The 115343-nt window shown below is 71.0% G+C and carries 89 protein-coding genes and 1 pseudogene (2 of these 90 cut by a window edge); 41 read left to right on the top strand and 49 right to left on the bottom strand.

The window, feature by feature from the left end; translation table 11 throughout:
• Nucleotides 1-562 carry the 5' portion of a flavin reductase family protein gene (locus OHB00_RS04035; RefSeq protein WP_406431282.1) on the bottom strand. Its footprint begins 47 nt before the window's first position, so the window shows 562 of its 609 coding nt (coding positions 1-562); it begins with the start codon at nt 560-562; the stop codon falls past the left edge of the window.
• A 72-nt stretch (nt 563-634) separates the two neighbouring features.
• On the bottom strand, nt 635-1117 hold the full coding sequence (locus OHB00_RS04030; RefSeq protein ID WP_406431280.1) for a MarR family winged helix-turn-helix transcriptional regulator: 483 nt from the start codon (nt 1115-1117) through the stop codon (nt 635-637).
• Nucleotides 1118-1178: 61 nt separating this feature from the next.
• Between OHB00_RS04030 and OHB00_RS04025 the strand changes: the two genes are divergently transcribed.
• The 6 genes from OHB00_RS04025 (at nt 1179) to OHB00_RS04000 (ending at nt 9551) form a co-directional block, all read left to right on the top strand.
• A complete protein-coding gene (locus tag OHB00_RS04025; RefSeq protein ID WP_406431278.1) occupies nt 1179-2276 on the top strand; it encodes an ABC transporter permease in 1098 nt (365 codons plus the stop codon).
• Between the two features lie 67 nt (nt 2277-2343).
• Entirely contained in the window at nt 2344-3699 is a 1356-nt protein-coding gene (locus OHB00_RS04020; protein WP_406431276.1) for an NAD(P)/FAD-dependent oxidoreductase, read from the top strand.
• A gap of 134 nt (nt 3700-3833) precedes the next feature.
• Nucleotides 3834-4175, top strand: coding sequence for a hypothetical protein (locus OHB00_RS04015; protein WP_406431274.1), 342 nt, complete (start codon nt 3834-3836; stop codon nt 4173-4175).
• A 546-nt stretch (nt 4176-4721) separates the two neighbouring features.
• Complete coding sequence (locus OHB00_RS04010; RefSeq protein WP_406431272.1) at nt 4722-5657, top strand: RNA polymerase sigma-70 factor; 936 nt, start codon at nt 4722-4724, stop codon at nt 5655-5657.
• Between the two features lie 588 nt (nt 5658-6245).
• Nucleotides 6246-6617 (top strand): cupin domain-containing protein, encoded by a 372-nt coding sequence (locus OHB00_RS04005; protein WP_406445606.1) that lies wholly within the window; start codon nt 6246-6248, stop codon nt 6615-6617.
• Nucleotides 6618-6698: 81 nt separating this feature from the next.
• Entirely contained in the window at nt 6699-9551 is a 2853-nt protein-coding gene (locus tag OHB00_RS04000; RefSeq protein WP_406431270.1) for an AAA family ATPase, read from the top strand.
• A 65-nt stretch (nt 9552-9616) separates the two neighbouring features.
• Here OHB00_RS04000 and OHB00_RS03995 read toward each other — a convergent pair whose 3' ends face one another.
• The 7 genes from OHB00_RS03995 to OHB00_RS03965 all read right to left on the bottom strand — a co-directional run bounded on the left by OHB00_RS03995 (nt 9617) and on the right by OHB00_RS03965 (nt 17193).
• Nucleotides 9617-10822 (bottom strand): acyl-CoA dehydrogenase family protein, encoded by a 1206-nt coding sequence (locus OHB00_RS03995; RefSeq protein WP_406431268.1) that lies wholly within the window; start codon nt 10820-10822, stop codon nt 9617-9619.
• Between the two features lie 102 nt (nt 10823-10924).
• Entirely contained in the window at nt 10925-11548 is a 624-nt protein-coding gene (locus OHB00_RS03990; RefSeq protein WP_406431266.1) for a DUF5134 domain-containing protein, read from the bottom strand.
• Between the two features lie 70 nt (nt 11549-11618).
• Complete coding sequence (locus OHB00_RS03985; RefSeq protein WP_406431264.1) at nt 11619-12062, bottom strand: cupin domain-containing protein; 444 nt, start codon at nt 12060-12062, stop codon at nt 11619-11621.
• 178 nt (nt 12063-12240) lie between these two features.
• Complete coding sequence (locus OHB00_RS03980; protein ID WP_406431262.1) at nt 12241-13866, bottom strand: cytochrome bc complex cytochrome b subunit; 1626 nt, start codon at nt 13864-13866, stop codon at nt 12241-12243.
• A 97-nt stretch (nt 13867-13963) separates the two neighbouring features.
• Nucleotides 13964-15667, bottom strand: coding sequence for an FAD-binding oxidoreductase (locus tag OHB00_RS03975; protein WP_406431260.1), 1704 nt, complete (start codon nt 15665-15667; stop codon nt 13964-13966).
• Nucleotides 15664-16386 carry a lysophospholipid acyltransferase family protein gene (locus tag OHB00_RS03970; RefSeq protein ID WP_406431258.1) on the bottom strand — a complete coding sequence of 241 codons (723 nt, stop codon included), beginning with the start codon at nt 16384-16386 and terminating at the stop codon, nt 15664-15666. Before OHB00_RS03970 ends, OHB00_RS03975 begins: the two co-directional genes overlap by 4 nt.
• A 39-nt stretch (nt 16387-16425) precedes the next feature.
• On the bottom strand, nt 16426-17193 hold the full coding sequence (locus OHB00_RS03965) for an SDR family NAD(P)-dependent oxidoreductase (RefSeq protein WP_406445604.1): 768 nt from the start codon (nt 17191-17193) through the stop codon (nt 16426-16428).
• A 356-nt stretch (nt 17194-17549) separates the two neighbouring features.
• On the opposite strand from OHB00_RS03965, the gene OHB00_RS03960 reads away from it, so the two are divergent.
• The 3 genes from OHB00_RS03960 to OHB00_RS03950 are packed head-to-tail and all read left to right on the top strand — an operon-like array spanning nt 17550 to nt 21480.
• Entirely contained in the window at nt 17550-18377 is an 828-nt protein-coding gene (locus tag OHB00_RS03960; RefSeq protein ID WP_406431256.1) for a hypothetical protein, read from the top strand.
• Nucleotides 18374-20686: an HAD-IB family phosphatase gene (locus OHB00_RS03955; RefSeq protein ID WP_406431254.1), complete on the top strand. Its 2313-nt coding sequence runs from the start codon at nt 18374-18376 to the stop codon at nt 20684-20686. Before OHB00_RS03960 ends, OHB00_RS03955 begins: the two co-directional genes overlap by 4 nt.
• Nucleotides 20686-21480, top strand: coding sequence for a ferritin-like domain-containing protein (locus OHB00_RS03950; RefSeq protein WP_406431252.1), 795 nt, complete (start codon nt 20686-20688; stop codon nt 21478-21480). The genes OHB00_RS03955 and OHB00_RS03950 overlap by 1 nt, the downstream gene beginning before the upstream one ends.
• Before the next feature lie 428 nt (nt 21481-21908).
• Here the strand turns inward: OHB00_RS03950 and OHB00_RS03945 are convergent, their stop codons facing one another.
• The 3 genes from OHB00_RS03945 to OHB00_RS03935 form a co-directional block, all read right to left on the bottom strand.
• Nucleotides 21909-22574 carry a nitroreductase gene (locus OHB00_RS03945; protein WP_406431250.1) on the bottom strand — a complete coding sequence of 222 codons (666 nt, stop codon included), beginning with the start codon at nt 22572-22574 and terminating at the stop codon, nt 21909-21911.
• A gap of 276 nt (nt 22575-22850) precedes the next feature.
• Complete coding sequence (locus OHB00_RS03940) at nt 22851-23216, bottom strand: winged helix-turn-helix transcriptional regulator (RefSeq protein WP_406431248.1); 366 nt, start codon at nt 23214-23216, stop codon at nt 22851-22853.
• Between the two features lie 231 nt (nt 23217-23447).
• Entirely contained in the window at nt 23448-24632 is a 1185-nt protein-coding gene (locus tag OHB00_RS03935) for an ABC transporter permease (RefSeq protein ID WP_406431246.1), read from the bottom strand.
• A gap of 149 nt (nt 24633-24781) precedes the next feature.
• On the opposite strand from OHB00_RS03935, the gene OHB00_RS03930 reads away from it, so the two are divergent.
• On the top strand, nt 24782-25387 hold the full coding sequence (locus tag OHB00_RS03930; protein ID WP_406431244.1) for a TetR/AcrR family transcriptional regulator: 606 nt from the start codon (nt 24782-24784) through the stop codon (nt 25385-25387).
• Nucleotides 25388-25746: 359 nt separating this feature from the next.
• Here the strand turns inward: OHB00_RS03930 and OHB00_RS03925 are convergent, their stop codons facing one another.
• The 4 genes from OHB00_RS03925 to OHB00_RS03910 form a co-directional block, all read right to left on the bottom strand.
• A complete protein-coding gene (locus OHB00_RS03925) occupies nt 25747-26622 on the bottom strand; it encodes an alpha/beta fold hydrolase (RefSeq protein ID WP_406431242.1) in 876 nt (291 codons plus the stop codon).
• A gap of 303 nt (nt 26623-26925) precedes the next feature.
• On the bottom strand, nt 26926-27522 hold the full coding sequence (locus OHB00_RS03920) for a YceI family protein (protein WP_406431240.1): 597 nt from the start codon (nt 27520-27522) through the stop codon (nt 26926-26928).
• 103 nt (nt 27523-27625) lie between these two features.
• Nucleotides 27626-28372 (bottom strand): SDR family oxidoreductase, encoded by a 747-nt coding sequence (locus OHB00_RS03915; RefSeq protein ID WP_406431238.1) that lies wholly within the window; start codon nt 28370-28372, stop codon nt 27626-27628.
• Nucleotides 28373-28449: 77 nt separating this feature from the next.
• A complete protein-coding gene (locus tag OHB00_RS03910; protein ID WP_406431236.1) occupies nt 28450-30180 on the bottom strand; it encodes an L-aspartate oxidase in 1731 nt (576 codons plus the stop codon).
• 322 nt (nt 30181-30502) lie between these two features.
• Here OHB00_RS03910 and OHB00_RS03905 point away from each other — a divergent pair, with 322 nt between their 5' ends.
• On the top strand, nt 30503-31033 hold the full coding sequence (locus OHB00_RS03905) for a DUF1003 domain-containing protein (RefSeq protein ID WP_406431234.1): 531 nt from the start codon (nt 30503-30505) through the stop codon (nt 31031-31033).
• Nucleotides 31034-31277: 244 nt separating this feature from the next.
• Here OHB00_RS03905 and OHB00_RS03900 read toward each other — a convergent pair whose 3' ends face one another.
• Nucleotides 31278-31775: an Ohr family peroxiredoxin gene (locus OHB00_RS03900; RefSeq protein WP_406431232.1), complete on the bottom strand. Its 498-nt coding sequence runs from the start codon at nt 31773-31775 to the stop codon at nt 31278-31280.
• 378 nt (nt 31776-32153) lie between these two features.
• Here OHB00_RS03900 and OHB00_RS03895 point away from each other — a divergent pair, with 378 nt between their 5' ends.
• On the top strand, nt 32154-32882 hold the full coding sequence (locus tag OHB00_RS03895; RefSeq protein ID WP_406431230.1) for an SDR family oxidoreductase: 729 nt from the start codon (nt 32154-32156) through the stop codon (nt 32880-32882).
• Between the two features lie 129 nt (nt 32883-33011).
• Here the strand turns inward: OHB00_RS03895 and OHB00_RS03890 are convergent, their stop codons facing one another.
• Nucleotides 33012-33413, bottom strand: a complete 402-nt coding sequence (locus OHB00_RS03890) for a cupin domain-containing protein (RefSeq protein ID WP_406431228.1) — start codon at nt 33411-33413, stop codon at nt 33012-33014.
• A gap of 176 nt (nt 33414-33589) precedes the next feature.
• Nucleotides 33590-34063 carry a carboxymuconolactone decarboxylase family protein gene (locus tag OHB00_RS03885; RefSeq protein WP_406431226.1) on the bottom strand — a complete coding sequence of 158 codons (474 nt, stop codon included), beginning with the start codon at nt 34061-34063 and terminating at the stop codon, nt 33590-33592.
• A 301-nt stretch (nt 34064-34364) separates the two neighbouring features.
• On the opposite strand from OHB00_RS03885, the gene aceE reads away from it, so the two are divergent.
• Nucleotides 34365-37067 carry a pyruvate dehydrogenase (acetyl-transferring), homodimeric type gene (gene aceE / locus OHB00_RS03880; protein WP_406431224.1) on the top strand — a complete coding sequence of 901 codons (2703 nt, stop codon included), beginning with the start codon at nt 34365-34367 and terminating at the stop codon, nt 37065-37067.
• A gap of 114 nt (nt 37068-37181) precedes the next feature.
• Nucleotides 37182-37670: a MarR family winged helix-turn-helix transcriptional regulator gene (locus tag OHB00_RS03875; RefSeq protein WP_406431222.1), complete on the top strand. Its 489-nt coding sequence runs from the start codon at nt 37182-37184 to the stop codon at nt 37668-37670.
• 58 nt (nt 37671-37728) lie between these two features.
• On the opposite strand, the gene OHB00_RS03870 is transcribed toward OHB00_RS03875, so the two are convergent.
• Nucleotides 37729-38028: a DUF5133 domain-containing protein gene (locus OHB00_RS03870; RefSeq protein ID WP_406431220.1), complete on the bottom strand. Its 300-nt coding sequence runs from the start codon at nt 38026-38028 to the stop codon at nt 37729-37731.
• 391 nt (nt 38029-38419) lie between these two features.
• Between OHB00_RS03870 and OHB00_RS03865 the strand changes: the two genes are divergently transcribed.
• A complete protein-coding gene (locus tag OHB00_RS03865; RefSeq protein ID WP_406431218.1) occupies nt 38420-39355 on the top strand; it encodes a sigma factor-like helix-turn-helix DNA-binding protein in 936 nt (311 codons plus the stop codon).
• Nucleotides 39356-39392: 37 nt separating this feature from the next.
• On the opposite strand, the gene OHB00_RS03860 is transcribed toward OHB00_RS03865, so the two are convergent.
• Nucleotides 39393-40061 (bottom strand): nitroreductase, encoded by a 669-nt coding sequence (locus OHB00_RS03860; protein ID WP_406431216.1) that lies wholly within the window; start codon nt 40059-40061, stop codon nt 39393-39395.
• 262 nt (nt 40062-40323) lie between these two features.
• Nucleotides 40324-40821: a MarR family winged helix-turn-helix transcriptional regulator gene (locus OHB00_RS03855; protein WP_406431214.1), complete on the bottom strand. Its 498-nt coding sequence runs from the start codon at nt 40819-40821 to the stop codon at nt 40324-40326.
• A gap of 190 nt (nt 40822-41011) precedes the next feature.
• Here OHB00_RS03855 and OHB00_RS03850 point away from each other — a divergent pair, with 190 nt between their 5' ends.
• Entirely contained in the window at nt 41012-41515 is a 504-nt protein-coding gene (locus OHB00_RS03850) for an SsgA family sporulation/cell division regulator (protein WP_406431212.1), read from the top strand.
• A gap of 489 nt (nt 41516-42004) precedes the next feature.
• On the top strand, nt 42005-44722 hold the full coding sequence (locus OHB00_RS03845; RefSeq protein WP_406431210.1) for an ATP-binding protein: 2718 nt from the start codon (nt 42005-42007) through the stop codon (nt 44720-44722).
• Nucleotides 44723-44873: 151 nt separating this feature from the next.
• Here OHB00_RS03845 and OHB00_RS03840 read toward each other — a convergent pair whose 3' ends face one another.
• Nucleotides 44874-45497: a TetR/AcrR family transcriptional regulator gene (locus tag OHB00_RS03840; RefSeq protein WP_406431208.1), complete on the bottom strand. Its 624-nt coding sequence runs from the start codon at nt 45495-45497 to the stop codon at nt 44874-44876.
• A 146-nt stretch (nt 45498-45643) separates the two neighbouring features.
• Nucleotides 45644-46576 carry a TIGR03619 family F420-dependent LLM class oxidoreductase gene (locus tag OHB00_RS03835; protein WP_406431206.1) on the bottom strand — a complete coding sequence of 311 codons (933 nt, stop codon included), beginning with the start codon at nt 46574-46576 and terminating at the stop codon, nt 45644-45646.
• A gap of 268 nt (nt 46577-46844) precedes the next feature.
• Between OHB00_RS03835 and OHB00_RS03830 the strand changes: the two genes are divergently transcribed.
• From OHB00_RS03830 to OHB00_RS03800, 7 genes are all read left to right on the top strand, one after another.
• Nucleotides 46845-48071 (top strand): cytochrome P450, encoded by a 1227-nt coding sequence (locus OHB00_RS03830; RefSeq protein ID WP_406431204.1) that lies wholly within the window; start codon nt 46845-46847, stop codon nt 48069-48071.
• Between the two features lie 87 nt (nt 48072-48158).
• Entirely contained in the window at nt 48159-48371 is a 213-nt protein-coding gene (locus tag OHB00_RS03825) for a ferredoxin (protein ID WP_406431202.1), read from the top strand.
• Nucleotides 48372-48558: 187 nt separating this feature from the next.
• Nucleotides 48559-50145 carry an MFS transporter gene (locus OHB00_RS03820; protein ID WP_406431200.1) on the top strand — a complete coding sequence of 529 codons (1587 nt, stop codon included), beginning with the start codon at nt 48559-48561 and terminating at the stop codon, nt 50143-50145.
• Entirely contained in the window at nt 50142-50774 is a 633-nt protein-coding gene (locus OHB00_RS03815) for a TetR/AcrR family transcriptional regulator (RefSeq protein ID WP_406431198.1), read from the top strand. Before OHB00_RS03820 ends, OHB00_RS03815 begins: the two co-directional genes overlap by 4 nt.
• Nucleotides 50775-50920: 146 nt before the next feature.
• Complete coding sequence (locus OHB00_RS03810; protein ID WP_406431196.1) at nt 50921-51373, top strand: MarR family winged helix-turn-helix transcriptional regulator; 453 nt, start codon at nt 50921-50923, stop codon at nt 51371-51373.
• Nucleotides 51374-51756: 383 nt separating this feature from the next.
• A complete protein-coding gene (tal, locus tag OHB00_RS03805) occupies nt 51757-52893 on the top strand; it encodes a transaldolase (RefSeq protein WP_406431194.1) in 1137 nt (378 codons plus the stop codon).
• A gap of 75 nt (nt 52894-52968) precedes the next feature.
• The gene (locus tag OHB00_RS03800; RefSeq protein ID WP_406431192.1) at nt 52969-54588 is read left to right on the top strand and encodes an FAD-binding oxidoreductase; all 1620 of its coding nucleotides are present in this window, start codon (nt 52969-52971) and stop codon (nt 54586-54588) included.
• Here the strand turns inward: OHB00_RS03800 and OHB00_RS03795 are convergent.
• Nucleotides 54558-55199, bottom strand: a complete 642-nt coding sequence (locus OHB00_RS03795; protein WP_406431190.1) for a TetR/AcrR family transcriptional regulator — start codon at nt 55197-55199, stop codon at nt 54558-54560. The genes OHB00_RS03800 and OHB00_RS03795 overlap by 31 nt on opposite strands.
• A 181-nt stretch (nt 55200-55380) precedes the next feature.
• Between OHB00_RS03795 and OHB00_RS03790 the strand changes: the two genes are divergently transcribed.
• From OHB00_RS03790 to OHB00_RS03775, 4 genes are all read left to right on the top strand, one after another.
• Nucleotides 55381-56211: an SDR family NAD(P)-dependent oxidoreductase gene (locus OHB00_RS03790; RefSeq protein WP_406431188.1), complete on the top strand. Its 831-nt coding sequence runs from the start codon at nt 55381-55383 to the stop codon at nt 56209-56211.
• Nucleotides 56212-56535: 324 nt separating this feature from the next.
• A complete protein-coding gene (locus OHB00_RS03785) occupies nt 56536-58134 on the top strand; it encodes a class I adenylate-forming enzyme family protein (RefSeq protein ID WP_406431186.1) in 1599 nt (532 codons plus the stop codon).
• A gap of 92 nt (nt 58135-58226) precedes the next feature.
• Nucleotides 58227-59456 carry a 5-aminolevulinate synthase gene (gene hemA / locus OHB00_RS03780; RefSeq protein ID WP_406431184.1) on the top strand — a complete coding sequence of 410 codons (1230 nt, stop codon included), beginning with the start codon at nt 58227-58229 and terminating at the stop codon, nt 59454-59456.
• Between the two features lie 91 nt (nt 59457-59547).
• Nucleotides 59548-61083 (top strand): long-chain-fatty-acid--CoA ligase, encoded by a 1536-nt coding sequence (locus OHB00_RS03775; RefSeq protein ID WP_406431182.1) that lies wholly within the window; start codon nt 59548-59550, stop codon nt 61081-61083.
• An 83-nt stretch (nt 61084-61166) separates the two neighbouring features.
• Here the strand turns inward: OHB00_RS03775 and OHB00_RS03770 are convergent, their stop codons facing one another.
• The 14 genes from OHB00_RS03770 to OHB00_RS03705 form a co-directional block, all read right to left on the bottom strand.
• Nucleotides 61167-61859: a response regulator transcription factor gene (locus OHB00_RS03770; RefSeq protein ID WP_406431180.1), complete on the bottom strand. Its 693-nt coding sequence runs from the start codon at nt 61857-61859 to the stop codon at nt 61167-61169.
• A 31-nt stretch (nt 61860-61890) separates the two neighbouring features.
• On the bottom strand, nt 61891-62883 hold the full coding sequence (locus OHB00_RS03765) for an AfsA-related hotdog domain-containing protein (protein WP_406431178.1): 993 nt from the start codon (nt 62881-62883) through the stop codon (nt 61891-61893).
• Nucleotides 62880-64265: an NAD(P)/FAD-dependent oxidoreductase gene (locus OHB00_RS03760; protein ID WP_406431176.1), complete on the bottom strand. Its 1386-nt coding sequence runs from the start codon at nt 64263-64265 to the stop codon at nt 62880-62882. Before OHB00_RS03760 ends, OHB00_RS03765 begins: the two co-directional genes overlap by 4 nt.
• Nucleotides 64266-64296: 31 nt before the next feature.
• Nucleotides 64297-65301 (bottom strand): beta-ketoacyl-ACP synthase III, encoded by a 1005-nt coding sequence (locus tag OHB00_RS03755; protein WP_406431174.1) that lies wholly within the window; start codon nt 65299-65301, stop codon nt 64297-64299.
• 32 nt (nt 65302-65333) lie between these two features.
• The gene (locus tag OHB00_RS03750) at nt 65334-66125 is read right to left on the bottom strand and encodes a thioesterase II family protein (RefSeq protein ID WP_406431172.1); all 792 of its coding nucleotides are present in this window, start codon (nt 66123-66125) and stop codon (nt 65334-65336) included.
• A complete protein-coding gene (locus OHB00_RS03745; protein ID WP_406431170.1) occupies nt 66122-69187 on the bottom strand; it encodes a type I polyketide synthase in 3066 nt (1021 codons plus the stop codon). Before OHB00_RS03745 ends, OHB00_RS03750 begins: the two co-directional genes overlap by 4 nt.
• Nucleotides 69188-69189: 2 nt before the next feature.
• Nucleotides 69190-75042, bottom strand: a complete 5853-nt coding sequence (locus tag OHB00_RS03740) for an SDR family NAD(P)-dependent oxidoreductase (RefSeq protein WP_406431168.1) — start codon at nt 75040-75042, stop codon at nt 69190-69192.
• On the bottom strand, nt 75039-76805 hold the full coding sequence (locus tag OHB00_RS03735) for a fatty acyl-AMP ligase (protein WP_406431166.1): 1767 nt from the start codon (nt 76803-76805) through the stop codon (nt 75039-75041). The genes OHB00_RS03740 and OHB00_RS03735 overlap by 4 nt, the downstream gene beginning before the upstream one ends.
• A gap of 352 nt (nt 76806-77157) precedes the next feature.
• Nucleotides 77158-78228, bottom strand: a complete 1071-nt coding sequence (locus OHB00_RS03730) for a transposase domain-containing protein (protein WP_406431164.1) — start codon at nt 78226-78228, stop codon at nt 77158-77160.
• Nucleotides 78229-78525: 297 nt separating this feature from the next.
• On the bottom strand, nt 78526-79410 hold the full coding sequence (locus tag OHB00_RS03725; RefSeq protein ID WP_406431162.1) for an SDR family NAD(P)-dependent oxidoreductase: 885 nt from the start codon (nt 79408-79410) through the stop codon (nt 78526-78528).
• A complete protein-coding gene (locus OHB00_RS03720) occupies nt 79407-80750 on the bottom strand; it encodes a protoporphyrinogen/coproporphyrinogen oxidase (protein WP_406431160.1) in 1344 nt (447 codons plus the stop codon). Before OHB00_RS03720 ends, OHB00_RS03725 begins: the two co-directional genes overlap by 4 nt.
• A gap of 73 nt (nt 80751-80823) precedes the next feature.
• The gene (locus OHB00_RS03715) at nt 80824-81783 is read right to left on the bottom strand and encodes an enoyl-CoA hydratase/isomerase family protein (RefSeq protein ID WP_406431158.1); all 960 of its coding nucleotides are present in this window, start codon (nt 81781-81783) and stop codon (nt 80824-80826) included.
• A gap of 64 nt (nt 81784-81847) precedes the next feature.
• On the bottom strand, nt 81848-83251 hold the full coding sequence (locus OHB00_RS03710) for a flavin monoamine oxidase family protein (protein WP_406431156.1): 1404 nt from the start codon (nt 83249-83251) through the stop codon (nt 81848-81850).
• 4 nt (nt 83252-83255) lie between these two features.
• Nucleotides 83256-84281, bottom strand: a complete 1026-nt coding sequence (locus OHB00_RS03705) for an oxidoreductase (protein ID WP_406431154.1) — start codon at nt 84279-84281, stop codon at nt 83256-83258.
• A 541-nt stretch (nt 84282-84822) separates the two neighbouring features.
• Here OHB00_RS03705 and OHB00_RS03700 point away from each other — a divergent pair.
• The 3 genes from OHB00_RS03700 to OHB00_RS03690 are packed head-to-tail and all read left to right on the top strand — an operon-like array spanning nt 84823 to nt 88563.
• Nucleotides 84823-85356, top strand: coding sequence for a (2Fe-2S)-binding protein (locus OHB00_RS03700; protein WP_406431152.1), 534 nt, complete (start codon nt 84823-84825; stop codon nt 85354-85356).
• Nucleotides 85356-86330 carry an FAD binding domain-containing protein gene (locus OHB00_RS03695; RefSeq protein WP_406431150.1) on the top strand — a complete coding sequence of 325 codons (975 nt, stop codon included), beginning with the start codon at nt 85356-85358 and terminating at the stop codon, nt 86328-86330. Before OHB00_RS03700 ends, OHB00_RS03695 begins: the two co-directional genes overlap by 1 nt.
• Before the next feature lies 1 nt (nt 86331).
• Complete coding sequence (locus OHB00_RS03690) at nt 86332-88563, top strand: xanthine dehydrogenase family protein molybdopterin-binding subunit (protein ID WP_406431148.1); 2232 nt, start codon at nt 86332-86334, stop codon at nt 88561-88563.
• A 151-nt stretch (nt 88564-88714) separates the two neighbouring features.
• On the opposite strand, the gene OHB00_RS03685 is transcribed toward OHB00_RS03690, so the two are convergent.
• On the bottom strand, nt 88715-90181 hold the full coding sequence (locus OHB00_RS03685) for a GMC oxidoreductase (RefSeq protein ID WP_406431146.1): 1467 nt from the start codon (nt 90179-90181) through the stop codon (nt 88715-88717).
• 544 nt (nt 90182-90725) lie between these two features.
• On the opposite strand from OHB00_RS03685, the gene OHB00_RS03680 reads away from it, so the two are divergent.
• The gene (locus tag OHB00_RS03680; RefSeq protein ID WP_406431144.1) at nt 90726-91925 is read left to right on the top strand and encodes an XdhC family protein; all 1200 of its coding nucleotides are present in this window, start codon (nt 90726-90728) and stop codon (nt 91923-91925) included.
• On the opposite strand, the pseudogene OHB00_RS03675 reads toward OHB00_RS03680, so the two are convergent.
• Together OHB00_RS03675 and OHB00_RS03670 are read right to left on the bottom strand one after the other, a co-directional pair.
• Nucleotides 91889-92038, bottom strand: a pseudogene (locus OHB00_RS03675) (hypothetical protein); the annotation flags it as partial. The gene OHB00_RS03680 and the pseudogene OHB00_RS03675 overlap by 37 nt on opposite strands.
• A 127-nt stretch (nt 92039-92165) precedes the next feature.
• The gene (locus OHB00_RS03670) at nt 92166-92318 is read right to left on the bottom strand and encodes a hypothetical protein (RefSeq protein ID WP_406431142.1); all 153 of its coding nucleotides are present in this window, start codon (nt 92316-92318) and stop codon (nt 92166-92168) included.
• Between the two features lie 164 nt (nt 92319-92482).
• Here OHB00_RS03670 and OHB00_RS03665 point away from each other — a divergent pair, with 164 nt between their 5' ends.
• The 3 genes from OHB00_RS03665 to OHB00_RS03655 all read left to right on the top strand — a co-directional run bounded on the left by OHB00_RS03665 (nt 92483) and on the right by OHB00_RS03655 (nt 97165).
• Nucleotides 92483-93280 carry a DUF427 domain-containing protein gene (locus tag OHB00_RS03665; protein ID WP_406431140.1) on the top strand — a complete coding sequence of 266 codons (798 nt, stop codon included), beginning with the start codon at nt 92483-92485 and terminating at the stop codon, nt 93278-93280.
• Between the two features lie 103 nt (nt 93281-93383).
• Complete coding sequence (locus OHB00_RS03660; protein ID WP_406431138.1) at nt 93384-93518, top strand: hypothetical protein; 135 nt, start codon at nt 93384-93386, stop codon at nt 93516-93518.
• 413 nt (nt 93519-93931) lie between these two features.
• On the top strand, nt 93932-97165 hold the full coding sequence (locus OHB00_RS03655; protein ID WP_406431136.1) for an alpha-L-rhamnosidase: 3234 nt from the start codon (nt 93932-93934) through the stop codon (nt 97163-97165).
• Here OHB00_RS03655 and OHB00_RS03650 read toward each other — a convergent pair.
• Nucleotides 97155-98027: a GntR family transcriptional regulator gene (locus OHB00_RS03650; protein WP_406431134.1), complete on the bottom strand. Its 873-nt coding sequence runs from the start codon at nt 98025-98027 to the stop codon at nt 97155-97157. The genes OHB00_RS03655 and OHB00_RS03650 overlap by 11 nt on opposite strands.
• 361 nt (nt 98028-98388) lie before the next feature.
• On the opposite strand from OHB00_RS03650, the gene OHB00_RS03645 reads away from it, so the two are divergent.
• The 3 genes from OHB00_RS03645 (at nt 98389) to OHB00_RS03635 (ending at nt 104894) form a co-directional block, all read left to right on the top strand.
• Nucleotides 98389-102465 (top strand): beta-galactosidase, encoded by a 4077-nt coding sequence (locus OHB00_RS03645; RefSeq protein WP_406431132.1) that lies wholly within the window; start codon nt 98389-98391, stop codon nt 102463-102465.
• Between the two features lie 424 nt (nt 102466-102889).
• Nucleotides 102890-103975 carry an NlpC/P60 family protein gene (locus tag OHB00_RS03640; RefSeq protein ID WP_406431130.1) on the top strand — a complete coding sequence of 362 codons (1086 nt, stop codon included), beginning with the start codon at nt 102890-102892 and terminating at the stop codon, nt 103973-103975.
• 4 nt (nt 103976-103979) lie between these two features.
• Nucleotides 103980-104894, top strand: coding sequence for a hypothetical protein (locus tag OHB00_RS03635; RefSeq protein WP_406431128.1), 915 nt, complete (start codon nt 103980-103982; stop codon nt 104892-104894).
• 6 nt (nt 104895-104900) lie between these two features.
• On the opposite strand, the gene OHB00_RS03630 is transcribed toward OHB00_RS03635, so the two are convergent.
• Both OHB00_RS03630 and OHB00_RS03625 read right to left on the bottom strand, forming a co-directional pair.
• Nucleotides 104901-105185 carry a hypothetical protein gene (locus OHB00_RS03630; protein ID WP_406431126.1) on the bottom strand — a complete coding sequence of 95 codons (285 nt, stop codon included), beginning with the start codon at nt 105183-105185 and terminating at the stop codon, nt 104901-104903.
• 212 nt (nt 105186-105397) lie between these two features.
• Nucleotides 105398-106060 (bottom strand): lytic transglycosylase domain-containing protein, encoded by a 663-nt coding sequence (locus OHB00_RS03625; protein WP_406431124.1) that lies wholly within the window; start codon nt 106058-106060, stop codon nt 105398-105400.
• Between the two features lie 237 nt (nt 106061-106297).
• Between OHB00_RS03625 and OHB00_RS03620 the strand changes: the two genes are divergently transcribed.
• Entirely contained in the window at nt 106298-107794 is a 1497-nt protein-coding gene (locus tag OHB00_RS03620) for a glycoside hydrolase family 3 N-terminal domain-containing protein (protein ID WP_406431122.1), read from the top strand.
• On the opposite strand, the gene OHB00_RS03615 is transcribed toward OHB00_RS03620, so the two are convergent.
• The gene (locus tag OHB00_RS03615) at nt 107730-108797 is read right to left on the bottom strand and encodes a glycosyl hydrolase (protein WP_406431120.1); all 1068 of its coding nucleotides are present in this window, start codon (nt 108795-108797) and stop codon (nt 107730-107732) included. The two genes, OHB00_RS03620 and OHB00_RS03615, sit on opposite strands and share 65 nt — an antisense overlap.
• A gap of 280 nt (nt 108798-109077) precedes the next feature.
• Between OHB00_RS03615 and OHB00_RS03610 the strand changes: the two genes are divergently transcribed.
• Both OHB00_RS03610 and OHB00_RS03605 read left to right on the top strand, forming a co-directional pair.
• Nucleotides 109078-110370, top strand: a complete 1293-nt coding sequence (locus OHB00_RS03610) for a BadF/BadG/BcrA/BcrD ATPase family protein (RefSeq protein ID WP_406431118.1) — start codon at nt 109078-109080, stop codon at nt 110368-110370.
• Between the two features lie 16 nt (nt 110371-110386).
• Entirely contained in the window at nt 110387-112567 is a 2181-nt protein-coding gene (locus tag OHB00_RS03605; RefSeq protein WP_406431116.1) for a glycoside hydrolase family 3 N-terminal domain-containing protein, read from the top strand.
• Here the strand turns inward: OHB00_RS03605 and OHB00_RS03600 are convergent.
• The 3 genes in view from OHB00_RS03600 to OHB00_RS03590 are tightly spaced (at most 26 nt apart) and all read right to left on the bottom strand, a layout consistent with a single transcriptional unit that may run on beyond the window.
• Nucleotides 112531-113409 carry a carbohydrate ABC transporter permease gene (locus OHB00_RS03600; protein WP_406431114.1) on the bottom strand — a complete coding sequence of 293 codons (879 nt, stop codon included), beginning with the start codon at nt 113407-113409 and terminating at the stop codon, nt 112531-112533. The two genes, OHB00_RS03605 and OHB00_RS03600, sit on opposite strands and share 37 nt — an antisense overlap.
• Complete coding sequence (locus OHB00_RS03595; RefSeq protein WP_406445602.1) at nt 113406-114389, bottom strand: carbohydrate ABC transporter permease; 984 nt, start codon at nt 114387-114389, stop codon at nt 113406-113408. Before OHB00_RS03595 ends, OHB00_RS03600 begins: the two co-directional genes overlap by 4 nt.
• A 26-nt stretch (nt 114390-114415) precedes the next feature.
• Nucleotides 114416-115343: the 3' portion of an extracellular solute-binding protein gene (locus OHB00_RS03590; RefSeq protein WP_406431112.1), read on the bottom strand. It continues 446 nt past the right edge of the window; only the last 928 of its 1374 coding nucleotides appear in the window; the start codon falls outside the window, past its right edge — the gene reads right to left on this strand; it ends in the stop codon at nt 114416-114418.

The following is a 115343-nucleotide window of genomic DNA, read 5'->3' as shown; positions in this document are numbered from 1 at the left end:
CCCTGCCGAGAGTGCCCCATTCGTCGCCGCCGAGTTTGGTGAGGGGGCGCAGCAGCTCGCTGCTGGGGCGGTCGTCGACCAGGTAGTCCTCGTCGACCACGGCATGGAGCACCCGCCCGAAGACCAAGGTGCAGTTGCCCATGCGCAGGGTGGTGTGCGAGCGGCACTCCAAAGCCACATGGGCGGCTGCCACCCTGGGCGGCCGCACGGTTCGGCTGGCCTCCCGCTCGATGCCCGCGGCCTCGAATTCGCTCACCGAGCGCGGGAGGTCGACGGCGGTGGCGTTGATGAGGTGCAGGAGCGGCTCGGAAGAGAAGTTGACGACGAACTCGCCGGTTTCCTCGACGTTCCGCAGCGAGTCCTTCCGGCCGATCGAGGTGAACTGGACGATGGGGGGATCGGTGCTGGCGATGCTGAAGAAGGAGTGCGGGGCCAGGTTCTCGGTACTTCCGTCGGGGGTGATCGTGGAGACCCAGGCAATCGGCCGTGGAATGACGACCGATGTCAGGAACCTGTAGAAGTCCGTGCCGCTCATCGCCTCAGGGGGGTATTCCACACGCATGGACCGAGTATCGGACCAGGGCGCCTGAGCCTTCCTCAGCCCGACCAGGTGTGTCGTGCCGAGGTCCGCCGCTCACGCACCATGCGTCTCGTCGGGCGGCTGGTGACCGACAGCTCCGAGCGCCCGTGGGTTGAGGGCGCCCAGCATGCGCTGGAGGTGGGTGCGCACCTGTTCCTGCTCCTCGGGCAGAAAGGGCTGGAGGGCTTCCCGCTCGCACGGTTCGAGAGCGCCTTCGCCTCGCAGTGCCAGCTCCACCCCGGCAGCGGTGACGGACATCTCGACGATTTTCCCGTGGGTGGGGTGCGCCCGCCGCTGGACCAGCCCGCGCTCCACCAGGTCGCGCAGCGCCGCGCCCATGGACTGGGCGGTGACGCCGCAGCGGCGGGCCAGTTCGGCACTGGAGAGTGTCCCGTCCCGGCTCAGCCGGACAAGGGCGCTGTACTGCGCCTGGGTCAGCCCGAGCGGACGCAGCGCCTGTTCGATGCGCTGCGCGTAGGCCTGTGAGAGCTGCCAGAGCAGATAGCCGATGCGCTCGCTGGGGTCCCACACGGTCACGGTGATCTCCACGTATCTGTTAACTTATATCAGGTACCTTACATCATAGGATGGGAGCCCCGTGCCCAGCACCGCCTCCACGAGCCAAGACCATTTTTCCGGCGCCGCTCCGGGGCCGGCGCGGCACCGTCACCGTCCCGGCCCGCAGACGGACGCTCCCCCCGAGCGCTCGGGCCTGTCCGGTCGGCAGGCAGTCCTCAAGCCTGTCATCACGGTGCTCACCATCGGGCTGGTCTTCGTCAGCGTCTTTCTCGCGGCCTTCCATACGCCCAAGGCGCACCGTCTGCCGGTCGCCGTCGCCGCGTCCGACAAGACCGCGGCACTCTTCGACGTCCGGCTCCAGCGTGTCTCGCCGGACGCCTTCCAGGTGGACCGCTACCAGGACGACGCCGCGGCCCGCGGGGCGGTCGAACACCGCCACGCGTACGCCGCGCTGCTGGCCGACGACGGTACGCCCGAGATCGTCTATGCCGGCGCGAACGGTCCCGCCGTGTCCGCGCTGGTGGCACCCCTCGGCACCCTGTGCGCATCCACCTGTGACACGGCGGGGCACAAGATGCCCGTGATCGACGTTCTCCCCCTCTCGTCCGGAGACAGCCGCGGCCTGTCGGTCTTCTACGCGTCGTTCGGCCTGGTGCTGTCAGGCTTCCTCTTCGGCCAGATGACCTATCAAGTGGCACCGCGCCTGTCCTTCGGGCAGCGCGTGTCCAGCCTGGCGCTGTTCGCGGTCGTCGGCGGGCTGGCGGCGACGCTCATCGCGAGTACGGCCTTCGGCGCCATACCTGGCCCCTTCCTGGGCATCGCGGGACTCGTGACGCTGATGGCGGGGGCCGTCGCGGCAGCCACCGTGCTCCTGATCCGCATCTTCGGGCCTGCCGGAGTTCCGCTGGCGTCGATCTTCATGCTGGTCATGGGGAACGCCACCAGTGGTGGAGTGCTGCCGCCCGAATTCCTGCCCGGTTGGCTGAAGCCGCTCGCCTCCGTCATGCCCGCGGGCGTCGGCGTCCGCGCGCTGGACGGGATCGCCTACTTCCACCACGACGGACTGACCAGCGGCATCGTGGTGCTGTCGGCATGGATCGCGCTCTGCGTGGCGGGGCTGTTCCTGCTGGACCGGATCGCCGCATCGGCCGGGATCGTGCACGCCGCGAGGTCGTGAGGTCACCGTGTCACACCCTCCGGCGCTGCCTTGTCTAAGGGGTGTCCAACAACAGACAGAGGGTCTGATGCGTGAAATCGTGATTGTCGGTGGCGGCTATGCAGGCTTCTACGCCGCGTGGGGCCTGGAGAAGAGGCTCAGTGCAGCGGAGGCGCGGGTCACGGTTGTCGACCCCCGCCCCTACATGACGTACCAACCGTTCCTGCCGGAGGTGACGGCCGGATCCGTCGAGGCTCGTCACGCCGCCGTGTCGCTGCGGCGGCACCTGCGCCGCGCCCGGCTGATCGCAGGGACCGTGACCGGGATCCGCCACGCAGACCGGACGATCACGGTGCGGCCCGCCAACGGAGCGGACTACGAACTGCGTTACGACACCCTCGTCGTCACCGCCGGCGCCGTGACCCGCACCTTCCCCATCCCGGGGCTTGCCCAGCACGCGATCGGCCTGAAGCACGTCGAAGAGGCGGTGGCCATCCGCGACCGGCTGATGACCGCGTTCGACCAGGCGGCCTCCCTGCCTCCCGGCGCCGAGCGGCGCAGGCTGCTCACCGTGACGTTCGTGGGCGGCGGGTTCTCCGGAGTGGAGGGCTTCGGGGAACTGCTGTCGCTCGCCACGGCCATGCTGAAGTCGTATCCCGAACTGAGCAGTGACGAGCTGTCCTTCCACCTGGTCGAGGCCCGGGGCCGCATTCTGCCCGAGGTGGGGGACAAGCCGGGCGCCTGGGTGGTCCGCTCTCTGGAACGCCGTGGCGCGCACGTTCACCTCGACACACAGATCCTCTCCCTCGCCGACGGCCATGTGGTGCTCTCCGACGGGGAGGAGTTCGATTCCGCCTTGGTCGTATGGACCGCCGGCAACGCCTCCAATCCGGTCGTGCACAACCACTCGGACCTCCCGATCGACGAACGGGGCCTGCTCGTGGTCCGCCCCGACCTGCGCGTGGGCACCGACAGCGAACTCGTCTCGGACGCATGGGCGGCCGGGGACGACGCGGCCGTTCCCGACCTGGCGTCGACGGTGCCGGGAGCTCACACGGTGCCGAACGCCCAGCACGCCGTACGGCAGGGCAGACGCCTCGCGAAGAACATCGTGGCCGACCTGCGCGGGGGACGCGTCGAGAACTACCGCCACAGCAGTCTGGGGGTGGTGGCCACGCTCGGGCTGGGACGGGGCATCTTCCAGTACAAGAGGATCGTCATCAAGGGGCTCCCCGCCTGGCTGATGCACCGGGGCTATCACGTCCTGGCCGTGCCTTCGTGGGAACGCAAGATCCGCGTCCTCACGGTCTGGCTCACGGCCGCGGTCTTCGGCCGGGATCTCGTCTCCCTCGCCTCCGTCCAGCATCCCCGGGACGCGTTCGTCACGAGTGGCGATCCGCAGCGTGCCGGCGAGAGCCCGACGAGCGGCCGCCCGGCCGCCTGAGCCCGCGGGACAGGCCGGGAGGCCGCCGGAGCCCGCCGGCGGCACATTCGATGCCGCCCCCGAATACCGGCCGCCTGGGCCGCACCCGTCGCCATCCGACTGAGGGCGTTTCCGCCTCTCCTGTGGAGCACACCATGAACACGAGTAAGGAGGCCGCGCGCGGCCTGACCGACATCGAGACCTTCCTGTACCGGCACGCTCATCTGGAAGCGGCACGGCAGCGCGTCGCGGTCTTCACCACGCGGGTGCCCGGGCTGACCCGGGAGCAGAAGACGGACATCGAGAGCTGGTACCTCAAGGAACAGACATACGTCGCCCGCATGGTGACGGAACACATCGCGGCGAACATCAGCGAGGTGCAGCAGCGGCACCGTGTCCGGTTCACGCGCTGGCTACGAGGAACGCTCACCGCGATGATCCTGATCACCGTGGCCATGGCCCTGTGCTCCGCTGTGGTCCTGGGATCGCTGAGCTGAACGGCGGGCGCGTCACGCCGCATCGTGCGCTGCTGAGGAACCGCCACGGTTGCTCGTCGCGGGCCGGCCGAGTCGAATCACCAGATCATGCGATGCGCCTCAGCAGCGTACCGGGCCGCTGCGCTGTCCAGACCCGTCCGGACGCGGTGCACGCGTCCCGGTGCGGCTGCCGCGCATGGTGCGTGGGACGCCGTGTCACAACTCTCGATCCCGGCCGGTCAATGGTTCGACAGGCCAAGCGGACGAGGGAAGCGGGCGGCCGGCCGAATCACTCGATCATGCGATGCGTCCGGACACCACTCTGATCCAGTCTGGCCTGGTTGGCGAAGAATGCATTGATTACCTGAACAGGGTCCTGGTGTGAGCCGATGTGCCGGCTCGGGCGGGGGAGTGGGGCCGATCCGGATCGCTGGTTCAGCTGCGATCGGGCGTCGGTCGTGAGAAGCGCGTCGCAGGGCGGCTTGTCGAAGCCGTCCGCCTGCCAGCGGTAGCGATGCGATCCCGCCATGCGACAGCCGTATCCGGAGGAACGAGGACCAGAGGACCATGCATCTCAAGTCGTCCCCTACGACGAGCGACCTTGACGAGGCTGTTTCTGCCTTTGTGCAGCACCGGGCGCGCCTCTTCGGGATCGCCTACCGTGTGCTCGGCAGTGTGGTCGAGGCTGAGGACGTGGTCCAGGAGGTGTGGCTGCGTTGGCAGAAGACCGACCGCTCCGTGGTCCTGAGCCCCGTGGCCTTCCTGTCCAGCGCTACGACACGTTTGGCCATCAACGTGGCACAGTCGGCGCGGGTGCGCCGGGAGACCTACATCGGGCCGTGGCTGCCCGAGCCCGTCGACACCAGTGTCGATCCGGAGGTGGGCGCGCAGCGGGCGGAGGCCCTGGAGCTCGCCCTCCTGCTGGTGCTGGAGAAGCTGAGCCCCACTGAGCGGGCCGCGTACGTCCTGCGCGAGGCGTTCGACTACTCCTACCCGGAGATTGCCGAGATCCTGCAGCTCAGCGTCGTCAACGTCCGCCAGATCGTGAGCCGTTCACGCAAGCGTCTGTCGGGCGAGCCGCGGGCGAGTGCGGACGCTGTGGAGCATCGACGCCTGCTGGATGCCTTCGTCTCAGCGGCTCGCACCGGGGATGTGGCCTCGTTGGAAGCCGTCCTCGCCCCTGACGTCGTCAGCCTGTCCGACGGCAACGGGCTCCGGGGAGCCGCCCGGGTCCCTGTGGTGGGCCGTGCGCGTGTGGCCAACCTGGCTACCGCCACCCGGCGGTTCTGGCAGGAGACGGACCTGCGACTCGTCCAGGCCAACGGCCGTACGAGCGTGGTGATGCACCGCGACGGTGCCCCCACCGCGATCCTGACCGTCGCTGCTTCGAGAGAAGGTATCCACAGGGTGATGTGGGTGTTCAACCCCAGCAAGATCGCCGCGTTCCTGGACTCCGGCGCCCGCTGCGCAACTGCTCCTGGTCTTGCGTCGGTTGATGGGTGAGTGAGCCTCACTCCCCGGTCGGGGCACGGTCGTTGCGGTGCGGTGGATCCGGGCCGCGGTGACGGTGGCGGGGACGCCGAGTCCGGCGGCGACCGCCGTGATCGCGCTCTCGCCGACCTCAGGGTCGGCCTGGCCGTCGTAGGTGACATACGGCGCGACGAACGTCTCATAGTGTGCTCGGGCTCTGCAGGGCACGTCGGTGATCTTGTACGACGGCCTGGACCGCGGGGTCGTCGGGCGGGATGTGGGGGTGGGGTCCACGGCCACGCCCCCGGTGAGAATCCGGAGGTGGTCGCCGACCCAGGCCGATCCGGCCCCCGCCTCCGCGAACTCCGCGACGCGCGCGGACTCCGGCTTCGCCCCGGCCCGCGGTCCTGGTTTGTGAGGGCCGTCGACAGGGGGCAGGGTGGTTCCTGGAGCTCTGCGCGTGGGGCAGTGGTCGCACAGCCCGCCACGGATGTGGTGGACACGCCCACGAGCAGTGCCGCCATCCGTTCCGGGCAGGCCTACGGAGGTGCAGCAGTGTCGGCACAGGACTCGGCGACTGAGAGCGCCGCACAGGACAACGAGTCGACGTTCGGCCCCAGGATGCTGGCGGACGTCAAGCCGCCCTTCGTTCCCGAGGGCGCTTCGGGCATGACCGTTCTCGTCGAGTGGCCGCCCGGCGACCCCGGGACACCTCCGCACCGCCACTCCGGGCCGTGTTTCGGCTACGTCCTCGAAGGAGCGGTCCGCTGGGAGCTTGAGGGCGAACCGGAACGAGTGATCAAGGCCGGTGAGACGTTCTGGGAGCCGGGCGGCGAGGTGATCCACTACCAGAACGGCAACGCCTCGTCGGACACGCCGGCCAAGTACATCGTGTTCATGATGTGCGCGCCGGGTCAGCCGATGCTCACGCTGGTCGACGACGAGGAACTGGAGAAGCGGGCCCACCTGCGCGCCCCGCGCCCCACCGGCTGACCTGCCGGTTCGCCGGGGGCAGGCGCCGGCCGCAGGGGGACCGGCGTTGAGGGCACATATGGCCTGCGGCATAGTTGCCCCATGCGCAGCACAGAGCCCACGGGCGACCTGGACCCCGGGCGCGCGGACCAGACTGGGACCGGGCTGCGCCTCAGGGGGCGGGACCGTGAGATCGCGGCTGTCCGCGAGGCTCTGGTGGCGGTGCGCGGCGGACGGGGCGCCTGCGTCGTCGTGGAAGGCGCGCCCGGCGTCGGCAAGAGCCGGCTGCTCGCGGAGCTGGACGGGCGGGCACGGCGGTGCGGATTCGCCGTGGTCTCCGTACGGGCCGACGAGTTCGATCAGTATGCGGCGGGAGCCGCCCTGCAGTCCGCCCTGCAGGCCTCCGACGGTTCCGCCCGAGCCGCCGCGGGCCTGAACGACCAGCGGCTCCGACTGCTGGACAGCATCGCCGATGCCCTGGAGGACCGGGCGCAGCGCGCGCCGGTGCTCGTGCTCGTGGACGACGCGCAATGGGCCGATCCGGCCACGCTCTTCGCCCTGCGCACCCTGCCCGGACGGCTGGCCTCCTCGCGGATCCTGTGGGTGCTGGCGGTACGGTCGGAGACCGAGCGGCCGACCGTGGCCAGGGTGCGGGAGGACCTCGAACGCCTCGGAGCCCGATGGCTGACCCTCGGCCCGCTGCCACAGCAGGAACTGGAGCACATCGCGGCCGACGTGCTCGGAGCGAAACCCTCACCCGCTCTGGCCAGGATGCTGCGAGGCGTCGCGGGCAATCCGTTCCTGGCGATCGAACTGGTGCGCTCCTTTGCCGACACGGATGCCGTCAGAGCAGCGGCGGGCGCGGCCGACCGGCTGTACCGGGACATCCCCGTCGGCTTCCGCCAGAGTGTCGCCGCACGTCTGGAGCAGCTCCCGGAGGACGCCGTACGTCTGCTCCAGATCGGTTCCGTCCTCGGCCGCGAATTCGACTTCGGCACGGCCGCCCGCATGCTCGGGAGGCAGGTCGGCAGCCTGCTGCCGGGCGTGGAGGCCGCCCTGAACGGCGGTCTGCTCTCGGCGGACGGCCCGCGACTCGCCTTCCGCCACGACCTCCTGCGGCAGGCCGTCCACGAGAACCTGCCGCCGGCCGTACGGACCGCGCTGCACCGGGAGGCCGCGGAGAGCCTGCGCGCCACCGGGGCACGGTCGGCGGAGGTGGCCTGGCATGTCGTCATGGCGGGCGGCCCGGTCGACGACGACGCCGTGACCATGCTGCACACCGCCGTACGGGAACTGTCGCCGACGGCACCCGACGCGGCCGCGGACCTCGCCCAGCGGATCGCCGGCCTGCTGCCCCCGCGCGACCGGCGGCGCGTCGGTCTGCTGACCGACGCGGCCGAGTACCTGGGCCGGACCCGCCGGGTCCACGAGGCGCTCGACCTGGTCGATGCCGCACTGTCGGACGGCCTGGAACCGCCCCAGGAGGCGAACCTGCGCCTGGTGGCCGCCGAGATACACCAGGCCGCGGGCGACGACGCCGCAGCCATGACACACCTGCAGCAGGCCCTGAACCTCCCCGCCCTACCGTCCGACCTGCGTGCCCTGCTGCTGAAGACCCAGGCGACGGGCCACGTGTACCTCGGGAACATCACCGCAGCCGAACAGACGGACACCGGCCTGGTCGCCGCCTCCTACCGGAGCCACGAGCCGGCCGTCGTGGTCAGCGCCATGGTGTTCCAGTCGCAGACGTACTTCTACCGCGGGCGCCTGGCCCGGGCTCTGGAACGTGCCGAGGAAGCCACCGCACGCGCGTACGCCGAACCCACTGTGCCCCACCTCCGGCCCCCGAGAATTCCGGCGCTGTGGCTGGCCACGGTACTGACCTCCACGGACCGGCTCGCGGACACCGAGCGGGTTCTGCGTGAGGGACAGCGCGAAGCGGATGCGCTGGGCCTCGGCTGGTCGCTGCCGCACTGGCATGCCCGCCGTGCCTGCGCCCTGCTCGAACAGGGCGCGCTCGACGACGCGGCCGTGGAGGCCGAGGCCAGTCTGGCGGTGGCGGACGAACTGGAGATCACCCAGCCCAATCCGCAGGCCCGCTCCGTACTGGCACTGGTGGAGATCAGACGCGGTGACCTCGCCAAGGCCAGGGACCATCTCCGCGCGGCGGAAGCCGGCTCCGGCACGAACGCGCGGCGGTACGGCCTGTGGGTGTCTCTCGCGCGCGCCTGCCTGGCGGACGCGGAGGGCCGGGACCGGGCAGCGGCAACGGCGCTCACGGGCAGCTTCGAGGACAGCGAGCCGACGCGGCTGCTCACCCTTCCGCCGTCCCACTGGCCCGGAATCGTGCGTGTCGCGCTGCGCGGCGCACAGCCGTCGGTCGCGCGGGCCGTCTCCGCTGCCCTGCGGACCCTGACCGCACGGGACGACAGCCAGGAGATCATCGCGGCCGTCCGTGCCCATGTGGACGGCCTGCTCCACCGTGACCTCCGCGCACTCACGACCGCCGTCACCGGCTACCGGAGCACCGGCAGGCGACTGGCTCTGGCCGCGGCATGCGAGGACCTCGGCGAGCTCCTGGCCGCATCGGTCGACTCGGCGCGGGCGATCCCGTACTTCGAAGAAGCGGGTCAACTGGTGTCGGCCTCGGGAGCCCTGCGCGATCACGAACGGATCAGGCGGCGTCTACGGCAGCTCGGCGTGGGCCCGGGTGCCCCGCGGTACGACACGGTCGGCTCACCGGGCTGGGGGAGTCTGACCGAATCCGAGCGGAGACTGATCCCGCTCGTCGTGGACGGCCTCACCAACCGGGCGATCGCCGACCGGCTCTATGTGTCCGTGCACACCGTCAACACCCATATGAGACACATCTTCACCAAGCTCGGCATCAACACACGCGTCGAACTGACCCGGCTGGCCGTTGAACGGGGCGACGTCGCCGACGGCTCCGAGTGAGCGCTGCCCCGACTCCCGAAGGGTCCGCGATCTTTCCCCTGGCTTTCCCGGGAGCGCGGCACGACTCACACGAAGGCACTCTGCCCGGTGATGGACTTGCCGACGATGAGGGTCTGCATCTGACGGGTGCCCTCGTAGGAGTAGAGGGCCTCGGCGTCGGCGAAGAACCGTGCGACGTCGTGGTCGAGGACGATGCCGTTGCCGCCGAAGATCTCGCGGCCGGCCGCGACGACCTCCCGCATCCGGGACGTGGTGAACCCCTTGGCGAGCGCCGAGTGGTCATCGCGGAAGATGCCCTGGTCCTGCAGCCGGGCGAGCTGCACCAGCAGCCCCCAGGAGGCGGTGATGTCGCCCAGGCTCCTCACCAGCAGGTCCTGCACCATTTGGAACCCGGCGATCGGACGGCCGAACTGCTGACGCTCCTTCGCGTAGGCGAGTGCGAGCTCGTAGGCACCGATCATGACCCCCAGAGCCTGCCAGGCGACACCGCTGCGCGTGAAGCGCAGGATCTCCGCGACGTCTCTGAAGGAGTTGATGTTCTGGAGGCGGTTGGCCTCCGGCACCCGTACGTCGGTCAGGGCGATCTCGGCGTTCTGCACGATCCGCAGCGCGATCTTGCCCTCGATCTTCACCGGCACGAAGCCGGGAGTGCCCTTCTCGACGACGAAGCCCTTGACCTGGTTGTCGTCCACGTCCCGCGCCCACACCACGACGTGGTCGGCGAAGGTGGCGTTGCCGATCCACCTCTTCGCGCCGTTGAGCACCCAGGTGTCGCCCTGGCGCTCGGCGGTGGTGCGCATGCCACCGGAGACGTCGGAGCCACCCAGCGGCTCGGTCATGGCGAAAGCGCCGATCTTCTCCATCGAGGCCATGGCGGGCAGCCACCTCTCCCGCTGCTCCTGGTCGCCGCCGGCGTAGATGGAGTAGAAGCTGAGCCCGTTGTGGACGCCGAAGAAGGTGGCGACCGAGGCGTCGACGCGGCTCATCTCCATCGCGAGCATGCCGCCGAGCAGATGGCTGGCGGCAGGCAGGTGCTCACCGTACCCCTCGTACGACAGGGCGGTCAGCCCGCTCTCGCGGAACTTCCCGATCAGCTCCATGGGGAACTCGCCCTTGTCCCAGTACCCGTTGACCATCGGCTTCACCTCGTCACGCAGGAAGGCGCGGGCCTTGCGGAGTATCTTGCGTTCGTCGTCCGGGAGAAGCGCCTCGTAGCGGTAGAAGTCGGCGCCCAGCAGGTCGTCCGAATGTGCCGGGGGAGTGGTGGTCATGTCGTTCTCCTTCGTGGCCCTTCGATTCCAGACCACCGGTTGACCGACGGGTCACCCCGTTTGTGACGGCCGCCGGCACACGGTTCGCCCGGCGGCGAGGAGTCAATGCGGCATCAGAAGCATGACCACGGTTCCCATGGCCGTCGCTCCGTCCCAGAAGCGGTTGCAGACACCTGCGAGGCCGGTCGAGCGGTCGGCCGTCTCGGCGGTGGCGCGCAGGGTGGGCATGTCACGGGTCAGCGAGTGAAGAGAACATGTGAGCAGGTACAGCGCCAGCACTCCGGTGACGACGCTGTCGGCCTTCGACTCGCCCATGGAATGGCTGAGATGCATGGCCTGATGTGCCGTCGGAACACCCTCGGCCATGGTCTGGTGTGAATGACCCGCCGCGCGGTACGACATCCAGGTCATCGCCGCCATGCCCACCGCGTAGGGGAGTCTCCGCGCCGTCGCCGACAGCTGTCGTTCCTGGCCACTCCTGACGGCGGTCAGCGGGAACCACAGTGCGGCGGTGGCGAAGAAGACCGCCTGCGGCAGCTCCGGCAGGGCGCCGCCCCAGCTCCACGGCATCGCTGCCATGGCCAGGGCCATGGCAGCGTGCAGCAGATGGTCGACGCGGCCGCGGCAACCACGGGTCCGCGTCAGGACGCCCTGCCGGAGCGAACGGACAGCGGCCGCTGCGAACAGGGCGGTCAGCATGTAGTGGACAACTTCAGTGGCACTCATGCCGAGTCGCACCCTCCCACGGAGCGGTCAGGATCCGTGTCGGAACTGCATGATGTGAGTGGGGAGTTGGTCAGGCAGTGGGGCGCGGGGCGCGCAACTGCGCCCGTTCGGCCAGTTCCTTCTCACCGACGAGTTCGAGCATCGGCTTGCCCGGCGCGCACATCATGGTCACGACGAACCGGGTCCGTGCGTCCGCCAGCGCGTTGCCGTCCTGGTAATGGATCACATCGCCGCCCGGCTCCCAGAACGTCCCGCCGGCTTCGACCACGCGCTCGGGCTCGCCCTCAAGCTCGAAGCGGACCGCACCCTCGATGACGTACCCGAAGGCAGGTCCCGAGTGGCGGTGCGGCGGCGTTCCCGGGTCACCGGGCTGCCACTCGACATGAATGGTCATCGCCGAGGCACCCTCGGCAATGGTGAGCGGTGCGGCGTCCTGGAGCATCGTCACCGCCGTCTTCCACCCTTCCGACGGGGCCTGCTCACCGTGACCGTGCGCGGCGTCCTTCTCCGACATCGTGCTGTACCTCCTGGGATGCCCTGTGTCTTGAGCCAGACATACCTCGCGACCGGAACATCTCCGGACAGACATGCCGTTGAACGGCCGCGTGTTTCCCGCGCGTTTCCCGCGCAGTGATGACCGAGCGCACGGCGCATCTGTGACAGGGGAGGCCGAACACATGTGACCGCGCCGGTCAGCGCAGGTGCCCGTCGGCGATCTCGCGGTACTCCTGGGTGGTCGGCTTGGGGATCTGCGAGCCTTCGCCGTAGAGGGCGCGGCTGCCCCTGACGCGCAGGCGCCGGACGAGGCGGGCGCCGGCACCCGGGCCGTCCGCGGCGTCGTTCGAGCCGGGTGCGATCGGCGTGTACTGCTCATGCTGTGTGAGGAGGTGGAGCTCCGCCTGGCTGAGAGGCTCATGCACCTCGACGAACTCGCCGTGCGGCAGGCGCTTGATGACACCTGTCTCGCGACCGTGCAGCACCTTGTCGCGGTCTCTGCGCTGCAGGCCGAGGGCACACCGCTTGGCCACGGCATAGGCCGCGACGGGCACGACGAAGAGGCCGATGCGGACCGCCCACGTCACCGACTCGACCCCGAGATGGAACCGGGTGGCGATGATGTCGTTCGCGGCGCCGATGAGCGACACCACATAGAAACTGATCCAGGCGACACCGAGCGCCGTTCGCGCGGGGCGGTTGCGCGGTCTGTCCAGAAGGTGCTGCTCACGATCGTCCCCGGTCACCCAGGACTCGATGAACGGGTATGCGCCCATGGCCAGGAAGAAGCCGACGCCTGCCACCAGCGGAATCAGGTTGTCCAGTGCCAGGGTGTGCCCCCAGAAGTCGACTTCCCAGCCGGGCATGACGCGCAGCAGCCCGTCCGCCACGCCCATGTACCAGTCGGGCTGCGATCCGGCCGAGACCTGGTCGACGCGGTAGGGGCCGTACAGCCAGATGGGATTGATCTGGGCGAGTGCCGCGATCGCGAAGATGACACCGGCGACCAGGAAGAAGAGGCCCGCGGACTTCACCGCCCGCACCTTGAGCGGCAGGCCTACCACGTTCTTGTTGCTCCGCCCCGGCCCCGGATACTGCGTGTGCCTGTGGCTGAGCAGCAGGATCAGATGGGCCACGAGCAGTCCGACCATGATGGCCGGGATGACCAGAACATGGATTGCGTTGAAGCGCGCCACCAGTTCACCGCCCGGGAACTCGCCTCCGAAGAGAAACATCGAGAGGTAGGTTCCGACGATCGGTATGGAAAGGATCGTCCCGTTCACGACGGCGAGCCCGGTTCCGGAGAGAAGGTCATCCGGCAGGTCGTATCCGGTCAGCCCTCCGAACATTCCGAGGACCAGCAGCAGGAATCCGAACAGCCACTGGAATTCGCGGGGTTTGCGGAAGGCGCCGGTGAAGAACACGCGCAGCATGTGGACGAGCATGGCCCCGATGAACACCAGCGCTGCCCAGTGATGTGCCTGTCGGATCAGCAGGCCGCCCCGGACGTCGAAGGAGAGGTGCATGGTCGAGTTGAACGCCTCCGACACCGTCCGCCCCCGCAACGGCAGGTAACTGCCGTCGTACTGCACCTCTTTCATCGACGGATGGAAGTAGAAGGTCAGATAGACCCCTGTCACGACAATGACGACGAAACTGTAGAGACAGATCTCCCCCAGCAAGAAGGACCAGTGGTCCGGGAACGCCTTACGCGCTCTGGCCCGGATCAGACTGGACGGGCCCAGGCGTCCGCCCGCCCAGCGGGCGATGCGCTCCCCACCGCCTCCGTCGCCCGGTTCTTCCCTCTGGCTCTGATCATCCATGCCCCTGCAACCATTCCTCACCCGGCCCGACTGCTTTCACCCTTATGACCGGGTGCGAGGCATGGATGTGACACGTCCGGTTCCTCGGCCGCCGTGCTCAGACCACGATCTTGCGGGGGTTGAAGTTTCCGCCGGGGTCGGCAGCGCCGAAGAGGCCTGACAAGATCGCGACACCCTCCGTCGAGATGTCCTCCTCCAGCCAGGGCGCGTGCTCCAGGCCCACCCCGTGGTGGTGCGAGATCGTGCCGCCGGCGTCGATGAACGCCTGCTGGATCGCGCGCTTGACGGTGTCGTACTCGCCGAGCGGGTCGTCACCGAAGACGAAGGCGAAAGTGAAATAGAGGCAGGCTCCCGAGTGGTACGAGTGCGACATGTGCGACATGGTCCAGCCGGTGCGGCCGATCTTCTCGTAGGCGAGGTCGGCCGCCTCGTAGACCGCCGCGTGGATGCCACGCAGCTTCGACCACGGACCGGCGGTCTCGCTCACGTCGCCGGCGGCACCGCGGTCGAGCAGGAAGTCGCGGATGTACGGGGTGTCGAACTTCTTCTGGTCGTAGAGCGCGCCGGGTCCCCTGCCGACGCCGATGCCCTGATGCCTGCGCACGATCCGGTCGACGAGCGACTTCTGCCGTTTCACGTGGGCCTCGTCGCCCTCGAAGCCGATGAAGGAGAGACACATCTCGTCGAGGTCCCAACCACGCCTCTTGAGGTACGCCATGAGACCGGCCTGTGCCTTCTTCCGCAGCCCCTTCGACTCCTTGCTCGTCGCCAGGGAGAAGGCCGTCTCGTGCGCGTCCGAGACACGGGTGACCGAGGGTGAGACGTCGCTCTCGGCGATCTCCTGCATCGCCGCGAGGCCGTGGTCGAGATTCCTGAAGAAGTAGGCGTGGATGGCCCGCTTCGCCGGGAGCCGGTGCACCTGCACCGTGACCTCGGTGATGACGCCGAGCCGCCCCTCGGAGCCCACCACCATCTCCCGGAGGCTCGGCCCCGTCGACGCGCTCGGAACGGCCCGGATCACGAGGACCCCGTCGGCCCGCACGACACGCAGCCCCTTGACGATGTCCGCTATGTCGCCGTACTTGTCCGACTGCATGCCGGACGAGCGCGTGGCGACCCACCCGCCCAGCGTCGAGTGGGTGAACGAGTCGGGGAAGTGCCCCATCGTCCAGCCGTCCCGGTTGAGTTGCGCTTCAAGATCCGGGCCCAGCGCCCCGGCCTGGACGCGCGCCAGGCCGGAGTCGGGGTCGATCGCCAGCACCCGGTCGAGGCGGCCGAGGTCGAGTGAGACGACCACCCGCGACTCGTCCGCGTGCGGCTCCAGGCTGCCCGCGATGTTGCTGCCGCCCCCGAAAGGGATGATCACGGCGTCCGCTTCGACGGCCGCGTCGACGACGCCCTGCACCTCCGCCTCGTCGGCCGGGTAGACGATCACATCGGGACTGCGTGCTATGTCGCCGGACCGGATGCGGACCAGGTCACGCAGGCTCTTGCCGTACGTGTGGACGACCCGGGAGAGGTCGTCCACAGCGGTGTTGCCGGCTCCGACGATGCCGCTCAGAACCTCGACGAACCCCTCCGGCGCCAGCGAGCCCGGCACCGTCAACCGGGAGAAGTCGGGCCGTTCGGTGGGGCGTTCGCCCGCCCGGAGATCGAGGCCGATGGCTCTCTGGACGAACGGCGCGAAACCAGGCTTGTCCTCGTGTCGGAAGCCGACACCTTCCACGCCCCAGCCCCACCACTTCATGTGTTTCACATCAGCGGTGTGCCTCGTGTCGGTGCGGCCGGCGGGCTCGGTCATGAGCGGTCTCCTTCGGGTATACGACGTGAGGTCTCGCTCACGCCGAGGATGCGGCCGGAGTTCTCCTCGGCGAGGGTGACGATCGCCGAGCGGATGCGTTCGGTGAACTCGCACCTCAACTCCCCGGGAAAAGCGGTGAGCGGTTCACCGAAGACGACCCCGACCGGCGGACGGCCCGGTTTCGGCCAGTTCGATCCGCGAGGATGCGCCGCATGCGCGCCGATGACCGCGACGGGGAGCACCGGCACCTCCGCCGACGAGGCGAGCGCCGCAGCCCCCGGCTTGAACGGTCCGAGCGATCCGTCGCGCGAGCGGGTCCCCTCGGGAAAGATCAGGAGCGGCACTCCCCGGTTCAGCAGGGTCTTGGCGCTCACTCCGCGCGCGTTCACTCCGGTGCGGTCGACCGGGAAGGCGTTGAAGAAAAGAGCCGTGAGGCCGCGCCGCCGCCACACGTCGAAGAAGTAGTCGGCGGCGGCTCCGACCGCCAGGTAACGCGCCAGCCGGCGGGGCAGCGCGCCCATGATGAGTGGCGTGTCGAGGTGCGAGGTGTGGTTGGCGACGACGACATACGAGTCCTCGACGTCCGCAAGGCGTTCGCGCCCGAGCACCGTGACGCTGGTGACGCTCCAGACGAGCGGTTTCAGCAACCCCCGCTGTGCGACGAAACGCGCCGCAGCGTGTGAGCGTGAGGTGAAACGGTCGCGCATCGTCGCGGGCATCCGTTTCCTTCCCGTGCGGGCGAGCCCGCACTGATTCCTTCAGTGAGTGGGACTGTCGTCGCGGCTGGACGAGATCCGTCGCGAGATCCACCGCACGGTGCGGCGGGGAAGATGACGTGTGAGCCAGATGAGCGACCGGTACCGGAAGCCCGGCACGGAGATCACCCGTCCGCGGCGCACGTCGCGCAGAGCGGTCTCGACGACTTGCCGGGCGTCGAGCCAGAGGAAGTCCGGAACGCTCGACGACCGGATTCCGGCCCGTGTGTGGAACTCCGTGCGGACCCAGCCCGGGCACAGTGCCGTGACGGTGACGCCGGTTCCGTGGAGCTCGTTCGCCAGGCCTTCCGAGAGCGAGGTCACGAAGGCCTTGACGGCCGAATAGCTTCCCAACGTGACGAACCCGGCGGTGCTCGACACATTGACGATCGCACCGTGCCCGCGTTCGCGCATGGCCCGCCCGGCGGTGCCGGCGAGCACCAGCACCACACGCCCCATGACCTCGATCGCCTGGTCGTGCGGAGCGGTACCGGCAGAGGTCATCGGCGTGCGTACGCCGAAACCGGCGTTGTTCACGAGCATGTCCACCGGACGGGCGGGATCCTCCAGCCGGGCGGCCACACGTGCGACGTCGGCGCGATCGGACAGATCGGCGGGGAGCACCTCCACGGCACGGTCCAGCGATTCGAGCTCGGCCGCCATCCGGCCGAGCCGCTCCCTGTCACGCGCCACCAGGACCAGGTCCCATCCGCGGTCCGCCAGGGCGCGCGCGAACGCCGCTCCGATACCCGACGTGGCCCCGGTGACCAGTGCGACCCGTGTACGGCTCAGCGCGACGTCCGACGAGCCGGCCCAGGTGAATCGCCTCGTCCAGCAGCAGATGGCTGAGTCCACGCGCATGGCACACCTTTCGTTTCTCGGTCATCGCGTTAGACCGGGCACGCATCCGTCGTGTGACACGAGCTTCCGCACATGACGGAGCTGAGCGACGCCGGGCCGGCTCTCCGCTGCACGCCGCGGCGCCGAGACACCGGACTCCGCTACGGAACCAGGTCACGTGTCACACATGCGCCGGTCGCCCGGTCTCACGTGACGGCCCCCGACGGCGTCTCGCGCGCTCCGGGGCTTCGCTGAAGTTCCCCCGCTCCCGCCCAGAAAGCCCGTGCATGAACTCGAAGAACGAGACGACGACCGCGCCACCGGAGACAGCGGGCTTCGACGTGCGTGAGTTCGCCCGTACGGCACATGGCAGCCACCGCGCGACGCTGGACCTCGCAGCGCTGGCCGAAGAGCCGCTCGACGCCGAATCCGTCCGGCTCGTGCGCGCGCTGCGCGACATGGAACGCGCGACGCTGCACCGCGTGCGCGACCTCCTCGTCACGGCGACACACAAGGACGCCCGGGTCACCGCGTTCCTCACCACGTGGATGTTCGAGAGGTTCTGGACAGCCGACGCCCTCGACGCGGTCCTGGACGCTTCTCCCGCCACCCGCGACCTCCCTTCGAGCGCCGGTCCGGCACGGTGGGTACTGGCGGAGCGCCGCGAACGCCGCGGTCCGATCCGTCGCTCCCTCGCCGCCAACGTCACCGGTACGCAGATCGTCGCCGAACACGTGACGACGGGCCTCGTGGACGAATGGATCACGCAGGCGGCCTACCGGCGGCTGGCCGGCGCGTCCTCCGCCATGGCGTCGATCATCAACCCCGTGGTGGAGATCAAGCATCGCCACATCCGTTTCCTCGCCGAGGAGGCGGAGCGCCGACTCCGGAACTCGGCCCGCGCCCGGCGCATCACCCGCCGCGCTCTCCGGCACGCCGCCTGGCCGCTCGGCTCGGTCGATCGATCCGGGCACGAGCGCACCTTCTTCGAACGCCATGTCTTCGGCGACCCCAGCGGACGAGCCGAGGCGCGCCGTATCCGCGGGATGGTCGCCGCACTCCCCGGCATCGGTTCCGGTGTCGCATCCACCGTGGAATCGAGGCTCCTTCCGTGACGCACAACGCGAAGACCGAACTCGGCAGCGCGCACGTCCTGTTGACCGGCGCCACCGGCTTCGTCGGGCAGGCCGTGCTTGAGCGGCTCCTCACCGACCACCCCGCCACCCATGTCTCACTCCTCGTGCGCCGCAAGGGCAGCCAGACCGGGCAGGACCGGCTCAGGCAGCTGCTGCGCAAACCCGTCTTCCGGCGCTGGCGCGATGCTGTGGGCGCCGAAGAGGCCGAGCGCATCGTCCGCGCCCGGATCACAGTGCTCGACGGCAGCATGACCAGCGTCCCCGAGCTGCCCTCCGACCTTGACGTCGTCATCCACTCGGCGTCGACCGTCTCGTTCGACCCGCCCATCCACGAGGCGTTCGACACGAACGTCAACGGCGCCGTGAGCCTCTACGAGGCTCTGCTCGCGTCCGGATCCGACCCGCACGTCGTCCATGTGTCGACCTGTTACGTCGGGGGGCTCCGCCGCGGTGTGGTGCCCGAGGCCAAGCTCGAACACGATGTCCTCTGGCACACCGAGTGGACCTTGGCGACCCGGACCCACGAGCAGACCGAACTCACCTCGCGGGAGCCGGCGATGCTTGAGCGGTTCATGTCCCGCGCCCGCGGCGACCACGGGAAGGAGGGACCGATCGCGGCGGCCCGCGCGAGCGAGAACGCGCGGCGCGAGTGGGTGCGTTCCCAGCTCGTCGCCGCCGGCCGGCGGCGCGCGCAGAGTCTGGGGTGGACCGACGTCTACACCCTCACCAAGGCACTCGCCGAACGTGCCGCGGAAGACCTCTGGGGTGAGGCCGGGCACCGGCTTTCGGTGGTCCGGCCCGCGATCATCGAAAGCGCGCTCCAGCATCCGTTCCCCGGCTGGATCGACGGCTTCAAGGTCGCCGATCCGCTGATCTTCGCCTACGGCCGCGGTCAGCTGCCCGACTTCCCGGGGCTGCCCGACTCGATCCTCGATGTCATCCCCGTCGACTTCGTCGTCAACGCCATCCTGGCCGTGGCGGCCAACCCGGCCTCGGCCGACGAGCCGAAGTACTTCCACATCGCCTCGGGCGCGTCGAATCCACTGCCGTTCCACCGCATGTACGAGAACGTACGCGCCTACTACACGCAGCACCCGATCCCGAAGGACGACGGATTCGTCGAAGTGCCGGCCTGGAAGTTCTCGGGAGAGCGCAGGTTCCGGCGAGGCCTTCGGCTGGCGAGGGCAAAGGCCGACCTGTGGGACGCCGCTCTGCGGCTGATGCCGAACGACGAGCGCAAGCGCGCTCTCGCGACCGGGAACGCCAAGGTGCGCGCCGGCATCGCCACCCTCGGCAACTTCATCGACCTCTACCGCGCCTATGCGCAGACCGAGATCGTCTTCGACGACCGCAACGCCCGCGCGCTGAACAACGCCCTGCCGGCCGAAGTGCGCGAGGACCGTGGCTTCGATGTGGAGCGGATCGACTGGGAGGAGTACCTGCAGAAGGTGCACCTCCCCGCCGTCAGCGAGCTGACGGCGGCCCACCGTCGCCGGAAGTCCGCGGCCGTCCGGCCGGCGGCCCCGCGCCCCGGACGCGAACTGCCACGGCGTGCCGACGTAGTCGCCGTCTTCGATCTCGAACGGACCGTCGTCGACTCCAACATCGTCGAGCAGTACCTCTGGGTGCGCACCGCGGGCTTCCGCAAGGCGGCCTGGCCGAAGGAGGTGGCGGACCTGCTCGTCTCGCTGCCCGGCTACCTCCGCGCCGAGAGACGTGACCGCGGCGAGTTCATCCGCGCGTTCCTGCGCCGTTACCGCGGCATGCCCATCGCCCGCCTTGAGGAGGCCGTACGGCGTGGGTACGCCGACACGATGCTGCGGCACACGAGCGCGGACGCCGTGGCGCGCATCCGCGAGCACCGTGCGGCAGGTCACCGCACCGTCCTGGTCACCGGCTCCGTCGGCCTTCTCGCCGCTCCGCTCGCCGGCCTGTTCGACGAGGTCGTCGGAAGCTCCATGCACGTGAGGGACGGAATCCTCACCGGCTACCTGGCGAAGCCGCCGCTGGTGGACGAGGCGAGGGCCGCGTGGCTGCAGCGGTACGCCGAGGAGGGCGGCTACGACCTCGCCGCCTCCTACGGCTACGGCGACAGCCACTCCGACCTGCCATGGCTGTCGCTGCTGGGCAAGCCGTCGGCGGTCAACCCCGACGCCGAACTGGCGCGCGAGTCGCACAGGAGGAACTGGAACATCTACCGCTGGAAGAGCGGCGGTTCGGATGTGCGCCGCGACGTCGTCGCGGCACGGGTGACGATTCCGGCGGGCATCGATGAGAAGAGCGACTGATGGCTTTCGACATAGACAAGTACACGAAGAACTCCACCGGTGTGCAGTGGGCCGACCTCGACTTCGACGAGTTCGAGCGCGATCCGCTGTGCGAGGAGACGCTGCGCACGCTGCGCTACATGTGCGACATCGAGTACCACACGGTGTGCTACCTGCGTGATCTGCTGACGACCCCGTCTCACGACGAGCCCGCGGTGGGCGCCTTCATGACGATGTGGAACCGCGAGGAGTTCTGGCACGGCGAAGCGCTCGCGGCCGTGCTGGAGCGCCATGGCCTCCGAGTCGACTTCGACGAACTCAAGGCGACCCGTCTGAAGCTCGGTTGGAAGGACCGCCTGGGGACGGTGAAGCAGACGGTGATAGGCCGACTGGTCGGAAACGACTTCGTCGCCGTGCACATGGCGTGGGGCGCGGCGAACGAGTGGTCGGCGACAGCGGCGTATCACCGTCTTGCCGCGTTGGAGAGCCACCCCGTGCTGGTACCGCTCCTGAAGCGGATCGCACAGCAGGAGACGAAGCACGTCGCGTTCTACGCGTCGCAGGCGCGCGACCGCCTCGCGGCAAGCAAGAAGGCCCGCGTGGTCGCGCGGTTGGCGCTCGAAAAGGCCTGGGGCCCGGTCGGCTCGGGCGTCATGCCCGACATCGAGGTCACGCACGTCATGACTCACCTCTTCGCGGGCTCCGAGGGCCGCAAACTCGTCCGCGACATCGACTCGCACATCGCGAAGCTGCCGGGCCTGGACGGGCTGCGCATAGTCGAGGACGCCATGGACAGGCGCGGCATCGCTTCCTGACACCCCGTCGCCGAAGCGTGGCCGTGGCAGCGGCCGGGCCCCGCTGGTGAGGCGGGGCCCGATCGGTCGATCAGCACGCCTTCAAGCACCGGGTCCTCCTTGGTCTCGACGCGGTGAGAGCAGCGAGGACCTGCGACGGTGGCGGGGTGGAGAGCGGGGCACTGGGAGGCGGGCAGCCGGCGCATGGCGAAGCCTTCGAGGAGGAGCAGGCCGGGGCGGACGAGTCACGCAGACGCTTGTCGCTGGTCCGGTCCGCGTGCCCGGCCCGGGCACCCTCGACGTCCTGCGACCGATGACGGCCGCGAGCGGTGCCCGGCGTCGACGGCGAGGCTCTTCGCACGGCTCGCGACGCGGTTCACCGTGTTCTCTTGGCCGAACCGCGCAGGCCGATCCCTCCACGGCACCCCGGTGCGTGGCCGGAACAGGGTCTAATCTCCGAGGAAGGTGACCGTCTCGGCGAGCGGTGCGCGGCCTGTACGGGTGTAGGGCACTGTGGTGTCCTCGAATCCGATCGACATGCCGCAGAAGAGGATGAGGTCGTCGGGGGGCGACAGGACCTCCGCGACGGTCTTGCGATAGACGGACCAGGCCATCTGCGGGCAGCTGTGCAGGCCTTCGGCGCGGAGCAGCAGCATCACGGTCTGCAGGTACATGCCCACGTCGGACCACTGTGGCCGCCCCAGGCCCCGGTCGATGTAGCAGAACAGGGCGGCGGGCGCGCCGAAGCAGTTCCAGTTCGCGGACGCGGCCCGCTGGCGCGCCTCCCAGTCCTCGCGCTCGATGCCGAGTGCGCTGTAGCGCTCCGCACCGAAGGCGGATCGGCGCTCGCGGTACGGGGAGCTCAGTGTCTCCGGGTACATCTCGTATTCCCGCTCGTCCCAGGGATCGCGCGCGGTCACGCGCTCGCCGGCGAGCTCCTTGAGTTCGCCCAGCGGCCGGCCGGTCACCACGTACACGTGCCAGGGCTGGAGGTTCGACCCGGAAGGCGCCCAGGCCGCAGCGGTGAGCACCCGCTCCAGTACCTTCCTCGGGACGGGCCGGTCGATGAATCCACGTGCGGCTCGTCGGCTCGTCACTGCCTCGTAGACGTCCAAGATCACCAGTCTCCCCTGGTCGGCCCTGTATTCGCCCCTTGCCCCTCCAAAGGCTACAAAGTGTAACAATATGCACAAAGGATGCAGATTGCAGTGGCGCCGATTCGCGTGCCTTGGACAACGGTCGCGGCTGGGCAGGATGCCATGCCGCCCGCCTGCTCGGTCGGATCCCGTAGGCGGCAGTGAGGTCACGCCGTACTCGTCACTCGCCCTGCGGCGGTCGAGAGCGGCCCCTCGGCGTCATCGGCCCGGCGTGGCCGGTTGACCGGATGCCGGTCAGCCGCTTGCTGGAAGGTGGTCCTCCGCCCACAAGAACAGGACGGCCAGGGGGATGAGGAAGGCGTTGCCGTGCGGAGAGAGCACGTAACGGGTGCGCGATGACGGCCCGGGCCGGGCGTCCTGGGTGACCAGATCGATCGCGGTGAGTTCCTGGAGCCGCTGGGCGAGCATGCGGTTGCTGATGCCGGGGACGCGCTCGCGAATCTGCGTGACGTCGGCCGGGCCTTTGGCCAGAGCCATGAGGATCAGGCCGTTCCAGCCTTTGCTGAGCAGGTCGAAGGCCCGAGTGATGGCCGGGGAGGTGTCGGTCGACTGCGGATGTTCGGTCCGGTGTGCCGGCTGAGGGTTTTGTGGGGTAGCCATGGTCTGTGTCCGTTCCGGTACGGCGCGAGCCATCGCGGGTCAACACCTCGCGCAGTACTCGGTGATCGTTAGTGTGATCGGGGTCGGGGCGGGGTTGTGCCGGGGGCCGGCCCGTCGGCATGCCGGGCCGCGCCCCTGGGGGGTGGCGCGGGTCAGCGCCTCATTCGTCTTGGGCACCAGGCCGAAGTCCCGGGCGGCCAAGGCCTGATGGTGTGCATGAAGTGTCCGGCATCAGCCGTCGCCGTCATCACGACGGGCGTGGGCGTGGGCGTGTGCGTGGCGTCGAACCGTCACAGTGGTGCCGGACCCCGGCAGAGCCGGGAGCAACTCCCCGGAAGCCGGCGCACCGGTCTTCGTGCCGCGGCCTTCCCTGATGACCCAGTGGCCGAACATGACCGCTGTGAGTCCGCAGACGCTCCACAGGGCGAGGACGGCAAGGTGGCCGGCGTCGGCGGCACCGTCGAAGTACGTGATGTCGCGAAGCAGACTGGCTCCGGCGCCCGGGGGCAGCCACTGGCCGACGTGGTCCGCCCCCTTCGGAAGCATCTCCGGAGCGGAGGTGGCACCGGAGAAGGCGTTTCCGACGAAGACCATGAGCGCGGCGCTGAGCCCGAGGCCCGCCGGCCCGAGGAGCCGGATCAGACCGGCGGCGGTGGCGCTGACGGAAAGCAGGTCGAGCGACAGGATCGCCCAGGTGGCCACGTGGTTGTGGGGCAGCGCCCCGAGGAAGCCCTGAGCCACGAGATAGACGCCGAAGGCCGCCACGGCGCACGCGACGAGAAGTGTCAGCACCCGGTGCCGCGGGCGCGCCAGGCCGCGAGCCATCGTGACGAACGCGCCGATCAGGATGCCGCAGATCGTGAGCGGGAAGACCGATGAGCTGAACACCACACCCCGGGGATCCGCGGTGGCGACGGGCACCACGTCGACCCCCTTCACGAGGATCTGCACCGAGGGCTCAGCCCCGGCGGCTGCCTGTTTGTGGGTCTTCGCCGTGGAATGTGCACCGCCGGCCTTCTGCTCGCCGGCCTTCTGCTCGGCAGCCTTCTGCCGGGCGGCCATCTGCTGGGTGGCCTTGTCGGCCAACTGCTGTCCGACATCGGTCAGAAGCTGTGCCACGGAGGGGCTCGCGGCGGTGGCTTTCAGCACCGTGATGCTGTCGCCGGAGACGGCGAAGGCGCCGTAGACATCCCTGTTCTTGATCGCCGACCGCGCGGTCTGCTGGTCGGGATAGAGGCGGAAGTCGAAGGCGCCGGGTTTCTGATGGGTCAGTCCCTCCACCGCTCGCTGACTGGCCGGGCCTGTGCCCACGATCCCGACCGGGACGTCGCGGGGCGAGATCCGCCCCGCCGGCCAGGCGAACGCCATCACGGCCAGAGTGATCGCTATGGGCAGCCCCACGGCGGCAATGGCCACTTCGCGCCATGCCCGTTGTCCTGACAAGGGGTTCCTCACAGTCTGCTCTCTCACAAAAAAGAATGATCGTTTTCCTTGAGTCTCCAGTGTGGACCGCCGCGTCGGCAAACGTCAACACGAATGTTCGTTTTCTTTGCTAAACTGGCCTCATGCCCAAGGTCACCCAGCAGCACATGGACGCCCGCCGCAAGCAGATCCTGGACGCGGCGCGCCGTTGTTTCCTCAGGGACGGGTTCCACTCCACGTCCATGCAGGACCTGTTCGCGGAGTCGGGGCTGTCCGCGGGGGCGGTGTATCGCCACTTCACCAGCAAGGACGAGATGATCCTCGCGATCGCCGAGGAGAACATGAGCGATGTCCTCGACATCACGCTCGCCGTCGCCACGAACCGGCAGGGCCAGTCGATGGGGGCGGTCATGGCGGAACTGCTCGACGTGATCCGGGCCAAGTCCGCCGAGGAGGACGTGGCCGGCCTCGCCGTTCTGGTCTGGGGAGAGGCCATGCGCAACCGCTCGCTGGCGCGCAAGCTCGACCACCTCATGGGCCGCATACGCGCCAATCTCGTGACCTTGGTCCGTGACCACCAGGAGCAGGGCGGTCTGCCCACGAGCGCGACGGCCGAGGGGATCGCTTCGACGATGCTCTCCGTCCTCCCCGGCTACATCCTGCAAGTGGCTCTGCTCGACCCGGCAGTTGTGGCCGAGGTGCCTGACGCGGTGCGGGCGTTGTGGCCGGGGCCGGCCGGTGAGCGCTGAGCGCTCTCGTCCCTCACGGGGCTGCGCCGCTGGTCGCAGCCGGGATGTCCGTGGCATGCCTACGGCATGCCGGCGATGACGGCCTGCTGGTCGTTCTCGCCTTCGGTCTCGTCCGGCTCATGGGGAAGCCGCCCTCGGCAGTGTCGTCGAGGGCGGCGCGTCTCGGAACGGGTCCCTTGCCGAGCATGTTCCAGATGGTTTCGGCGCTTGTGCGGTCGTTGACCGGGTTCTCGATCAGGAGGGCGTGGGTCTCGGCGGTCTTCGCATTGAGGGCCGCTGCCTCCCGTGCGAAGTCGGTGGCCGCTGTGGCGGCCGCCTTCCCTCAGGTCACAGCCGTCAAGATCGCACAGTCGTCCGGCTCAGCCGGCGTGGGCCGCAGTGGTGATGAGGTCGGCCACGGCGCCGGGACGGGAGACCGGAGAGAGGTGCGAGGAGTCGATCTCCTGGACCTTGGTGTGTGCGACCTTCGCCGTCGCCTCCTGCGCCGCCGCCGGAATGATCTTGTCCTGGCGCCCGATCAGAGCCCATGACGGGATCGTCTTCCACGCCGGCTCACCCGACGGCTGGGTGACCGCGGAAGCCGCCAGCGGGCGCTGGGTCGCGATGATCTGGTTCTGCTGTGCGGCGGACAGGTCCTGCGCGAACGAGGAGCGCACGACCTGCGGCTTCAGGTAGAGGTCCGCGTCCCCGGCCGATGCGCCCGGGAAGGGGACGAGGTCGAACACCGTCGCCGGATCCTGCACGATCACTCCCGAACCGGGCTCGGAACCGGCGATCTCCCCCGCGGACTGTCCCTTCGCGGGGATGAAGGCGTCGATGTACACGAGCGCCTTGACCTCGGTGTTGCCGAGTGCGGCGTTCGTGATGACCATGCCGCCGTACGAGTGGCCGACCAGGACGATCGGGCCCTTGACCGTCTTGAGGTAGTCGGCCAGGTAAGCCGCGTCGCTGCTCACACCGCGCAGCGGGTTCGGCGGGGCGACGACGCGGTATCCCCGGCTCCGCAGCCGGGTGATGACGCCGTTCCAGCTCGATCCGTCGGCCCAGGCGCCGTGCACCAGTACCACAGTCGGCTTGCTCGCAGTGGCGGACCGGTCGGGGGAGGCGGCCGAGGACGGCGAGTTCGACGCACTCGCCGGTCCGACCGTGGTGAAGAGGAGAGCGGCTCCGACGCTCGCCGTGGCCAGGGCGGTGAGCGAAGCGCGGGTGAGTCGGTAGAGAGAACGACGGTTCATGGCAGGTTCTTTCAAAGGCGTAGGTTGAATGTCTGCCGTTCTCGGAGAGAACCGGAACGGCATGGGTCGCGACACTGCGCTGTCGCAACCCATCCAGACCCTGGGAAGGAGATGTCCCGGGCTTGCGGGAAACAGGGCGCGGCCGCGGACCGACGTGGTGCGCACGGCGGCGGAGGGTGAGGGCGTTCGACTCGGGCGGCCTCGTGCTCTGCGGAGGATCCGCGAGGCTTCACCTTGCGGCGCCACGAGCCGGCCTACTGCTGCGGTGTCCTCTGGTGGGCTCGCCGGCAGGCGTCTCGCGGTCTACGCGTCATGTCCCTGGCCCAGCCGCACGGCACGGATGTCAAGAGCCAGCTCCACCTTGTCGCTGATCAGAACTCCGCCCGTGGCCAGGGCCCTGTTGCCGTCGAGTCCCCAGTCGGAACGCCGCAACGTGGCTGTGCCCGTGAAAGCGACACGGTTCTGCTGCTGGGCGTCCCGGCTCGCCGTGCGGAACCCGAGGTCCACGTGGACGGGCAGTTCGATGTCCTTGATCAGGAGGTGTCCCGCCATGCGGAAGTGGTCCTGACCGGCATGGCGGATTCCGCACGAGCGGAAGCTCATGAGAGGGAACGTCGCGGCATCGAGGAAATCCGGGCCGGTGACATGCACGTCCCGTTCCGGATAACCCGTGGCAACACTGCAGGTCTGGACACTGAGGTAGGCCCGGGACCGGGTGGGGCATTCTCCGTCAAGCTTGAGAATCCCCTCGAAGGCGGTGAATTTTCCGCACACGTTCGTGACCATGCCGTACCGCACGGAAAAGCCGATGGTGCTGTGGACCGGGGTGATGGCGTAGACGCCGGTCAGCCCTGCGAAGGGGGCGGTGCGAAAGAGGCTGGTTCGCACGCGGTTGAACATGACGAGCCGGTTCCTTCGTGCCTGGATCTCAGCAGGGGCGCATTCTGCGGCGAATCCGCGTCCGGACCGGCCCCTGACTGCCGCCAGGGGCCACTCGCAGGACTTACCGCTGCTGCCCGAGCCAGTCGGTGAACCTGGTCCCGGCGAAATGGGCGTCAGGACCCGGCATGAGCGTGGTCTCCCTCAGCTCGGCACCGGAGTACGGCGCGCTCGGGTCCGTGACGACCGTGCGGGTGTCGTCCTTGTCGGCGAGTACCTGACGGATGAGTTCGTCGAGCTGGAACACGTCCGGGCCGGCGACCTCCACCACGCCGTTGACCGGGGCGCCGACCGCGGTGCGGCCGACGGCCGCGGCCACGTCGTCGGAGTAGACGGGCTGGAACTTGACCGGGGCCAGGCGCACGGTGTCGCCCTCGGTCGAGATGTCCGCGATCCCGTTCACGAACTCGAAGAACTGCGTGGCGTGGACGATGGAGTACGGGATGTCCGAGGCCTTGATCAGCTCTTCCTGCGCCTGCTTGGCACGGAAGTAGCCGCTCTCCTGAAGGCGGTCGGTACCGACCACGGACAACGCGACGTGGTGCGTCACACCCGCGTCCGCCTCGGCTCGCAGAAGGTTGGTGGTCGACGTGCGGAAGAAGTTCATGACGTCTTCGTCGACCCACGAGGGGGAGTTGGACACGTCGATCACGACCGACGCGCCCTGCAGGGCCTCGGACAGCCCTTCGCCGGTCAGTGTGTTGACGCCGGTGTTGGGCGAGGCCGCGACCGCCTCGTGCCCGTACTCGCCGAGCTTGCCCACCAGCTTCGAGCCGATGAGCCCGGTGCCACCGATCACTACGACCTTCATCGCGGTGTCCTTTCATAGGTATTCATTCGGTCTGCACTAGGAGAGACCGGACAGCGGAACAATTTGTGACAGTGGCGTTATTCGGCGAGCTTTCCGTCGGTCGAGACCTCTGCCATCAGGGAGGAGATCTCGTCGGATATGGCAGGAATGCTCTCGCGAGTGATACCGGTCGTGGGCGACCACACGAGGTTGACCTGCTGAGCGGGGTCGATATGGGGATAGTCGCTGCGGTTGTGGCAGCCGCGGGTCTCGCGGCGCTCCAGTGCTGCTTCGAGGGTGGCCCGGGCCGACAGCGCCGCGGACCTGAGGTCAAAGGCGTGCGCGAGATCCTGGAAGCCGGCGATGTCCGGGTGCACGCCGACGTCCTCCATCCGCTTCTCGATCGCCGTGAGCTCGGAGAGCCCGGCGCGCAGGCCTTGTTCGTCGCGTACGACTCCGGCGTGCTCGGTCATGGTGTTGCGGATGGCGCGCTGCAGGGCGCGGACGTTCTCCGGTCCGTCGGCCACCAGCAGGTCGTCGATCTCCGCGCGGGCCTGTGCGACAGCCGACGCCGACCGTGGCTGGGCGGTCAGGGACTGCGAGTAGGCGGCGGCCGCCTGGCCCGTGATGCGGCCGAAGACCAGCAGTTCGATGAGACTGTTCCCGCCGAGGCGATTGGCACCGTGCAGGCCGCTCGACGCCTCACCGATGGCGTACAGGCCGCGCACGTCGGTGCTGTGGTCCTCGGGGCGCACCCACACTCCACCCATCGAGTAGTGCGCGGTGGGCGCGATCTCGATCGGATCGCGGGTGATGTCCAGCATCTGCAGATCCAGCAGGGTCTGATAGACGCGGGGGAGCCGCGTCATGATCGTCTGCCGTGGCAGATGGGAGACGTCGAGCCACACCCCGCCCTTGGGCGTGCCACGCCCCTCCTTGATCTCCGTGTAGGAGGCGAGCGCCACGCGGTCGCGGGTCGACAACTCCATGCGCGCGGGGTCGTAGCGGTTCATGAACCGTTCGCCGAGCGCGTTGCGCAGGATGCCGCCCTCACCGCGCGCGGCCTCGCTGACGAGGGTGCCGGCCGCGTTCTCGGGCTCGATGATCCCGGAAGGATGGAACTGCACCAGTTCGGGGTCGCGCAGCCGGGCGCCGGCCTCCACCGCCAGACGGAACGAGTCGCCTGTGTTCTCGTCGCGCCGGGAGGACGTCCGCCGCCAGATGCGGGTGTGACCGCCCGCGGCGAGAATCACGGAGTCGGCGTGGATCAGGTACCGCGTCCCATGCGTGAGATCGAAGCCGTAGGCACCGAAGACGGCGCCGTCGTGGACCAGCAGCCGGGTGATGTAGACACCGTCGAGCACCGGAATGTTCAGCTGGTCCGCGCGCCGGATGAGCGTGCGCTGGATCTCCAGACCCGTGTAGTCGCCGGCGAACGCGGTCCGTCGGAACGTGTGAGCGCCGAAGAAGCGCTGGGAGATCCGTCCGTCCTTCTCACGGGCGAAGGCCATGCCGTAGCGTTCCAGGTCGCCGATGCCCCGAGCGGCGCCCTGGGTGACGATCTCCACCGTGCGGGGATCGGCGAGCAGATAGCTCTCCTTGAGCGTGTCGGCGGCGTGCTGCTGCCAGCTGTCCTCGGGATCCATGGTGCCGAGGGCAGCGTTGATTCCTCCGGCGGCGAGCGCCGTGTGCGCGTCCTCCTTGGGGCGCTTGCCGACCGCGAGGACGTCGACACCGGCCTCGGCCAGTTCGATCGCCGCTCGCAGCCCAGCACCTCCGGTTCCGATCACCAGCACTGTGGTGGAAATACGTTGTTCGGTGATAGTCACGATCAACTCCGCTCGCCGAGGGACAGTCACTCAGTAGGACCGGGGTGTCCCGGAACCTGTGACACCTCTCGTGAACGCTCTCGGGCCAGGCGTCGGCCGTCACAACCTCGTGGGCTGCACGGTCATACCTCCGGTCGTTACTCCCAGGCGTGCCCGGGGCAGGAGCGCGTGCCGTGCGTCCCCGACGGGGATCACCGCCTGATCGGCGATTTGAGACACTCCGAGGCGAACGAGGTGCTCTGCCTGCCCTCTGGTCGTGCCGAGGCCATGGGCGGCTGGTGGCGATGGCGTCCTCGGCGAGGGAATGGGGCAGTAAGTGCGAATGACCGCTCACTCCGGAGGCCGGGCCTCCCGGTCGGGGGCCGCTTCCGGCGGTACTCAAGGCCTCGACTTCCGTTCGCGCCACGAGGGGCTGGTGTTCGCCCGGATGCGCACGTCGCAGGACCGGTTCGCGGACGCGATCACCGCCTTCGCGGGCACGATGGGTTTCGTGTACGTGCATGCCTTCTGGTTCGCGGTGTGGATCGCCCTCAACCTCAGGCTGTTCGGCTCCGCGGCAGTCTTCGACCCCTACCCGTTCGGGCTGCTCACCATGATCGTGAGCCTTGAGGCGATCTTCCTGTCCACCTTCGTCATGGTGAGCCAGAACCGGCAGGCCGCGCGGGAGAACGTCAGGGCCGATCTGGATTTCGAGACCAACGTTCGTGCCGAGGTCTGGGCGGTGCACATAGGCAAGGCGCTCGGCCTGAATCCGCAGGAGATCGAGCTTCACGTCCAGGAGATCATCCAGCAGAGCCGGAGCGCGATGGAACCGGGCTCCGGCGTTCCGCCCGTGGCCCCGGACACGCTGTGACCCGGCTGCAACGGCCGGCACCGGCGGGGCTCGGACCGGCTTGTGCCGGCGGGCGCGGCCGAGACCCGCGAAGAGCGTGACCGGTCCGCGGCGCGTTCGGCCGTCCCGGTCGCGGAAGGCCCCGCTCCCGGACGACCGGCGGCGGGCGGGCCGGTCTTCTCTGTCCCTGGCCGTCGTGTGCCGGCATGAGGCACACGACGGCCAGGGACGACAGACGGCGGCACAGGCGGCCGGACACCGTCGGCTATGAGGCCAGCCTGATGCTGGTCGGTGTTCCGCGCAGGGCCATCTTCGTGTAGGGGCACAGTGAATCGGCCTTCTCCACGAGCGGGGCGGCGACGGCAAGGTCGATGTCCGGCCACTTGACCTCAAGGTCGACGTGCAGCACATAGCCGCCGTCTTCCGGGTCCCGTCCAAAAGCCACGGTCGCTTCCACCGAGATCGCTGCGGGGTCGAGTGCGGACTGCCGGGCGACCAGGCTCAGTGCCCCGTGGAAACAGGCGGCAATGCCGGCGGCGAACAACTGCTCCGGATTCGTCCCCTGGCCGTCTCCTCCCAGTTCCGCGGGCATGCGCAGGTTGAGATCCAGGACTCCGTCGCCCGAGCGAGCCCTTCCCGAGGCTCGCCCGTGCCTTGCCGTCCCCCCGCTCACCGTCACGGTGGTGGTGTAGATCGGGGTGAAGGCCTCTCCTTCGAAGTCCTTGTCGGTGGAGAGGTCGGGCAACCGGGTCGACTCGGTCACGGCGTGACTCCGTCAGCGTTGCAGTGCACCGCCGGGCGCTGAGCCGGAATCGGCGCGGGAAAGTTCCCGTCCGCCGGGCTCTGTACGCCACGCGGCCTCTCTGTGCCGAGCCGCCGCGCGATGCAGGATGTCGGGCGGCCATGGGCAGAACCCGTCGGACTGACAATGTCGAATGCCATATTTGGTGCACCTTCGCTTATGGAGGGTTTCCAGATGCGGACAGTCAGTTGACCGACACGTCCCCGCCGTTGTGACACCCGGCGGTAGGCGGCCCACCGGTAATCCGCGCGGGCGGCACGTGTCCGGGCCGAATCCGCACTGCGCCCATATAGTGGCTTATGTCACACTTCGGGCGCGCTATCGGTGGAAGGACATGTCATGAAGTTCGCGGTCATCGGCGGTACGGGACTGATCGGGTCGCAGGTCGTCAAGGACCTGAACGCCGCCGGGCACGAGGCGGTACCGCACTCACAGTCCACAGGAGTCGACATCATCAGCGGTCAGGGGCTGGACGAGGCGGTCGCGGGAGCCGACGTCGTCATCAACCTGACGAACTCCCCGACCTTTGACGACGCCTCCCTCGCCTTCTTCCAGACCTCGATGGACAACCTTCTGGCTGCGGCCGACAAGGGCGGCGTCCGCCACTTCGTCATCCTCTCGATCGTCGGCACGGACCAGGTGCCCGAGCTGGACTACTACCGTGCCAAGGCGCTCCAGGAGAAGATCCTCGCGGACGGGCCGATCCCCTATTCGATCGTCCGGGCCACGCAGTTCATGGAATTCATGGATGCGGTTCTGTCCTGGACCGCCGACGCGGACAGCGTCCGGCTTCCCGCCACGCCCATTCAGCCCATCGCCTCCAAGGACGTGGCGGCCGCGGTGGCGGAGGTCGCCGCCGGCGCCCCGCTCAACGGGATCCGCAACATCGCCGGCCCCGATGTCTTCCCCCTGGACGAACTGGGCCGGATCACTCTGTCCCACAAGGGCGACCCCCGTACCGTCGTCACCGACCCCACCGCCGGTATGTTCGCCGTGGTCAAGGGCGACGTCCTCACCGACAAGAACGCCCACCTCGCCCCCACCCGCTACACCGACTGGCTTTCCTGACCGGAGCGCAGCCGGGCTTCGCCGTGCAAACGGCGGCACCGCCATGGCGAGATCCATGGCGGTGCGCAGGGGAGGGGTCACTCGGCTGCCGGCGCTCCGTCGGAAACCGGCCTGTGTGCAGGCGGGAGCTCAGTCAGTGGGGCGCGGGGCGCGCAGGTGGGCCCGCTTCTCCAGTTCCTCGTCGTCGACCAGCGTGAGCATCGGCTGGTTCGGCGCGCACATCATGAACACGATGTACTTGGCCGGCGTGTCCGACGAGGCGTTGCCGTTCTGGTAGTGGATCACCTCGCCGCCCGGCTCCCAGAACGTCTCACCGGCCTTGATCACGTGCTCCGGTTCGCCCTCAAGCTCCCAGCGGACCGCTCCTTCGAGGACGTAGCCGAAGCACGGCCCCGAGTGGCGGTGCGGAGGAGTCCCGGGGTCGCCGGGAGCCCACTCGACGAGAACGGTCATGCCCGAAGCGCCCTCGGGAATGAAAGGCGGCTTGACGTCCGCCAGCATCCTGGGTCCGAAACCGTCCTCTGAGTGCATTTCGTGCATTGTGCTACACCTCCGTGGGTCGGCCCGGAAAAGACGATTTCGCGTCGGCGATTCCGGGCTCGCAACAACTTGTTCTACAGCGAAGACAGAGCGCGGCCGGCATGTGTGACACGAGCCTCCTGCTTTGAGCGGCGGCTTCGGTACGCCGGTACCCCGAAGAGCTTGGCTCAGCCGAACATGCCGACCTTGTAGCTGCCGGCCGGCTGCTGGGTGATGATGTTGATGCGGTTGTAGGCGTTGATGATGGCGATGAGGGTGGTCAGCGCCGCGAGTTGGTCCTCGTCGAAGTGCTTGGCGGCGTTCGCCCAGGCCTCGTCGCTGACGCCACCGGCCGCGTCCGCGACGCGGGTGCCCTGCTCGGCCAGCTCCAGTGCGGCGCGCTCGGCCTCGGTGAAGACCGTCGCCTCCCGCCAGGCGGCGATCAGGTTGAGCCGCACCGCGGTCTCCCCGGCGTGGGTGGCCTCCTTGGTGTGCATGTCGGTGCAGAAGCCGCAGCCGTTGATCTGGCTGGCGCGGATCTCCACCAGATACTGAACGGTGGCCGGCAGCGTCGAGTCCGACAGCGCCTTGCTGGCCGAGAAGAGGTGCTTGAGCACCTTCCCCGCGACGGGATTGCCGTAGTAGTTGAGACGTGCGTCCATGGGTCCTCCTGGGCGGAATTGCTGGTACGCACTACTGACCGGACAGCCCGGCCAGGTGTGACACCAAAACCTGATGTGACGTAGGTCTCAGGCCATGTCGTCACCGTGCCGGATCGGGCCTTCCCGCGCGCTGTGCGCGGGCGCGGAGCGCGTTCCCGTGTGGTGGCGGACACGTCGGTCTGGTGGGGGAGACGGTCACAGAAACGGCCCTGGTGCGGTCCTAGGTGTCGTGCACGGCTGACTTCCTCTCCGCGGCGGCAGCCGGTCTCTTCCCCACCCGCGCTGTGACAGAAAGGCCGCCATGAGTGATCCGTCCCGGCCCACCCAGTACACCGACACGAGCGAGCTCGACCAGCTGCCCGACCGGGACACCGAGGAGACCGCCGAATGGCAGGCATCACTCGACGCCGTCGTACGGACCGCAGGGCCGGATCGGGCGGTGTACCTGCTGCGCCGTGTGCACGAGTACGCGGCCAAGGCCGGGATCGCGCTGCCAGGGCTCCTGTCCTCGGACTACATCAACACGATCCCGGCGTCCGCACAGCCCGCCTTTCCCGGTGACGTCGCCATGGAGTCCAGGATCACCGCGGTGAACCGCTGGAACGCGGCAGCGATGGTGACACGCGGCTCCCGCCTGGGGCTCGGCGGCCACATAGCCACCTACGCTTCGGCGGCATGGCTCTACGAGGTCGGGTTCCACCACTTCTTCATGGGCAAGGACGCAGACGGCTCGGGCGATCAGCTGTACGTGCAGGGACATGCCTCACCCGGCATCTACGCCCGGGTGTTCCTGGAAGGCCGCCTCGACGAGCAGCAGTTGGACGGTTTCCGACGCGAGGCCGGCGGACACGGGCTGCCGTCCTACCCGCACCCCCGCCGCCTGCCGTGGCTGTGGGAGTTCCCGACCGTCTCCATGGGCCTCGGTCCGCTCGCCGCCATCTACCAGGCCCGGTTCAATCGCTACCTGCACGCGCGCGGTGTCAAGGACACCTCCGGGTGCCGTGTCTGGGCGTTCCTCGGGGACGGGGAGATGGACGAGCCCGAGGCGACCGCCGCGCTGGCGCTCGCCGCCCGTGAGGGACTCGACAACCTCACCTTTGTCATCAACTGCAACCTCCAGCGCCTGGACGGCCCCGTACGGGCGAATTCCAAGATCGTTCAGGAACTTGAGGGCCGGTTCCGCGGAGCGGGCTGGAACGTGGTGAAGTCCCTCTGGGGCGAGGCCTGGGACGCCGTGCTGCGACAGGACACCACCGGGGCCCTCGTCCACCGCCTCGGCGAGGTGCCCGACGCCCAGCTGCAGACGTACGCCGCGCGGGACGCCGCCTACCTACGCGGGCACTTCTTCACCGGCGACGCGCTCTCCGGCATCGCCGCACGGCTGAGTGACGCCCAGCTCACCGACCTGTTCCAGAACTCGCGCGGCGGACACGAACCGCTCAAGGTGTACGCCGCCTACCGAGCCGCGGTCGAGCACCATGGAGCACCGACCGTCATCCTCGCCCAGACGGTGAAGGGACACACGCTGGGCGCGGGCTTCGAGTCCCGCAACGCCAATCATCAGATGAAGAAGCTGACCATGGCGCAGTTCCGTGACATGCGGGACATGCTTGAACTCCCCATTCCTGACAGCGCGTTGAGCGGCGATCTGGTGCCGTACTGGCACCCCGGTGAGAAGTCGGAAGAGGTGCGGTACCTGCGCGACCGGCGGACGGCTCTGGGAGGTCCGGCCCCGGTACGCAAGGTGGTGGCCAAGCCCATGCGGCAGCCCCCGGCCACCCCCTTCGAGGCTCTGACGAAGGGCTTCGGCAAACAGGAGGTGGCCACCACCATGGCCCTCGTCCGCCTGGTCAAGGACCTGATGCGCGTCGAGGAGACGGGGCGGCGCTGGGTGCCGATCATCCCCGACGAGGCCCGCACGTTCGGCATGGAATCCCTGTTCCCGACAGCCGGGATCTACTCGCCGCAGGGCCAGACCTACGAACCGGTCGACGCGGATCAGCTGCTCTCCTACCGCGAAGCCAAGAACGGCCAGCTCATCGACGAGGGCATCACCGAAGCCGGCTCCATGGCCGAGTTCACCGCCGCGGCGACCTCCTACGCCACGCACGGCGAGCCCATGATCCCGTTCTACATGTTCTACGCCATGTTCGGCTTCCAGCGGACCGGCGACCAGTTCTGGGCCCTGGCGGACCAGATGGGGCGCGGGTTCGTCATCGGGGCGACGGCCGGTCGTACGACCATGACCGGCGAGGGACTGCAGCACGCCGACGGGCATTCCCACCTGCTGGCATCCGCGAATCCGGCCGCCGTGAGCTACGACCCCGCCTTCGCGTACGAGATCGCGGTGATCGTCAGGGAGGGGCTGCGACGGATGTACGGTGCCCGGCCCGAGGACGTCTTCTACTACCTGACGGTCTACAACGAGCCCAAGCGGCAGCCGGCCATGCCCACCGGGCCGGGGGTCGAGGAGGGGATCCTGCGGGGCATGTACCGGTTCCGGCAGGCGGAGCCGCGCGAGGCGGGACCGCGGATCCAGCTGCTGGCTTCCGGCACAGCCATCCACTGGGTGCTGGAGGCCCAGGAACTGCTGGATTCCCAGTGGGGAGTCCAGGCTGACGTGTGGTCGGTGACCTCCTGGACGGAGCTGCGCCGCGATGCCCTCAGCGCCGACAGTGCGCGGCTGCGGGGCGAGGAGCGCGTTCCGTACGTGACGGCCGCGCTGTCGGGCACCCCGGGGCCCGTGCTGGCGGTCAGCGACTGGATGCGGCAGGTGCCCGACCAGATCAGCCAGTGGGTCGAGCAGGACTACACGTCGCTGGGAACGGACGGCTTCGGGCTGTCGGACACCCGTGATGCCGTACGCCGCTACTTCCACGTCGACGCCGAGTCGATCGTCATCGCCGCCCTGGACCGGTTGGCGCGGTCGGACGCGATCGCCCCGGAAACGGTTACCGAGGCTCGTTATCGCTACGGCCGCGCGGGTCGCCCTGCCCTTGGCTGAGCAGTGACCGAGAGCACGGCCGCACGCCGGCTGCAGCAGGTCGGCGGATGGCTGCCGGGTCACCGTCGCCAACGGCTCTGCTTCACGAGCGTTCGGCATTGGTAGCGTGGAGCTGTGACAGCCGACACTCCTCACCCCCCGGCCGCCTCGCGTGCGACTGACCGCCCCGGGGACGCCTCGCCTTTCGCCCTCGGCCTGTTGTTGCGGCGGGCGCACTGGCGGGTGGCCGGGGTGATGACGGAGGCGTTGCGCCCGTTGGGTATCGAGCTGCGGCATTTCGCGGTGCTGCTGGTGCTGGTCGACCGGGGGCCGACGGTGCAGCGGGATCTGGGTCCGGCGACGGGGTCGGACAAGGCGGGAGTCATGAGGGTGGTGGACGACCTGGAGCGGATGGGGCTGGCCGTGCGCAAGCCGGTTCCGGGGGACCGGCGGGTGCGGGCGGTGGAGATCACGCCTCGGGGTGTCGAGGTTTTCGATGCGGCGCATGTGGCGGCGGAGCCGCTGGCCGAGCGTCTGGTTGCCGGTCTGGGGGCCGGTGAGCGCGAGCAGTTGACGGGTCTGCTGACCCGGTTCGCGCATCCCGCGGAGGACCGCGAGGCGTGAGCACACCCGCACAGCGGCGGCGGCACCCCAGAACGCCCACGACAACCGCACGGTGGGTCTATGGAGTGACGAAGGGGAAGCCACCGGGCGCCGAGCAGTCGGACGGGACTGTCGGCAAACCCTCCTCGCCGTCCGGCTCCTGGACACCGCCCCGGCCGGCCCGGGCCACGAGTAGCGTGTCCGCGGCCGCTATTGCCTCGTGCACGTTCCGGGTGCCCATCGTGACGCACAGCGTGTAACTCACGTCCTCAAGCTCGCGTGCGCTTCCCCGCCCCTCGCTTTCGGCGAGCGCGATCCGCAGGCACGCGTACCGGGTCAGCAGCCTTCTGACGACCTTCGGATCCGGAACAACGAGCACAGCCAGGCCCTCTCTTTCGACGTTCGAATCACACCCGCACCTCATGCCCACATCACGGGGGGCGGCAATGGCGCTCGGTTGCCTTCGCGGGCCACGCCGCTGCCGTGAGTGAAGACCGGATGCCCGCAACTTGTGTGACGGGACTGGCTCCAGCGGGGCAGGAGCGTGCGCCGGAGCGGTAGATCCCTGCTACGCGTGGCCATATGGGACGGCTGATGTCACACGACGCGTGCATGCCCGGTCAAAGGACTGAGCCGAGGGACGAAGGAGGCGGGTCGTGTGCGAGGAAGCGGACATGCACCGCTGGCGTCCCTCTGCCGGGTGCAGGGTTGCAAGTCGGCGCCCTGCCGGCCGCATGTTGCGCTGTGCCTGGTGAGGGGGACGGAGCCCGATGGACGATGCTGACGCGGTGCCGGTCGCGGAGTTGCTCGATGAGCGGCGGCACCTGCTGGACGTCACCTACTGGATGCTGGGCGACTCCCGCGAGGCGGAGAACGTGGTCGGTGAGACCTACCGCCAGTGGTACGGGCTGTCCGACGCGGAGCGTGGCCGGATCGCTGCTCCCCGCTACTGGCTGGCGAAGACGGCGGGCGGGATCTGTCTGGGCCTGCTGGCCCACCCTCGCCGTGGCGCGACCAGCTGGAGGGACCGGACGGCGGAGCACCACACCAGGACGGGAGACGCCGAGGGAGCTCAGGCGGGCCTGGCGGAGGAGGTCAGCCGGGTCCTGCTGAACGCGCTGGACTCTCTGTCGCCGGTCGAGCGGGCGGCGTTCGTGCTCAATGACGTCTTCGGGATGGCCTCCGACACGGTGGCCGACATCGTGGGACGCCCGGAGTCCGAGTGCGCCGAGCTCGCCGACCGCGCCCGCCACAGTCTTCGGATGCAGCGCTCGCACTCCACCTCTCCGGAGGAGCACGACCTCCTCGCCCGCACCGTCCGTCAGGCCTGCGAGAACGAGGATGCCGAACTGCTTGAGTCGCTGCTGTGCCCGGACGTCACGGCGTTCTTCGACGGCGGCGGCAAGGTCCGCGCACTGAGCAGGCCGGTGCACGGCAGCCGGCAGGTCGCCCATAGCCTGCTGACACTCCTGGCCCGCCACCCCCGCACCACCCTGACCACTCACTCGGTCAACGGGCGTACCGGCCTCATCGCCCGTTACGACCGCCAGGTCGCCGCGGTCATCAGCCTCGACATCGCTGAACACCGTGTCGCACAGGCGTGGGTCGTCCTCAATCCCGACAAGCTACGGTCGTGGAACCAGCCCCCCACCGTCCGCGACCCCGGCTCGCACGGCCCCTCACAGCAGGGCGACGGCTGGTCGTGACGGCTTCTCGGCGCAGCTCCTCGACCCTTCCACGGGGTCAGCAGCCGTCGACGAACGTCACTGTCTCCTCAAGCGGCGCCCGGCCGATGCGGGGTTGGCTTGCCGTGACGTCCTCGTGCCCGATCGACATGCCGCAGAAGAGGAGGAGTTCATCCGGGGGTGACAGGACCTCCGCGACGGTCTTGTGATACTTCGCCCAGGCCATCTGCGTGCAACTGTGCAGCCCTTCGGCGCGGAGCAGCAGCATGACGGACTGCAGGTACATGCCCACGTCCGACCACTGGGGCCGGCCCATGCGGCGGTCGATGTAGCAGAACAGGGCGGCGGGTGCCCCGAAGCAGTCCCAGTTCGCGGCGGCGGCCCTCTGCCGCGCCTCCAGGTCCTCGCGCGCAATGCCGAGTGCGCCGTAGCGCTGCTCACCGAAGGCGGATCGCCGCTCCTGGTAGGGGCTCTTGAGTACCGCGGGGTACTGCTCGTACTCCGGCTCGTCCCAGGGATCGCCTGCGCATATGCGTTCGCCGGCACGCTTCTTGAGCTCCGCCAGCGGTCGGCCGGTCAGCACGTAGACGTGCCACGGCTGGAGGTTCGACGCGGATGGTGCCCAGGCCGCGGAGGACAGCACACGCTCCAGCACCTCCCGCGGAACCTGCTGGTCGGTGAATCCCCGCACGGCTCGCCGACTCGCGACAGCCTCGTAGACGTTCATGATCGCCTGTACCCCTCTCTGTCTGGCACATCCGCAATCGTCTCACTCGCAACAGTATCAGTCAATACCATCTCGGACGAGAGAGGTGTCATGACCTGTACTGCGGACGCCGGCCGATTCGGCGGTGTGGGGACCTGACGCCCGCGGGCGCGTCGGCGGGTGGCGCAGGAGGCTGCGGGTGTCGACGCCGGTATGCCGTGGCAGGTCTACCGTGCGGTTGTCGTGGGCGTTCTGGGGTGCCACCGCCGCTGTGCGGGTGTGCTCACGCCTCGCGCTCCTCCGCGGGATGCGCGAACCGGGTCAGCAGACCCGTCAACTGCTCGCGCTCACCGGCCCCCAGACCGGCAACCAGACGCTCGGCCAGCGGCTCCGCCGCCACATGCGCCGCATCGAAAACCTCGACACCCCGAGGCGTGATCTCCACCGCCCGCACCCGCCGGTCCCCCGGAACCGGCTTGCGCACGGCCAGTCCCATCCGCTCCAGGTCGTCCACCACCCTCATGACTCCCGCCTTGTCCGACCCCGTCGCCGGACCCAGATCCCGCTGCACCGTCGGCCCCCGGTCGACCAGCACCAGCAGCACCGCGAAATGCCGCAGCTCGATACCCAACGGGCGCAACGCCTCCGTCATCACCCCGGCCACCCGCCAGTGCGCCCGCCGCAACAACAGCGCGAGGGCGAAAGGCGAGGCGTCCCCGGGGCGGTCGGTGGCGCGTGAGGCGGCCGAGGGGGTGGCTCTGTGGGGAACGTGGGTGGTCACGAGGTCACATTACAGCCATAGGCGCATTCGATACGGTTTCACTTGAGCTGGTCTCCTGCCGGTCGGAACTCGACGGATGCGCCGCTCCGGAGTCGTCATCCGGCCTGACCGCGCCCCCGTAGTCACTTGACTGATGCATTGCGTCTCGGCCTGCCCCAGGCTCGTGGTGGCCCGAGGGGAAGGACGAATCATGAGCGGCAAGATCTTCGACACCGATGACGAGCCGGAGTGTGCTCACAAAGACGGCAGACGTCGGTCGGACGGCCACGAGAGGTGGGACATCGAGCCCGAGCCGGTGACATGTCGAACGGTCGTGGCTCTTCTCGAAGAGGAGACGCCTCTGCCGGTCATGACAGATCTCCGCTACCACAGCGCAGAACCGTATTCAGTGTTCATGGCGTTCAACGCGGGCAGTGATCAGGTCATCGAGTGGGAATTCGGCCGCGAACTCCTGGCCTCCGGCCGGCGGCGGCTCTGTGGTTTCGGTGATGTCCAGATCTGGCCCGACGAAATCCGTGGTCATGGGTTGGTGTACATGTCGTTCCGGTCGGGCTGGGAAACGTTTGTGGTGGCCGCATCGGCAGTAGTGATCGACGAATTCCTTACATGCACGTTCGAGGTCGTGCCCCTCGGGGAGGAGAGCAGCTTTGTGGGTCTCGAAAGTCTCGCCGGTCAGCTGCCGGATGAGACATGACGCCTTCGAGAGCGGGCAACGCAATGTCAGACGGCGGAATCCCGGGCGTCGGCAGGGGGGAGCCGGGCCGACTTCACCTGATCCGGTCCGGCGGAGTGGCTGCTCGGCCGGCGAGCACCAGGCCTCCGCCCGTCACCGACCGTCTGTGCGCATCCGCCCCTTCTTCGCTGCGCCGGGATCGCGCTCGGCGAAGTCGCGGTCCACCCGGAATCGGCTGAGACGCGCCGTTCGCCGCGTCGCCAGAGAGTCGTTCGACTGATGGTTCAGCCTCGCCGAGAAGAGGGCCGCACCTGACGAGTAGCATGGTGCGCGGAACAATCCCCTTGGCGGAGAGAAGCTTCACGTGCCGTGCCCCCTGCTTGCCGTGCCGATGAGTGGACGACGGGCCCTGCCTGAGCGTCCTGTCACCACGGTCGACGGAAGCACCGCGGGCGTATGTGTCGGGACGGGGCTGTCGGGAACCCCGCAGAAGGCGGGATCCGCACGCGTGTGATCGGGCGGGACAAGGAACTGCGCACCCTGCGGGAGCTGCTCGCGGACGCTGCGGCCGGGCACGGCAGCGCACTGCTGATCCACGGCGCCGCCGGTGTCGGCAAGTCGGCTCTGCTGCGCACGGTCGGGGCCGAGGCCGTCGAAAGCGGCTTCAAGGTGCTGCGCACCTCCGGGGTGGAGCCTGAGCAGTGGCTGCCGTTCGCCGCGCTGCAGATGCTGCTGCAACCGGTCGCCCGCGGCGTGAAAGACCTGTCCGAACCGCACCGGTTGGCGCTGAGCGGTGCGTTCAGCGCCAGCGACACCGAGCCCGAGATATACCGGGTCGGACTGGCCGTGCTCGAACTGCTCGCCGACGAGGCCTGCCGACAGCCGCTCCTGCTGCTGGTGGACGACCTGCAATGGATCGACTCCTCAAGCAGGGACGTGCTCAAGTTCGTTGCCCGGCGTACCAACGACCTCGCCATACAGGTGATCGGTGCCGCCCGGATCCAGTACTCCGAGTCGTACGTACTTCTCGATCTCCCCCTGGAACCGCTCAGCGGACCGGCCGCCGCCGAACTGCTCGATGTCGGCGCGCCCGACCTGCCACCGCCGTTGCGGGCGCTCGTCCTGGAGCGTGCCGCAGGCAATCCGCTGGCCCTGGTGGAGCTGCCCAAGGCTGCGCAGGGCGGGACCGCGCAGCTGGACGACCTGCCGCTGACCCAGCGGCTGGAGGACGCGTTCTCCGCGCGTACCGACTCCGTGAGCCGGGAGTGCCGCACGTTGCTCCTGGTCCTCGCCGCCGAGCCGGCCGCGCCCCTGAACCTTCTGCTGGACCTGGCGAGCCGCCTGTCCGGCTCGGCGGTCTCCGTCGACGCGGTGCAGGAGGCGGTGGACGCGGATCTGGTCACCCTGGTCGGTTTCACCGCCGAGTTCCGCCATCCGCTGATGCGCACGGCGATCTACACCCACGCTACGCTCGCCGACCGGCTGGCCACTCACCGTGCCCTCGCAGCGGCGATGGATGACACCCCCGAGCGCCGACTCGCCCACGAGGCGGCGGCCACGATCGGCCCGGACGAGGAGCTGGCCGCCCGGCTTGAGTGTTTCGCCGATGCCTCGCAGGCCCGGGGGAAGGCGGCGGCTGCCGTGCCGGCGCTGCGTCAGGCGGCCGACCTTGTCCTCGACGCGCGGCGCCGGAACGGCATCCTGGTCCGGGCCGCCGAGTTGTCCAGCGAGATCAACCACCGCATCAGCGTCCAGATGCTGCTGGACCGCATGGACACGAGCGTGCTGGGCCGGGTGGACCGGGCTCGTCTGATGGTGGTGTCGGACAGTTCTGCTTTCGAACCGGGCGAGCCGCAGCGACGGATCCAGGACATGGTCACCGCGGCGGCCGGAGCCTTCGACGCGGGAGCCGGAGACGTCGCGGAGAACCTGTTGTGGCGAGCGAGCGCGCGGTGCTTCTTCCAGGACGGCGACGCGCAGGTGCGTGCCCAGGCCGCAGCGGAGCTGGATCGCTGGAACCCTGATCCGAACGCCCCACATGTGCTGGCGGTGCGGGCGTACACCGAGCCGTACCGGCACGGGGCCGACGTGATCGCGCGGCTCGGCGGAATCAGCGCAGACCATCAGGACGGCCGGATCCTGCATTTCCTCGGCAGCGGTGCAATGGTCACAGGCGACCTCAGCCGCGCCGTCCAGTACCTCGCACTCGCGACCGCGGCATGGCGCTCGCAGGGCCGACTCGGGCTGCTCGCCCGTTCGCTGGCCGCCAGCTGGCCACAGGTGTACCTCGGTCAGCTTGAGCGAGCTCGCGAGGAGTCCGCCGAGGGGCTGGCCCTGGCCGAGGAGACCGGGGAGTGGATCGTCTGGCTGGGGCTGAAGGCAACGGCCGCCCTGGTGGCGGCGCTGCGCGGAGAAACCGAGCAAGCGGCGCGGACGACCGGCGAACTACGCGCGCACAGCCTGTTCCCGGGCATGCCGTTCGTCACCGTGATGGCGCAGCAGACCGACGGGCTGCTCGCGCTCTTCGACGGCCGCGCAAAGGAGGCGTACGACGTACTGGCGCGCGCCTTCGATCCGGTTGATCCGCACTACCACTCGGTGAGCCGCTGGCTGCTCGCACCGGACCTGGCGGACGCCGCGTTCGCCGCGGGCACCGTGCAGCAGGCCCGGGAACTACTGGCCGAGCTGCCGGAGCTGACGCGCCGGCTGCCCTCGGAAATGATGGTCGTGGCGCACGCCTACACCGACGCGGTGCTGGCTTCGGACGACACGGCGGAGGAGCGGTACGGCGCGGCCCTTGCCGCACTGCCGGCCGACTGGACGCTGTCGCGTGCCCGGCTGCATCTGCACCACGGCCGCTGGTTGCGTCGCCAACGCCGCAACGTGGATGCCCGGCACCCGCTTCGGCTCGCTCGCGCCGAGTTCGACCGGGTCGGCGCGCAGCCCTGGGCCGAGATGGCCCGTGAGCAGCTGCGTGCCACCGGCGAGTCGGGCGGTCGCCGGCACGCCAACACCGGGGAACAGCTGTCTGCCCAGGAAATGCAGATAGCCGTGCTGGCGTCCCAGGGGCTGAGCAACCGGGAGATCGGCCAGCGCCTGTTCATCTCGCACCGCACCGTCGGAGCGCATCTGTACCGCATCTATCCACGCCTTGGCATCACCGGCCGGGGCAGACTCGCCGCCGCACTGGCCGCACTCCCCGCCGAACAGCCGACGTCCGGCCTCTGACGGTTTCGAGGCGGGCATCGCGGCGACAGCAGGGCCTGGAGGACGGCGAGCGCGGAGGCCGGCTCCCAAGTGGCTTCGGGAGTCCGTGGCAGTGGCCCGAAGCCACGGTGGCGGTGATCGATGGCCGGCGGGTCCCGGGGCATGTGAAGGGTCAAGGCGAGTCCGCGCGCAGCAGCGGCATCATCAGACGGTCGATCATCTCCCTGATCTCCGGGGCGTCCCAGGTGCTCTCTCGTACCCTGAGGCGGTACATCACCATGGCCGGAATGGCGTCCCGGACAAAGGAGTTCGCGGCGGCGGAGGGCACCTCGCCGCGCTCGACGCCCCGTTCGACGATGGCGCCCAGGAGCTCGGCCGTCGGCTTCACGACGACGTCCAGGACCACGTCGTGGACGCGCCCTCCGTGCAGGGGATCGCATTCGTGCAGGACCGAGCGCAAGGCGAGACCGAAGCGGGAGCGGAGTGCCTCGCGCGCCCACCCGCAGAAGGCCAGCAGCTCGTCCCGGACACTGCCCAGATCGCGGGCGGCGGTGAAGCGCGGCAGCCCCGCCCGGAGCGCGTCCGTGACGAGTTCCTCCTTGGACGGCCAGCGGCGGTAGACCGCGGACTTGCCGGTCCGGGCTCGGGCCGCGACCCCCTCCATCGTGAGGCCGTTCCAGCCGACGGCGCCGAGTTCCTCCAGGGCGGCGTCGAGGATGGCGCGTTCCAGCACGGCGCCGCGCCGACGGCCGGAGGCCGCCTGCGCGGGCGGGAGCTTCCAGGGCGGGGTGGCCATCGGGCGTCTCCAGCGGGAGGGGGAAGGGGCCGGTTCCTCTCTGGGAGCGGACCGCTGACGACGCGACAGCGGTCCGCTCGCGCGGCCTGTGCGGGCCGCGTGCCGGACCGCACGAGACCCGCACGATCCGCACGCGACCTGCCCGGTCAGATGCCGACGGCCCGCAGTGCGTCGTGGACCTCGGCGGCGATGTCGATCAGCTCCTGCGCGTTCCGCGGGGTGATCTGGAGGTCGAGGAGGAGCTCGTCGATGCCGTGCGCCTCGACGTGCGCCGCCGCGTCCTCGGCCATCTGCGCCGCGTTGCCGTAGAAGGGCATGCGGTCCTTGCTCTCGATCGGCTTGGGCGTATAGGCCGCGATGGCCCGCAGACAGACCTCCAACGGCCGTTCCCGGCCGCGCTCGACGGCCAGGTCCTCGATCTTCTTCGCCTCGTCCGCGAGCTCCCGCGGACCGTGGGCCACCGGCATCCAGCCGTCCGCGCGGTCCACCAGGCGCCGCTTCGAGCGGGCGCTGAGCGCCGGCATGAAGACCGGGATGGGATGGGCCGGCTTGGGATTCACCGCGGACGGCGCGATGGTGCACAGCTCGCCCTGGTGGGAGACGGGATCGGGACCCCACACGGCCGCGCAGACGTCCAGCAGCTCGTCCAGTGCCGCGCCCCGCTTCTCGAACGGCGCGATCGAGGCCGCGGCACACTGGTCCGTCGACCACCCCGTACCCAGACCGGCGACCAGCCGGCCACGGCTGGCGACGTCCAGGGCCGCGAGCGAACGGGCCAGTTGGAACGGGGCGTGCAGGGCGGCCACCAGCACGCTGGTGCCCAGCCTGGGCCGCTCCGTGGCGGCGGCCGCGAGCGCCAGCGTGACCAGCGGGTCGGCACAGCTGCGGAAGCACTCGGGCCAGGGCTGTCCCGGGACCCCGTGATAGCCCTGGGTCATGGGGGTGGGGTACATGGTGACCTCGAACACCCAGAGGCCCTCATAGCCGATTTCCTCCGCGGATCGTGCGACCGCGGCGACATCGCGACTGATGTCGTACTGACTGAGCTGCGGAAGACCGAGGCCCAGCTTGATCGCCATACGAGACTCCTTCTCGCGGGGGTGCAGTCACCGGCATCATAGGGAACCGCTTAATTCTGGGGAACCTCTTGTAGCTTGTAAAGTGGTTGAGCTACGGTCGGTGGCTGTGACTGAGTGACCTTGTCCGCACCCGCGCCGGACGCGACGACGACCTGCCGGCCCAGAGGTGCGTGAGCCGTCGCCTCCATGCCGTCCCGTCATGAATCGGCGCTGCCCGCATCGTCGGTCACGGCAGTGCCGCGTCCCGCTCCATGGAAGGACCAGCCGAATGACAACCGCCGAACCGACCACCGGCAACGCGGAGCAGCCCGCCGCCATCGACTTCCCCTTGCCCAAGGCCTCGGGGTGCCCGTTCGACCCGCCACCCGGCCTCGCCGACCTGCAGCGCACGGAGGAGATCACGCGGGTCAGGTTGTGGGACGGCAGTTCGCCCTGGCTGATCACCGGACACCAGTACGTGCGCGAGCTGCTCCAGGACTCGCGGATCAGTGCCGATGCCCTCAACCCCGGCTTTCCGTTCCTCGTCGCCGGCGTTCGCGAGCTGGTGCGCAGCATGAAGCCGACCATGTTCAGGCAGGACAACCCGGAGCACGCCCGGCTGCGCCGCATGCTCACCTCCGACTTCATGGTCAAGAGCGCCGAGGCGATGCGCCCGGACATCCAGCGCCACACGGACGAGCTGCTCGACCGGATGACCGACGGCCGCTCCTCGGCGGACCTGGTCGCCGATTTCGCGCTGCCGCTGCCCTCGACCGTGATCTGCCTGATGCTGGGCGTCCCGTACGAGGACCACTCCTTCTTCGAGGAGCGCAGCACCACGCTCTTCAGCATCACGGCGACCGCCGAGGAGGTCCGTGCCTCCCAGCACGACCTGCTGCGCTACATGGAGGACATCGCGAGGGCCAAGAAGGAGAAGCCGGACGACAGCATCATCAGCCGCCTGGTCGCCCGCGGCGATCTGGAGTACGACGAGATCGCCAGCACGGCCCGGCTCCTGGTGATCGCGGGCCACGAGACCACGGCGAACATGATCGCGCTGTCGACCCTCGCCCTGCTCCGCAACCCCGACCAGCTCGCCCGGCTGCGCGACGACCCGTCGCTGATCACGGGCGGAGTCGAGGAACTGCTCCGGTACCTGACGATCGTTCACAACGGGATCCCCCGGGTCGCCGCGTCGGACATCGAGATCGGCGGCCGGGTCATCAAGGCCGGCGACGGTGTGCTGTGCATGATCAACACCGCCAACCGGGACGAGCGTGCCTTCCCCGACGGCCATACGCTCGACGTCGGGCGCAACGCGCGCCGTCATGTCGCCTTCGGCTTCGGTCCCCACCAGTGCCTCGGCCAGCCGCTGGCCCGGGTGGAGCTGCAGATAGCCCTGGGCACCCTGCTGCGGCGGCTGCCGAAGCTGCGGCTCGACTGCTCCTTCGAAGACATCCCGCTGCGTCAGAGCACCACGGTCTACGGGATCGGTGCCCTGCCCGTCGCCTGGTGACGGGCGCTCAGCCGTCCGGGCACCCCTGTCCCGGCAACCACCTCCCGACCGGACCCTGCGAGCGGTCGGACCGACCTTGGGAGCACCATGCGCGTTCACGTTGACCGCACCAAATGCTGCGGTGCCGGAAGCTGCGTCCGGACCGCCCCGGAAGTCTTCGACCAGAACGAGGAGGACGGACTGGTCGTCGTCATCGACAGCGACCCGCCCGAGGCCCTGCAGCCGTCGGTCCGGGAGGCTGCCGACATCTGCCCCAACGGGGTGATCACCATCGAGCAGATGCAGCGCACGTCGGCCTGAACACCCGGCGGATCGCGGCCCCTCGGGACCGGCCGATCGCGTGTGTGGGGTGTCCGGCACCAGCCGGACGCCCCACACACGCGTCTTCGTGTCCGCACGGCCCCAACGCCCGCCGGTCACACGCGATTTACCTTCTCTTTAATCGATACGCTACGACATCGTATCGAAATTCTCCTACGATGAGCCCATGGCCGTTAACCAAGCACCCACCATCCCCGAGGCGATCCACCGTCGCCGCTGGCTGATCCTGGCCGTCCTGCTGCTGAGCGTGCTCGTCACGGTGCTGGACTTCTCGATCCTCAACGTGGCGTTAAAGACGCTGGCCGAACCCAAGCCGGAAGGCCTGGGCGCCAGCCAGAGCCAGCTCCAGTGGGCGGTCAACGCCTACGCACTCGTCGTCGCCGGACTGCTGTTCACCGGCGGTCTGCTCGGTGACCGCATCGGGCGCAAGAAGGTCCTGCTGACCGGCATGTTCCTGTTCGGCCTCAGCTCCGCGCTGTGCACCGTCGCCGATTCGCCCGGTCAACTCATCGCCTACCGGGCCCTGATGGGCGTCGGCGGCGCGCTCATCCCGGTCGCCACCCTCGCCCTCCTCACCCAGGTCTTCGAGCGCTCGGAGCAGCCGAGGGCCATCGGCATCTGGACCGGCGTCGTCGGCCTGTCCGTCGCCCTCGGACCGATCATCGGCGGCGCACTGCTCCAGTACTTCTGGTGGGGATCGGTCTTCCTGATCAACGTGCCGGTCGTGGCCGTGGCGCTGGTCGCCATGTTCATCCTGGTGCCGGAGTCCAAGGACCCGCGCAGCGCCCGCCTCGACCCGCTGGGCGTGGCACTCTCCATCGCCGGCATGGTCCTGCTCGTCTACGGCATCATCCAGGGCGGCCAGGCCGGCAGCGTCACCCCGACCTCGGTCTGGGCCCCGTTCCTCGGCGGGGTGGCGATCCTCGCCGCCTTCGTGTGGTGGGAGCGGCGGATCGACCACCCGTCGCTCGATGTCACCTACTTCAAGAACATGCGGTTCACCGGCGCCATCCTGGCGATCTGCCTGATGTCGTTCGCCCTGTTCGGCGTGACCTTCTACGTCATCTTCTACATCCAGACCGTCCGCGGTTACACCGCGCTGGAAACCGGTCTGCTGATGGTGCCGCTGGCGGCCGCCCAGATCTTCTTCGCCCCCAGGGCGCGCCATGTCGTCACGAAGTTCGGGGTCCGTGCCACCTGCGTCTTCGCGCTCCTGCTCGACGCCGTGACGTTCTTCGGGTTCCTGCTGCTGGGCCGGACCAGCCCGATCTGGGTGCTCGAAGTGCTGTTCGCGATGCTCGGTGTGGCGTTCGCGCACATCACTCCGCCCGCCACCGTGGTGATCATGTCGTCCCTGCCCCGCGAGAAGGCCGGCACCGGATCGGCGATCACCAACGTCTTCCGCCAGGGAGGCGGGGCGCTGGGCACCGCGGTCCTGGGATCGCTGCTGGCCGCCCTCTACAAGCACCGCGTCCAGGGAGCTCTCGACGTCCTGACGCCGGCTCAGCGGCACGTGGCCGTGCACTCGATCGAGGCCACCCACGCCGTGGCCGGGTCGGGCGCCAAGGCCGAGGCGCTCATCCGGTCCGCGGACGACGCGTTCGTCCACGCCATGCACGTCACGTCGGTCGCCGCCGCGGCCGTCGCGGTGCTCGGCGCCGTCGTCGCCATGCTCACCCTGCCCGGCAAGCCGCGTCCGGCAGCGGAGGCGGAGGCGACCCCCGAGCCGCCGAAGGTGAGTGCCGAGCAGTGACCGAGTCGCTCGGCTCGACGGCCGCTCAGCGGGGCCGCCCGCGCAACGCGGGCGTCGACCGTGCGGTCATCGAGACCGTGCTGCGGCTGCTCACGCAAGGCGTCAGTTTCGGTGAGCTCTCGATGGAGGGCATCGCCCGTGAGGCGGGCGTCGGCAAGACCACCGTCTACCGGCGCTGGCCGGGGAAGGAGGCGCTGCTCATCGACGTACTGGAGGCCGTCGAGGTGCCGCTTCCGGAACCGGGCGGACGATCCCTGCGCGAGGATCTGGTCGCCGCCGTCGAGGCGACCAGGAAACGGAATCTGACCAAGGGCGAGTCGGCCCTGATGCGGAACATCCTCGCGCAGGTGCAGAGCAGCCCCGAACTCTGGCAGCGCTACCGGGACACGTTCGTGGCACCCCGTCGCGCGGCGATCGTGCGCATCCTGCGCAGGGGCATCGACCGCGGGGAGATACGCGCCGAACTCGGGGCGGATCTGGACCTGTTGGTCGACATGCTGGCCGGCCCCGTGCTCTACCGTGCCACCCTGCGCCCCGAGGTGTTGCAGGTGGAGGGTTTGGCGGAACGGGTCGTCGACACCTTCCTCGACGGAGTGGGGTCGCACGACCGTTCCCGGCGGCATGGTTGAAACCGCGAAGAGAGGAGCAGGCACGAAGGGACGCAGCACCCACCGGCACGGCGGTGGCTCCGCTGATATGGTTCCGCCCTGACCGTCAGTAATCACCTGAGGCACGCCAAGCGCTTACAGGGTCGCGCCCACCACGGGAGTGAGCCATGAACGATCAAGGTTTCAACCGAATCATCTGGTCGGCGCGCCGTGCCGGGCGCGCGCTGGACGTTGCCAAGGAGCAGCAGCTCCGCCACCTTGAGATGCATGCAGCCCACTATTCGCTGCTCGCCGCCGCCTCCGCGCATCTCGGTGCCACCGGCGCCGAGTTGGCGCGGGAGCTGCACGTGACTCCGCAGAACGTGGCGAGCCTGGCGAACCGGCTGGAGCAGCGCGGGCTGATCGAGCGCAGGCCCAACGCCCGCCACCTGAACGTGGTCGAGATCTGGATCACCGACAAGGGCGAGGAGCTCCTGGCGGAGGCGGACGCCGCGATGATCGAGCTCGAACGGACGATCGCCAGAGTTCTCGGAGTGGACGAGGCCGAAAAGCTTCGTAAATTGCTCGAAGAACTGGCGGACGGCCTGGAGCGCGAGAACCGGGGCTCCCGAACGTCCTGAGCCGGAAATCTCCAAGTGCTGCGGGGCGATAGCCATCCCTTCGTAGCAACCGGTTGATGGTCAGCAAGCATGTTCTTGAAATTCACTGGCTGTCGGCCCGTAGGTCCTTGACGGGTCCGGGGTGACGTGCCAGTGTTTCCGTGACCGCGGACTGCAATTCCATGTGCACAGCGCGGGGCGACCGGAAGAGGTAATTCGCCGATACGGGCGAGTCGCTGGGGTTGCCCGCTGAATCCCGAAAAAAGTCCGTCGGGCGAGTTTCGATTTCATCGCCCGACGCCCGGAGCAATCGGGCCCGGAAATCACCGTGTGCGCCCGTCGGCCGGCATTTCGACCGCGCGCTGTCGCATCAGAACCACCGATCACCTCATGAGGAGAGAACGATGAGCGAAAACCTGCGGAAGGTGCATGACGCAGGTGTGGCCGTCTGGCTGGACGGCCTCGACCGCGACCTGGTGCGCAGCGGCCGGCTGGCCGAGTTAGTGCGCGACCGCTACGTGGTCGGCGTCGCCACCGACGCGGCGACCTGGCGACAGTCGATCGTCGGCAACGCCGCCTACGACGAGCAGCTCCGCTCCCTCGCGGAGCAGGGCGTGACGGCCGAGGAAGCCGTCCGCGCCATCATCGTCGAGGACGTGCGGGCCGCGGCGGACGTGCTCCGTCCGGTGCACGACGCGACCGACGGGGCGGACGGCTGGGTGTCGCTCCAGATCAACCCCCGGCTCGCGAACCGCAGCGACCCGACGGTCGCCGAGGCCAAGGAGCTGGTGCGGCTGATCGACCGCCCGAACATCGTCCTGAGGATTCCCTCCAACGAGGCGGGCTACTACGCGATCTCCTCGGTCGTCGGGGCGGGCATCAGCGTCGACGCCACCCACCTGGTCTCGCACCGGCGCTGGCGTCTGATGATCGACGCGATCCTCGCCGGGCTGGAGGAGGCGAAGACCAACGGCCACGACCTCCGGAAGATCAACTCCGTGGCGTCGTTCTTCCTCGGCCGCGTGGACCTCCTCTCCGACGACCGCCTCAAGGCGCTCGGCACGCCCGAGGCTCTCGCCCTGGTCGGCAAGGGCGCGCTCGCCAACGCCCAGCTGGCGCTGCAGGACTACGACAAGCTGTTCGGCCGCGCCGAGTCCGGGCAGGAGGCCGCCGAGGAGTGGGCCGGCCTGGCCGCCGCCGGCGCCCGGCCGACCCGGCTGCTGTGGACCTCGACCACGGTGACGAACCCCGAGCTCGCGGACACCGCGTACGTCGACGGCCTGGTGGCGTCCGACGTGATCACCGCGATGTCGCAGGCCACGCTCGACGCGGTCGCCGACCACAGCGGCAGCGACGGGTCCGACGTCGTCCGCCCCAACTTCGCGAAGGCCCTGGAGATCCTGTCGGGTCTGCGGATCATCGGCCACCGGCTGATCGTCCAGACGCTCGAAGAGGAGATCCTCGAAGAGGCCCGGGCCTCGTGGAAGGACCTGGTGGACCGGACCGCGGCGGAGCTGGAGAAGCTGCGCGCGAACCGGTGACCGTCCGTCAACACTGATCGTCGACCCCGGCGGGCCGGCCTGGCCGGCCCGCCGGGATGAGGGGGAGTACGAGAGATGGCTGAACTGTCACGCCGTTCGTTCGTGGGCGCCTCGATGGCGGGAGGCGTCGCCGCGTTGGGCCTGGGAGGTGCCGAGGGCACCGCCTTCGCCGATGCCCCGGCCGGTGCGCCGGTCAGACCGCCGGACGCGGTCACCGTGCTGCCGGACGACCCGCGCTACCCGTACCTCACCACGCGCGGGGCGAACCGGCGCTTCACCGGCACCCCGGCCGAGGTCAGACAGGTGTTCACCGCCGAGGAGGTGCGGCAGGCCGTCGAGGCGGCCGTCGGCGCGGGACAGCGGATCGCCGTCAGAAGCGGCGGCCACTGCCTGGACCGGCTGGTGGACGACCCCGCCGTGCGGATGCTCATCGATGTGTCCCAGTTGAAGAACGTCTACTACGACCCGCGGCACAACGCCTTCGCCGTCGAGTCGGGCGCCATGCTCGGTGACGTCTACAAGGCACTGCTCCTGGCCTGGGGCGTCGTCGTCCCCGGGGGTACCTGTCCGACCGTCGGTGTCGGGGGATTCGTGCAGGGCGGCGGCTTCGGATCGATGTCCCGCCAATATGGCATGTGCGTCGACCACCTGTACGGCGTCGAGGTCGTGGTGGTCGACGCGTCCGGCGCCGCGAAGACCGTGGTCGCCACCCGAGACCCCGCGGACCCCCACCACGACCTGTGGTGGGCCCACACCGGCTCCGGCGGCGGCAACTACGGCGTGGTCACCCGCTATCTGTTCCGTTCGCCGGACGCCAAGGGTACCGACCCCTCGGCGCTGCTGCCGGCGCCGCCGAAGTCGATGCTCGTCACCACCGTGTCCTGGCCGTGGAGCGGCCTGAGCGAGGGCGACTTCGTCACCCTGCTCACCAACCACGGTGCCTGGCACGCGGCCAATAGCGCGGACGGCGGCCCGTACGCGAGCCTGAACAGCGCTCTCGTCCTGGACCAGCCCAGCGCGGGCGCCATCACCCTCGTCGCCGAGATGGACGGGACGCTGCCCGACGCCACGGGGCTGATGAACGACTACGTGGCCGCGCTCAACGCCGGCGTCGGAGCGAAGCACACGGTCACCCAGACCACCATGCCGTGGCTGCAGGCACAGCTCGCCAGCCTGTTCGGCGGCGGGCCGTCACCGTACAACCGAGGCAAGGCCAAGGCCGCCTACCTGCGGCAGCCGTACACCGCGGAGCAGTTCAAGACGGTCTACGACCACCTCAACGCCTACACCTACTCCGGGGTCGGTGCCCTTCTCCTCTTCGCCTTCGGAGGGAAGGTCAACACCCTGTCGCGGACGGCGACCGCGAACCCGCACCGCGACTCCATCCTCATCAGCTACCTGGCCAGCAGCTGGGCGGACCCGGCGCAGGACGACGACCACATCGCGTGGGTGCGCTCCTGCTACGGCGACCTGTACGCGGCCACGGGCGGCGTGCCCGCGCCCGGTCCCGCGACCGACGGGTCGTACATCAACTACCCGGACATCGACCTCGCCGACCCGGAGCAGAACACCTCGGGCACGCCCTGGTCCACGCTGTACTTCGGCGAGAACTACGCCCGGCTGCAGCAGATCAAGAAGCGCTACGACCCCGGTGACGTCTTCCGTCACGCGCTCTCGGTGGCACTGCCGGACTGAGGACGCGGGCGCACACCGTCGAGGAAGGTGTCCACGACCTTCTCCGCCAGGCGGTCGACGAGCAGTGCGTCGGGGTGGAGGGTGGCCCGGTAGAGCACGGGGCCGACCACCATGTCGATCAGGAGCTCCAGGTCCTCGCCGAGTTCGGAACGGATCTCCCCGGCGGTGATCCCGCGTTTCAGGATGCGTCCGAGGACCTGGCGGCGCGGCAGCACGAACGTGTGCTGGTAGTGCTGCCACAGCTCCGGGCTGCTGTGGACCTGCGTCAGCATGTTCCGCATCAGCGCGGACTCGTACTTGGCGAGGTTGCGCAGCCTGGTCGCCTCGATCGCGCCGACCAGGTCCTCGCGCAGGGACCGTCCGGCCGGCTCGGGCAGCGGCTCCTCGACGCTCTGCAGCACGTCGAGGAGGAGCGCGTCCTTGCTCGGCCAGCGGCGGTAGACGGTGGTCTTGCCGATGCCGGCCTCTCTCGCGATGCCCTCGATCGAGAGCTCGGCGAAGCTGGAGCCCTCGGTGAGCAGGCGCAGCACGGTCTCGATCACGGTCCGGTCGACATCCGCGCGTCGTGGCCGGCCGCGCCTGGCGGCAGATTCGTCGGCTGACAGCGTCACTGCTCCGCACCCACTTTCCGCGGTTCCGGCCCGCCGTGGCCGCCGGCGTCGGCCTTGTCCCGCAGCGGTGACCACATGATCGCCACCGTAGCAGGAGGCGCGGCAGGCACCACCCTTTATGATACGATACCGAATCGTATCGCAATTAATTCCGCGCACCAGAAGCCAGCCGGAAGGCCGCATGCGTCCCCTCGAACAGCAGACCATCCTCATCACGGGCGCCACGGACGGTCTCGGCCGCGCCCTCGCTCATGAACTCGCCGCGCAGGGCGCCACATTGATCGTGCACGGCCGCAGCCGCACCAAGGGTGAGAAGCTGCTGGCCGAACTGCGCGGCATCGCCGGCGACGGCAAAGTCACGTACCTGGCCGCCGACTTCACACGCCTCGCGGACGTGCACCGGATGGCCGAGCAGGTCCTGGCCCTCGACCGCCTCGACGTCCTGGTCAACAACGCGGGCGTGGGCATGCTCCAGCGCGAGGAGACCGCCGACGGCTGCGAGACGACGTTCCAGGTCAACTACCTGGCCGGCTATGTGCTCGCCGCCCGGCTGGCCCCGCTGCTGGCGGCGTCGGCACCTGCCCGGATCGTCAACGTCAGCTCGTACGGCCAGGCCCCCATCGACTTCGACGACCCGATGATGACCCACGGGTACGACGGCATCTACGCCTACTGCCAGGCCAAACTCGCCCAGATCCTGCACGCCTTCGACCTCGCCGAGGCGCTGGACGGCAGGGGCGTGACGGCCAACGCCGTGCACCCCGCCCCGTACATGCCGACGAAGATGGTGGTCGGCATGTTCACCCCGCAGAGCACCATCGACCAGGGGATGCGCAACACGCTCCGGGTCGTCGCCGACCCGGCGCTCGACGGGGTCTCCGGCCGCTGGTTCAACCAGCGTGAGGACGCCCGGGCCCAGGCCCAGGCGTACGACGCGGGTGCGCGGTCCCGGCTGCGCGCGCTCAGCGAGGAGCTGACGGGAGTCCCCTTCCTGGAGGGGCTGCCCGCCTGAGCGCTCCGCCGGGAGTGCCCCGATGTGCCGGTCGGCCGTCCGCGGCGCCACCGTGGCCGGTCGCGCAGTTCCGCCCCCAGCCTTCGGCCGGGGGCGGCCCCAGCGCCCCTTCGGGAGCGCTGCCGAGGGGGGTAGCCGAACGGCTACCCCCCTCCCGCCGTTCGGGGTGGCCGAACGGGGCACGAGGGGCCGCTCGTTCGGACACGTCAATGGTTGGTTCCGGGGATCAGCGCACCGGGAGAAGCTGAGGCACGTCCCCTGGAAGGCCGCAACTGCCGCCCGAAAGCACTCAGTTCATTCGGACCATTCGGAATGGAGACGACGATGACGGACACGGACCGTGCGGACGGGCCACAGAACGAGGACGCCGGATACGCCCTGGAACTCCTGACCGCGCTGACCACCGATCCGGACCGTGCCGCCGTGCACTGGCGCGGAGAGTGGATCACCGCGGGCCGGCTGGCCCGTTCCGTGGCCGACTCGGTCCAGACGCTGCGCAAGCTCGGCGTCGGCCCGGGAACCATGGTGGCCGTCCTCGTGGCGCCCAACAGCCCGGAGATGCTCTCCGTCCGCTACGCCACCCATCTCCTCGGCGGCGCGGTGACCTTCATCCGCGGCGCCAACCCCGGCTCGACCGTGCCGGTGCTGTCCCGCGAGGCCCAGCTGCGCATCCTCTTCGACTCCGCCGCCGCCGTGCTGTGGACGGACCTCGAGAACGCCCCCCGGGCCCGGGAACTGGCCGACCGCGCCTCGGGCCGCTTCCAGCTCGCCGAGCCGGCCGACGGCGGACTCACCACCCCGAACACCGCGGCCCCCGCCCGGCCGAGCGCCGAGGAGATCCTCGCCGACCTGGGCGAACTGCCCGACCGCGAGCCGGGATCGCTCGCACAGCTCTCCTTCAGCAGCGGCAGCACCGGCCAGCCCAAGGGCGTCTGCGTCTCCACCCGGGTGGCGGACTTCACCGTCCGCGGCACCGTCCCGCTGGTCTCCGAACCGGGGCCGCGGCTGCTGGTGGCCACCCCGCTGAGCTTCGTGGTGGGGCCGGTGGCCGACTCGGTGCTCACCCTGGGCGGCGCCGTGGTGCTGCACGAGGAGTTCGACGCCACCCAGGTGGTGCGGGCGATCCAGGAGCACGGCATCACCCGCACCTTCATGGCGACCCCGCACCTGTACCAGGCGATGGACGTGGTGAAGGAGGAGAAGACCGACATCGGCACGCTGCGGGCGCTGATCTACACCGGTGTCGCCGCCGCTCCCGCCAAACTGGCCGAGGCCGCCGAGGTGTTCGGACCGGTCCTGCTCCAGGCGTACGGCAGTGCGGAGGCCGGCCGGATCACCATCCTGCTGCCCGGCGACCACGACGACGCGAGGCTGCGCACCACGGTCGGGCGTCCGTTCCCCGAGGTCCGGCTGAAGATCTGCGACCAGGAGTCCGGCGCGGAACTGCCCGTAGGGCAGACCGGCGAGGTGTGGGTCCGTTCGCCCGCCCTGATGGACGGCTACCTGCGTGACCCCGCGCTGACCAACCGGTCCCTGCGCGGCGGCTGGTACCTCACCGGCGACATCGGCTTCCTCGACGAGGAGGGCTACCTCTCCCTGGTCGACCGGGTCGCCGACGTGGTCAAGATCGACGGCGTGAAGATCTACCCGGCCGTGCTGGAGCGGGAGATCGCCACCCTGTCCGGGGTCGCCAACGTCGCCGTCTACGGGGTCCGCGACCTGGACAACCTGGAGCACCTGCACGCCGCGGTGGTCCGCCGCTCGGGGTCCCAGCTGACCGCGGACGCCATCCGCAAACTCGTCACGGAGAAGATCTCGCCCGCTCACGCGCCCGAAGAGGTCCACTTCCTCGACGAACTCCCGCTCGGTGTCTCCGGCAAGCCGGACAAGAACCGGCTGCGCCGGCTCCACCCGGCCGGCTGAGCGGCGGCCGTTCCCGGTTCCCGGTTCCCGGTTCCCGGTCCTCCGCGACGCGGCGGAGACCAGAACACAGCGATGCAGAAGGCGAGTTGACCATGAACCAGCTCCTGAACTTCTTCGCCGCCGAGTTGGAAGAACTCGGTGAACACAAGCGGTCCTTCCTGGAGATAGGACGCCGCGCCGGACGCTTTCCGAGCGCGATGGCCCGGACCGGGACCACCGGCCCCGACCAGGAGATCAGCGTCTGGTGCAGCAACGACTACCTCGGGATGGGACAGCACCCGTCGGTCCTGGAGGCGATGAAGACCACGATCGACGCCTTCGGTGCCGGCTCCGGCGGCTCCCGGAACATCGGCGGCACGAACTACTACCACGTGCTGCTGGAGGACGAACTGGCCGCGCTGCACCACAAGGAGTCGGCGCTGGTCTTCAGCTCCGGCTACACCGCCAACGACGGCGCGCTGACCGTGCTGGCCGGCCGGCACCCCGACACGCTGGTCTTCTCCGACGCGCTCAACCACGCCTCGATCATCGACGGGCTGCGGCACAGCGGCGCCGAGAAGGTGATCTTCCGGCACAACGACACGGCCCACCTGGCGGAACTGCTCGCCGCCGCCGACCCGGACCGCCCCAAGCTGATCGTGCTGGAGTCGGTGTACTCCATGTCCGGCGATGTCGCGCCGCTGGAGGAGATCGCCGACCTGGCCGACCGGTACCACGCCGCCACGTTCCTCGACGAGGTGCACGCGGTCGGCATGTACGGCCCCGAGGGCGCCGGGATCTCCGCCTCGCTCGGCATCGCCCACCGCTTCACGGTGATCATGGGCACCCTGGCCAAGGGCTTCGGCACCGCCGGCGGCTACATCGCCGGGCCGGCCCCGCTGGTGGAGGCGGTCCGCAGCTTCTCCCGGCCGTTCATCTTCACCACCTCGCTGCCGCCGGCCACCGCCGCGGGCGCCCTCGCCGCCGTCCAGCACCTGCGCTCCAGCGACGTCGAACGCACCCGGCTGGCCACCAACGCCCGGCTGCTGCACCGGCTGCTGGACGAGCGCGGCATCCCGTTCGTCTCGCCGGACTCGCACATCGTCTCCGTCCTGGTCCGCGACGACCTCAAGTGCCAGCGGGCGTCCGCCATGCTGCTGCAGCGGCACGGCATCTACGTCCAGGCGATCAACGCCCCGAGCGTGCGGGCCGGCGAGGAGATCCTCCGGGTCGCCCCCTCGGCCACCCACACCACCAGCGACGTCGAGAAGTTCGCCGAGGCGCTCGACGGCATCTGGGAGGAGCTGGGCCTGCCCCGGAACGGCACCCCGGTCGAAGGCTGACCGGCCCATGCCGCCGCCCCCGGCCGGACTCCCACCGGTCCGGGGCACCCGCGGCCCCGAGGCCGACCGGCCCCTGAACCGAGGAGGTTCCGTGTCCCTGTCTCTGGCTTCCGTGCTCCGCGAGGCCGCGCTGCGACGCCCCGGACACCCGGCGGTCGTCCAGCACGGCCAGGAAACGACATACCAGGACCTGTGGCGGCGGGCCCGGCGCTACGCCGCGGCGCTGACCGGCACGGGCATCCGCCCCGACGACCGGGTGGCGGTGCTGATCGGCAACGACGTCGTCTTTCCCGCCGTGTACTTCGGCGCGCTGGCCGCGGGCGCCGTCGTGGTGCCGGTGAACGGCCTGCTCAAGGCCGAGGAGATCGCGTACATCCTGCGGGACGCCGACTGCGCCGCGCTGATCTGCGCCGGCTCGCTGCTCGGCGAGGGCCGCCCGGCGGCGGAGGCGGCCGGCACCCGGCTGCTGACGGTGGACGCCGGCGAACTGCCCGGCGCGCTCGCCCTGGACAGCCTCGCGGACGCCACCGAGCCCGCCCCCACGGCCGTCCCCCGAGAGCCGGCCGACCTGGCCCTGGTGCTCTACACCTCCGGGACCACGGGCCGGCCCAAGGGCGCGATGCTCACCCAGCTCAACGTGACGATGAACGTGCAGCTCGGCATGGAGTCGCCGTTCGCCTTCGGGCCCGATGACGTACTGCTGGGCTGTCTGCCGCTGTTCCACACCTTCGGCCAGATCTGCGGCATGGCGACCTGCTTCCGGGCCGGCGCGACGATGGTGCTGATGGACCGCTTCGAGGCCGGCGAGGCACTGCGCACGATGACCGCCTACGACTGCACCGTGCTGATGGGCGTGCCGAGCATGTACATCGCGCTGCTGGACGCAGCCGCGAAGGACCCGTGCCGGCCCCCTCTCGACCGGGCGTACAGCGGCGGTTCGGCGCTCCCGGTGGCCGTGCTCGAACGCTTCGAGGAGGTGTACGGCTGCCGGATCTACGAGGGGTACGGACTCACCGAGACGTCCTCGTCGGTGGCGTACAACCAGCGGGCCTGGCCGACCCGGCCGGGCACGGTCGGCCGGCCGCTGTGGGGCACGGAGGTCGAGATCGCCCGCTCCGACGTCGAGGACCGCATCGAGCTGCTGCCCGCGGACGAGGTCGGCGAGATCGTCGTACGCGGCCCCAGCGTGATGGCCGGCTACCTGGGCCGCCCCGAGGCGACCGCCGCGGCCCTGGTCGACGGCTGGTTCCGCTCCGGCGACCTCGGGGTCAAGGACAAGGACGGCTGTCTGTCGGTGGTCGACCGCAAGAAGGACATGGTGCTTCGCAACGGCTACAACGTGTACCCCCGTGAGGTGGAGGACGTGCTGATGCGCCATCCGGCGATCGCCGAGGTGGCGGTGATCGGGATGCCGCACGACCGCTACGGCGAGGAGGTCTGCGCCGTGGTGCGCACCGCTGCCGGGGTCCGGCCCGGCCCCGCGCTGGGCGCGGAGATCGTGGCGTGGAGCCGGGACCGCCTGGCCGCCTACAAGTACCCGCGCAGGGTGGAGTTCGTCGACGGCTTCCCGCTCGGCCCCAGCGGCAAGATCCTGAAGCGCGAGCTGACGGCCCGGCTGAGCGGCTGACCGATGGCGGTCGGGGCGGACGGCCCGGCACGCCGGGGCCCGGTACCGTCGGGCCCCGGCGTGCCGTCGCCGCGCGCGGGCGTTCAGATGGCGAGCAGGCCGTCGTCCATGGCCCGCACCACCGCCAGGGTGCGGTTGGGGCAGTTCAGCTTCGCCAGGACGTTGCCCACCAGCCGCTTCACCCCGTGCTCGGAAATCAGCAGACGGCGTGAGACCTGCTTGTTGCTCAGCCCCTCGGCCAGCAGCCGCAGCACCTGGAGTTCACGCGGGGTCAGCGCGACCCCGGCGGGGCCGCGCAGCGCTCCCGGCGCGGCGGCCGGGGCAGGCCGGCCCTCGGCGCCCTCCCTGCTGATCAGCCGCCGGGCCAGGCCGGCGGAGACCGCGAACTTCCCCGCCCGCACGTCCGCCACCGCGTCGGCCAGGGTGCGCGGGTCCAGCTCCGCCCAGTCGAGGAACCCGTGTACCGCGCAGCTTCCGAGCCGCGGCACCTCCGCCGCCTCGGGCCCGTCGACCAGGAGCACCAGCCTGGCCCCCCGGGCGCACACCGCGCGCACCGCGCCGAGCACGGGCTCGGCGGCCAGGTCGCCGGCCGCGGCGAGCACCACGTCGATCGGGTGCCCGCCGTGCGGACCGGCGCCGGAGCCGCCGTCGTGGCCCGCACGGACCGTGTCGAGGCCGGGGACGGAGTGCAGCATCCCTTCGACGGCGTAGCGGTGGATCGTGTCCTCGATGACCAGAGCGACGCGCCCTACGGCGTCGTTCGCCTGACTTGCCAATGTTCGCTCCTTCGGATGTCGTGCCGGGCCGTCAGGGGCAGGGGGTCAGTTCGATCCGGCCTTCGGCGATCTCGGTGCCGAACTGGTGCAGGCCCACGCGGACGTCGGCCCGGCCGTCGGCACCGGGGGTGGCCTCCGCCACGTACTCCAACGGCGCCTCGAACTCCCCGAAGTCGGCGAAGGTGGCCCTCAGGCCGGTCAGCGCGGCGACCGGCGAGGGCAGCAGGCCCGCGCCGCAGGCCGCCAGCAGACCGGCCTGCCGGAAGCCCTCCACGATGAACGGCCCGGGGACATGGTCGTAGTCGTGGTCGAAGTACGAGGGGTGGCCGCGGTCCATGACCATCGGGTAGCGCAGCAGCCCGGCCGGGAAGGACGTCGTGCCGGGCGCGCCGACCACGACGTTGCGTTCGTCACGGCGGCCCACCCGGGCGGCCGCCACCGGATCGGCCGGCCGCCACGACGGGACGTCCGCCAGCGGTTTGCGCGACCGCTGGAAGGCGCGCAGCGCCTCGTAGTCGCCGCGCGACAGGAAGACCACGTCACCGCTGACGGTCATCGCCGTGGTGCCGTCGATCTCCACCTCGCCGTCGATCCGCATGCTGCCCAGATCGCCGCCGCGGAACTCCTTGTGCCCGATGCGGTAGCGCAGCAGGCCCTGCAACGGCCATCGCCGGTCGTCCCGGTACGGCTCCAGGCCCGCCGTCACCCGGAACTCGAAGCGCTGCAGGCTGAACGGCAGGTCCAGCGGGATGCCCAGGTGCCGGTGGACGATGACGAAGCAGCCCTGACGGGCGGCCTCCGCGGTGGCGAAGGGGTCGTGGTGGGCGGTCAGCCGGTCGCCCCACAGGGCGTGCGCCCGCGGGATCTGCCAGGCCAGCAGGAAGGTGTCGGGCCCGGCCGGGGACGAGTCGGTGATGAAGACCTCCCCGACCGCCCGGCGGTGCGCGATGGCCCGTGGCACGGTCTGGTCGAAGGTCAGGCGCTCCCGGACCCGTTCCGGCTCCATGGTGTCGTTGATGGTCATGTCATACCGCCTTCGGACAGGGTGGTGGTTCGCCGGCCGGGCAGGTCCGCGCGGGCCGGTGTCGGTTCGAAGACCGGGCGGAACGCGGACCAGCGGCGGCGGGCCTCGTCGCGCAGCGTGGTGCCCACGTCCTTCGCGAAGTCCCAGCCGCCGCGCTCGGGACCGGCCAGCCGGCGGGCCGTCGCGGACAGCACCCGGGCCGGCGTCAGCACCTCGTTGGGACTGAGGTGATGGCTGAACAGCCGCAGGAAACGATCGATGTCACCGTCGCCGTACAGCTTCGCCACCACGTCGGGTACGACGGCGGGCAGCGGGCCCACCCGGCCGAGGTCGTTGGCGAGTCCGTAGAACGGCGCGTAGTGCCGGTCGCGCCAGCGCGCGAACTCGCCGGTGGCCCGGTCGATCTCGGCGTCGGATCCGCGCAGCGCCCGCAGGACCGCCGGCACCAGCCGCTCGACCTGACGGAAGGCGTCGCCGATGCCGCGCCCGGCCGCCGGGTCCTTGAAGTGGCCGGCGTCGCCGATCAGCACCCAGCCGGGGCCGGACGACTCCCGGAAGTAGCCGTCGAAGCGCAGGATGCCGTAGATCTTCTCGGCGATCCTGGCCTCGGACAGCACCTTTGCCACCGGCTCGCAGCTGCGGACGTGCTCCATCAGCGAGCGCTGCCGGTCCCGGCGGAATTGCTCCTTCTCGTGGCTCTGCGGGGACACGCCCACGATGTACAGGCCGTGGTCGGCGGGCCCGGCGAAGATGTGCCGGTCCTCCCAGCGGTGCAGCACGAAGGTGGGCGTGACGGTGAGGTCGGCGCCTTCGAAGTAGGTCCAGTAGTACCAGCGTTCGTTGGGCGTGACGTTGTAGCGGCGGGCGCCGCGCAGCCTGGCCACGGTGGACTCGCGGCCGTCGGCGCCGACCACCAGCCGGGCTCTGATCCGGGACTCCACACCGTTCCTGACGAACCGGACCCCGGACACCCGGCCCCGCTCCTCCAGGAGACCGGTCACCTTGGTGCCCATCCGCAGGTCGGCCCCCGCGGCGGCGGCCTCCTCGGCCAGGATCGGGTCGAGGACCACCCGCCGGATGCACGCGGCGCCGCCCACGTAGCCGTCGAAGGACGGGAAGTCGGCGGTGAACCGGAAGTCGTTCAGCCGGGTGTCGCTGCGCGTCATGAACTGCGCCTTGGTGTCCTGGATCCGGCCCAGCACCCCGAGGCGGTCCAGGAACGCCAGCGAGTCGGCCTGCAACACGTTGGAGGACAGGGTGGGCTGGGGAAACACCGTCTGTTCGAGTACGGCGACCTTCACACCGCGCCGGGCCAGCAGGGTGGCCATCGGCGAACCGGCCACCCGCGCACCCACCACCACCACGTCGAACTGCTCGGCCACAACGGACTCCTCGGGGTTGGCTGGGGCGGCCTCACGGCAGCCGGACGACTTGGGCGGCGTAGGCGAGGCCGGCGCCGAATCCCATCAGCAGGGCCAGATCGCCGCGCCTGGCCAGGCCCTGGGCACGCAGCGCGGCCAGCGCCAGCGGCACGGAGGCCGCGGAGGTGTTGCCCGCCTCGACGACATCGCGGGCGCACACCGCGTCCTCGCGCAGGCTCAGCGACCGGGCCAGCGACTCCACGATCCGCAGGTTCGCCTGGTGCGGTACGAACACGTCGATGTCGCCGGCGCCGACCCCGGCGTTCTTCATGGCCCGCTGGGCGACCTCGGTGAGCTGCGAGATCGCCCACCGGTAGACGGCGGGCCCCTCCATCAGCAGCGCGGGCGCGGCGCCCTGCTCGGGGCTGCCCGCCGGGGCGCCCTGGTGGGACATCCGGATGACGTCGCTCTGCGAGCCGTCCGAGCCCCAGGCCACCGGACCGATCTCCGGGGTGTCGGCGGGGCCGATCACCGCGGCGCCGGCGCCGTCGGCGAACAGGAAGGCCGTCGACCGGTCGGCGGGATCCACGATGTCCGTCATCCGCTCGGCGCCGATGAGCAGGACCCGGCCGGCGCTGCCGGTGCGGACCAGGTCGCCGGCGAGTCCGAGGCCGTAGCAGAAACCGGAGCAGGCGGCGCCGATGTCCAGGGCCGCCGGCGCCGGGAGCCGCAGCCGGGCTCCGACCTGTGCTGCCAGCGACGGGGTGATCAGCCGGTAGGACATGGAGGCCACGAGCACCGCGTCCACCTGGCCGGGAGAGACGCCGGCATCGTCGAGCGCGGCGGCCCCGGCGGCCTCGCACATGGCGATCAGGCTCTCCTCGGCGGAGGCGAACCTGCGGTTGTGGATTCCGGAGCGGGCGACGATCCACTCGCTGCTGGACTCGATCGACCGGCAGATCTCGTCGTTGCCGACCACCCGGGTCGGCCGGTACGTGCCGAAGCCCTCGATGCGGCTGTGCCGCAGCGCGGGCGGGCATTCCATAGGTGCGGCCATGCCGTGCCCCTCTTCTGTCGTGGTGGTGGCGGTCAGCCGGACAACCGCCGCCGGATCACGTTCAGCACGTGGTCCTCGTGGTCGGTCACGGCGAAGTGACCACCGGTCAGCCGGTGGCTCTCGCAGTCGGCGCCGGTGTGCCTGCGCCAGCCCTCCAGCCCGGCGGCGGGCACCGTGCCGTCCCGGTCGCCCGCGAAGACGGTGACCGGGATCTCCAGCGGCGGCCCCGGCCGGTAGACGTAGGAAGCCGCCAGCCCGAGGTCGGCGCGCAGGACGGGCAGGAAGTACCGCACCAGTTCGGGCACCGCCCGCACCTCCGCGGGGATCCCGTCGTACCGTCGGTCGATCTCCTCGACGAGCGCCGTGTCGTCCGACGGGACCGGCGGCGTCTCACGGACGTCGGGGGCCGCGCTGGCGGCGGCGATCAGATGGACCGGCCCGTTGCCGCGGCGGCCGAGTTCGCGGGCCACCTCGAAGGCGACCATGGCGCCCAGGCTCTGCCCGAACAGTGCGTACGGCCCCGGTACGGCGGTGGTCACCGCGGTGGCGAACTCGTCGACCAACGGGTCCCACCGGTCGGCGAAGGGCTCCTGCACCCGGGTGGCCCGGCCGGGCAGCACCGCGCTCCACACCTCGATGCCGGGAGCGAGCAGCTGCGCCCAGCGCCGGAAGGCGGCCGGGCCGGCGCCGGAGTGCGGGAAGCACACCAGGCGCAGCCGGGCGGCCGGTTCCGGCTGGGCCCGGACGAGGGGGGCGCCCGCCTCGGGACGGGGCGCCGGCGCCAGGACGGCGGCCGGCCGGGAGCCGTGGGGTACGGAGTTCATGAGGCGTCACTTCCGGTGCGAAGGGCGTCGTGCGGATCGCCCGGCCCGACGGCCCGGGCGACCGTCCGGGCCAGGGCGAGGGGCGTGCCGTCCTCCAGAAGCGCCTGGAGCGGTACGGCGACCGCGAAGTCCCGTTCGATGCGGTTCTTCAGCTCCACGAGGGCCAGGGAGCTGAGTCCGAGTGCCGTCAGCGGTCCGTCGACCGGCACCGACGAGACGCTGTCCAGGCCGAGGGCGTCCGACAGCCGGTCGAGGATGTACGCGGTGATGATGGCCTCCAGTTCGGCGGGCGACCGCCCGGCCGCCGCCACCGTGGTGGGGACCGACGCGGCACCGCCGTCGGCGTCGGCGGGAGCGGCGGCCGCGGAGGTCCTCTCCAGCGGGAGCCAGTGCCGCCGCCGCTGCCAGGGGTAGGACGGGAGCGGCACATGCCGGGCGGGCGGCGGCAGCACCGCGTCCCAGCGCGGGGAGAGACCGGCCCGGTACAGCTCGCCGATCGCCGCGTCCAGACACTCCCGTTCGGGTTTGTCACGTCGCAGGCAGCCCGTGACGGTGTAGCGCGGGCCGGGGGCGCGTTCCAGCGTCGCGCCGATGTCCCGGAGCAGTACCGGGTGCGGGCCGATCTCCAGGAACACGGTCACGCCGTCCCGGGCCAGCGCCTCCACGGCGCTGCCGAACAGCACGGTGCCGCGCAGGTTCCGGCCCCAGTGGGCGCGGTCCAACTGTTCGGCGCGCACCCGGTCGCCGGTGACGGTGGAGTAGTGCGGCACCCCGCCGCCGCGCGGGCGCAGCTGCCGCAGGCCGTCGGCGAGCCGCCGGTCGGCCCCGTCCAGCAGCGGGCTGTGGAAGGCGTACTCCACCGGCAGCCGGCTGGTCCCGGCGACCGGAGAGACGAGGGACTCCAGGAGGGCGACCTGGTCGGGGTCCCCGGCGACGACGGTGGAGCGCGGGCCGTTGACGGCGGCCAGGCCCACCCGGTCGCCGGCCTTGTCGACCAGTGCCGCCACCTCCTGCGCCGGCAGGGCGATCGCGGTCATCGCGCCGCCCCTCGCGTGGGCCTCGGTGATCCGGGCCCGGGTGACGAGCAGGTCGAGCGCCTCCTCGCGGTCGAGGGCGCCGGACACACAGGCCGCGACGATCTCGCCCATGCTGTGCCCGGTCACGGCGTGCGGCTCCACGCCCCAGGACCGCCACAGCGCGGCGAGGCCCAACTGGAGGACGGCGATGCAGACCTGGGCCACCTCGGTCTCGTGCAGCCGCCCGGCCCCCTCGGGCTTGGCGAGTTCCTCCAGCACCGACCAGCCGGCCAGCTTCCGGACCACGGAGTCGCATGCCTCGGCCTCCGCACGGAACACGGGCTCCTCGTCGAGGAGCCGGCCGCCCATGCCGCTCCACTGGGTGCCCTGGCCGCTGAAGACGAAGGCGACGCGCGGCCCCGCGGGGTGCGGACGGAGGAACTCCGTGCGGACAGCGGCGAGTTCGCGGGCCAGGGCGGTGGCGGTGTCGGCGGCGGCGACGAGCCGGACGGCATGGTGGTCACGGCTGGTCGCGGCGGCGGCGCAGAGCTCTTCGGCGGCTCGCGCGTCCAGCCCGGCCAGCCGCCGTGCGTAGGCGGCGGCCAGGGCGCCGAGCGCCGGGCCGCTGCGGGCCGACAGCGGCAGCAGCAACCGGCCACGGAGCGGACCGGCCGGCTCGTCCGGCGGCCGGGCGGCCCGCGGGGCCGGACCTTCCAGGACGACGTGGGCGTTGGTGCCGCCGAAGCCGAAGGAACTCACGGCGCCGAGGCGGCGGTCCGCGCCGGGCAGCGGGGACAGCGCGGTGGGGATCGTCAGCCGGCTGCCGGCCAGGTCGATCTCCGGGTTGAGCCGGTCCAGATGGAGGTTCGGCGGTACCTGGCCGTGCTCTAGGACGAGGATCGTCTTGAGCAGACCGATGATGCCCGCCGCCGCCTCCTGGTGGCCGAAGTTGGTCTTCACCGCGCCGATCGCGCAGGGCAGTTCGCCCTCGCCGTAGACCTCGCGCAGCGCCTCGGTCTCGATGGGGTCGCCGAGCCGGGTACCGGTGCCGTGCGCCTCGACGTAGAGCATGTCCTTCGGGTCGGTCCGGGCGTCGGCCAGCGCCCGGCGCAGCAGCGCGGCCTGGGCGGTGGGGCTGGGCGCGGTCAGGCCGTTGGCGCGGCCGTTGTGGTTGACCGCGGTCCCGCGGACCAGCGAGCGGACCCGCCGGCCGGCCGCACGGGCGTCGGACCGGCGCTCCAGCAGGAGCATGCCGCAGCCCTCGGAGCGGACGATGCCGTCCGCCGCCGCGTCGAAGGTACGGCAGCGCCCGCCGGACGCGGTCGGCAGCACCTTCTCCGTGGCCGACATGGCGGCTTCGGACAGCACCACGTTGACTCCGCCGACCAGCGCGAAGTCGCACTCGCCCGTGCGCAGCGACCGAACCGCCAGGTGCAGGGCGACCAGGGAGGAGGAGCAGGCGGTGTCGACCGCCAGGCTGGGGCCGTGCAGGTCCAGCAGGTACGACAGCCGGTTGGCGGCGATGGTGTGGGCGCCGCCGGGCGCGGTGTAGGCGTTGATGGCGGCCTGCCCGGACAGCTGGGCGGTGAGGTAGTCGCCGCCGTACAGACCGAGGAAGACCCCGGTGGGGCGGTCCCGGAGGCGCTCGGCGGGGAGCCCCGCGTCCTCGACGGCCTCCCAGGCCGCCTCCAGCACCAGCCGCTGCTGCGGATCCATACGGTCGGCCTCCGCCGCGTCGATGCCGAAGAACCCGGCGTCGAAGCCGTCCACCCGGTCGAGTTGCCCGGCCCAGCGGCCGGTGGGGCGGCCACCGCCGTCACGGCGGCCCTCGGGATCGTCCAGCCACGGGGTCACCGTGTCGGTACCGGAGCGCAGGACGCGCCACAGCCCGTCGAGGTCGTCGACACCGCCGGGTGCGCGCACCGCCGCCCCGACCACGGCCACGGGCTCCGCACCGCGCTCCACGGCGGCCAGCCGGGCCCGGGCGTCCCTGAGCTGACGCAGTGCCTGCTCCAGCAGCCTGCGCTGGTCGGTCGCGGTCGGCACGCTCATTCCTCCCCGTTCGCTTCGAACACGTCCAGTTCCGCGGCGAGCAGCGCCGCCACCTCGGAGTCGTCCAGGTGGGCCAGACCGGAGTCCGGATCCGGCGGTGCCGCCGTCTCGTCGGGCGGTACGACCGCGGCGCCGCGGCCGTCGGACAGGTCCCGCTCGCCGGTCGCCCCCGTGCCGCCGGGCAGCAGCCGGGACAGCAGCTGGTCGGCGAGCGCGCCCGCCGTGGGGTGGGCGTACACCAGGGTTGCCGAGAGCCGGATGCCCAGTGCGGACTCCAGCCGCCCCCGCAGCTCGATCGCCATCAGCGAGTCCAGGCCCATGCTGTGGAAGGGCGCGTCGGCCGCGACCGTGCCGGGCCGCGCGCTGAGCACCTGCGCGACCTGGTCGGTGAGGAAGTCCAGCATCACCTGCCGGCGCTGTGCCGGAGCGCCGGCGGCCAGGATCTCCGCGCGCACCGCCCCGGGCCGGGCACTGGCGGTGCCGGGCGGCTCGTCCTGCCGGGCCGCCAGCAGCGGGGCGAGCAGTTCCCGGGCGGACGGCCATACGCCCGCGGCGGCGAGCCGGGCCGGGTCGAGAGCCGTGGCGGCGAGCTGCGGCCGGTCGCCGCACAGGGCCGCGTCCAGCAGTTCGAGCCCCGTGCCCGGCTCCAGCGGCGGCACGCCCCGCGCGGCGAGCCGGTCGGTGCCGCCCCCGGTCGCGGCCAGGCTCGCACCGGCCCAGGTGCCCCAGGCGATGCTGTGCGCCGGCAGTCCGAGGGCGGCCCGGCGGCGGGCCAGCGCGTCCAGGAAGGAGTTGGCGGCCGCGTAGGCGCCCTGCCCCGGTGAACCGATCAGCCCGGCGAGCGAGGAGAACAGCACGAAGAATTCGAGCGGTTCCTCCCGGGTCAGCTCGTGCAGATGCCAGGCGCCGACCGCCTTGCCCGCGAAGGTCCGGTCGAGGTCCCGCGGCGACAGGTCCGGCAGCAGCGCGTCGGCCAGGACGCCGGCCAGGTGTACGACCCCGCCGATGGGAGGGCGGGCCGGGCCCGTGCCGGGGTGCGGACCGTGCAGCGCGGTGCGCAGGCTCTCCGCGTCGGAGACGTCCGCCCGTGCGACCCGTGTCTCGCAGCCCGTGGCACGGAGTTCGGCCAGGTGCCGGGCGACGGCGTCGGAGGGAGCACCCCGGCCGATCAGCAGCAGATGACGGGCGCCCCGGCCGGCCAGCCGGCGGGCGACCCGCATGCCCAGCTCGCCGAGGCCGCCGGTGAGGACATAGGTGCGGTCGGCGCGCGGCGCGGGTACCTCGGCCAGCGGGTCGCGGGCGGCCTCGCGCAGCACCGGCGCGGTGAGCGCGCCGCCCCGTACGGCCAGTTGGGTGGCGGGCTCGGCCGCCAGCAGCGCGGCGGTGGCCGCGTCCAGGTCGCGAGGTGTCGGGTCGCGGTCCAGGTCCACCAGCGAGCAACCCGGTTCGGGGAACTCGTTGCCGACGGTCCGGCCGAGTCCCCACAGCCCGGCCCCGGCGGGCAGTTCGTCCCCGGTGACTCCGGTGGGGTCCTGGGTGCCCGCGGTGAGCAGCCACAGCCGGGGTGCGGCGTGCCGCCATCGCCCACCGGTGACGGCCCGGACCGGTTCCAGCGCCGCCGCCGTGCGCGCCGCCTCGTCCCGTGCGGTGGCGCCCGGCCGCACCGCTGCGGCCCTGGTGTCGACGATGCCGCGCAGTGGGCCGTCCCGCTCGGCGGTGGTCAGATCGCCGAAGCCGGAGTCCGCACCGGGCCGGCGTGTCTCGCAGCGTGCGCCGGCCCGGGCGAGCCGCTCGGCCAGACCGGCGGCGGTCCCCAGCGACGCGTCGTCGGCCAGGAGCAGCCAGCGTCCGGGATCCGGCGCGGCGGGGCCGCTGTCGTACGGCGTCCAGCGCACCTCGTACAGCCGGCCGTCCTCGGGCCGGCGGCGCGGGGCGGTGAGCCGGACCCGGAAGCCGGTCGCGGACCAGACGGGGGTGCCGGTGTCGTCCAGCACCGTGACGTCGGCGACGATCCGGCCATGGCCGGCGTCCAGGAGCCGGGCGTGGCACCAGCCGGTGCGCAGGGGCGCTCCCTCGGTGGCGCTCCACACGGTGTCCGCGCCCACCGGCAGCGGCAGCGCTTCCTCCTGGCCGGGCTCGGCGGTCGCGGCGGCGACGGTGTGCAGGCAGGAGTCGAGCAGGGCCGGGTGCAGCGGCGGGGCGCCGGCGTCCAGTCCTTCGGGCAGCCGGACCCGGGCGAGTGCCTCGCCGTCGCCGACCGTCAGCCGTTCGAGAGCGCGGAACCGGGGGCCGTACCGCAGCCCGGCCGCCGCCAGCCGCCGGTAGTGGTCGTCGACCGGCACCTCGGTGACGCAGCGCGCCCGGATCGCGTCCAGGTCCTCGGACCGTCCCGGGGGAGCGCCGCCGGGTACATCGCCGAGGACGCCCTCCGCGTGCGTCACGGGGCGGCCTTCGGACGGGCAGGAGACCACGGCGAAGTGCTCCCGGCCGTCCGGTCCGGGCCGGATACCGATCTGCAGCGGCCGTTCCCGCTCCTCGTCCAGCGGATACGGCTGGGCGAACGACACCTCGTGCAGTGCCACCGGCTTGCCGGGCGCAGCCACCGTGGCGGCCTGGGCGGCGGCGGTCAGCCAGTAGGCGCCGGCGACCAGCGGCACGTCCTCGACCACGTGGTCGAGGAGTTCGGGCGCGGTGTCCGGGCCGAGCGGCAACTCCCACAGCCGCAGCGCCGGTTCCGGGCCCACCGGCACGCGCGCGCCCAGCAGCCGGCCGCCGGGCGGGCGGGCGGCCGGGCGGCGCCGGTCCTCGCCGAGCCGGGCGATCGCGAAGTGCTGGTGCCGCCAGCCGTGCCGGGCCAGCGGGGTGTGCCGGGCGGTCCCGGGGTACAGCGCGCTCCAGTCGACCGGCACCCCCGCGGTGTACAGGTTGCCCACCGCGGTCAGCAGGGAGCGCGGTTCGTCCTCGTCGCGGCGGAGCGAGGAGACCACGAGGGTGTCCGCGCGGCCGGTCTCGTCGAGGTGGTCGGCGACCGGCCGGGCCAGCACCGGGTGCGGGGCGATCTCCACGAAGGTGTCGCAGCCGTCCGCGAGCAGCCGGCCCAGGGCGGGTCCGAAACGTACGGGGGCGCGGACGTTGGTCACCCAGTAGTCGGGGCCGAGTTCGTGTCCCCGCACCGCCTCGCCGGTCACGGTGGAGTACAGCGCGACCTCGGTGTCCCGGGCGGCGAGGGCGGTGAGCGCGGCGCGCAGCCGCGGCTGGAGAGGCTCGACCTGAGGGCTGTGGGCGGCGAACTCCACCGAGATCCGGCGGGCGAACACCCCCCTGGCGTCCAGGCGGGCCACCACGTCGTCCAGGGCGGCCGGGGTACCGGACAGCACCGTGGCGCGCGGGCCGTTGAGCGCCGCCACGGACAGGTCGCGTTCCCGGCCGGCGATCAGCGCGGCGGCCTCCTCCTCGCCCAGTTCGACCAGGACCAGCCCGCCGAGCCCGGAGATCTCGGTGAGCAGCCGGCTGCGTTCGCACACCACCGCGGCGGCGTCGGCCAGCGTGAGCGCGCCGGCGGCCTGAGCGGCGGCGATCTCGCCCATGCTGTGGCCGATCACCGCGGCCGGCCGCAACCCCCACGCACGCCAGGTCTCGGCCAGCGCGACCTGCATCGCGAACAGGGCGGGCTGGACCTCGGCGGTGCTCTCGGCGACCAGGCCGTGCTCGTCGCTCCACAGGGAACGCCCCAAGTGACGGGCGATCGCGGCGTCCGCCTCCCGGACGGCCTCGCGGAACTCCGGCACGGTCAGGGCGAGCCGACGCCCCATCCCGGCCCACTGCGAGCCCTGGCCGGGGAAGACCAACGCCACCTTCGGCCGGTGCCGGGCGATCCGGCGGGCCGGTACGGCGTGCGCGCCGCGTTCGCCCGCGGCGAGCGCTTCGAGCGCCTCGGCGGCCTCCCGCGCGTTCGCGGCCACCACCGCGGCCCGGTGCGGGGCGTGCTCGGCGCGGTGGGCGGCCGCCGCGCCGAAGCGGGGCAGCCAGCCGGTGTCGCCCGTGGCCGACCGGGCCTGGGCCGCCCAGGCGGCGGCGCGGCGCGGCAGCGCGTCGGCGGAGCGGGCGGAGAGGGGGATCAGCCGGGGCGGCGCATGCGACCCGTCGGGAGCCGGGGCTGCCGGGGGCGCCTCGGGTGCGGCGGACAGCACCAGATGGGAGTTGGTGCCGCCGAATCCGAACGAGCTGACGCCTGCCGGGGCCGGGGTGCCGTCCGCCCGCAGTGGCCAGTCGACGGTGTCGGCGACAACGGTCACCGGGACGCCGTCCAGGCCCAGCAGTGGGTTGGGCTTCTCGTAGTGCAGGGTCGGCGGGATCCGCCGGTGGTGCAGGGCGAGCGCGGTCTTGATCAGCCCGGTCACCCCGGCGGCCGCTTCCAGGTGGCCCAGGTTGGACTTGACCGAGCCGATCCTGAGGGGGCGTTCGGCCGTGCGACCCGCGCCGAGCACACCGGCCAGTGCGGCGACCTCGATCGGGTCGCCGACCGCGGTGCCGGTGCCGTGTGCCTCGACATAGCCGACGCCGCTCGCGGGGAGTCCGGCCGCACGGTACGCGGCACGGAGCACGGCCTCCTGCGACGGGCCGTTCGGCGCGGTCAGTCCGTTCGTCCGGCCGTCCTGGTTGACGGCGCCGCCGCGGATCACCGCGTAGATCCGGTCCCCGTCGGCGACGGCGGCGGAGAGCGGTTTGAGAACCACGACGCCGACACCCTCGCTGCGCACATAGCCGTCGGCCCGGTGATCGAAGGGTTTGCAGCGCCCGTCGGCGGCCATCAGGCCGCCCTGGCTGAAACTCAGGGCGATGCGGGGGCTGGTGATGACGTTGACCCCGCCGGCCAGCGCCAGCTCGGCCTCGCCGCCGCGCAGTGCCTGGCAGGCCAGGTGGACCGCGACCAGGGAGGACGAGCACGCGGTGTCCACCACCAGGCTCGGCCCGCGCAGGTCGAGGACATAGGACACCCGGTTCGCGACGATGCTCAGCGCGCCGCCGGTCCCGTCGTAGGGCTGGGTGTCCGCCAGCGAGCCGAACATGGCGGTGCCGTGGTCGAAGCTGGACACGCCCATGAAGACACCGGTGCGGGAACCGGACAGCCGGTCGGGGGCGATCCCGGCGTCCTCCAACGACTCCCAGGCGACCTCAAGGGCAAGCCGCTGTTGTGGATCCATCCGGGCGGCTTCGCGTGCGGCGACCCCGAAGAACTCCGAGTCGAAGCCCGCGACGTCGGCCAGGAAGCCGCCCCAGCGGGCGTTCACCCGCTCCGGCGCGGACCCGCCGGGATCGTCGAACACCGTGGGATCCCAACGGTCAGCGGGTACCTCGCCCACAGCGTCCACACCATCGGTGAGCAACGTCCAGAAGGCCTCCGGGCCTTCGGCACCGGGCACCCGGCACCCGATCCCCACGACGGCGACCGGCTCGCCGCCTGCCGCGGCGGCGCCCGCCCCGACACCGCCCGCCCCGACACCGGCCGGCCCTCCGGCCTCGGCACCGGTACGTGAAGCCGACTGCCCCCGGGCCCCGGCACCGCCGCGTGATGTGGTCGGTTCCCCGGTCTCGGCAGCGGTCCTGGGGTCGCTCAGTGCGGCCACGTGGGCGGAGATCGCGTCGATGTCCGGATGGTCGTAGGCGACGGTGGGACCCAGTTCCACGCCGGCCCATCCCTGGAGCCGGTCGGAGAGTTCCAGCACCTGCATGGAGGACAGCCCCAGCGCGGTGAAGGGGAGATCCGTCGGTATGTCGTCGGCGGGCAGGTGCAGCAGTTCCGCCACGGCCCGGGTGAGCCAGTCGGAGATCCGGCGCTCCACCGTCATCGCGTGACTCCCTCAAGGGCACGGCCACCCGGCTCACGGGCCGGGGTGAACTCGCCCTGCTCGTAGGCGGTACGGCACCAGGCGCGCTGGATCTTCCCGCTGGACGTCTTGAACGTCGAGGCGGGCGCCACGAGGTGGATGTCGTCGAGCTGGATGCCGTGGTCGGCGCTGACCGTCATGGCCACCTGACGCCTGATCTGCGCCAGTGTGGGCACGGCGGGCGGAGCCGTCCCGCCGGCCGCCCGCCAGCTCCCGGACGGGCGGATCACCTCGGCGACCAGGACGACCTGCTCCCGCCCGTCGCGCTCGACCGCGAACGCGGCGCAGCAGCCGGGCCGGATCCAGGGGTGGGCCGCCTCGGCGGACGCCTCGATGTCCTGCGGGTAGTGGTTGAGGCCGCCGACGATGATCATGTCCTTGAGGCGGCCCGTGATGTAGAGCTCGCCGTCGAGGAGGACGCCGAGGTCGCCCGTGCGCAGGAAGGGGCCTTCGCCGGTGTCGGCCAGCCGGGCCCCGAAGGTCTCGCGAGTGGCGTCCGGGCGGCCCCAGTAGCCGAGCGGGAGGTCGGCGCCGGACATCCAGATCTCGCCCACGACGCCGTCCTCGCAGCCGCGCAGGGTGGCCGGGTCGGCGATGACGAACCTGCGGCTCAGCCGGGCGCGTCCGACGCTGATCATCGTGTAGTCGTCGCCGGGTACCGCACGGCCTCTGCGCAGTTGTTCGCGGTCGACGTCACGGGTGAGGGGCGGTTCGCCGCGTACTCCGCCGGAGGCGACCAGGGTGGCCTCGGCCAGCCCGTAGCCGGTCTGGAGCGTCTCGGGGGCCAGCCCGTGGGGGGCGTACGCCGCGGAGAACGCCTCGAAGGTGGCGGGCCGGATCGGCTCCGCACCGCTGAAGGCCACCTTCCAGCTGCTCAGGTCGAGCTCGGCCCGGTCCTCCTCCGAGACGCGGCTGACGCACAGGTCGTAGGCGAAGTTGGGGGCGCCGGAGACCGTGCCGCGGTAACGGGTGATCGCGCGCAGCCAGCGCGCGGGGCGCTGCACGAAGGCGGCGGACGGCATCAGTACCAGATGGGCCCCCAGATAGGACGACTGGAGCACTTTCCCGATCAGGCCCATGTCGTGGTACAGCGGCAGCCAGGAGACGATCACGTCCTCGGAGGTCATCCCCATGACGGCGGAGAACATCTCCTCGTTGCGCAGCAGCGCCCGGTGACTGACCATCACGCCCTTGGGCAGCGAGGTCGAGCCGGAGGTGTACTGGAGGAAGGACAGGTCCTCGGCCTCGATGCGCGGCGCCCGGTAGCCGGACGCCTCGCTCACCGGCACGGTGTCGACCTCGATCCATTCCAGCGCCGCGAGCTCCGGTGAGAACTCCCCGACCGGTTCACGCAGTGCGGTGCCGCTGCCGGTCAGGACGGCGCGGGCGCCGCAGTCCTGGGCGATCGTCCGCAGGGTGGCGACCTTGCGCGGATTGCGCAGCGGCAGGGGCGGGGCGACGGGGACCGCGACGACGCCTGCGTACTGGCAGGCCATGAAGGCCCGGATGAAGTCGGCGTTGTCCACGGCGAGGATCAGCGCCCGGTCGCCGGCCCGCAGCGAGCGCTGCAGCCGGGTGGCGGTCGCCCGCGCCAGCAGGTCGAGCGCACCGTGAGTCAGGACGTCGGATTCGTCATGGCCGTTGCCCAGGATGGTGTAGGCAGTCTCCGCGCCCCGCCGCTGCGCGTTTTCCGACAGCAGTGCAGAGATGTTCGGAGCCTTCAATGGCGTTTCCAATTCCCCGCTCCCATAGGTGCTCGAAGACGGCACGGCGATATCGCACAGGAAAACGACTGGGCGCAGTTGCCGCGCGGTGAGGGTACGGATTCGATCCCACCCGGCGTCGGCACCACTTGGCCCGCGCAGGCCCTGAGCGGGCCTCGCGCGATCGTCCCGGAAAGCCGCGTTCAAATGACTTGGCTCGGACTCGTCCGCCCACCGGACGGACACCTTCGCGACGATATCCGTCCGATACGTCCGACGTCAACATTATCCGGAGAATTCCGTGTCCGCGGTTTTCCGGTGACTTAAGCCGTGAGCTATTACGGTGACTTAAGCGGATGGAATCTGCGGTGACTTAGGGGAAGCGATTGTTGGACAGCTTTCGCATCGCCCCGTAGAGCAGCAGATAGCCCCACAGCTCCTGCTCGATCATTTCCGGGGAGCGGGAGCGGAACGCCTTCTTCGGTGACCGCCGCAGGGCCTGGAGCTGGCCGGCGGCCCGCACGAAGGACCAGCGGTCCGCGTGCAGACCGCGCAGTTCCGCGGCCGGTGCCACGGCCGGGTCCAGCAGGGTGGTGGCCAGCCGCGGCCCGCCGCCGGGGCCGGCACCGATGACCCGCACCCGGGCCGCGGGCGCGGCCGGGTCCCCGGGAGGCGGCAGCCGGTAAAGCCAGGAGCCGTCCGGGAGCCGGCTGACCGGCTGGGCGGGCAGGGAGTCGTCGGGGACGCTCCAGAGCAGGTCGACGCCCTTGGCCACGGCGGTGTGCCAGAGCCGGGGGCAGGCGTACTCGCCGTCGGCGAGAAGCAGGTCGCCCAGGCCGAGCCGGTCCAGCAGCTGCGCGGTCGCCACCGGCCGGCCGGGCGCGGCCGGGTGGATCTCGGCGCCCAGCAGCAGTCCGGTGCCGTCCTCGGCCAGCACGCTGACCCGCAGTGCTGAGGAGGCCGCGCCCGGCTGGCCGTCGTCGGCGACGGCGGCCGGGTCCGGAAAGTCGGAGGCGTTGGTGACCCGCCCGTCCAGCGTGCGCAGCCGCCAGCCCCGGTAGCGGGTGCCGTGGCCGCCGCCCGGCGCGGACAGCCGGGCGGCGTCGGCGAAGAGCGCTTTCATCGGCTCCACGCCCAGCCGCATCCGGGCCCGTGAGACGGCCGCGGTCGAGGGCACCGTGCCCAGTTTCAGCGCCTGGCCCGGAATGGTCAGGGGCAGGCTCTCGGCCAGGAGCCGGGCCACGGCCTCGTACGACTCGTTCGGGAACAGGCACATGATCAGTACGAAGTAGACCATGATCTGTGGTGGCAGCAAGCGATTGCGCATACCCAGTCGACCGCACCTGCGGATCGCCCGCTCAATCATCTCCGGTGGGTAGACCAGGGCCAGCATCCCGATCGCCAGCCGGTCGGATAAGCGCTCCTCGGCTATCTCGTTCATCATTTCTCCCCCGTGTCTCCGGCGGCGGAATCCACCGTCGGACAGAATTTCCTGCCGCTTCCTCTTCCTCTTTCTGCTCGGGCCGTGATCCGTTCGGTCGGGTCGTCGGCCCGAGTCGTCCTGCCGCGTCCTTCGCAGCTTCTCGGGGTGCGCCTTTCGGAATCAAGTGGCCCCGCCGAACCGGCGCAACCGGAATTCGAAAAATCCGGCCGGTCGACCCGCTTCCGTGGGTCCGGACGGGACGACCTGACCCGGCCGACGAGCACCGGTTCGCGCAGCCGGCCCGGTCGGCGGACCTCTCTAGGGCTCGCGGCCGTGCGACCGTGCGAGCGGGTCCCCGTCCTCGGCCGACGCCGGGGCGGCAGCGGTGCGCCCCGGCTCGCGGAGCCTGGGCAGGACGACGGTACGCAGCAGCAGGAAGGTCAGCTCGTGCGCCAGATGGCGGCCGGTGAACCCCTGGAGTCTGGCCATCGGGCCGGGCACGGCGATCCGCCGGCCCCACCGGGCCGCACGCAGTCCCGCCCTGGCCACCGCCTCGGGGGTCTGCCAGGCGAACCAGGTGCGCTCCTCCAGTTCCTCGGCGCCGCCCACCGACATGAACTCGGTGCGCACCGGGCCGGGCGCCAGCAGGGTGCAGCTGACACCGGTGCCGCGCAGTTCGCCGTGCAGGGACTCGGCGAAGGTGTTCACGAACGCCTTCGTCGCGGCGTACGTGGCCGCGGTCGGCACCGGCTGCATGCCCGCCGTGGACCCGGTGATGAGGATGCGTCCGCTGCGCCGGGCCAGCATCCCGGGCAGCACGGCGAAGGTGAGGTCGTGCACGGCGACGACGTTCACCTCCACTTCCTGCGCCTCGCGCCGCGGGTCGCTGCCGGCCAGCGGACCGCAGGTGGTGAACCCGGCGTTGTTGGCCAGCATGCCGATCTCCAGCGTCGCCAGCTCACGGCACAGGTCGGCCCGCTCCGCGCGGTCGGACAGGTCGCACTCGCGGACCACCACCTCCACGCGGTGGCGCCGGCGCAGCTCGGCCGCCAGGTCCTCCAGGCGGTCCTTGCGCCGGGCCACCAGCCGCAGACGATGTCCCCGCCCGGCCAGTTCGGTCGCGAGGGCGGCGCCGATGCCGGACGAGGCACCTGTCACCACCGTCCACTCGCGCCTGGCCGAGGCGGCGCGGCGGCCGATCACGACCGCACCGGGGCGTGCTGGGACAGCTCCGCGTCCAGGCGGGCGGCCGCCGCGTTGCCGGCCCGGGTGCAGGCCTCGATGGAGACTCCCCACAGGTAGTCACCGGACAGCTCCAGGCCGGGCAGGCCGCGGACCGCGTGCTCCACATCGGAGAGGAACTCGCCGTGGTAGGGCAGATAGGCGCTGTAGGCGGCGGGCCAGATCCTGCCCACCGACCGGATCGGCCTGGCCCGGCTGACACTCATGTAGCGGGTCAGCCGCCGCTCGGCGTCGGCGACCCAGGTCTCCAGCTGTTCCGGGGACAGTTCGGTGTTGCGGGCGCCCCGGCCGCTGAAGGTGTAGCGCACGATGTGCCGGTCGTTCATGCCGTAGGAACCGGCGTTGCTGCACGGCCCGTCGTCGTGGATGGCCAGTGCCCGTACCTGGGAGCTGAAGACGGGCCGGTCGTACTCGACGAGCATCACGCTGGAGGGGTTGTAGCGCACCTCGGACAACCGCTTGCTCAGGCCGGGCAGTTCGTCGCGGACGATGTCGGCCGCGCTGTAGGCGGGCACGGCGACGACCACGCCGGCGTACTCGGCGTCCTCCGCGTCCTTGCCGTGCTCCGCCAGCCGGAGCCCGGCCAGCCGTCCGCCGCGCACCAGCAGTCCCTCGACGGTGGTGTCGAGCCGTACGTTCACCCGTCGTGAGAAGGCGTCCAGGGCGGGCTGGATGCTGTCCACGAGCTGGTCGTAGTGGTCGAGCAGGAGAGCCAGGTTGGTGCCGAAGGTGCCCAGGTAGACGTCGTCGGGCTCGGCGCCGTTCATCCGGACCGTCATGGGGCGCAGCAGCGACTTGACGATCTTCTCGCTGAAGTGGGCGCTGAGCGGCTCGTGATCGTGGGTGCGGGACAGCTCGGTGAAGTATTTCGAGCCCAGGAACTTGTTGGACTCGTCGGCACGGATCCGGGCCGTCATCGCGGCCAGCCGCACCAGGTCGCGCGGGGTGGCCATCCTGCGGATGCTCGCGAGGGAACGGCCGCGGCGGGTGCTGTCCAGGGTCAGCACCTCGTCCTCCTTCATCACGGAGGTGTTGATGCCGAAGGACTCCCACGCGTAGGTGCCGAGGCTGTCGAGCCAGGAGCGGAACGCGGTGTAGCGCCTGCCGATGTTCTTGCCGCCCATCATGACCGGCCGGTCGCCCAGAGTGGCGACGCCGAAGCGGCCGCCCAGCCGGTCGTCCCGTTCGATCACGTCGACCTCGTAGCCGGCACGCTCCAGCTGAAGCGCGGCCGACATGCCCGAGATGCCGCTGCCTACCACCGCGACGCGGACTCCGTCTCCGACTGGGTTTCCCAGCATGGTTCATCACTCCAGGAACGGGTGGGTGGATCAGAGGGGATGATCAGCGCGCTGTTCCTTGAGGGACGGGTGGTCAGCGGGTTTCCGCCTCGGTGGCCGTCCCGGACTGCCAGGCGGGCAGGCGGTTCTCCACGAACGCGGCCACGTCACCGCCGATGACCCGGCGGTGGGTCCGGAGGTCCTCCAGATAACGCCTGAGCGCCGACTGGGTGGAGCGGCGGCTGACCAGGGCGAGGAACAGGGCCCGCTCCATCGCCAGGCCCCGGCCGAGGCCGCTGGAACCGCCGCGGTGCACGGCCTGTTTGACCGCGCGGACCGAGCCGGGCGGCCGCCGGGCCAGCCGGGTGGCGGTCCGTGACGCGTACTCGGTGACCTCGTCCGCGGGCACCACGTGGTGCACGAGTCCGGCCTCCAGGGCGGCGGCGGGGGTGAACAGCCTTCCTTCCAGGAGCTGTTCGAGCGCCCGCCCGGGCCCCACGGTCCGGGCCAGCAGCTGGCTGCCGCCGCCCCCGGGCAGCAGTCCGAACGCGATCTCCATCAGTCCGATGCCGTACCTGCCGTCGCTCATGATCCGGACGTCGCAGGCGAGCGCCAGCTCGAACCCGCCACCGAGCGCGGTGCCGTCGATCGCGGCGACGTACACCTTGTCGCTGTTCTGGATCCGGCGCACCACGTCGTGGAAGGCGAGCAGCGCCTGCAGTCCGGCGACCGGGGTGCGCTCCAGGAGGCCGCGCATGCCGGGCAGCCGGCCGAGCGCGCCGACCAGGCGCAGCGGTGCCGGGGCGAGGCGCGCGGGCACCTCCATGCCGCCGGCCTCGGCGCCGGCCAGCAGTTCCTCGATGTCGTAGTGGCCGATGAACACGCCGGGCACCGCGCTCGCGAGCACCACCGCGCGAACGGTGGGATCCCGGTCGGCACGGGCCACCGTGTCGGACAGTTCGGCCAGCAAGTGGCCGGTCATGAAGTTGAACGGCTCGTTGCGCACCCGTACGGTGAGCACGGCGCCGTGCCGCTCCTGCGTGAGCAGACTCATCGCGGACCACCTCCGGTCACGGTCGTTCGACATTGGCTGGAGCCCCGTTCGGTCGCCTGTCCGGTCACACCGGTTGTTCGACCTCCGCCGTCAGCGCGGCCAGTACCTCGGCCGCCGCGCGTTCACCGGAGGCCACGGCACCCTCCATGCCGCCGTAGTCCTTGAGCACGGTCTCCGAGCCCGCCCAGTGGATCGGGCCGATCGGCTCGGCGAGCATCCGGACCGCGCCGTGCATGGCGCCGATCGCCGGCAGGCCGAAGTAGCCGCCCCGCGACCACGGGTCGGAGGTCCAGTCCTTCTCGAAGTACAGGTCGGGCGAGCCGGCCTCGGGTCCGAAGAGCCGCGCGAGGGTGCCGAGCACCGCCTGCCGGCGCTCGCCGGCGGGCAACGCGGCCAGATCGCGGGCGCGGCCGCCGGGCGCGAAGGCGACCAGGACACCGGCCGCGCCGTCGCCGGGCGCCGAGTTGTCGAAGACCGCCGTCAGCGGGCCGTGGGAGGTCAGCGCCTTGCCGCTGAGGCCGTGCTCCCGCCAGAACGGGGTGCTGTACACCGCCGACACCTTCGTCACCGCGCCCATCGGCAGGCTGCGCAGCGCCACCGCCCGGTCGTGCGGCAGCCTGGGTTCGAAGGAGATCCGGTCGGCGAGCTGGGGGGCCAGGGCGACGACGGCACGCCGTGCCCGCACCCTGCCGCGGGCCGAGACCGCCTCGACGGTGCCGTTGCCGCGGACCAGTTCGGTCACCGGCGCCTCCAGCAGCACTCGGTCGCCGAGGCCGGCGGCCAGCCACTGCGCGACGTGTGCCGCGCCGCCGGTGATCCGGTCCTGGATCTTGGTCGTGGTCAGGTTGTCGAAGCGCCCGGTGCTGCCGATGTACATCAGCGCCTGCAACAGGTTGATCCGGTCCGGCGCGGTGCCCCAGAGGGTGGTGAAGGCGACGTCGAGCAGTTCCCTGCCCTCGCGGCTGCGGACGTTGCCGTCCAGCCACTCGCCCACACTGTGACCGTCCAGCCAGTCGGCGCGCGGTGCCCGCCAGGGGGCCCGGACCGGGACCGACCCGACCATCCGGTCCAGCTTGAGCCGGGCGAGGCCGACGTCGAGCAGCGCCGGGAGGTTCAACGGCGGCAGTGCGCCGCGCTGGCGGCGGATCCGACCCGCGATCTCCATCAGGTCGGTGCCGCCGGTGTGGTTCCGGAAGAGCGCCGCCCCGGCCCGCCCGGCGAGCGCGCCCATCCGGGCGTTGCCCTCGGCGAGCCACTGGCCGCCCAGTTCCACCACGGCGCCGTCACCGATCGGTTCGCTCAGGGTGCGTCCGCCGACCCGGTCACGTGCCTCCAGGACCAGCGGTTCCAGTCCGGCCCGCAACAGCGCGTCGGCCGCGGTCAGTCCGGCCAGCCCGGCACCGATGACGACGACGTCCGCCTCGCGCGGGGCGGTGCCGCCCGGTTCGCTGTTCTTCTCCGCCGTCATGACGTCAGTCCTCCAGCCGCCGGTCGGAACCGGCCGGTCCGTGTGCGGGCGCGCCACGGTCCGCGAAGTCGTAGTGGACGCCCGTGGCGTCGGCGGAGAGCTCCCAGAGCCGGGCCGCGTCGCGCTGGTCGCGCGCGCGGTGATGCGGCCGGGTCACGCCCGGCGAACCGCGGTAGCCGCCGAGGCCGCGCGGCCCGACGAAGACGCCGCCCGGCAGGTCGGGCAGGGTGGCCGCACACAGAACGGGCCGCGCTCCGGTGCGCGGGCTGACGGCGAAGAGCGCGTTGGAGCAGGCCATCACGGCCCGGGTCACCGCGCCCTGTCCCGTCAGCTGGAGATTGGTCGAGGCGTAACCGGGGTGGGCGGCGATGGCGCGCAGGCTGCTGCCGGCGGCGGTGGCGCGCCGGTCGAGTTCGCCGGTGAAGAGCAGGTTGGCCAGTTTCGACTGGCCGTAGGCGCCGTACCGGCTGTAGCGGTGCTCGCCGTGAAGGTCGTCGAAGTCGATCCGGCCCAGGGTGTGCAGGGTGCTGCTCACCGTGACCACGCGGGGCTGCGGGGCGTTCAGCAGTGCGGGCAGCAGCAGTCCCGTGAGCGCGAAGTGGCCCAGGTGGTTGGTGCCCAGCTGCAGTTCGAAGCCGTCGGCGGTGGTGAGTCGCCGGGGCACGGCCATGACGCCGGCGTTGTTGACCAGCAGGTCGAGGGTGTCGTGCTCGGCGGTGAGCTCTGCGGCGAAGTCGCGGACGGATCCGAGATCGGCGAGATCGAGCCGACGGACCCTCAGGCGGGCGCCGGGGACAGCGTTGTCGATGGTCCGGGCCGCCGCGTCGCCCCTGGCGGGGTCGCGGACGGCGAGGATCACCGTGGCGCCGGCCAGGGCCAGTTCGCGGGCGGTGACCAGGCCGATGCCGCCGTTCGCACCGGTGACCACGGCCAGCGTGCCGGTCAGGGCGGGCATCCGGTCCGTGGTCCAGTCCCGCGGGATGGTGTGCGACGTGCTGAAGAACGATGCGCCGGTGCTGGTCGGCGGCATGTCGAAGCCTCCAGAGCGAGGTGGGGAATCCTGCCGGTGCGGCTGGTGCTCAGCGGGGCGCGTCGTCGGCGGGAGGCGGGTGTCCGATCCGTTGTCGCACCGTTCGTCCGACGGACTCCGGAAGCCGATCTGCTTCCGGGCGCGGTGCCAGTGACACGAATCCCCCCTCGGCCGTCCTGCGTTGCGACGGATCCACGGTCGTGTTCAGGGGAGAGCGTGCCATAGCTCCCGAGTCACGTGTCAAGCACTTTACTCCTTGCAATTGGTATACGGCCGTTCGTTGATTGTTAAAGAACTCGGTGCCGGTCGCGACCGTTCGGAGCGGGTGGCGACCCTGCTCAAAGGCGGTACCGGCGCGCGCCGCGCCCGGAGGGATGGACGCCCTCGGGGCGCGGCGGGTTGCCTCTGTACAGTGGCTACATACTATCAATCGCTTGACGCCCATCAGTCGGTTAGGCGACAGTGGCCCTTGCTCACCCTCGCTCTGCGGAGCGCTGCTCTCTCTTCCCGTACCACTCATGAACGTCACGGAGGGGGACCCATGACGGATTCGTCGATCCCGGTCGTCCTGCACGTCAACGGCGCCACCGCGGAGGTGCGGACCGATGTCCGCACCACGCTGCTGGACGCGCTGCGCGACGGGCTCGGTCTCACCGGCACCAAGAAAGGCTGCGACCGCGGCCAGTGCGGTGCCTGCACGGTGCACGTCGAGGGGCGCCGGGTGCTGTCCTGTCTCACCCTGGCGGCCGCCGCCGACGGCAAGCGCGTCACCACCATCGAGGGGCTCGCCGACGGCGAACGACTGCACCCCGTCCAGCAGGCATTCCTCGACAACGACGGCTTCCAGTGCGGCTTCTGCACCCCCGGACAGATCATGTCGGCCGTCTGCGTGGTGGACGAGGGCCTGGCCCGGTCCGACGCCTCGGTCCGCGAGTCCATGTCGGGCAACATCTGCCGCTGCGGGGCCTACGACGGCATCCTGCGCGCGGTGCGCAGCGCCGGCGAGTCGGCGGCCGCCGGTGAAACCGCGGCCGAACAGGCCGGCGGACCGAGCGAACCCGACGGAGCCCGCTGATGCGCCCCTTCGCCTTCACCACCCCGAGCACCGTGGAGCAAGCGCTGTCGGGTCATGCCGAGGGGACCGCCTACCTGGCCGGCGGCACCTCCCTGGTCGACCTGATGAAACTCGGCGTCGCCCGCCCCCGGCGGGTCGTGGACGTCAACGCGCTGCCGCTGCACGGCATCCACACCGACGACGACGGTCTGCACATCGGCGCCCTCGAACGTCTGGCGGACATCGCGCGGCACCCCGCGGTGGCCGGCGGCTACCCGGTGCTGCGCCAGGCGGTCCTCGTCAGCGCGTCCCCGCAACTGCGCAACATGGCCTCCATCGGCGGCAACATCCTGCAGCGCACCCGGTGCGGCTACTTCCGCGACACCACCATGCCCTGCAACAAACGGGAGCCGGGCAGCGGCTGCTCCGCGCTGACCGGCGACACCCGCGGCCACGCCGTGCTGGGCACCAGCCCGTCCTGCGTGGCCACCCACCCCAGCGACCCGGCCGTCGCCCTGCTCGCGCTCGGCGCGGTCCTGGAACTGCGCGACGAGGGCGGCGTACGGCGGGTGCCGCTCGACGACTTCTTCCGGCTGCCCGGCGACAGCCCGCACATCGAGAACGTGCTGCGGCCCGGTGAACTGATCACCCGGATCACCGTCCCCCGGCTGCCCTGGGCGGCGCGGTCGGCGTACGTCAAGGTCCGCGACCGGCGCTCCTACGAGTTCGCGCTGGTCTCGGTGGCCGTGGCGGTCGACCTGACGGCGGACGGCGTGGTGGCCGACGCCCGGATCGCCCTCGGCGGGGTGGGCACCCGGCCATGGCGGGTGCGGGCGGCCGAGGACGAGCTGCGCGGTGTCCCGCTCACCCCCGAGAGCGCGGCGCGGGCCGGGCGGCAGGCCACGGCCGACGCCCGGCCGCTGGACGGCAACGCCTTCAAGGTCCGCCTGCTGCGGCAGACCGTCACCCACGCACTCACCCGGCTCGGAGGCTGACGTGTCCTCACCGATCATCGGCACGTCGCTCACCCGTGTGGACGGCGCCGCCAAAGTCACCGGACGGGCCGACTACGCCGCCGACGCCGCCGCGCCCGGCATGGCCCACGGGGCCCTGGTGCTCAGCACGGTCGCCAGGGGCACCGTGCATGCCATGGACACCGCCGCGGCGGAGCGTGCCGAGGGCGTGCTCGCCGTCTACTCACCGTTCAACCCGCTCAAACTGCACCGCATCAAGACCACCGCGGACCTGAGCTTCGTCGGTCAGTTCTGGCTGCCCCTGCAGGACGACAAGGTGCGGTACTACGGACAGATCATCGGCCTGGTGGTTGCCGAGACCTATGAACAGGCCCGGTACGCCGCCTCGCTGATCCACCCCGACTACCGCACCGAGCCCGCCAGGACGTCCTTCACCGACGGGCTGGCGAGGGCGGTGCCGCCACCGGTTCCGGTCCACTTCGAGGACTCCCAGGTCGACATCGTCACCGCCGGCCTCGGCTCCGTGGACGAGGCGATCGACACCGCGCCCGTCACGGTCTCGGTGACGTACACCCAGCCGCCCCAGGTGCCGCTGGCCCTGGAGCCGCACGCGGTGCTCGCCTCCTGGGAGGAGGGGACGCTCACCCTGCGGCTCGGTTCGCAGAGTCCGCTGGGCCACGCGCTGGCCGCCGCGGAGACCCTCGGACTGGCGATGGACCAGGTCCGGGTGCTCAGCCCGCACGTCGGCGGCGCCTTCGGCGGCAAACTGTACGTCTGGCCGCACCCGCTGCTCACCGCGGCCGCCGCCCGCGAACTGGACCGCCCGGTGCGCACCGTCCTCACCCAGGAGCAGGTCTTCAGCGTGGTGGGCCACCGCTCCGCCGTCTCGCAGACCGTGACCCTGGGCGCCGAACGCGACGGCACGCTGGTGGCGCTGAAGCACGACGCGGTGTCCAGCCTCTCGCTGTCCGGGGTGATCTACGAGACGGCCGCGCACACGACGTCGAGGTACACGTACCGGTGCCCCAACATCCACGTCGGCCAGACCGTGGTGCCGCTGGACTCCCCGCCGACCACCTGGGTACGGGCGCCGGGCGAGGCGCCGGGGTCGTTCGCGCTGGAGAGCGCCATGGACGAACTCGCCACCGAGCTGGGGCTGGACCCGATCGACCTGCGCATGCGCAACTACGCCACCGTCTTCCCCGGCCGCGGTGTCCCCTGGTCCAGCAAGCACCTGGACGAGTGCTACCGGGTGGGCGCCGAACGCTTCGGCTGGCAGCCGCGCACCGGGCCACGGCAGCCGGCGGGGGAGGAGGACGACTGGCTGGTCGGCACCGGCATGGCGGGGGCCACCTATCCCGGGCAACTGCTGCCGATCACCGCCGCCGGGGTGCGGCTGACCGCAGCGGGAACAGCGGCCGTCTCCAGCGCCGCGGCGGACCCCGGGACCGGCATGCGGACCGTCCTTGCGATGGTGTGCGCCGACGATCTCGGCATCCCCGTCGACCGGGTCGAGGCCCACCTGGGCGACTCGGCACTGCCGCTGAACTACGGCGCGTTCGCCTCGATGGGCACGGCGAGCACCACCGCGGCTGTGCGGTCGGCGACGGTCGCGGTACGCCGGCAGCTGGTCGAACTCGCCGTCGGTGAGCCGGACTCCCCGTTCCACGGCCTGCCCGAGGACGCGGTGACCTACGCGGAGGGGCGCCTGGTCAGCGGCGAACTGAACGTCGGCTTCGGTGAGTTGCTCACGCTGCTGGGCCGGGACTCCCTGGACTCCCCGGGACTGGCCATGCCCGGTGCGGAACGGCTGCGGTTCGCCATCCACTCCTTCGCCGCGCACTTCTGCGAGGTGCGGGTGCACCGCTCGACGGGTGAGGTACGGCTGAACCGCTGGACCACCGTCGTCGACGGCGGGCGGATCATCAACCGCAAGACCGCTCGTGGGCAGATCGTGGGCGGCGTGATGTTCGGGATCGGCCAGGCGCTGCTTGAGGGGCTGCGGGCGGAGCCGGAGACCGGCCGGTTCGCCAACGGGAACCTCGCCGACTACGTGGTCCCGGTGCACGCCGACATGCCCGGCTTCGATGTGCACTTCCTGGACCACCCGGACACCAACTTCAGCCCGCTGGGCGCCCGTGGCATCGGCGAACTCGGCACGGTCGGCACCGCGGCGGCGATCGGCAACGCCGTCTTCAACGCCACCGGCCGCCGGGTCCGCGACCTGCCGATCACCGTCGACAAGCTGATCTGAACGACGGCACACGGAACCGGGACGACGGCACACGGATGCGGAAGCGGTCCGGCGACAGTCCGGTCGGGCCGCTGCCCCGCATCGATGGGGTGCTCAGGACACCCAGGACACCAAAGCCGTGCGTGACGCCGGGCTCCGACTCGCCGCCGGGTCAGCCGCCGTCGGCGAGGATCTCGTCCATCGCCCGCTCGGCCAGCCCCGCGATGAGCAGCGAGGGATTGGCACCCGCGGCGTTACCCGGCACCAACGAGCCGTCCAGCGCGTAGAGATGACGGTATCCCCTGACCCGGCCGTACAGGTCGGTGGCCCTGCCGATGGGGCAGCCGCCGAGCGGATGGGCGGTGCCTCCGGTCGGCGGCAGTACCGGCGCCGGCCCGGCCATGCCGCGTCCGATGACCGTCTGGCTGACAGCCATGGCGGCACTCTCCGGGCCGAGGTTCTTCTCCGGTCCCCAGTCCAGCATCTTCACCTGGTCGCTGACCCGGTCGTACGTCCAGGTGCCCCGGTTGTCCATGTCGACCGCGACGCTGAACTGCGAGAGGTAGGGCTCCCCGGCGAAGGCCAACGCGTACCAGTTCTCCACCCGGATCGGCATGCCGAACCCCTCGTCGGCGAAGAACGACGAGGCGCAGGGCGCCCCCTGGCTGACACCGGTGGCGCCGTCGAAGGTCCGGTAGACGAAGGCGTCGCCGTTGCCGCCCCAGCAGGTGCCGATGTGCTCGTTGAGGTCGGGCAGCGTCCCGGTGTCGCGGGCGCGCACCAGCAGCCGGGTGGTGTTCACCGAGCCGGCCGCCACGAAGAGCATGTCGCAGGTGAGTTCACGGCTGTCCACGACACCCCCGTCCGGGGCGTGCCGCCGCACCCGCACCGTGTATCCGCGCCCGCCGGGTCCGGTGGAGATCGACGTCACCTCGGTCAGCTGGCACAGCCGCACCTGGCCCGTGGCCATCGCGGCGGGCAGGTAGTTCTGGGTCAGGTCGTGCTTGGCGCCGTTGCTGTTGCCGAAGGACGACTCGCCGAGGATCGACGACGGGCGCAGCCGGCCGGCCAGCTCACCGCGGACCCGGCTCCAGTTGAACGTGGTCTGGATCGGTTCGGTCGGCAGCCCGGCACGCTTCATCTGGCTGTCGAAGGCCCGTGAGTGGGCGAACGGGTCCGCCTGGTAGATGTCGTTCGGCATGTACGACGCGTTCAGCATGCGCCGAACGCGCGGGAAGTGCACCCGGTCGAGCTCCTCGTACGAGACCCCGCGCGGGAAGAGCGCCTCGAAGTAGCGGCGCTCCGGCTGCACGGTCACGCCCGCGTACACCACGGAGCCACCGCCGACGCAGGCCGCCGTGCCGATCTGGATGCCGCCGGCGGTGATGACCTCCATGAGACCGGGCATCCGCTCGATGAGCGTCGGCTCCATGGTGAGCCAGATCGCGAAGTCGCGCTGCCAGAACATCTCGCTGGTCGGTGTGAGTTCATTGCCGAACACCGGTTCACTGAGACTGGTCTCCCAGTGCCGGCCGCGTTCGAGTACGAGCGTCTGGACACCGGCCTCACCCAGCCGCAGCGCGGCGACGGCGCCGCCGAAACCGGAGCCGATGACGATCGCACGATGCGCTTCCGGCACCGTGGATATTTCTTCGTCCGAGTCAATTCGCAGTGCTACTCGCCGTTTTCCAACGGACACGTAATGCCCCTCTCGGTAAAAGGCGTCGGGCTCCGCTCGATACCCAACAAGAAGACACGGTGGGGCTGTCCCAGGCAAGCCAAATCTGTTGCAAAACGGGAGTCTCCCGTTCCGCTGGTGACTTAACCGCGATGCCGCCACGGGATCGACTTACGGCGCGGCAAAACGGCGTCGGCCACCCCGACCACCGGCAACGGCCGTCCACGTCAAGCCCTGTGACCAGGCATCGGCCGGACATGTCGGACAGCGCACCGGTCGCGAAACCGCCCTGCCGCCGCCGGGACATCGACAACGCCGCGATAATTGCCCGCCCTTAAGTCAACGGCGCCCGAGGCCTTAAAGAAGGTGCCGTTGAATCTCGCGGAGCCATCACTCATATTGGTGGCAATACACCGCTCGGCCGGCGGCCGATAGCCGACCGGCAGTGCCCTTGACTCGCTCCGTGACTGCCGAACCCGCCGAGCAACCGCGAAAGGTGACCGCAGTGCTGGATATCGCGGCTGAGCTGCGTGAATGGTGCGACCAGGACCGTGACTTCGCCGTCGCCACCCTGGTCTCCGTGGACGGCAGCGCTCCGCGGCTGCCGGGCGCCGCGCTCGCGGTCGACGCCACGGGTGCCGCCGTGGGCAGCGTGTCCGGAGGCTGCGTCGAAGGGGCCGTCTACGAACTGTGCCGGGACGTGCTGGTGTCCGGCGAGCCGGTGCTGGCCCGGTTCGGGCCCGGCGACGACGATCCGTTTCTGGCCCAGGTGACCTGCGGCGGGGTGATCGAGGTACTGGTCGTCCCGGTGCGGGGCGCGGACCGCCCCACGGTCGAGCCCGTGCTCCGGGGCGACCGCGCCGCGCTGGCCCGGGTCGTGGACGGTCCGCCGGGTACGCTGGGCCGCTCGCTCCTGGTGCGGGCCGACGGGTCCTACGCCGGCTCGCTCGGCGGTGCGGCCGGGTCGGACGAGACCGCGGCGGCCCAGGTGCGCCCGGTCCTCGCGGCCGGACGGCACTGGGCCCGGGTGGTGATAGGCGCGGCGGGCGGCCCCCACCGGCAGCCGGTCACGCTGTTCGTCGAGGCCAGGGTGGAGCCGCCACGGATGCTGGTGTTCGGCGCGATCGACTACGCCGCGGCCCTGACGACCGTCGGACGATTCCTCGGCTACCGGGTGACCGTGTGCGACGCCCGGCCGGTGTTCGCCACGCGCGAGCGTTTCCCCGACGCCCACGAGGTCGTCGTCGACTGGCCGGACCGCTGTCTGCGGAGGACCGCCACGGACGACCGCACCGTGATCTGCGTGCTCACCCATGACGCGAAGTTCGACATTCCGCTGCTGGAGCGGGCCCTGGCGCTCCCCGTGGCGTACGTCGGTGCGCTCGGCAGCCGGCGCACCCATGCCGATCGCATGCTGCGGCTGCGCGCCGAGGGCGTGCCCGAGTGGCAACTCGCCCGACTGCACAGCCCCATCGGCCTCGACCTCGGCGCCCGCACCCCCGAGGAGACGGCCCTGTCGATCGCCGCGGAGATCGTCGCGGTCACGCGCGGCGGCAGCGGTCTGCCGCTGACCGGGGGTGCGGCGCCCATCCACAAGGACGCGCGGCCAGCACGCATGCCGGTGCTGAAACCGATCCGGAGCCGGCCGCGGGACAGCACGTCGGCCGGTGACAGGTCCTCGGCGAGCCGGAACGGGCTCTCGTAACCGATCGGGATGACCGCGGTACCGAGCCCGATCCGCTCGGTCCGCTGCCCGGCCCCGCGAGGAACACCGCCGCCGAGCCGACGCCGTGTTCGAGGTGGCGCTGGCGGATCCAGGCGCCGTCGTGGCCGAGCCGCTCGCCGTACTCGAACAGCTGGCGGCTCTCCTCCAGGCCCGGGTACGGGTCGTCGTCCGCGAAGTTGCCGGGCGTCAGGAAAGCGACAGAGGCGATGGTGGGAGTGCTCATGCTGGTCCTTGCCCGGTGGTGGTCACCGCGGTGGGGGAGGGGACACGGCTCCCGGGGACCGCTGCCAGCAGCTCGCGGGTGTACGCGTGGAGGGGCTCGGAGAACAGCTCCTGCGGCGGGCCCGTCTCGACGACGCGTCCCGTCCGCACCGCACCGCCCCGTCGCGTCCTGCCGGAGGCGGCCGGGGGTACCGTCGAGAAGTACCTGCGTACGCTCGGCCGCCCGAGCGGCTCGCGCCCTGGCGGTAGAGCCGCCCCTGCCCTGCCCGCGTCGCCGAAGTCACCCGCGTGAACCAGCCGGAGGAGAGCCGCTCATGACCACGTTCCCCACCGCGCAAGCTGTGCGCACCACCCCGGAAGGCCTCCTGTGGGAGCCCAGTGAGCGCTGGGTGCGCGGCCGCAAGGGCGAGGTGACGGTCGTCGACAGCCGGCACCCCGTCCTGGTCTGGGAGCCGGGCGTGCCCGTCCCGCTGTACGCCTTCCCGCGCACGGAAGTCCGCGAGGACCTGCTCCGCCCCGCCAAGAACCCCCCGACGGGCACCCACACCGGCTCACGGATCTTCTACGACCTCGAAGTCGACGGCGAGCTGCTGGCGAACGCCGCCTGGACCTTCCCGGCCGCCGACCTCGCCGACCACATCGCCTTCGAGTGGTTCCGGCGTGTCGGCCGGGGCCTCGACCGCTGGTACGAGGAGGAGGAAGAGATCTTCGTCCACCCGCGCGACCCGCACAAACGCGTGGACGCCATCCCGAGCAGCCGTCACCTCGTGGTCGGGATCGACGGCACGGTGGTCGCGGACACCCACCGCCCCGTGCTGCTGTTCGAGACCGGGCTGCCCACGCGCTACTACATCCCGCGCGAGGACGTCCGTCTCGACCTCCTCGAACCCACCGACCACCACACCGGCTGCCCCTACAAGGGCACGGCGGAGTACTGGTCGTGGCGCGGCGCGTCCGAGGTGCCCCCGAACATCGTGTGGAGCTACCCGGACCCGCTGCCCGCGGTCGGCCCGGTCAAGGGACTCCTCGCCTTCTACAACGAGGCGGTCGACATCACCCTCGACGGCGAACCGCAGGAGCGCCCCGTCACTCACTTCACCGGGACGCTCTGAGGGAGCGGACGTCCGGCCGACCTCTCATGGCCCCGAACATTGCGGCTCCGTGAAAGGACGGCTCACAGGCGGCCGCATCGCGCCATCTACTGCATGCAGTCGCATGCCTGTCCTTCTCGATGCCGCCTCGCTGCGCGACCGGCTCGGCGAGGTGATCGTGGACGTGGCGCGCATGAAGCGGATCGCCGACGGAAGCGACCCCACCCCGGCGGTCTGCGTCCTGCGCCGCACCGAGTAGCTCGGCACGCCCGAGCAGCCCCGTTCCGGTCACATCCGCGCACCGGCAGCCCGCCGTACCCCGGCCCCCCGGCAACGCCCTCACCCACGAGCGGACCGCACGCCTCGCCCGGGCCCACGGGATACGGGCCGGCGCCGGCCCGGGCCTCCCCTGCGGCGGCCCGGCCGCTGATCGCGGCCGGTGCCGAGCCGTTGCCCGTGGCCTCGAGACCCCTCGATTGAAACCGTTCAACCACCCCCGGCCCACGCCTTGCGCACCGCTCGCCTCCACGATGACCCCCAACCAACCGTGTCACTAAATTGTTTGCACGACGATTGACCCCCGCCTCACCCGGCTTTACGTTACCCACGCCCCTCCGATTTGAATCGATTCATACATCGAGTCGTCCCATCCGTGTGAGTGAGGAGTCGTAGGTGATCAGCAGGAGGAACATTCTTGCGGGCGCTGCCGCCACGGTCGCGGCGGTCGCCGCCGACAGCGTCTCGGCGACGGCCGCGTCGGCATCCGGACAGCTCCCGGCGCAAGGACAGAGCCGGCCCCGTACGACGGGCGACGGGCCGAGCGTCGCCGCGCCGACCGTGGAGTACGTCCGCAACCCCCTCGGCCTCGACGCCGAACGCCCCCGGCTGAGCTGGCCGTTGGTCTCCGACCGGGTGGGCGTGCGGCAGAGCGCCTATCAGGTTCGCGTCGCCACCACCGCCCCGGGGCTGGCCCGTCCGGACGTCTGGGACAGTGGGAAGGTCGCCTCCGGCGAGTCCGTCCTCGTGCCGTACGCGGGCCCCGCGCTGAAGCCCCGGACGCGCTATCACTGGTCCGTGCGGGTGTGGGACGGTGAGGGCCGGGTGTCCGGCTGGAGCGCGCCCTCGTGGTGGGAGACCGGGCTCATGGACGCCGGGCAGTGGACCGCCGACTGGATCTCGGCACCGGCGAGCCTCACGGACGCGCCGTCCTTCGAGGGCGGCTCGTGGATCTGGTTCCCCGAGGGCGACCCGACGAGCAGCGTGCCGGCGGCCACCCGCTGGTTCCGCCGCACCGCCGAACTGCCCGCCGGGATCACCGCGGCGACGCTCGCCATCACCGCGGACAACGTGTACACGGTCTCCGTGAACGGGGCCGAGGTGGCGCACACCGACCTCGACACCGACAACGAGGACTGGCGCCGCCCCGCCGTGATCGACGTGCTGGACCGGGTCAGGGCAGGTGACAACGTTATCGCCGTCTCGGCCACGAACGCGACCGTGGGCCCGGCGGGACTCGTCGCCGTCCTCGTGGTGCGTACCGCCTCGGGCGAGCAGACGGTGTTCACCGACGCCTCCTGGAAGGCCACGGACACGGAACCGGCCGACGGGTGGCGGGAGTCCGGATTCGACGACGGGGACTGGCCCGCCGCCAGGGTGGCGGCCGCGTGGGGCGGCGGCCCGTGGGGGCGGGTCGTCCCGGTGTCGTACGCCGTCACCCAGCTGCGCCACGGGTTCCGGCTCCCGCGCAAGAAGGTGTCCCGTGCCCGCCTCTACGCCACGGCGCTCGGCCTGTACGAGGCCCACCTCAACGGCAGCCGTGTCGGCGACGACCAGCTCGCGCCCGGCTGGACGGACTACCGCACCCGCGTCCAGTACCGGACATACGACGTCACCGCGCTCCTGAGGCCCGGCGCCAACGCCATCGGGGCGTACCTGGCGCCCGGCTGGTACGCGGGTGACGTCGGCATGTTCGGACCCGGCCAGTACGGGCAACACCCGGCATTTCTGGCGCAGTTGGAAGTGGAGTACGCGGACGGCACGAGCGAGCGCGTCGTGTCCTCCACCGACTGGCGGGCCGCCGCCGGGCCGATCGTCGCGGCAGACCTGCTGAACGGCGAGACCTACGACGCCCGCAAGGAGACCCCCGGCTGGGCCTCACCCGGCTTCGACGACGGCAACTGGCCGGGCGTCCGGGAGGAGGGTGGCATCGCCCCCGGGCTGATCGTCGCGCAGGTGGACGGCCCGGTGCGGGTGGAGCGGGAGCTGACCCCGAAGGAGGTGACCCAACCCGGGCCCGGGGTCTACGTGTTCGACCTGGGGCAGAACATGGTCGGCTCGGTACGGCTGCGGGTGTCGGGCCCCGCGGGCACGACCGTCCGGCTCAGACACGCCGAGGTGCTCAACCCCGACGGCACGATCTACACCGCGAATCTGCGGAGCGCGGCGGCGACGGACACCTACACCCTCAAGGGCGGCGGGGAGGAGGTCTACGAGCCGCGCTTCACCTTCCACGGCTTCCGCTACGTCGAGGTCACCGGATTCCCCGGCACGCCCACGGCGAAGGCCGTCACCGGGCGCGTCATGCACACGGACGCCCCGTTCACCCTGGACTTCGAGACCGACGTGCCGATGCTCAACCAGCTGCACCACAACATCACGTGGGGGCAGCGCGGGAACTTCCTCTCCGTACCCACCGACACCCCCGCGCGCGACGAACGGCTGGGCTGGACGGGAGACATCAACGTCTTCTCGCCCACCGCCGCCTACACCTTGGAGTCGGCCCGGTTCCTGTCCAAGTGGCTCGTCGACCTGCGGGACTCGCGGACCTCGGAGGGCGCGTTCACGGACGTGGCGCCGGTGGTCGGCACCCTCGGCAACGGCACCGCCGGCTGGGGCGACGCAGGCGTCACCGTGCCCTGGGCGCTCTACCAGGCGTACGGCGACCGCCAGGTCATCGCGGACGCCCTGCCCTCCGTCCGGGACTGGCTGACCTACCTGGAGCAGCACAGTGACGGGCTGCTGCGCCCGGCCGACGGCTACGGGGACTGGCTGAACGTCGACGACGACACCCCCAAGGACGTCATCGCCACCGCGTACTTCGCGCACAGCGCCGACCTCGCGGCCCGGATGGCGGCGGAACTCGGCGCGGACGCGGACGCCGCGACGTACCGCGACCTCTTCGGCCGGATCCGGTCGGCGTTCCAGAGCGCCTACGTCACCTCCGAGGGCAGGGTGAAGGGCGACACGCAGACGTCCTACGTCCTGGCGCTGTCGATGGACCTGCTCCCCGACGCGTCGCGCAAGGCCGCCGCCGATCGGCTCGTCGCCCTCATCGAGGCAAGGGACTGGCACCTGTCCACCGGCTTCCTCGGTACGCCCCGGCTGCTGCCCGTCCTGACCGACACCGGGCACACCGACGTCGCCTACCGGCTGCTGCAGCAGCGCACCTTCCCCAGCTGGGGCTACCAGATCGACCGCGGCTCCACCACGATGTGGGAACGCTGGGACTCCATCCGGCCCGACGGCAGTTTCCAGGACCCGGCCATGAACTCGTTCAACCACTACGCCTACGGCTCGGTGGGTGAGTGGATGTACACGAACATCGCCGGCATCGCGGCGGGCCGGCCCGGCTACCGCGAGATCGTCATCCGCCCCCGCCCGGGCGGCGCCGTCACCACCGCCGCCGCGCGCTTCACCTCGGTCTACGGCCCGGTCTCCACCCGGTGGCGGCAGCGGTCCGGCCGCTTCACGCTGACCTGCGAGGTGCCGCCCAACACGACCGCCGAGGTCTGGATCCCCACGGCCTCCCCGAAGACGGTGACCCACACGCACGGGACGTTCCTGCGTGAGGAGGACGGCTGCGCGGTCTACCAGGTCGCCTCCGGCACCCACCACTTCACCGCCTGACACCCGTCCCGGCGGCCCCGCGAGGCGGACACCACACCCGCACGTCCGCCTCGCGACGGCCCCGCCGCGTCAGAATCCGGATCCGGCACCGCTCAGATGCGCCAAGTACGCGTCGAAACCCGCCCGCATGGCGGCGAACACGCGGCTGTCCGGCAGTCCGGATCCTCGTCGCCACGGTAGTGCCGGAGCAGGGAGCCGAGGCCGAGCACGTCAAGGGAAGGGACCGGCGTTCCGTCGTCGAGGACGATCGCACGGGGCAACGGCTCGTACCGGCCGAACAACAGGCCGTCGTGGTTGATGAAGTACAGGCAGTGCTGGGGGCATGGCGATCCGGCGGATGTCCGCGTCGGCATCGACACCCTGGTCGCGCAGCAGCCCCATGAGGTCGGTGATCTCGGCCGCGTACCGTCGGCCCCGGGCCCTCCGGCGCAGCCGGACCCGGTCGTCGTCCGGATCCCGGGCCGCCGGATACGTCAGACGTACCGTCCCGGCGGGCAGGAGTACGCGCAGCCGCAGACGTGCCGGGCGGACCTCGCCCACGGTCACCCGCTCGGTCTGGACTCTCAGGTGTTTCCAGAGACTCTCGGACGTCAGTGTGAAGGAGTCGACCAGGACTTCGGGCTGCTCGAAGGCACGATGCAGCAGCGGCCCGACCGACGCGAGGCCGGTACGCCCGGGGCCGGCGCTTCCGCAGCACCCGCTGGACGGTGTCCCCGCTCACGTCGGACTCCGCGGACAACTCCCGTTGCGTGGGCAGCCGCTGACCGGCCAGGTACGTCCCGTCCGCCAACTGCTCCCGCAGGGCGTACTCCACCACCGCGGCAGCACGCCTTCCGTCTTCCGCACGCCCCGAAGCAGCCATGCACCGAATCCAACCGAGCGCCCGCGGAGCGACAGGGCCGTGGGACGGCGGGCGGAGCCGCTCCGGCGCCGGGAAAGGCCGCGGCGAGGCGGGTGTGCCTGACGTGTGCTCAGCAGGGTCCGCCCGGCGGCAACACACGCCGTCTCTGTTGCCTCGGCCGTCTTCTCCCGCCCCATTGTGTTGAGGCTTGTGCACCCTTACTGTTCGACTTTGCCCGAGTCTGTTTGGTGTTGATTACTCAGTCGGTCTGGAGGCCTGAGTGCGGAGTGATCGGATCGGTTCAGAGGCTGCGAGACCCGGTGGGCGTCGATGGTGGAGGCCCGTCCTCGCGGCGGCCGCGACCATCGCCCTGGCCGCGGGCATGATCGCCCCCGCCGCCGCGGCGGCGCAGGATGTCGGCGAGCAGGCCCCCGCGGCCACGGCCGCCGCCCCGCAGGCGCACACCGTGAGTCTGGACGGCTACTCGTTCCTCGTCGACGGCAAGCGGACCTACCTGTGGTCCGGCGAGTTCCACTACTTCCGGCTGCCGAGCCCGGACCTGTGGCGCGACATCTTCCAGAAGATGAAGGCCGCCGGCTTCAACTCCACCTCGCTGTACTTCGACTGGGGCTACCACTCGCCCAAGCCGGGGGTGTACGACTTCACCGGCGTGCGGGACGTCGACAAGCTGCTCGACATGGCCCAGGAGGCCGGGCTCTACGTCATCGCCCGCCCGGCGCCGTACATCAACGCCGAGGTCGACAGTGGCGGTCTGCCCGGCTGGCTGACCACCAAGGCCGGCAACAACCGCAGTGACGACCCGCGGTTCCTGAAGTACGCGGACGAGTGGCTGACACAGATCGACCGGATCATCGCCCGCCACCAACTGACCAACGGCACCGGGTCGGTCATCGCCTACCAGGTCGAGAACGAGTACTACAACGGCTCGACCGCCGGCCGCTCCTACATGCAGCACCTGGAGGACAAGGCCCGCGCCGACGGCATCACGGTACCGCTGACCGGCAACAACAACGGCACCTTCAACTCCGGCACCGGCGCCCTGGACGTCGACGGCCCGGACTCCTACCCGCAGGGGTTCGACTGCTCGAACCCCACGAAGTGGAACGGCGTCCCCGACATCAGCTACGACCACCCCGCCGGAAAGCCGCTGTACTCACCGGAGTTCCAGGGCGGCGCCTTCGACCCCTGGGGCGGACCGGGCTACGACAAGTGCGCCCAGTTGATCAACGACCAGTTCGCCAACGTGTTCTACAAGCAGAACATAGCCGTCGGCGCCACCGCGCAGAGCTTCTACATGACCTACGGCGGCACCAACTGGGGCTGGCTGGGCATGCCGGAGAACTACACGTCGTACGACTACGGGGCGGCGATCCGCGAGACCCGCCAGCTCGACCCGAAGTACTACGAGGACAAGCTGATCGGCTACTTCACCCAGTCCGTCGCCCCGCTGACCAAGACCGAGACGATCAGGGCCACCCCACCGGACGACTCCGCCGTCGTCGACACCGCCCGGATGAACCCCGACACGAAGACGCAGTTCCACGTCCTGCGGCACGGCAACTCCACGTCCACCGCCGTCGACAAGACCCACATCTCACTGGACTTCAACGCCCAGCCGGCCACGGACACCACCTACACCTGGGACGACCCGGACTCCGCGCTCCAGTACAGCGGTTCGTGGTCGCACGTGGCCAACACGAGCTACACCGGCGGCGACTACAAGCACACCGAGTCGTTCTCCAACAAGGCCGGTGACTCGGTCACCATCCCCTTCGACGGCACCGCGATCCGCTGGATCGGCTCGAAGACGAACAACCACGGCTACGCCGACGTCTACCTCGACGGCACCAAGACGGCGACGGTCGACGACTCCGGCAGCGAGACCCAGGCGGTGCTCTTCCAGAAGACCGGCCTGACACCGGGCGCGCACACCCTGAAGATCGTCGTGGACGGGACCCACAGCTCGGGGTCCACCGACAACTACGTGGCCGTCGACGCCATCGACGTGCCGACGGGCGCCGCCGCCGCGGAACCGACCTACCCGGTCGTGCCCCAGCAGCCCGGCACCGCGATCACCCTCGACGGCCGCGACTCGCACGTGATCGTGGCGAACTACCGGCTCGGGGACTCCCAGTTGCAGTACTCGACGTCGGAGATCATGACCAGCGCGACGATCGGGGACCGGGACGTCGCCGTGCTCTACGGCGACGCGGGCAGCGACGGCGAGACCGTCCTGCGCTACGCCTCCGAGCCCACCGTGACCGCCACCGGGGGCACGGTCACGACCACCTGGGACGCGGCCACCGGAGACCTGCGGCTGAACTACACGCACAAGGGCCTGATCCGCATCAGCATCAGCGCCGACGGGAAGCGCCCGCTTCTGCTGCTGGCCGGCGACAAGGCCACCGCGGAGACCTTCTGGCGCCAGGACACGGCGACCGGCCCGGTGCTCGTGCGCGGCAGCCACCTGCTGCGGACGGCGACCAGCCTGGACGGCGGCCGCACCGTGGCACTCACCGGCGACAACGCCGACGACAAGAACATCGAGGTGTTCACCTCCGCCGACCGCGTCACCTGGAACGGCAGGACGGTGCGCACCCGGTCCACCGACACGGCGAGCGCCACCGGCACGATCCCCGTGGCCGCCGCGATCCACCTGCCGACGCTGACGAACTGGAAGCATTCCGAGGAATCCCCCGAGTCGGCCCCCGGTTTCGACGACACCAGCTGGCAGGTGGCCGACAGGACGACGACCAACAGTGTCTCCGGCAGCGACTCGCAACCGGTGCTCTACGCCGACGACTACGGCTTCCACACCGGCAACACCTGGTACCGCGGCCGCTTCCGCGCCAGCGGCAAGGAGACCGGCGTCCACCTGGTCTCGGATTCCGGCGGCGGCGCCCAGGCGTTCTCCGCCTGGCTCAACGGCACCTTCCTGGGCAGCTCCACCACCGGCAGCGCCGACTTCACCTTCCCCGCCGGGTCGGTGAACTCCACCGGTGACAACGTCATCTCGGTACTCACCGTGAACATGGGACACGAGGAGGACTACAACTCCACCAACGGCAACAAGACCGCGCGCGGCCTGACCAGCGCCTCACTCGTCGGGGCGCCGCTGACCTCCGTCACCTGGCGGGTGCAGGGCGTGCGCGGCGGCGAGGAACTGCAGGACACGGTGCGCGGCCCGCTCTCGACGGGGGGCCTGTACGGCGAGCGGGCCGGCTGGTCCCTGCCGGGTTACCCGGACAAGAAGTGGAACGAGGTGTCCCTGCCGGCCACCGACACCCGCCCCGGGGTCTCCTGGTACCGCACCGACGCCGAGCTGGACCTCCCGCACGGCCAGGACACCTCGCTCGGGCTGACGTTCACCGACGACCCCTCCCGCAAGTACCGGGCCACGATCTTCGTGAACGGCTGGCAGGTCGGCAACTACGTCAACTACCTCGGCCCCCAGCACAGCTTCCCCGTGCCCAACGGCATCCTCAACACCAACGGCCACAACACCATCGCCATCGCCGTGTGGAACCTGGACGGCAGCACCGGCGGCCTCGGCAAGGTCTCGCTGACCGACTACGGCAGCTACGCCTCGTCCCTGCGCGTCGCCCAGAACGACAGCCCCCGCTACGACGCCGTGAAGTACGCCATGCCGAAGCGCCCGGGCGCGGACGTCACGCTGGACGTGCCGGACACCGCGCAGTCCGCACAGGCCTTCACGGCCGAGGCGACCGTACAGGTGCCGAAGGACCAGCCGTCCGCCTCCCGCCTGACGGCCTCGCTCTCCGCACCCGACGGCTGGACCGTGACCGCCACGAGCCCCGCCTCGGTCCCGCGCGTGTCACCGGGCGGCTCGGCCACCTTCACCTGGAGGGTCCGGCCGCCGGACGGGACCCTGCCCTCCGCCTCGGCGCTCACCGCCACGGTGGAGTACGCGCAGAGCGGACGGCAGTCCACCGGCAGTGACGAGCGCATCGTCGGCGGAATCCCACCGGCCCCGCCGGCCGGCAAGAGCGCGGTGAGCGACCTGCCGTTCCTGTCGTCCACCAACGGGTGGGGGCCGGTGGAGCGTGACACCAGCGTCGGCGAACAGGCCGCCGGGGACGGCCGTGCGATCACCATCGCCGGCGTCGGCTACGCCAAGGGCCTGGGCACCAACTCGGTCAGCGACGTCCAGCTCTACCTCGCCGGAACCTGCTCCCGGCTGACGGCCGAGGTCGGTGTCGACGACGAGACCGGCGGGGCGGGCACGGTGACGTTCTCCGTGATCGCCGACGGCAAGACGCTGGTGACGACGCCGACGATCCGCGGCAAACAGGCCGCGGTCCCGATCGACGTCGACATCAGCGGCGCCCAGGTGCTCGACCTCAAGGTCGGCGACGCCGGCGACGGCAACGGCAACGACCACGGCGACTGGGGGACACCGACACTGACGTGCGGTTAGCTTGACGACACGCCGGGCACGGTCGTGCCGACCGCGCCCGGCACCGCCACCGGGACGAGGCCTCGCACGCGCCCGTGCGGGACCCGTGAGCGAGGGCCGTGCAGCCGTGACGGCTTCCAGGGCGACGCAGGTGCACTTACGGGCACTTCGCGGTGTCCGCTCTCCTGGCCGAGCTCTCCGTTTCGGAGCGGAGCGCTCGGCCTGCCTGCGTGCTTCCGCCCGAGGCACGCGCCCGCCCCGTCCGGGCGCGGCGCGCGAGGTGCGTGCGGGCAGGTTGACACGCCCGGGGACACAGAGGCGGGCCGGTCACGGCGGGGTAGTGTGTTCGAGACTCGAACAGTTCTCCCTGAGAACCGTGGTGACGGCTGCGACGGGAAATCCGGCCGTCTGAGCCACCTGCATGTGACCTCTGAAGATGGAGCCGATGAACGTGTCGACTCGCGGCGGACGGCTGCGGAGCCGAGCCGCCACAGCAGTCTTCGTCTGCGCGATCACCCTGTTACCTGGCCCGAGTTACGCGTCTCCGGGCGAACCCGATCCGCGCAACGACCAGTCGATCGAGGACATCCACAACGAGTTGAACGGCCTCTACCGCCAGGCTGAGGTGGCGACCGAGGCGTACGACACCGCCGACGTGAAGGCGGCCGAGCAGGAGAAGCGGCTGGCGTCGCTCCACAAGGACCTGGCCCGCACCGAGGACAGGCTGGACGATCTGCGCGACCTCGCCGGTGCGGCCGCCCGTACGCAGTACCGCGGGGGCAATCTCGACTCCACGGGCATCCAGTTGCTCCTCGGCGACCACCCCGACCACGCCCTGGACGACGCGGCCCAGGCCCGCCAGGCCCTGCGAGCCCTGGTCACCGTGTCCGAGAGCCAGAAGGGTGCCCGTGCGGAGCTGAGCCGGCAGACGGACGCCGCCGCCGAGAAGCTGCGGGAGCTGCGGAGCACCCGCGCGGACAAGGCGGACGCGAAACGGAAGATCGAGCTGAGGATCAGCGAGGCCGAGCGGATCGAAGCGGGGCTCAAGAAGGAACAGACCCGCAAGCTGGCCCAGTTGGAGAAGGAAGAGGCGCAGGAGGCCAGGTCCAAGTGGGCGGGGCTCGGCTCCGGCGGCGATGCCTCGACCGGGACCGGCTCGGGCGGCGGCCGCACCCAGGCGAGCGGAGCCGCCGCGAAGGCCGTCGACTTCGCCATGGCGCAGATCGGCAAACCGTACGTGTGGGGCGCCGTGGGCCCCTCGTCGTACGACTGCTCGGGACTGACCTCCACGGCGTGGGCGGCGGCCGGGCACCCCATACCCCGGACCTCACAGGCGCAGTGGCAGGGACTGACCCGGGTCAGCCTGGCCTCCGTGCGGCCCGGAGACCTGATCATCTACTACGACGCCACACACGTGGGCATGTACATAGGGGGCGGGCAGATCGTCCACGCTCCGCGGCCCGGACGCACGGTCACGACCGCCCCGGCCGCCTCCATGCCCATCCTCGGTGTCGTCCGACCCGGAGTCTGAGCGGATGACCTACTCACTGACCCCCCGTGACGAGGGGAACCTGCCCGCGCTGAGCGCGCCGCCGCTCATCCGGCTCGACGCCTATGTGGCCGAGGACGGCTCGACGGTGGTCAACGGCCATCTCCTGGAGATGGGCGGCACGCGACCCCCCAACGAGGCGATCCTCGACGCGATCGCCATGTTCGCCCGCACCCTGCGGGCCCCGGTGGCGGCCACCGTCATCGACCGCACGGTACTGCAGGTGGCACGCCTGCGGGTCTACCCCGACGGCTCCAGCCGGACCATCGCCGAGGAGGAGGACCTGCCGCCCGGGCGCGAGCGTACCGCCGCCGAGGAGGAGGCGTTCCCTCCGCTCGCCCGCGTCGAACGCATCATCCAGCACGCGCAGCGCGGGGAGCTGCACGCGGCGGCCGTCCTCGCCGGCGCGCTGCGCGAGCACCTCACGCTGCGCAGGGGCGCGGAGGACGAACTCTCGCTGGAGGCACGGGCGATCGAGGCGTACCTCGCGTACCAGCGCGGCGACTACATGCACTCCACCGTCCTCGCACTGACCGTCGCACGCATCCGCTGCCGCACCGATCTCAGCCGGGCCGCGCCCGAGGTGGCCCGCGCCACCGCGGCCTGGCAGCGGCTGACGGACGACAGCCAGGTGGCCACCCGGGGGCAGGAACTGCTGCACATGTGGGAACACCTGGCGGCGGAGGGCTTCCTGCTGGAACCGGCCCACCAGGCCATGGTCCAGGCCGTCCGGAGCCGGCTCGAACGGGGCAACCGGTCCGTACCGGCCCCGGCCACGGCACCGGCCGTGACCGCGGGCCAGGGGCCGGCCGCCCCCGAGGACACGCCGCTCAGTCCCACCCGCCGGGGGCTGCGACGATTCACCCGGCGGCCGGGCCGGTCCACCGGGGCACAGCCCTAGGCGGCATCAACGGTCCCCCGACGGCACGGGCCCGCCGGAGAGCGCGTCGAGGAGTATGCGTTCCCCGAGCGGCCCGCGCAGGTCCACCCTGACGTCCTGCTCGATCGACCCGGAGGTGCAGGGGCCGTTCCGTGCTCCCCTGACGGAGGCGTGGAGCACGACGCTCTCGTCCGTCTCCAGGGCCTTGACGACGGGGCCGTCGTCGCAGGCGCCGTGCGTGGCCGGCACCGTGAGGGACCGGCCGTCCGCCGTGGTCCGGGCAAGCCGGGGGACACTCCTGAGGCCGTCCACCGCCCCCTCCGGGGGCGGGAGCGATGGGTGACTCGGGAAGCTTCGACGCGGTGACGGCGACCCGCTTGAGCGGGTCGCCGCAGCCCTCAGCGTGAACAGCCAGGCGGGGCCGGTGGCCGTGCCGCGGCTCGTGGCGATGGTCGTCGTGCCGAGCTTCGCTCCGGTCACCGTCAGCCGCGGGCCCGCACTGGCGTTGCGGTCACCGCCGGTGCTCAGTAGGCGTGGTGAACCTGCCAGAACGCCCAGGCCTGGCAGGGGCTGCCATAGGTGGTGTTCATGTAGTTGAGGCCCCACTTGATCTGCGTGGCCGGGTTGGTCTGCCAGTCGGAGGCGACGGAGGCCATCTTGTTGCCGGGCAGGGCCTGGACGAGGCCGTAGGCGCCGGAGGAGGGGTTGACCGCGAGGTAGTTCCAGGTGGACTCGTGATCCACGATGTTGCTGAAGCACTGGAACTGGCCTTCGCCGACGATCTGCGCGGCGATCGCCTTGATCTGCGCCACGGTGTAGGAGCTCTGCACCGGGAAGCCGGCGGTGGGGTCACCGGCCGCGGCCTTGGCCCGCGCACGCTCCTTGGCGGCGGCCTGCTTGGCCTTCGCGGCCTTGGCCGCCTCCGCCCGCGCCGTCTGCTCGGCGTCCTTCCTGGCGCTCGCGTCCGCCTGCACGGCCATCGCGTCGGCCTGCTGCGTCAGCGACGCCGTCTGCACCTGCGCCTGCTGCCCCGTGGGCAGCTCCGTGAGGAGGGTGGCGTCGGGCGCGGTCGCCTCCGCGTCGTTGTTCTGCGCGCTGCTGCCCGAGGCGACACCGACGACACTTCCGACAGCGGTGACCGCGGTGGCCGACGCCACCGCGATTCCCCGGACCGATATGCGGCTCACGCGCTTCTCTTCCTCTTCGCCCGGGCCACCGTGTGCGGCGGTCGACGGAAGCATCTCGCCGACTGGGTACGGCGGTTGGAACACTCTTGCGTGTCGGCGCGGCCGACGCAATGCCGTGAGGGGTGCGGATCCTCACATCGTTCTGGGCAACCTGGTCGACGGGCGGCGCATCCAACCGTGAATGAATGATCCGGGATGCTGTTGACTTTCGGTTGGGTGAGCCAGAGGATTCCCGGGGTGACCCACCACGCGCACGGCCCCGGTGACCTGTCCGAGACCCTGGACGAGGCCGCACATCGCTGTCTGGTCGCGGGATTCGACGGTACGACGGCCGTCCCCGACACCCTCAAACGGCTCATCGACCGCGGCCTGGGCGGCGTCATCCTCTTCACCCGCAATATCCGCGACGCCGACCAGGTCCGTGAACTCACCAGCACACTCAGGCAGTTGCGGCCCGACCTGCTGGTGGCCATCGACAACGAGGGCGGCGGCATCGGGCACCTGACGGGCGCCGGCGCCCCGGAGGTGCCCGGCTCGTGGGCCCTGGGCGTCGCCGACGACCCCGCCCTCACCGCCGCCTGCGCCGACGCCCTCGCCGGGCACCTGGTCACGCTCGGCATCACCGTCTCCTACGCACCGGTCGCCGACCTCCAGCACCGTCCGGAGAACCCGATCGTCCGCACCCGTGCCTTCGGCGCCGACCCCGACCTGGTCTCCCGCCACCTGCGTGCCTGGATCGCCGCCACCGAGGCACGCTCCGTCGCCTCCTGCGCCAAGCACTTCCCCGGCCACGGCGGCACGGCCACCGACAGCCACCACGAGACCGCGGTCGACCCGCGGCCGTACGACGAACTCGACCTCGCCCCCTTCCGGGCCGCGATCGACGCCGGCGTGCCCATGCTCATGAGCGCCCATGTCGTCTTCCCGGCCCTCGACCCCGACCGTCCCGCCACCCTCAGTCCCGCCGTCCTCGGCGACCTGCTCCGCGGCGAACTGGGCTTCGACGGCGTGCTGGTGAGCGACGCGCTGGAGATGAAGGCCATCGCCGCCCGCTACGGCGAGGCCGCCGCCGCCCGGATCGCCCTCGCCGCCGGAGCCGACCAGGTCATCGTCGCCGTACCGGACCTGCGGACCACCCTCGCCTGCCGCGACGCCGTCCTGGACGGGCTGCGCTCCGGGGAGCTGGCACGGGACCGGGTCGAGGAGGCGGCGGCCCGGGTACGGCGCCTCGCGCGCCGGTACGCCACCCCGCCCCCGTCCGCCGCGGTGGCCCGCTGGGACGAGGACGCCGGGGCGACAGCCGCGCGGCGGGCCGTGCGGAGCCGGGGTGCGCTGCCCTCTCCGGTGCCGGGCGGGTACGTCGTCGACCTGTTCCCGCCGCCGCATCCCGCCCTGAACTGGGGCGGGGAGGACCTGCTCACCGAGGTGCGGGCCCTGGACCCGGCGGCCACGGGAACGGCTCTCACCGGCGAGCCGGGCGAGGCCGCCGTGGCGGAGCTGCTGCGGGCGGCAGAGGGGCGGCCGCTCGTGGTCGCTGTCTGCGACGCCGGGCTGTTTCCCTGGCAGCGGCGGGTGCGCGAGGCGCTGCTGGCCGCCCGGCCGGACGCGGTGCTGGTCTCGACCGGGCTCCCGGAGGGCGAGGCGCTGTGCGGGTACGGGCGGGGGCGGGTCAACCTCCGTGCGGTGGCGGAGGTGCTGACAGGAAGCCTGCCGACGGCCGGATCAGCTCCTTGATACCCCGGGCCGCGAGAAAGCCGTCGTCCGCGGCCCGCTCCGCCAGGACGATCGCGGGCCTCGCGCCGTCCGCGCGCAACCTCATCCATGCCTCGAAGAAGGCGCCGCCCGGACCGGCGACCGCGCGGGTGGCGGGAGTGCAGTCCAGGACCAGCGCGGTCTGCCGGGGTGCCGCCGAGCGTCGGCCGCGCAGCTCCGCCACGGTCCGGGCGAGCGCGTGCGCGATCGGTTTGGGGCGGCCCGCCGAGTCGAACAGGCCCAGTGTGTATTCGAGTTCGGGAAAATCAGCCAGTGCCCGGTCCACGTCGTGGGAGCACCACCAGGTGACGCCCCACAGCCCCGTGCAGTCCGCCGCGTTCAGGAGCGTCGCCCGGGCGAAGTCCGGGGCGTCGGAGGCCGGGATGTGCGGCTCGGGCGCGCCGGTCTCCTGGACCCAGACCGGGCGGGCCGGGTCGACGGCGTAGGCCTTGGCGAGTTCGGTGCCGTACTCGGCGAGATGCCGTACCTGAGGGGAGCGGGCGCCGTAGCGGCGGGCGCAGTCGCCGGAGAACACCCACGGGTGCACGGTGGTCAGGTCGCCCTTGCGGGCCGAGGCCTCCGGGGTGAACGGGTGGTCGTCGCCGTACCAGGCCGCGTCGTACGCGGAGTGGGTGACCAGTCCGGCGCCGTCGCCCAGCCCCTCCCGCGCCGCGGCCAGCAGTGTGTCCAGATAGTGGTCGACCTCGGCGACCGTCACCGGGTTGTGCTCGACCAGGTTGTTGAGCTCGTTGCCGAGCTGCAGGCCGATGAGGTTCGGGCGGCCGGCCAGGGCGCGGCCGAGGGTGCGCAGCAGGGTGGCCTGGGCCGCGACGGCGTCGGGGTCGGTGAAGACGTTGCGGTGGTGCCAGCTGCGCGTCCACTCCGGGTAGAAGTCGAAGCTCGACAGGTGGCCCTGGATGCCGTCCACGAGGACGTCGAGGCCGAACTCGGCTGCCACGTCGACCAGTTGAGTGAGCTGGGCCACGGCGGCGGAGCGGACGAGAGTGCGGTTGGGCTGCAGCAGCGGCCACAGGTGGAAGACACGGATGTGGTCGAGGCCCAGTCCGGCGATCTGCGCCAGGTCCTCGCGGAGGTGGTCAGGGTCGACGTCGTGCCATGCGTGGAACCAGCCGCGGCGTGGGGTGTAGTTGACGCCGAAGCGGAGTTCGGGGACGGGCGGGGGCGTGCTGATGGCGGTCTCCTCGGGGCCTCGGATACTCCTCGGACCTTGTCTGACGCGAATGTATCAACCACCATGGGCGGCAATGAATAGTGATTTGAACCCGGGATCCGTATCGGGCTCGGAATCGAGGCGGGTCGTCGGGATCGACGCCGGCGGCACCCGGACCCGTGCCGTCCTCGCGCACGCCGGTGACGGGCGCACGCTCGGGGAGGGTGTGGCCGGGCCGGGCAACGCGCTGACCGTCCCGGGGCCGGAACTCGCCGATCACCTGGCCGAGGCGGTCGCGTCGGCCGTGCCGGAAGCGGAGCGCGCGCGGGTCGCCGCGGTGGTCGGCGGCTTCGCGGGGGCCGCCCGGGCTCCCGAGGAGGAGCCCGGCCGGGTGCGGGCGCGGGCCGCTCTGACCGCCGCGCTGCTCCGGCTGGGCATCGGTACCGAGGCGGTCGAGGTCTACAGCGACATCGAGGCGGCCTTCGCCGGCGCGCCCGGGCGGCCGGCCGACGGACTCGCCCTGGTGGCCGGTACCGGTGCGGTCGCCGCCCGGATCGAGGGGCGCGTGCTGGTCGCCACCTCCGGCGGGGACGGCTGGCTGCTCGGGGACGACGGCGGGGGGTTCTGGATCGGGCGCGAGGCGGCCCGGGCGGCCCTGCGGGCGGCGGACGGCAGGGGCGAACCGACGGCACTGACGGCGGCGGTCGGGCGGGCCCTGGGAATTCCGGCGAGCGTGCTGCCACCGGGCGGGAGCGGGCCATGGGCGACCCCGGCCGACGACGGTGTCTCGGCCCTCCCGGCCGACGGCGAACCTCCGGCGCCCACAGTCGGCGGCGGACGTGCGGAGCACCGGGCCGACGGTGGGCCTTCGGCGCCCACAGTCGGCGGCGGACGTGCGGAGCACCGGGCCGACGATGGACCTTCGGCGCTCCCGGCCGACGGTGGGCCTTCGGTGCCCACAGCCGGCGGCGGACCTGCGGAGCACCGGGCCCACGGTGGACCTTCGGAACCTGCGGCCGACGACAGGCCCTGGACGTTGCCCCGGCGTGCTGCCTACCGCGCGTTTCTCCTGCCCGCCGTGATGAACGGCCCGCCGGTGCGGCTGGCCGACCTCGCGCCCCTGGTGCCGCGCGCGGCGGCACAGAAGGACGCGGTCGCCGTGGCCATCCTCCAGGGGGCGGCCGCTCATCTCGCCGGGACCGTGGCCGCGTTGCGGCCGCGCCCGGGCGAGGCCCTGGTCGTCACGGGCGGACTGGTCGCCCCGGGCGGCCCGTTGCTGACCCCGCTGACCGAACGACTCGCCCACCTCGACCTCACGATCACCCCGGTGACGGACGGCAGCACGGGCGCCGTGGCGCTCGCGCGGCTCCTCGCCACCGGCCGCTGACCCGCGGAGGCGCCTCATGACCACCCCCACCTACCGCGTCCCCACGGCCGCCCTGGACGTCCGGGTCGCCGACCTCCTCTCCCGCATGACCCTGCGCGAGAAGGCCGGCCAGCTCAACCAGCGGATGTACGGCTGGCACGCCTACCGTCGCACCCCCGACGGCCGCTTCGAGCTCACCGGCGCCCTGCGCGCCGAGACGGAGCGCTGGGCCGGACTCGGCGCCCTCTACGGCCTGATGCGCGCCGACGCCTGGTCCGGCGTCGGCCACGGCACCGGACCGGGCGCCGACGACAGCGCCGAACTCGCCGACCTGGTCCAGCGGCACGTCCTGGACAGCAGCCGGCTCGGCATCCCCGCCCTGTTCGTCGAGGAGGTCCCGCACGGACACATGGCCCTCGACGGCACGGTCCTGCCCGTCAACCTCGCCGTCGGCGCCACCTGGGACGCCGACCTGTACGAACGGGCCGCCGCCCATGCCGCCGCCGAACTCCGCGCGCGCGGCGGCCACGTGGCCCTCGTCTCGGCCCTGGACATCGCCCGCGACCCGCGCTGGGGCCGCACCGAGGAGTGCTTCGCAGAGGACCCGTACCTCGCCGCCCGCCTCACGCGGGCCCTCGTCCGCGGCATGCAGGGCGAGCCGAGCACGTACTTCGCCGCCGACAGGGCGCCCATCGTCCTCAAGCACTTCGCCGGACAGGGCGCCACCGTCGGCGGCCGCAACTCCGCCGAGTCCGAACTGGGTCTGCGCGAGCTCCACGAGATCCACCTCCCCGCCGCCCGCGCCGGCGTCCGCGCCGGGGCCGCCGCTGTGATGGCCGCCTACAACGAGGTCGACGGGATGCCGTGTTCGGGCAACCGCGCGCTGCTCACCGGGGTCCTGCGGGAGGCCTGGGGGTTCGACGGGCTGGTGATGGCCGACGGCCTCGCCGTGGACCGGCTGGCCCGGATCACCGGCGACCCGGTCTCCGCGGCGGCTCTGGCGCTCAACTCCGGTGTGGACCTGAGCCTTTGGGACGAGGGGTTCACGCGACTTGAGGAGGCGGTGGAGCGGGGGCTGGTCGAGGAGTCCGTCCTGGATGCCGCCGTGGCCCGGGTACTGCGGCTGAAGTTCCGTCTCGGCCTCTTCGAGCAGCCGTACACCCGCCGGGTCCCGCTGCCGGACGGCGGACGCGAACTGAGCACCGCTCTCGCCCGCCGCTGCGTCACCCTCCTCCACGACGACGCCGGAATCCTGCCGATAGGACCCGCGGTCCGCCGTGTCGCCGTCCTCGGCGCCCACGCCTCGACCACCGCCCACCAGCTCGGCGACTACACCGCACCCCAACGCCCGGGCGCGGGAGCCACTGTCCTCGACGCGCTGCGCCGACTCGCCCCGCCCGGCGTCGAGATCCACCAGGGCGAGGGCCCGGCCGATCTCGCCGTCCTGGTGCTCGGCGGCAGCAGCGCCCGTACCCCCGGCACCGCGTTCGACGCGAACGGAGCGGCGCGGACGGCCGCGCCCCAGATGACCTGCGGTGAGGGCGTCGACCTCGCCGGACTGCGGCTTCCGGCCGACCAGCGGGCCCTGTTCGAGGCGGTCACCGCGACCGGTACGCCCACCGCCGTCGTCCTGGTCCAGGGCCGCCCGCACGCCGTCCCCGAGCAGGCCGACCGGGCCGGGGCGCTGCTCACCGCCTGGTATCCCGGCCCCTGGGGCGGCGACGCGATCGCCGAGGTCCTGCTCGGGCTCACCGAACCCGCCGGACGGCTCCCCGTCTCCGTCCCCCGGTCGGCGGCCCAACTCCCCGTCTACTACAACCACAAGGAGACCGAGTACGGCGGCTACGCCGACGAGAGCGCCGAGCCGCTCTACTCCTTCGGGCACGGGCTGTCGTACACACGCTTCGCCTACGGCGAGCCCCGCCGGTCGGGGCGGACCGTCGAGGTCGACGTGACCAACACCGGGGCGCGGCACGGGCGTACGGTCGTCCAGCTCTACGTCCGCAGGCTGCGCCCCGCCACCTGGCCGCGCACCCTCGAACTGCGCGCGTTCGAGGCCGTCGAGCTCGCCCCGGGGGAGTGCCGTACGGTCGTACTGCACCCGGCGGTCGACGAAGCCGCCGAGATCAGGGTCGGCGGCTCCGCGCGCGAGGCGCTCACCGCGACCCCGCTCGTGGTGTCTCAGAGCTTCACGGCACCGGCCGAGACGCCCTTGTAGAACCACCGCTGGGTGATCGCGAACAGCACCAGCACCGGGACGATCGAGATCACCGACCCGGCCATGACCACCCGCTGGTCGTAGCCGAAGGACGAGCTCTGCAGCCGGGACAGGCCCAGCGTCAGCGTCATGTGGTTCTCCGAGCGCAGCACGATCAGCGGCCACAGGAAGTCGTCCCAGGCGCTGATGAAGGTGTTGATGACGACCACCATGATCGCGCCCCAGGCGGAGGGGAGATACAGGTACCGGAAGCGCTGCCACTCGTTGGCGCCGTCGAGCATCGCGGAGTCCTCGATCTCGCGCGGGACGGCGAGGAACGCACCGCGCATCAGCAGGACGTTGATGGCACCCACGAACCCGGGCAGCCACACGCCCACCAGGTTGTCGACCAGGCCCAGGTCGCGGATGCTCAGGAACAGCGACACCATGATCGACTCGAAGGGGAACATCATCGAGGCGACCAGCACCACCCAGACCGCTCTGCGGCCCTTCCAGCCGGGCTTGGAGAGCATGTAACCCGCCGTGGTGGAGAACACCAGCTGACTGGCGACCGAGAGGACGACCACGATCAGGCTGTTCCTGATGTACGTGGCCACCGGCACCTGCTCGAACACCTCGCGGTAGGCGCGGAGCGTCGGATGGTGCGGCAGCAGGGTCGCGTCCGCGCCGAAGACGTCCTCTCCCGTGCCCTTGAGGGAGGCCAGGAACTGCCAGAGCAGCGGGCCCACGGTCAGGCCGAGGACGAGGAGCAACAGCAGGTAGCGGACGACGAGTTCGCGGGGACGCCCGTACTCCCGCCAGCGGGGCAGCAGGCGCCGGGGCCTGTCGACGGCGGTCGTCATGCCACGTCCTCCTTGGTCAGGCGCTGCGCCAGCAGGGTCAGCCCCAGAGTCAGCACGAACAGGGCCACGCTGACCGCCGAGCCGTAGCCGGCGTTGCCGGTGAGCGGGTCCAGGCCGACGTCCCGGATGTAGAACGGCAGGGTGCGGTCGGCGCCGCCGGGTCCGCCGGTGGAGCTGCCCAGCATGTAGATCTCGGTGAAGACGCGCAGCGAGCCGATACCGGTGAGGGTGCCGACCAGCATCATGGCCTGCCGCACCCCCGGCATGGTGATGTGCCAGAAACGGCGGACCGCGCCGGCGCCGTCCATCGCGGCGGCCTCGTGCAGCTCCTTCGGCACGTTCCCGAGGGCCGCCAGGTAGAAGACCATGTACCAGCCGAGGCCCTTCCACAGCGTCAGACCCATCGCGCAGAGCAGGATCAGCCAGGAGTCGGACAGGAAGGGGATGGCCGACCGGATCAAGTGGGCCTTCTGCAGCCAGGTGTTGACCAAACCGTCGTCGGCGAGCAGCCACTGCCAGCTCAGGCCCACGACCACGCTGGAGGCGAGCACCGGGGTGTAGAAGGCGGACCTGAAGAAACCGATGCCGGGGAGGTTCTTCTCCACCAGGACCGCCAGCATCAGCGGGAGCAGCACCATCAGCGGGACGACGATCACCGCGTACAGGACGCTGTTACGGGTCGCCAGCCAGAAGTCCGAATCGCCCAGCATCCGCGTGTAGTTGTCCAGGCCGACGAAGCTCGCGGCACCGCCGAGCGGCTTGGCGTCGGTGAACGACAGCAGGACCGTGTTGAAGAAGGGGAACACGCCGAAGACGACGGCACAGCCGATCGCGGGCGCGGTCCACAGCCACGGCAGCCACCAACGGCGGTACAGCGCAGCCCCGTTGGCCCCGGGCGCCGGGCCCGGCAGCAGTCGGCGCAGTCGGGAGGGAACGGTGCCCGGGGCGGCGGCGGCGCGCTCCGCCCCGGGCACCGACACCGGACGAGCGGTCTCGGTCGCCACGCTCAACCCGCCTGCTTCAGCAGCTCGTCGGCCTTGGCCTGGGCGTCCTTGACGGCCTGCGCCGCGCTCTTCTTGCCCTGCATCGCCAGCTGCACCTGGGCCACGATCGCGTTCTGCACCGCCGGGGAGAGGTTGGTCTGGTTGGCGTTGGCCGTCTTGAGCTGGTCGGCGACGAGTTTACGGGCCTGCGAGAAGGGATCGTCACCGGTGACCTTCTGGAAGAACGGGTCGTCCAGCGAGGCCGAGGTGGTCGGGAAGATCACCACGTTCGGGTCCTTGCACCAGGCCGTCTGGTTCTCGGCGTTGGTGAGGTACTCGGCGAACGCCAGCGCGACCGGGGCGTGCTTGCTGGTCGCGGCCACGGAGATGTACTGCGGGGCGCCGGTGGAGGCGTGCCCGAGCGCATCGTAGGGCTGCTGGCTCACGCCCGTCTTGGCATACACCGAGGGGCTGTTCTGCTTCACGAACCGTACGAAGCTCGGGTTCGTCGAGCCGTACGCGACCCTGCCCTGGCTGTAGAGCGTGGACGGGTCGTTGCTGGAGGACAGCGAGTCCTTCGGCATCGCACCCTCCTTGTACAGCTTCGCCATCCAGCTGACCCACTGGACAGTCCTCGGATCATTGGCGAAGACGGCGGACTTGCCGTCGGCGGAGAGCGTCTTGATGTTCATCTGGTCCCAGTCGGCCGGGATCCGCCAGACCGGGTTGGCCATCGTGGCGAAGTACTTGCCCTTGGCCGCCCTGGCGACCTTCTCGTAGTTTGCGAACAGCCCGAAGATGCTCGTCGGCGCCTTCGTCGTGTCGACGCCGGCCTTCGCCAGCAGGTCCTTGTTGTACGTGATCAGGACACCGCCCGTGTACCAGGGCAGCGCGGTGTGGAGCGAGGTGCCCGAGGCGTTCTTGAAGGTGCTCGACTGCCAGAACGCCGGG

It is taken from the genome of Streptomyces sp. NBC_00631 (assembly GCF_045206895.1).
In the GTDB taxonomy this organism is placed as follows: Bacteria; Actinomycetota; Actinomycetes; order Streptomycetales; family Streptomycetaceae; genus Streptomyces.
Note: the sequence above shows the minus strand (reverse complement) of the source record. Positions and strands in the feature narration are given on the sequence as shown.

Coding starts and splice junctions, on each gene's coding strand:
- OHB00_RS04020 (WP_406431276.1), top strand. CDS start 2,344: ATGCGTGAAATCGTGATTGTCGGTGGCGGCTATGCAGGCTTCTACGCC.
- OHB00_RS04015 (WP_406431274.1), top strand. CDS start 3,834: ATGAACACGAGTAAGGAGGCCGCGCGCGGCCTGACCGACATCGAGACC.
- OHB00_RS04010 (WP_406431272.1), top strand. CDS start 4,722: ATGCATCTCAAGTCGTCCCCTACGACGAGCGACCTTGACGAGGCTGTT.
- OHB00_RS04005 (WP_406445606.1), top strand. CDS start 6,246: ATGCTGGCGGACGTCAAGCCGCCCTTCGTTCCCGAGGGCGCTTCGGGC.
- OHB00_RS04000 (WP_406431270.1), top strand. CDS start 6,699: ATGCGCAGCACAGAGCCCACGGGCGACCTGGACCCCGGGCGCGCGGAC.
- OHB00_RS03995 (WP_406431268.1), bottom strand. CDS start 10,822: ATGACCACCACTCCCCCGGCACATTCGGACGACCTGCTGGGCGCCGAC.
- OHB00_RS03990 (WP_406431266.1), bottom strand. CDS start 11,548: ATGAGTGCCACTGAAGTTGTCCACTACATGCTGACCGCCCTGTTCGCA.
- OHB00_RS03985 (WP_406431264.1), bottom strand. CDS start 12,062: ATGTCGGAGAAGGACGCCGCGCACGGTCACGGTGAGCAGGCCCCGTCG.
- OHB00_RS03980 (WP_406431262.1), bottom strand. CDS start 13,866: ATGGATGATCAGAGCCAGAGGGAAGAACCGGGCGACGGAGGCGGTGGG.
- OHB00_RS03975 (WP_406431260.1), bottom strand. CDS start 15,667: ATGACCGAGCCCGCCGGCCGCACCGACACGAGGCACACCGCTGATGTG.
- OHB00_RS03970 (WP_406431258.1), bottom strand. CDS start 16,386: ATGCCCGCGACGATGCGCGACCGTTTCACCTCACGCTCACACGCTGCG.
- OHB00_RS03960 (WP_406431256.1), top strand. CDS start 17,550: ATGAACTCGAAGAACGAGACGACGACCGCGCCACCGGAGACAGCGGGC.
- OHB00_RS03950 (WP_406431252.1), top strand. CDS start 20,686: ATGGCTTTCGACATAGACAAGTACACGAAGAACTCCACCGGTGTGCAG.
- OHB00_RS03940 (WP_406431248.1), bottom strand. CDS start 23,216: ATGGCTACCCCACAAAACCCTCAGCCGGCACACCGGACCGAACATCCG.
- OHB00_RS03930 (WP_406431244.1), top strand. CDS start 24,782: ATGCCCAAGGTCACCCAGCAGCACATGGACGCCCGCCGCAAGCAGATC.
- OHB00_RS03925 (WP_406431242.1), bottom strand. CDS start 26,622: ATGAACCGTCGTTCTCTCTACCGACTCACCCGCGCTTCGCTCACCGCC.
- OHB00_RS03920 (WP_406431240.1), bottom strand. CDS start 27,522: ATGTTCAACCGCGTGCGAACCAGCCTCTTTCGCACCGCCCCCTTCGCA.
- OHB00_RS03915 (WP_406431238.1), bottom strand. CDS start 28,372: ATGAAGGTCGTAGTGATCGGTGGCACCGGGCTCATCGGCTCGAAGCTG.
- OHB00_RS03905 (WP_406431234.1), top strand. CDS start 30,503: ATGACCGCTCACTCCGGAGGCCGGGCCTCCCGGTCGGGGGCCGCTTCC.
- OHB00_RS03895 (WP_406431230.1), top strand. CDS start 32,154: ATGAAGTTCGCGGTCATCGGCGGTACGGGACTGATCGGGTCGCAGGTC.
- OHB00_RS03890 (WP_406431228.1), bottom strand. CDS start 33,413: ATGCACTCAGAGGACGGTTTCGGACCCAGGATGCTGGCGGACGTCAAG.
- OHB00_RS03885 (WP_406431226.1), bottom strand. CDS start 34,063: ATGGACGCACGTCTCAACTACTACGGCAATCCCGTCGCGGGGAAGGTG.
- aceE (WP_406431224.1), top strand. CDS start 34,365: ATGAGTGATCCGTCCCGGCCCACCCAGTACACCGACACGAGCGAGCTC.
- OHB00_RS03865 (WP_406431218.1), top strand. CDS start 38,420: ATGGACGATGCTGACGCGGTGCCGGTCGCGGAGTTGCTCGATGAGCGG.
- OHB00_RS03860 (WP_406431216.1), bottom strand. CDS start 40,061: ATGAACGTCTACGAGGCTGTCGCGAGTCGGCGAGCCGTGCGGGGATTC.
- OHB00_RS03850 (WP_406431212.1), top strand. CDS start 41,012: ATGAGCGGCAAGATCTTCGACACCGATGACGAGCCGGAGTGTGCTCAC.
- OHB00_RS03840 (WP_406431208.1), bottom strand. CDS start 45,497: ATGGCCACCCCGCCCTGGAAGCTCCCGCCCGCGCAGGCGGCCTCCGGC.
- OHB00_RS03835 (WP_406431206.1), bottom strand. CDS start 46,576: ATGGCGATCAAGCTGGGCCTCGGTCTTCCGCAGCTCAGTCAGTACGAC.
- OHB00_RS03830 (WP_406431204.1), top strand. CDS start 46,845: ATGACAACCGCCGAACCGACCACCGGCAACGCGGAGCAGCCCGCCGCC.
- OHB00_RS03825 (WP_406431202.1), top strand. CDS start 48,159: ATGCGCGTTCACGTTGACCGCACCAAATGCTGCGGTGCCGGAAGCTGC.
- OHB00_RS03820 (WP_406431200.1), top strand. CDS start 48,559: ATGGCCGTTAACCAAGCACCCACCATCCCCGAGGCGATCCACCGTCGC.
- OHB00_RS03810 (WP_406431196.1), top strand. CDS start 50,921: ATGAACGATCAAGGTTTCAACCGAATCATCTGGTCGGCGCGCCGTGCC.
- tal (WP_406431194.1), top strand. CDS start 51,757: ATGAGCGAAAACCTGCGGAAGGTGCATGACGCAGGTGTGGCCGTCTGG.
- OHB00_RS03800 (WP_406431192.1), top strand. CDS start 52,969: ATGGCTGAACTGTCACGCCGTTCGTTCGTGGGCGCCTCGATGGCGGGA.
- OHB00_RS03790 (WP_406431188.1), top strand. CDS start 55,381: ATGCGTCCCCTCGAACAGCAGACCATCCTCATCACGGGCGCCACGGAC.
- OHB00_RS03785 (WP_406431186.1), top strand. CDS start 56,536: ATGACGGACACGGACCGTGCGGACGGGCCACAGAACGAGGACGCCGGA.
- hemA (WP_406431184.1), top strand. CDS start 58,227: ATGAACCAGCTCCTGAACTTCTTCGCCGCCGAGTTGGAAGAACTCGGT.
- OHB00_RS03765 (WP_406431178.1), bottom strand. CDS start 62,883: ATGACCATCAACGACACCATGGAGCCGGAACGGGTCCGGGAGCGCCTG.
- OHB00_RS03755 (WP_406431174.1), bottom strand. CDS start 65,301: ATGGCCGCACCTATGGAATGCCCGCCCGCGCTGCGGCACAGCCGCATC.
- OHB00_RS03750 (WP_406431172.1), bottom strand. CDS start 66,125: ATGAACTCCGTACCCCACGGCTCCCGGCCGGCCGCCGTCCTGGCGCCG.
- OHB00_RS03740 (WP_406431168.1), bottom strand. CDS start 75,042: ATGACGGTGGAGCGCCGGATCTCCGACTGGCTCACCCGGGCCGTGGCG.
- OHB00_RS03730 (WP_406431164.1), bottom strand. CDS start 78,228: ATGATGAACGAGATAGCCGAGGAGCGCTTATCCGACCGGCTGGCGATC.
- OHB00_RS03720 (WP_406431160.1), bottom strand. CDS start 80,750: ATGCTGGGAAACCCAGTCGGAGACGGAGTCCGCGTCGCGGTGGTAGGC.
- OHB00_RS03715 (WP_406431158.1), bottom strand. CDS start 81,783: ATGAGTCTGCTCACGCAGGAGCGGCACGGCGCCGTGCTCACCGTACGG.
- OHB00_RS03710 (WP_406431156.1), bottom strand. CDS start 83,251: ATGACGGCGGAGAAGAACAGCGAACCGGGCGGCACCGCCCCGCGCGAG.
- OHB00_RS03705 (WP_406431154.1), bottom strand. CDS start 84,281: ATGCCGCCGACCAGCACCGGCGCATCGTTCTTCAGCACGTCGCACACC.
- OHB00_RS03700 (WP_406431152.1), top strand. CDS start 84,823: ATGACGGATTCGTCGATCCCGGTCGTCCTGCACGTCAACGGCGCCACC.
- OHB00_RS03695 (WP_406431150.1), top strand. CDS start 85,356: ATGCGCCCCTTCGCCTTCACCACCCCGAGCACCGTGGAGCAAGCGCTG.
- OHB00_RS03665 (WP_406431140.1), top strand. CDS start 92,483: ATGACCACGTTCCCCACCGCGCAAGCTGTGCGCACCACCCCGGAAGGC.
- OHB00_RS03660 (WP_406431138.1), top strand. CDS start 93,384: ATGCCTGTCCTTCTCGATGCCGCCTCGCTGCGCGACCGGCTCGGCGAG.
- OHB00_RS03650 (WP_406431134.1), bottom strand. CDS start 98,027: ATGGCTGCTTCGGGGCGTGCGGAAGACGGAAGGCGTGCTGCCGCGGTG.
- OHB00_RS03645 (WP_406431132.1), top strand. CDS start 98,389: ATGATCGCCCCCGCCGCCGCGGCGGCGCAGGATGTCGGCGAGCAGGCC.
- OHB00_RS03640 (WP_406431130.1), top strand. CDS start 102,890: ATGAACGTGTCGACTCGCGGCGGACGGCTGCGGAGCCGAGCCGCCACA.
- OHB00_RS03635 (WP_406431128.1), top strand. CDS start 103,980: ATGACCTACTCACTGACCCCCCGTGACGAGGGGAACCTGCCCGCGCTG.
- OHB00_RS03610 (WP_406431118.1), top strand. CDS start 109,078: ATGAATAGTGATTTGAACCCGGGATCCGTATCGGGCTCGGAATCGAGG.
- OHB00_RS03605 (WP_406431116.1), top strand. CDS start 110,387: ATGACCACCCCCACCTACCGCGTCCCCACGGCCGCCCTGGACGTCCGG.
- OHB00_RS03600 (WP_406431114.1), bottom strand. CDS start 113,409: ATGACGACCGCCGTCGACAGGCCCCGGCGCCTGCTGCCCCGCTGGCGG.